Below are 115,343 nucleotides of genomic sequence, written 5' to 3'. Positions count from 1 at the left end.
TGCCGCGGCCGTCGGGAGCGTCCTCCCAGAACACCGACACCTGGCCCTCGAACCGGTAGATCGAGCCCCACACGTAGGGCTTGCCCGCGAGGACGGCGGCGTCGTTGACCAGGTAGCGGGTGGCGAAGTTGTCGGTGCCGTCGACGATCAGGTCGTAGTCGGCGAACAGCTCGACGGCATTGTCGGGTTCGAGCCGGATCTTGTGCAGGTTGACGGTGATCCCGGAGTTGATCTCCAGGATGGAATCGCGGGCGCTGTCGGCCTTGGGGCGGCCGATGTCGGATTCGCCGTGGATGATCTGGCGCTGCAGGTTCGAGGCGTCGACCTCGTCGAACTCGACGATGCCGAGGGTGCCCACACCGGCGGCGGCCAGATACAGCAGCGCGGGTGAGCCGAGGCCGCCCGCGCCGATCACGAGCACCTTGGCGTTCTTCAACCGTTTCTGACCGTCGACGCCCAGATCGGGGATGATCAGGTGCCTGCTGTAGCGGGCGACCTCGTCCTTGGTGAGTTCCGCGGCCGGTTCGACCAGCGGAGGCAGAGACCCGTTGATTGACACGTCAGAAGCTCCTGTATCCCATGTATCCGAATGGCGGCCGACCCCGGCTGTGGTTGGTCGTACTGCTGGTGCAACGTGACCCGCCGTGCTGTTCTTCCCGTCCATGGTCGCGCATGGGCGAGGCCACTATCCGCGGGGGTAGGGCCAGGGGTTGAAGCGGCAGGTCTTGCCGTCGGCGGGCACCACACCGTGCGGGTCGAGCTGGGCGATGTCGTTGTTCTTGGTACCGAAGGTCTGCTGCATCATGATCGGCGCGAGGCCGCCGTCGTTCTCACACGGCTGGTGCCCGTGGTAGCCGATGGCGTGGCCGACCTCGTGATTGATCTGGTACTGCCGGTAGGAACCGATGTCGCCGTCGAAGGCGAGCGCGCCGCGCACCCAGCGCACCTCCGAGAGCACCACCCGGCCGAGGCTGGCGTTGTAGCACGAGGAGTCGATCGGGATCTCGAACCCGCAGGAGGCGCGGGTGGTCTCGCGCGAGGTGAGCGAGAGCCGGAAATCGGGGTCGCCGGTGTCGATGCGCTGGAAACCGAACTTGGCGTCGTGGGTCCAGCTCTTCGGATTGGCCAGCGTGGTCTCCACCATCGTCGCCACCGCGGCGTCACCACCGAAGGGTGAGGTGTCGATCCCGTCCTCCACCTCGACGGTGTAGCGGAAGACCCGCTCGGTGCCCTGCCCGACCTGCGGGGTCGTGCCGGGCACGACATGCCAGGTGCCCGCCCCCCGCTCGACGTACTCGCCGCCCTCCGGCAGCGCGCCCAGCGGCAGATCCGCGGGGAACTTCCCGTCCCCGGGCGGAGCGCCGATGATGCCGGACCTGGCCACCTCGGGGCTGTGCGCGCCGAAGGTGGGCTCGGTCTGCGGCGTGACCGGACCGGTCCGCACCGCGTCGACGATCACCAGCACGGTGACCGCGAGCAGCACCGGCAAGGCGTAGGCCCGCCAGCCATAGGTGGAGACGAATCGGCCGACCGCGCTCTGCTTCTTGGCGTCACGCTGCGGACTACGCGGCCTCCCGTTGTCGGCGTCGGTGGGGTTCCAGCGGGCTCGCAACGGCTGACGGGATCGATCGGCGGGCTGATACAGCCCCAGCGGGTCATAGACCTGCAGTTCCGACCCCTCTGGCGCCGACGTCACTGAACCGGACTCGGTGGGTTTCGTGGGGCGAGCGACATCGCGCCCGCCGCCGGATGGTCGTTCCGGGCGGTCGGTCACCACACCAGATTCTCACAGTGCGCAATTCGGCCGGTCGGGCGGCCGGACCAGATCGCGCGGTTACGGCCCGGCGAACTCTGGGGACTGGTACTACATTTCCAGGGGGAAACTCCCGCGGAACACCGTGCGAGTATCGTTCGTGTGATACCCGGCCGCACACCCACGGACCGGGAAACGACAAAGAGAGCAGAGATGACTGACCTCGTGGACCGCATGACCTCGCGCCGATCGGTGCCGGAGACGGTCCCGGCCAAGCGCGGCACCCGGCTGCCCCGTGACGAGCGCCGTCAGCAGTTGCTGCTCGCCGCCAGCGAGGTCTTCGTGCAGCGCGGATACCATGCCGCCGGGATGGACGAGATCTCGCAGGTCGCCGGGGTCAGCAAGCCGGTGCTCTACCAGCACTTCGCGAGCAAGCTGGAACTGTATCTGGCGGTGCTGCAGAACTACGTCGACATCCTGGTGTCGAGCGTGCGCCAGGCGCTGCGCTCCACCACCGACAACAAGCAGCGCGTGCGCGCCGCCGTCGCCGCCTACTTCGATTTCGTCGACAACGAGATGCAGGGCTTCCGCCTGGTCTTCGAATCCGACCTCACCAGCGAACCGCAGGTGCAGCGCCGGGTCGAGCAGGCCACCGAGGCGTGCGTCGACGCGGTCTTCGATCTGGTCGCCCACGACTCCGGCCTGGACCCGTACCGGGCCCGCATCCTGGCCGTGGGCCTGGTGGGCGCGAGCCAGTTCACCGCCCGCTACTGGCTCGAGGCCGACCGCCCGATCCCGAAGGACGAGGCCGTCGACACCACCGTGGCGCTGGCGTGGGGCGGCCTCAAGCACGTGCCGCTGTCCGCCGCTCCCGGCAACTTCGGCCGGCAGGATCGCTGACCGACCCCGTCAAACGACAACGACCCGTCATCGACTGCGATGACGGGTCGTTGCTTTGTGGATCTACACCGTGGCGAAGCCGACGCGGCCGGTGGCCGGGGAGCCGATCTCCACGTAGGCGACCTTGGCGGCCTGGATCAGGAACTTGCGGCCCTTCTCGTCGGTGAGCGAGACGACACCGCTCTGGCCGCTCAGCGCATCGGACACCAGCGCCTCGATCTCGTCAGGGCTCTGCGCGCTGTTGATGACGAGCTCGCGCGGGCTATCCGAAATACCGATCTTGACCTCCACGGCCAACCTCCGAACGTAAGAGTCCTGTGTTGTCGCCTTCCAGGCTAATGCAGGGGCAACGCCACCGTTGCCGCGCCCAGCTGCGCTGTGAGCGAACGTCAGGCCGGCTCGATCAGCTGGATCTCCAGTTCGATCTTCACCGCGTCGGAAAGGAAGCCGGGAGCCGGGGCACCGACGCCGAAATCACTGCGCTTGATCGTGCCGGTGGCGGAGAAGCCGAGGTGGCGGGTGCCGTCGGGGAAATCGGCGAGGCCGCCCAGTTCGACCTCGAGGGTGACCGGGTGGGTGACGGTGCCGAGGGTGGCCTCCCCGGCGACGGTGAAGGTCTCGTCGACCCGAACCGGGTCGGTGGCCCGGAAACTCAGGGTCGGACGGTTGGTGACGTCGAGGAAGTCGGCATTGCGGACGTGGGCGTCGCGGTCGGGGTTGCCGGTGTCGAAGGAGTCGAGCTCGATGGTGGCGCCGATGACGGCCGAGCCGGATTCGTCGACGACGAACTCGGTCTCGAAGCGGTTGAAGCGACCGCGAACCTTCGCGATCCCGAGGTGGCGGACGCTGAAGGCGACCGAGGAGTGGGCGGCGTCGAGTGCCCACGAACCGGCCTTCAGCTGCTGGGTCTGTGTCGAGGAAGTCATGCCTAGACTCTGACCGGACCACGGTCCGGTAGCCAGACCGCCGCTATCCTGGACCCGACAGGGCGTGGCTGCGGGTCCCCGGACCCGGCACCATCGAGACATGGCAGGTGCGGACATGACAGAACAGGCGAGCCGTTCCAGCTTCGCGGCACTGCTGATCGCACGCCGCGCCGAGTTGCGGCCCGAGGACGTCGGCCTGCCCGGTGGCGGCAGGCGCCGTACGCCCGGGCTGCGCCGCGAGGAGGTCGCGGTGCTCGCGGGGGTCAGCGCCGACTATCTGGCCCGGCTCGAGCAGGGCCGCGACACCAATCCGTCGGTCGCGGTCATCGACGCGCTCGCCGACGCGCTGCGCTTCAACGAGACCGAGCGCGCCCATTTCGGCTGGCTCGCCCTGACCAACGGCAACGAATCCCGGTGCCCGAACACCGCTTTCGATCCCCACATCGACCAGGTGCCCGCCGCGTTGCGCGGCGTGCTCGACGCCATGAACCCCACCCCCGCCTTCGCCCTCGGCCCGCGCACCACCGTGCTCGCCTGGAACTCCGCCTGGGCCGACCTCGCCGCCCCCCTCGGCCTGTTCGACGACGCCGACCAGGTCAACCTGGCCTGGTGGACCTTCCGCCACCCCCAGGCCCGCACCGTCCTCACCGACTGGGCCCGCTTCGCCGACCACCTCGCCGACCGGCTCACCAGGGCCCGCATCCGCCGCCCCGACGACACCCAGGTAGCCGACCTGATCACCGCCCTGCTCACCTTCCCCGATTTCGCCCACCGCTGGCACCCCCACCGCCTCTCCGAGGACTCCCCCACCACCCTCGCCTTCGACCACCCCACCCGAGGCCAGATCACCTACACCGTCCAAACCCTCACCGCCGAACGCGACCAGGAAGTAGTCATCTGGCTCCCCGACCAAACCGCCGCCCGCACCCCCGAACTCCGCCTCCTCCCCGGCCGCGCAGTCGGCGAGTAGTTCCGAACGTGGCGAGACGTCACCCATCTCGAGCACGGTCGCCGGCGTAGCGCACCGACCGAATCCTCACAGGGTGCGGGGTCGGAGGCGGGTGGCAGTGAACAGTGGGGTGTAGGGGCGGATGGGTAGGGGTGGGGTGCCTGCGTAGAGGTTCACGCGGTGTAGGCGGGCGTCGAGGACGTGGCCGATGCCCATCTGGTCGAGGGGGTCTCGTTCCGACCCGGCGAGGTCGAGGTGGAAATCCTCGATTCGGCGGACTTCGATCACCTCTTCACGCGGGGTGAAGGCGAGTAGGAAGGCGGGGAAGATGCCGGTCAGGCCGGCGACGTTGCGGTGTGGGCGGGCCAGGATCGGTGGGGGGTTCGTGATGATTTCGCCGAGGCGTCCGCGCATCTCGATCAGCTTGGTGCCGCGGCGTTCGGCGGTGGCGTGGATCTCGGAATCGTCGAGCTGCCAGTCGATCTCGCCGAGCTTCTTCGGATAGCCGAGCAGTTCGCGGCCCATGATGAGGGCCACGTCGTCGTCGAGAATCATCCAGGGGCAATGGATTCCGGTGCCCTGGATGGTGTCGATGTGCACGAACAGGCCGGCCTCGTGATACACCGAGCCATAGTTGCAGTCGGGGAAGAACGCGGTGAACAGTTCCGCGCGTGGCTCTTTGGTGAGGCGTACTCCGGCGGGCAGCCACTGTTTCATCGCGTCGGGGTCGAGTTCGACGGTGGCGGTGAAGTAGTAGGCGTCGCGGTAGAGACTCTTGCGTGGATCGCCGAGGGCGCGCAGGCGGCTCAGGTCACCGCCGAGTGATCGGCCCGCGGTGCGGACAGCGGATTCCCACTTCATCAGCGCAGCCGTCCGTAGACCATGCGCATGATCGGGCCGACCAGCCCACGCGGGGTGTACTGGCCGCCGACGGTCTGCACCTTGGCGAACGCCCCGGGCACCACGCGTCGGCGCCCGGCTGCCAGGCCGTTGAGTGCCGCCTCGGCGGCGTCCTCGGCGCTGACCCACAGCGGAGCAGGCACCAGCTCGTCCAGGTTGGACACCCCGGCGGCCTCGCCGTATTCGGTGCGGACGGGGCCGGGGGCGAGCAGGGTGCACACCACGCCGGTGCCGGTCAGCTCCCCGTGCAGGGACTCGGCGAGGGTGTTGGCGAAGGCCTTGGTGGCGGCGTAGGTGGTGTTGCGTGGGCCGGGCTGGTTGCCCGCGGTGGAGCCGGTGATCAGGATCGCGCCGCTGGCGCGTGACAGCATGCCGGGGAGGACGGCCAGCGTGAGGTCGTGCACGGCAACACAATTCAGTTCGACCTGGCGTCGTTCCCGCTCGGCGTCGGCGTCGGCCAGGTCGCCGTAGGTGGCGTATCCGGCGTTGTTGCACAGCACGGTGAGGGTGCGGGTGGACAGTTCCTCGCACAGTGTCGCCCGAGCCTCGCGATCGGCCAGGTCGACGGCACGCACCTCGACCTCGATGCCGTGCGCACGACGCAACCGCTCGGCGAGTGCGTCCAAGCGGTCCTTGCGCCGCGCCACCAGGATCAGCGAATGTCCGCGCCGGGCAAGACCTTCGGCGAGGGCGGCGCCGATCCCCGAGGACGCGCCGGTGACCACGGCACGGCTGCCGGTGACGGGAGTGGGTAGGGACATGGGTCTGTTCTCCTTCGACGTCACGGTTGAGTGAGCGCGTGCGCGCTCACGCTGAGGCCCGCGGCGAGCAGGGTGCGGGCGGCGCCGGGTCCGGTCACCGATTCAGCTCCCGCGGCGATGGCGCGGAAGTTCTGTGCGTGCCAAGCCAATTCGAGATAGGAGTTGACCGGTGCCATACCGCGCCAGGCGGGCAGGCGCGGCGCGCTGGGCAACGTCGCCGGTTCGTCCACTCCACTGAGCAGGCGGTGGCCGATGTCGGGGCGCACGGCGAACGGGCGGGCCAGGCCGACGATGTCGATCGAGCCCGCGCCCAGTGTCTCGGCCATGAAGTCGGCGGTGCGGATGCCGCCGGTGAGCATGATCGGCACGGTCGCGCGCTCGCGCAGCCGCAGGGCGTAGTCGAGGAAGTAGGCCTCGCGGACGCGGGTCTCGTCGGACACCACGCCGGTCATCGCCGGTGCCTCGTAGTTGCCGCCGGACACCTCGAGCAGGTCGATCCCGGCACGCTCCAGCTCGACCGCGACCTCGAGCGACTCCTCGACGTCGAGCCCGCCCCGCTGGAAATCGGCCGAGTTCAGCTTGACCGCGACGACCGCCTTCGGGCCGATCGCGGCGCGCACGTCGGCGACGATCTCGAGCAACAGTCGTCGACGGTTCCGCGCGTTGCCGCCGTAGGTGTCGGTGCGTTGGTTGGCGACCGGAGACAGGAACTGCGACAGCAGGTATCCGTGCGCCGCGTGGATCTGCACGCCCGCGAATCCCGCCGCCACGGCGAGTTCGGCGGTTCGGGCGTAGCGCGCCCGCAGGTCGGCGATGTCGTCGGCGCTCAGCGCGCGGGGTTTGCGCAGGTTGTAGCCGGGGACCGAGGGCCGCAGCGCCGACGGGCCGACCGGGCGCCGATACAGCGGACCCACCGGGACGCGACCGGGATGGTTGATCTGCATGACCATCACCGAGCCGTCACGCGCACCCGCGCGGGCCCAGTTGCCGAACTCTTCGAGATGGCGGTCATCTTCGAGGGTGACATTGCGCGGCTCCACATAGGCGCGGCGGTCGACCATCACGTTTCCGGTGATCAGGATACCCGCGCCGCCGCGCCCCCAGGCGCTGTAGAGGCGGATCAGGATGGGCGAGGGCGCGCCCGCGATGGTGCCGAGCTGCTCGCTCATCGCGGCCTTGGCGATGCGGTTGGGCACGGTGACGCCGCACGGCAGCGTCAGCGGGGTGCCCAGGGTCACGGTGGTGGATGGCATGCGGTTCTCCCGTATTCGGTGCGGTGGTCGAGATCTCACGGTCAGGCGACGGCGCGGCGGATGGCGGACAGGATCGGGCGCAGGGCGGCCGGTGGCCGCAGCGGTGGGGTGGGCCGGTCGGTGAACAGTTCGGTCACGGTGGTGGCCTTGGCCAGCGCGTCGACGAGGAATCGGCCGCGCAGGATCTCCCAGCGCAGCTCGGGGCCACCGGCGAGGATCTGGGCCGAGGGTTCGGTCACCAACGCCGACAACTCGCTGACGGGTCGGTTGATCCGCTGCTGGACCAGCGCCGCCTCGGCCAGCAGTCGCGAGGCGTTGGTGAGCAGCGCCCCCGCGCCCGAGCGCGGGGCGACCAGACCGGCGAAGTACAGATTCGCCAGGCCCGGCGCGAAGGTGTGCGCGATCAGGCGGGGCTGGCCGTGCTTGAGGAAGTACGGCAGCTGCTGGTTGACGACCAGGTCCTGATCGAAGATGCGGTGGCGCGGCTTGTCCAGCCCGAAGCTGCCCATGCCGAGTGCCACGATCGACCGGAACGCCGTCTCCTGCAGGACTTTCGGAATCGGCACCGAGCCGACGTCGAAGCGCGAGGACGGAATGCCGAACACGTACTTCGGGATGAACCAGTACGCCCGGCGCAGCGACAGCTCGGCGGTACCGAAGGTGAGCGCCGCCTCGACGGCCAGATCGCAGCCGGAGTTGCCCGCTCCGACGACCAGGACTCGCTCACCGGCGAGGTCGGCGGGGCGTCGGTAGTCCTTGGAATGAATCTGCTTGCCGGTGTACTCGCCCGGATAGGTCGGGATGTGGGTGTCCCAGCAGTGGCCGTTGGCTACCACGACACCGGTGTAGTCGCGCATCTGCGCGGCGCTGGGGAAGTCGGGGTAGTCGGCGGGCATCGGGTGGTCGGCGTATTCGGTGACGTCCTTCGAGCTGATCAGGTGCGTCGAGTCGTAGACGCCGTGCGACCAGTTACCGCCGATCGCGTCGGTGGCCTCGAGCTGGTCGTAGTCCAGGCCGAGATCGGTGTATGCCTTCGCCACGGCGAGGCCGGTGTATCCGGCCCCGATGATGCAGTACCGATGCGTCATCGCATCCTCCTTCAAAGCTACACATACTGTAGCTACAGTGAGTGTAGTATTTTCCGGACCGAGAGTGTTGTCAAGGTCGGGCGGAGGAGCGGTATGGGTGTGACACGGCGGGCGAGAACGGCCTACGCCCCGCGGATGGCGCCGGAACAGCGCCGCGAGCAGCTGCTGGACGCGGTGCTGCGGGTGATCGTCGAGCAGGGGGCGCACAAGGTGTCCATCGACACCGTCGCGCGGACGGCCGGCGTCAGCAGACCCGTCGTCTACGGCCTGTTCGACGATTCCGAACAGCTGCTGCGCGCCTCACTCGACCGCGAGGAAGCCGCCGCACTACAACAGGTGTCCGACGCCATCCCACGCCTCGACACCGAGGACCCCGTCGACGCCGTCCTCACCGCACTGGGCAACTTCCTCGACGCCGTACAGTCCGCACCGGAGCGCTGGCGCGCGGTGTTCACCCTGGTCGACAGCAGCACGCCGGCGTTCCGCCGCCGAGTCGACCGCGGGCGTCAGGCACTGATCCTGACCTTCGAGGAGTTCGTCGCCGCCTCGCTCACCGCGGAGCGCCGCACCGAGGTAGACGTCGAACTCTGCGCGCGGGCCCTGCACTCCCTGTTCTGGGACAACGGCCGCCTCGTCCTCGCCGAACCCGAAACCTTCCCGCCCCAACGAGTACTGACCTTCGCCCGCACCGTCGTGGCAGCCCTCCCCGCCTTCACACGATGACCGCACAGCATCCCGTCGCACAGGCGCGAGCTGAATCCTCACTCGGGCACGGTGAAAGGCTCGGTATTCCTGACGACGAGAGCACGGCTGCGGGCCACTTCTGGGACGGTCGAGCTGGTTGCGAACGTCTCGACAGCTTCCCGCAGGGAATGGGCCAGCGTTGTCACCATCTCGTCGACTCGAGCCTCCGACAGACCAGAGGTCCGGGCCAGTTTGCGCCAGTGCGCTGGAGTCACTTCCGCTGCTCGACGGGCACCACCGACGCGCATGGCCAGCTTCTGGTCGAACTCCGGGTACAGGCCGACGGGCACGACGTCGTATATGGGCGAGAGAGCGATGTCGTCGGGGCGCAACAGCAGTGAGTAGTTCTTCGCGTGTGCGTCGGCATTGCCCAGGAACACATTGATCGCGAGTTGTCGCACAAAGGCGTACGTGATCTCGTCGGAGATCTGCTCGCGAAGAAGTCGGATCACCTGTTGTGCCGAAACATCATATTTCTCGTCCGGCCTTTTGCCGATTGCCTGAGCGATGTCCTCAGCGTGCAGGCGCACCGCGACCTGCCCAGTCCGCACACGATCGAATCGCTCGACCAGGTAGGCGGTCTGATCCTGTACCCGGAGCACCCGTGCGCTCGGCGCCGCGACGCCGACCATGGACGCCAGCGTCATCGCCATCGCTTCCACGTCTTCCAGGCCCGGCACATCCTGCCTCGCCGGTTTGACGATATGTGTCGACGGGACTGTGGCATTCGACCAATACCATTCACCGCCGATCTCAGCGATGGCGAACTTTCCCTGGGTGCCCGCCAACGAGAATCTCGCCGGGGTCGCCGCGTCCACCCACTGGTCCGGCATCCGCTTCACCGCCGCGATGCGGGCAGCGATGTCCTCGTCGCCGGCCGGATCGAGCAGCAACGGGCCGGCGGTGGGAGGTTCTTCCCGCGCGGTGAGAACCAATCCGCCTGCGACATCGCCACCTGCTCGGGCCAGCAGGTCGAAGGTATCGGTGGACTCGGCCCCGTACACCGACGCCATCTGATCTCGTGCGGCGGCGTTGTCCGGCAACAGGTTGTCCAGAAAGTTCGCGGCGGCTCGGCGGGACGCGCCACCATCTCGCGGCAACGACAGCGAGATGGGTGTGGCCGGGGCGTGCTCGCTGTAGTCGAATCTGATCAGCGCGGAGGTACCCCGGGTGAACACGCCGGCGTGTCGGCCCTCCAACCACGCGTAGAGGACCTTGATCATCGAAGGTCCATCGCAGGGAGGGCAGTGGGTTCGACGCTCAAGACCCGCAGGATCTTTCGTATACCGCCGATATCGTTCGTAGCGGCCTCGCGCTCGATCATGGCGACGAGTTCGCGGTCCACACCGGCGTGTTCGGCCAAGTCGTCACGCGTCAGCCCCTGCACCGCTCGTTCGTCCCGGACCACCCGCGCCAGTGACGACCGATAGCGCAGGTACGCCCGCCTCGGGCGGTGCAGCACCTCCCGGACGCGCGCGGAGTTTCCCGCGATCGCGTGCACGACCAGGTTGGATCCACCGTCCAGGTGGGTCGGCGCCTGCCCGGCCCACCAATCGACCAGCAGTTCGGCCGGATCCTCCGCCGTGCGCAGCAGCCTCAGTCGCTCGGCGGTACGCGCGCGCAATTGACCGCTCAGTCCGTCCAAAGACTTGGAGTGCAATGCGCCGACGAGCGCGCGGCGCGAGGTCTCCGACAGTGGACGCCGCGCCGCTCGCCGAAGTGGTCGAGGTGCGTCGACCACCCATCGGCCGTCGACTTTGCGAGCCGGTATCGCGCCCGCGCGCACCAGGGCTCGCACTCGCCGAGGCGACAGCCCCGCGAGGTCCGCATAGTCGGCGACATTCATGACACAACTATACCGATTCAGCGTGCGAGGATCTTCCGCAAGCTCGGCTCGGCCTTGCGGCGCTCAGGCCGACCCGCCGGATACAAAACAACGCTGAACGTGCACTTTCGCCGGAAACGGTCGTGGATCAAGACCGTTCGGAGCGATGGTGCACGTTCAGCGTTGGAGTTTCGGGGCGGGCCTATGCGTCTACGGTGACCGCCGCGTCGTTCGCCGTGGCTTCGGCGGGCTTGCGGCGGCGCCTGCGACGGGCGGGCTTGGCTTCGGCGGACGTGTCATCGGCGTTCACGGTGTCGGCCGGGGCCTCGTCGGACGACGTGCCGGAGTCGGTGGCGTTCGACTCGGTGCTCGCCTCGCCCGCCTCACCCGAACGGCGACGACGGCGCCTGCGGCGGGCGGGCTTGTCACCCTCGGCGCCCTCGGCCTGGTCGGAGTCGCCGCTCGCCTCGGTGGCCGCACTGCCGTTCTCGGCGGACGTGCCGCCGTTCTCGGCGGGCTGGTCGGCCTTCCCACCGCGGGTGCGGCGACGGCTGCGGGTCGACTTGGGGCGCTCGGCGCGCTCCTCGACCACGTCGCCCTCTTCGCGGGCGGGCTTGGGCTTGCGGATCACGCCGGTGACGCCCTCGGGGATGCCGAGGTCGGCGTAGAGGTGCGGGGAGCGCGAGTAGGTCTCGGCGGGGTCGGACATGTTCAGGCCGAGCGCCTTGTTGATCGACTCCCAGCGGTGCAGCTCGTCCCAATCGATGAGGGTGATCGCGACACCGGTGCGGCCCGCGCGGCCGGTACGGCCGATCCGGTGCACGTAGGTCTTCTCGTCCTCGGGGCACTGGTAGTTGATGACGTGGGTGACGTCGTCGATGTCGATACCGCGCGCGGCGACATCGGTGGCCACGAGCACGTCGATCGCGCCCTTGCGGAACTTGGTCAGCGCCTTCTCACGGGCGATCTGGCCGAGGTCACCGTGCACGGCGCCGACATTGAAGCCACGCTCGGCGAGATCGTCGGCCACCTTCTGCGCGGTGCGCTTGGTGCGGGTGAAGATCATCGTCGCGCCGCGGGACTCGGCCTGCAGCACGCGCGCGACCAGTTCGGCCTTGTCCATCGCGTGCGCGCGGTAGACGAACTGCTCGGTGCGGTCGTGCACCGCGGAATCGTTGGCCAGCTCGGCGCGGATGTGCGTCGGCTTGGTCAGGAAGGTGCGGGCCAGGGTGATGATCGGGCCGGGCATGGTCGCCGAGAACAGCATGGTCTGGCGGGCGTCGGGGACCATCGACAGGATGCGCTCGATATCGGGCAGGAAGCCCAGGTCGAGCATCTCGTCGGCCTCGTCGAGGACCAGCACGCCGATCTTGCCGAGGATGAGGTGGTTCTGGTTGGCCAGATCCAGCAGCCGGCCCGGGGTGCCGACGACCACGTCGACGCCGTCGCGCAGGGCGGCGATCTGGGTGTCGTAGGGGCGGCCGCCGTAGATGGCGGTGACCTTCAGCGAACCCTGGTGGTTGGTCAGGTACTTGCTCGCGTTCTCCAGGTCCTTGGTGACCTGGATGCACAGCTCGCGCGTCGGCACGATGACCAGGGCGCGCGGGGTGCCGTCGAGCGGGGTGGTTCCGGTGTCGGCGGTGGCGATGCGGTGCAGCAGCGGCACGCCGAAACCGAAGGTCTTGCCCATGCCGGTGCGGGCCTGGCCGATGAGATCGTCGCCGGCCAGTGCCAGCGGCAGGGTCAGTTCCTGAATCGCGAAGGTGCGTTCGATCCCGATCTCGCCGAGCGCGCGCACGATTTCTTCGCGCACGCCCAATTCGGCGAAACTCGGCGGGATGTGGGTGTTGTCCAGTTCGGCCGTCAGGAGGGTGTCGGTCAAGCCGGGTTCCTGTTCGACAGTGATCTTGCTCAGGGTTCGTGCCTTCCTCGTCATTGCATCTCGCACGCACGAGGTGGGGCGGGCCGGTCGGCCCGCGACGACCACATATCCGCCTGTGATACCCACCGGGCCCTCGCCGATCGCGGACTGCGTCATCGGCGCGGCACATCGGTGATGCGGATTCGGTGCGCGCACATTTTCCTGGTCAACGCCGCCGTCCGCCCGCGCTGTGCACCCGGTGGAGTGTCGCGTCCACCGGGGTACCGGGGCGACGAAACTAGCGTTGTCCACGGTGATTGTAGCGTGATAATGTGCGCAATCCGAATTTCCGCGCGGCGTGACGCTGCCCGAAATCGGGTCCGACCAGCGCCGTCACCCGCACCGATGGTGTGTCGCAGTGCAATTCGGCGATACCGAATTCCGCGCGTGTCCGGCGGTGTAATCGAGCTCACTTGGAACCGGCGGTACCGGGTGTGAGACATTCATGACGTGAGCATTACCGAGACCGTCACCACTGCCGCGCGCAACGCGTGGGCGCTGAGCTTCGGCGACGGCATCGAGCCCGTCGACCCGACGCCCTCGACCGTGCTGTGGGACGAGCCGCACCGACTGCTGCGTCGCTACCACACCGAAACATCCGCTGCCACAACGGATTCCGCGGTCCTGCTGGTGCCGCCGCTGGCCGCGCCCGCCACCTGTTTCGATCTGCGTCCCGACCAGAGCCTGGCCCGGCACCTGGTGCGGTCGGGTCGGGCGCCGTACCTGGTCGACTACGGCGACATCTCGTTCGCGGACCGCCGGATGGGTTTCGAGGACTGGGTCACCGACATCCTGCCCGAGGCGGTCCTGCGGGCCAGCGCCGATCGCGGCGGCGCGCCCGTCGACCTGGTCGGCTGGTCGATCGGCGGCGTGTTCGCCCTGCTCACCGCCGCCGCGAATCCCGAACTGCCGATCCGCTCGGTGACCGGCGTCGGCGCCCCGCTCGACTACGACAAGATGCTCGGCGTCCCGCAGCTGCGCGCGGTCGCGAGCCTGACCGGCGGCCTGGCGACCACGATGGCCGTGCGGGCCGCGGGCGGCATCCCCGCCTCGCTGACCCGGATCGGCTACCGCCTCGCCGCGATCGACCGCGAACTGGCGCGCCCGCTGTTCGTGGCGACCAATCTCGCCAAGACCGACACGCTGGCCAAGATGGAGGCGATCGACCGCTTCCAGGCCGCCATGCCCGGCTACCCCGGCCGTTTCTACGGCCAGCTCTGGGGCCGGTTCATGCTCGCCAACGACATCGGCAAGGGCAGGATCGAGCTGCGCGACCGCACGATCGAACTCGCCGACGTGCGCGTGCCGGTCCTGCTGGTCGGCGGCACCGTCGACGTGATCACCCCCAAGTCCGCCGTCGAGGCGGGCCTGCGCACCCTCACCGGCTCCCCCTCGGTCACCTACGAGATCGCCCCCGGCAGCCACCTCGGCATTCTCGCCGGCCCCGACGCCCGCGACACCACCTGGACCTACCTCGACAAGTTCCTGGCCGAACGCGATTGATCGGCGCACGGGACTAAGGTTGGTAGCCATGGGAGCACAGACCTCTGCCGGGCCGGATCTTGTCTCGAGTGAACAGCTTGCCGCCGATCACCCGGGGGTGACCGAACTGTTCGCGGTCATCGCCTACGGCGAGGTGTCGGCGTTCTATCGGCTCGCCGAGGAGGCCAAGCTGGCGCCCTCGCTGCGCGGGCGGGTGGCGGTGGCCAAGATGGCCGCGGCGGAGCTGGCGCACTTCGAGACGCTGGAGGCGGCGCTGACCGCGCGCGGTGCCGATGCCGAGGCGTCGATGGCGCAGTATCAGGGCGCGCTGGACTCCTATCACGCCTCCACCGACCCCTCGACCTGGCTCGAGTCGATGGTGAAGTTCTACGTCGGTGACGGCCTGGCCGCCGACTTCTACTCCGAGATCGTCGGGGTGCTGCCCGCCGAGGTCGCCGAGGTCGTGCGCGAGGTTCTCGCCGAGACCGGGCACTCGCAGTTCGTGGTCGACGAGGTGCGCAGCGCGGTGGCGGCCAGTCGCGCCGAGCGCGACCGCCTCACCCTGTGGGGACGCAGGCTGCTCGGCGAGGCGATCACCCAGGCGCAGTACGTGATGGCCCAGCGCGACGAACTGGCCGAACTGGTGCTGGCCGCGACCGGCGATCTCAACGGCATCGCGACCCTGTTCGACCGGATGCAGGAGCGCCACGCCGCCCGCATGGCCGAACTCGGACTCTAGATTTCCCGAGCGGGCGCGACCGCGCACGCGGCACGGTCGCACCCGGATTCTCAGTTGCCGTCGGCGCTGCCCGAGGCGGCCTCACCGGCGGCGTCGGCGGCCGAGCCCGCCGCGCTCCCGGAGTACTTGGCCGTCGAGCCCGCGATGCTGCTGCCGGTGCCGAGCACGCTCAACAAGCTCCCGACGCCGGGGAAGACCAGGCCCGCGAAGTAGCTCGCGGCCGAGCTGCCGGAACCGAGTGCGCCGAGCAGGGCGCCCGTCGAAGCGCTGCCCGCGCCCAGTTCCGCGCTGCCCGCGGCGGCGGAGGCGCTGCCCGCGGCCAGTCCCGGAGCGGCGGAGGCCGGTGCTCCGACTACCAGCGTCATGGCGATTCCCGCGGTGAGCGCGGCGGCATATCCGAACCTACGTGTGGTCATGTGATCAACCCCTTGATCGGCCCGTCACCCTGCGGCACGGACCAGCTGTGCAGAAACAGCCGGACGAACATAATGGTCATCCGACCTGTACGGATTACAGCATGAAAGACTTTGTAACGCGGGACAATCGAGCAATTCGTGAACGTTCGATGAAGCGCCGGAGCGCGGCGCCTCGGATCCCCCGTTCGGCGCTCCGATTACACTGCCAATCGTGCTTGCACCGGAGCGGCGAACGCGCGCCGACATCTTGGCCGCTGTAGCGATCGCCGTCGCCCTCGTGGTGGCGGCGATCGTGGTGTGGGCGCGCGCCGATGCCACCGGGACCGAGTCGGTCACCGCGGACTCCCCCGCCCCGACCGTCACCGCGGCCACCCAGCTGCCCGCCGAACTGCGGGAACTGTGGCACGCGCCCGACGCGTCGAGCGGGCGGGCGCTCACCGCGGGCAATGTGGTGGTCACCGGTGACGCGGGCACCGTGAGCGGGCGGGATCCGCGCACCGGCGAGCAGCGGTGGTGGTATCACCGTGACATGCCGCTGTGCGGGGTGGAGTCGCAGTTCGGCACCGTCATCGCCACCTACCGTGATCAGCGCGGATGCAGTCAGACCACCATGCTCGAAGGCGATACCGGCGAGCGCCGCGTCGCGCGCAGCAGCTACATGGACGACGCCATCCGCCTCACCGGCGACGGCACCTACCTGCTCGCCCTCGGCCCCGACCGGCTGGAGATGTGGCGCTCGGACCTGGTGCGCACCCTGGAGTACGGCTATGTCGACGCCCCGGTGAACCCGAACACCCAGCCGCGCGCGGACTGCGCGCTGCGCTCGGCCGCGTCCAGTTCCACCCGCCTGTCCGTGCTCGAACGCTGCCCCGGCGACACCACCGACCGCCTCACCGTGCTGAATCCGGCGCCGAAGGAAGCGACCCACCCCGAGGAACACGGCTCCCGCGTGCTCACCGCGCCCGGCGCCGATTCCCCCGAGCTGCGCGTGGTCGCGGTGTCGGAGAACAAGACCGCCGTCTACTACCCGCCCACCGAACCGACCGCGACGGGCCTCGGGCTGCCCGCCCGGCTGGCCGTGCACGACGGCACCGGCAACGAGATCGCGACGCACCCGCTGGACGCGCCGTGGAGCGAGCGCGCCACCGTCGCCCGGCTCGGCACGGCGATCTACATCTTCACCGGCGACAGCCTGATCGCCTTGAGCCCGAACACCTTGCAACCGGCGTGGACCGTGCCCGATGTCCTCGGTACGCCGGCGCTGATGGCGGGCAGGCTGCTCGTCCCGGTCGCCGACGGACAGCTCGCACTCGACACCACCGACGGCAGCACCGTCGCCCGGATCCCGGTCCAGCGCAGTGACTATCAGGGCGACGTCATCGGCACCGCCGTGCTCGGCGACACGGTGTTCGAACGGCGCGGTGGACAGCTGTACGCGCTCGGCTGAGCGCGCGGCGCCTGCCATGATGGAGCCATGTCCACACCCGACGCCCGACTGGTCCTGCTGCGCCACGGGGAAACCACCTGGTCCAGTCAGCGACGGCACACCAGCCACACCGATCTGCCACTGACCGAGCTCGGCGAGGCCCAGGCGCGTTCGGCCGGGCTGGTCCTGAAATCGCTCGAGCTGCGCGATCCGCTGGTGTTCACCAGCCCGCGGCTGCGGGCGCGCACGACCGCGGACCTGGCCGGGCTGCCGCACGCCGAGGTCGATGCGGACCTGATCGAGTGGGACTACGGCGACTACGAGGGCATCACCACCGCGCAGATCCGCGAGACCGTCCCCGGCTGGACCGTGTGGACCGCACCGGTGCCCGGCGGCGAGACGGCCGAGCAGGTGGGCGCGCGGGCCGATCGGGTGCTGGCCCGGGCCGAACCGGTGCTGCCCGAGCGTGATGTGGTGCTCGTCGGCCACGGGCACTTCTCCCGGGTGCTGATCGCGCGCTGGGCCGAGTTCGGGGTGCGCGAGGGCCGCCGGTTCGCGATGTCGACCGGCGCGGTCAGCGTGCTCGGCTTCGACCACGACGCGCGCACCATCTGGGCCCACAATCTGACCGTCCGCACCGAACCGACCGAAGGAGCCACCCGATGAGCGCGTTCGTGCGCCGTGCCGTACCCGCCGACGTCCCCGCGATGGTCGGGCTCGTACACGACCTGGCCGAGTACGAGAAGGCACCCGACGAGTGCACCCTCACCGACGCGCAGCTGCGCGCGGCGCTGTTCGGTCCGGCGCCCGCGCTGTTCGCCCATGTCGCCGAGCGCGACGGGGTCGTGGTCGGCTGCGCGATCTGGTTCCTGAACTACTCCACCTGGGACGGCGTGCACGGGATCTACCTGGAGGACCTGTATGTGCGGCCGGAGACCCGCGGCAGCGGCCTCGGGCGGGCCCTGATCGCGGCGCTGGCCGCCGAGGCGGTGGAGCACGGCTACAGCAGGGTGTCGTGGTCGGTGCTCACCTGGAACACCCCGTCCATCGCGTTCTACGAATCCCTCGGCGCCGCACCGCAGGACGAGTGGATCGGCTATCGGCTCGCCGGTGCCGAACTGGCCGCGCTCGCCGCGGCCGCGAACTGAGTCATATGCATATCGCATTACCGCGCGAGTGGCCGAGTACACCCGCCGAAGCCACCGCGTTGCAGGACGAACTGCGGCCGCTGGTGCGCGCGGAAAACCCGGCGCCGCCGCAATTCCACACCGCCGCCGGAATTGATTCGGCCTATGCCGAGGACGGCACCGTCGCGACCGCCGCGGTAATTGTCGATATGGCCACCATGGAAACCGTCGAATCGGCGGTCGCACACGGGATTTCGACATTTCCCTATGTGCCGGGACTGCTCGCTTTCCGGGAACTGCCCGCGACGGTAGCCGCATTGGAAAAGCTCACTCGCACACCGGATCTGCTCGTGTGCGACGCACAGGGCCGCGCGCACCCGCGCCGATTCGGGCTGGCCTGCCATATCGGGGTGCTCACCGCGATTCCCACCATCGGTGTCGCCAAATCGGTCTGGGGCGAATACCCCGAGCCGGGGCCACGCCGCGGTGACGCCACCGACGTCACCATCGACGGTGAGGTGGTCGGTCGCGCGCTACGCACCCGTGACGAAGTGAAGCCGCTGTTCGTCTCGGTCGGCCACCTCATCGACCTCGACACCGCCTGCGCGCAGGTCCTCGCGCTCACCGAGGGATTCCGGCAGCCCGAGACCACCCGCAGGGCCGATCAGCTGTGCCGCGCGGCACTGCGCGCGGCGACGGCCTGACTACCGGGGTTCCTCGGGCAGCTCGCCGTAGTCCTGGGCCATCCACCGGCTCGACGCGGGCGCGAACAGCGTCACGATCGCCCCGACCACCACGATGCCGAGCAGGGTGCCCAGCAGTGGCTGATGGGAGTCGGTGAGCAGCGACCACACCACCGGCAGCAGCAGCACCTGGGCGATGACCGCGATGGCCCGCCCCCACCGTCGGCCGGTGAACAGGGCGATCCCGGCCGCGAGCACACCGCCGAAGAGCACCGCGAACCAGATCGCCGTGCCGACCCCGCTGGCCACCGACTGGTCGTGACCGTTCATCGCCCGCACGATCAGCACGATCGCGGTGACCACCCCGGCCAGCCCCTCCAGCGCGACCAGCCCACCGGCCACCCGCACCATCGTCGGAATGCCGGTCGACCCCTGGTCGCCACTGCCCTGCTGGTCACCATCGGTCACGTCGTGCTCAGTCACGCGCCCAGCCTACGATGCGGCGCGCGCCACCCGGCGCGCACCGGTTGTTCGTCCGCGCCGATTAGGCTCGCTCGTGTGCGGACCCTGCTCATCGTCAATCCCAATGCCACTTCGACCACCCCGGCGACCCGGGATCTGCTCGCGCACGCGCTGGAGAGCCGAACGCAGCTGACCGTTGCGCACACCCAGCATCGCGGGCATGCGGCCGAACTGGCCCAGTGGGCGTCCACGCAGGAAATGGACCTGATCGTGGTGCACGGCGGCGACGGGACGGTCAACGAGACCATCAACGGTTTCCTGCCGCTGCCGCAGGTGGACGACGGCCAGGTGTGGCGGCCCCGGCTCGGCATCATCCCCGGCGGCTCGGCCAATGTGTTCGCCCGCGCGCTCGGCATCTCCCCCGATCCGGTGACCGCGACCAATCAGCTCATCGATCTGCTGGGCCGCGACGCCGATCGCCGGATCGGGCTCGGCCTGGCCGATGATCGGTGGTTCACTTTCTCGGCGGGCGTCGGCCTCGACGCCGATGTCTGCGAGGCGATCGACACCGCCCGGGCAAAGGGCCGCAAAGCCACGCCCGCGCGTTATCTGCGGACCACGGTGCGCCAGTTCTTCCGCGCCAAACGGCGTGAACCGAGCGCCACGGTCGAGGTTGCCGGACACGATCCGGTCGAGCAGGTGTATTACGCCTTCGTCACGAATTCGAGTCCGTGGACCTATCTGGAGGACCGCCCGATTCGTACCAATCCCACGACAACGTTCGAAACCGGGCTCGGGGTGTTCGCGGTGCGGTCGATGAGTGTCACGCGCACCCTGCTGCTTGCCCGCCAGTTGCTGGCCGAGAATGGAAACCCCAAGTCAGGCGCACTCTTTCGCGCCGACGACGTTCCCTCGGTGCGGATCGAGACCGACTCCGAGATCGGCCTGCAAATCGATGGCGACTTCATCGGGAAACGCAAGATGGTGCATTTCACATCGGTACCCCGGGTCCTCGATGTGGTGGCTCCCAAGCCTTCTTGACTCCCGGACACGGAGAAAAATCTCCCGGTTGCGCTGCGAAAACCAGGAGACGCGAGTACAAAGGACCGGGCAGGTCCCCCCTGTGGGGCCCTCTAGAGCGTGAGCTTCCCCACGGTGCGCCGGACACCTATTGACATCTACGGTGTTCGTGAAAGCATTCACAAGCAACCGTGCGGAAACATTCGAGTCGCACAAGTGAACGATCCACAAACCATAGGCGCCCTTTGGGGTGCCCGCGCAAAGGAGCAGAGGAATGGACTGGCGCCACAAGGCCATCTGTCGCGATGAGGACCCCGAACTGTTCTTCCCGGTGGGTAACAGTGGTCCTGCGCTCGCGCAGATTGCCGATGCCAAGCTGGTCTGCGCCCGCTGCCCCGTCACCGCCGATTGCCTGTCGTGGGCCCTGAAGTCCGGACAGGATGCCGGTGTGTGGGGTGGAATGAGCGAAGACGAGCGTCGCGCGCTCAAGCGGCGTAACGCGCGCACCCGCACGCGTACCTCCGTCTAGTTCGACGGAGTGGCGTTGCCGGGCCACCAGCCCCCGGCCCGGTAACGCATGAAGTAAAAACCCGGCACCTCACGGTGCCGGGTTTGTTGTTTTCCGGGGGTGACTCAGCGCCCCGCGCGCCGCCCGAGCGGAACGCGCAGCACCGCGTCGGTGCCGACGTCGGCGCCGGGATGCAGGCCGATCGAACCGCCGAGTTCGGAGGTCACCAGGGTCCGCACGATCTGCAGGCCGAGCCGGTCGGAGCCCTCCAGACTGAAGCCGGCGGGCAGCCCGCGGCCGTCGTCGCTGATGATCACGTCCAGCCAGCGCGCCGATCGTTCCGAGCGAATCGTCACGGTACCGTTCTGGCCCGCGTCGAAGGCGTGCTCGATCGCGTTCTGCACCAGTTCGGTCAGCACCATCACCAGCGGTGTCGCCCGTTCGGCGGAGAACACCCCGAGCGAGCCGGCCCGGCGGACCTTGATCCGCGCGGTGTGCACCGTCGCCACATCGGCCATGATCGGCAGCAGCCGGTCGACGACCTCGTCGAGGTCGACCTCTTCGTCCACCGACATCGACAGCATCTCGTGCACCGAGGCGATCGAGGTGACCCGGCGCACCGATTCGGTCAGCGCCACTTGGGCTTCCGGGTTCTCGGTGCGCCGCGCCTGCAGGCGCAGCAGCGCCGCGACGGTCTGCAGATTGTTCTTCACCCGGTGGTGGATCTCGCGAATCGTCGCGTCCTTGCTCAGCAGCGCGCGGTCGCGCCGCTTCACCTCGGTGACATCACGCACCAGCACGGCGGGTCCGGCCAGTTCGCCGCCCGGTCGCATCACCAGGGTGCGCAGCAGCACGGTCGCCCCGCGCGCCTCGACCTCCATCCGACGGCCGGTACGCCCGGCGAGCGCGGCCTGGATGTCGGCCACCACCTCCTGGGCGTCGAACGGATCGGTGATCAGCGAGCGGGTGGTCACCGCGAGATCCTGGCCGACCAGATCGGCCTGCATGCCCATCCGGTGATAGGCCGACAGGGCGTTCGGGCTCGCGTAGACGACCAGGCCCGCAGTGTCGAGCCGGATGAAACCGTCGCCCGCGCGCGGGCTGGAATGAGTCGCCGCCCGGTCCTCCGGGGTGGGGAAACTGCCGTCGGCGATCATCTGGCACAGGTCGTCGGCGCAGGAGACATAGGCCGTCTCCAGTGTGCTGCGCACCCGCGAGCGGGCCAGATCGGAATCGCGGCTGAGCACGGCGATCACATCGTCCCCGCAGCGCACCGGGATCGCCTCGCGCACCGCGTGCACCGGACTCGGGTGGTAGACCGCGCTCACCTCGACCTCGGTGTCGGTGCGCACGGTGTTTCCGGTGAGCAGGGCGTCGAAGACCTGCGGGAAGTCCGTGCGCGACGCGGTGGAGCCCACCTTGTCGTCGAGGTGCACGGTGGGCGCGGTCGTCGGGCGGATCTGGGCGACGCAGACCACGTCGGCGCCGTCGGCGACCGGGCCCGCGCCCACCCACAGCAGCAGATCGGAGAAGGAGAGATCGGCGAGCAACTGCCAATCGCCCACCACCCGTTGCAGGTGGTCCACGGCGGTGCCGGGAAGGTCGGTGTGTTCGGCGAGTAGCTCGCTCAGTGTCGCCACGAGCGTCTTACGCGATGGTGGCGATCAGGTCGCCCGCCTGGAGAACCTGACCCGGGGTGACATCGATCGAGGTGACGTCGCCTTCGATCTCGGTGAGCACCGGGATCTCCATCTTCATCGACTCGAGCAGCACCAGGGTCTGGTCGATCCGCACGTGCTGACCCACCGCGACCTCGACAGCGAGCACGGTAGAGACCATCTCCGCGCGCACTTCTTCAGGCATGACACCCCGTTCGTTAGTCGTTGGGCCACGCGCGCGGGCGCGGTGGCCGTATCCGCCGAAGCTACAGCCAACCACACGTGAAACAATGACCGTCGATCAGATTGTGCTCCGCGCTCCGGCGGGGAGGACCCAGAGAAGGGAGCTACCGAATGGGTAAGCGTGGACGTAAGAAGCGCAGCCGCAAGGGCAACGCCGCCAACCATGGCAAGCGGCCCAACGCCTGAGCCAGGCTCGGAACGTGAAAAGGGGCACCCGGTTCGGGTGCCCCTTTTCTGCTGTCCGGCGGACTTCAGCCCTCGGTGGTCTCGATCCTGGTGACCGTGATGGTCCGGTGGATCTCGAGCTTGAGCCGCTCGCGCAGCCCCTCGGGCGCGTGCTCACCACCGCATTTGCGGCTGAGCAGGCCCTTGAGCTTCTCCTCGATCCCGTAGGCCTCGATGCAGGGACTGCAGTGGTCCATGTGTTCCTGCAGCCGCTCGCGCGTGGCCTGATCGCATTCGCCGTCGAGCATGAGCCACACGTCAGCCAGTACCGCCGTGCAATCCATCTCCAGATCGGGGTCGCTCACTTCGTAACCTCCTGGCGTTCCCCACGGTCGAATCCACGTTCGCGCGCCACGTCGGCGAGCAAACCCTTGAGTTGCTTGCGGCCGCGGTGCAGCCGGGACATCACGGTACCGATCGGGGTACCCATGATGTCGGCGATCTCCTTGTACGGGAACCCTTCGACGTCGGCGTAGTACACCGCCATCCGGAATTCCTCCGGCAGCTGCTGCAGCGCGGCCTTGATCTCGTCGTCGGGCAGGGCGTCGAGCGCCTCGACCTCGGCCGAGCGCAGACCGGTCGAGGTGTGCTCGGCGGTGGCGGCCAGCTGCCAGTCGCTGATCTCCTCGGTCGGATACTGCGCGGGCTGGCGCTGCTTCTTGCGGTAGGAGTTGATGTAGGTGTTGGTGAGGATCCGGTAGAGCCAGGCGCGCAGGTTGGTGCCCTCCTTGAAGGACTTGAACCCCTGGAACGCCTTCACATACGTCTCCTGCACCAGGTCCTCGGCATCGGCCGGGTTCCTGGTCATCCGCAGGGCGGCGCCATAGAGCTGGTCGAGCATCGGGAGCGCGTCGCGCTCGAACCGTGCCGCCAGCTCGACTTCGTCGTCGCTCGTCACACCAATCCCTTCGATCGCCGTACTTGCCGAATCTACCGGCACGACGGAATCGATCGGCAATCGCGCACCCTGAGCCGCGACGGGACGCTCATCGAGCAGCAGTGTCACTCTCTCTCCTGACGTTGTTCGGCGGGGCGCCGGGGGCGGGACTTGTCATTCGTGTGCAACAGAGACTCCCGCACTGATGTTCCCGGCCGATATCGTGGCGCCATGGCTGCCGCGTCGACTCCCGCGATCAAGGTCCTCACCGGTGCGGGGATCGCGCACCGGGTGCACGCCTACGCCCACGATCCGCGCGAGCGGTCCTTCGGCGAGGAGGCCGTCGACGCGCTCGGCGCCGAGCTCGGCGTGTCGGCCGCGCAGATCTTCAAGACGCTGGTGATCGAACTGTCCACGGGGACACTGGCGGTCGCGGTGCTGCCCGTCCCGGCGAAGCTCTCGCTCAAGGCCGCGGCGGCCGCGCTCGGTGCGCCGAAGGCGAGCATGGCCGACAAGGCCAAGGCCGAACGCACGACCGGTTACGTGCTCGGCGGGGTCTCACCGCTCGGGCAGCGCAAGACCCTGCCGACCGTCATCGACGCCTCGGCGCTGGAGTGGGACCGGGTGCTGTGCAGCGCGGGCAAGCGCGGCCTCGAGATCGAGCTGGCCCCGGCCGAGCTGGTCCGGGCGACGGGCGCGGTGACGGCGCCGATCACCAGCTGAGCACCACCCGCCCCATCCGTCACTCGCCTCGCTCCGAATGCCGTTGGACGCATTCCGCGCCCGGAACGACCCCCATTCGACCCGAGGATGTGATGCGAGATGTCCACACGCCCCCGTCTGCGTACCGTTGTCGCCGCCGTGGCCGCGGTGCTCGCCGTGACCGCAGGTCCGGCCGTACTCACCACCGCCGTCGCGACCGCCGCGCCGGGCGGATCGGAATTCCCGTTCGACGAGAACGCCCCCGGCCGTGGCACCGAGCCCAAGACCGACGAGCGGGCCGAGCGCGCCGAGAAGTTCGGTGGCGGACTGGCCACCGAGCTCGTCGATCTGGGCGGCAATGTCCTCAAGTGCGGCCTGAGCATCGCGACCAAGACGGTCACCTGCCCGCTGTGAACTGACGCCGCCGATTCGGGTGGAGCGACCGACGCCGCGCGGGTACCCTCGGGTTTCGCGCCAGCAACCGTGGGTCGCCGGTCCTGCTGTGAGCGCAGTCAAGCCTATACTTTGTGAACGTCAACACAGTACTGGCAGCAGGAGAGGTTGGTGAGTGGGCTGTCCCGCTATTCCATCGGCGGTTCGACACGGCTGTCCTGGCTCGATGCCCTGCCCTGGCTCGGCGAACATCGGCCCGGCCCACCACTGCTCGACGAGGGTGACCTGCTCGCCAACGCGTGGATGACGACACCCGCGGGCGAGTCGGTCCCCGCCGAGCACCTCGACGAGGTGTACCGCAGGCTGGCCGTGGTGTTCGTCCGCGATCATCGCGAGCTCGCGCTGGCCACGGCCTTCCCGCACGTCCCCGAGCACAGCACCACCGCGCTCGGCCTCGGCGAGCGGACCGAGGCCGCCCTGCGCGCCGCGGGCGCCACCGAGCTGGCCGACTTCACCGTGGCCCGGCTGGCCGCCCTGCGCGGCGTCGGGCCCGCCTCGATCACCGAGATCGTCACGGCACTGATCCAGCGCAGCGTCGAGACCGAGCCGGCGAACGCCCCCGCCCTGGCCGAGTTCGACCGGCTCTACGGCGAACTGGGCGAGCGCGACCGCTTCCTGCTCACCGCGCGCATTCTCACCGACCGCCGCACCACGCTGGCCGAATGCGGTACGGCACTGGGTATCTCGCGCGAGCGGGTGAACCAGCTCGACAACCGGCTGCGCGATCGTGTGCACGCGGCCTTCCATTCCTCGCGGCACCTCTACGCCGCCGCCGATCGGCTGGCCGCCGCCGCGCGACCGGTCGCGGGACTCGACCGGCTGATCGCCGCCGTTCCCGAACTCGGTGCGCCACTGGGCGATACGGGCATCGCGCTGTGGTTCGCGCTCGCGCACCTGGACAGCCGCTTCGACGTGGTCGACGGCTGGGTGGTCGCCGAGACGATGGACTCGGCCCGCGGCCGGGTACGCGCCGTGCTGACCGAGCTGGCCAGCGACGAGGGCCTGGTCGCCATCCCGGCGATCGCCGCCGAACTCGACATCTCCGAGGCCGAGGCCGCGACCTGGCTGCACTACGCGGGCTACCGGGTGCTCGACGGGCACGTGCTGGTCCGCTCGGCCTCGGTGCACGACAACATCGCCGCCGTGCTCGCGCTCTCCGGTTCGCCGATGACGATCGACGACATCCACGCCGCGGTGGTTCCGGCACGCTCGCTGTCGAGCGTGCGCAACGCGATGGTCTCCGACGACCGGTTCGTCAAGACCGATCGCGCGCACTGGGCGCTGGCCCGCTGGGGCGCCTCGCGCTATGTGCCGATCCACCGGCAGATCGGCGAGGTGCTCGACGCCAACGGCGGTCGCATCCCGGTCGAGGAATTGGTCGAACGGCTAACCGGCGCGTTCGACGTCAAGGAGTTCAGCGTCCGCACCTACGCGGCCTCGGGTGAGTACATGACGATCGACGGGATCGTGACCCGGCGCAAGCAGACCCAGCGCGCCCGCAAGTCGCCCGCCAAGACCCGCAATCTCTATCGCGAGGGCGCGGTGCTGCGGTTGCGCACCACGATCGTGGCCCCGCACGTGAAGGGTTCGGCCTTCAATCTGCCCGCGGCGCTGGCCGGGCTGGTCGGGGCGGGCCCGAATCGGTCGGTCGAGTTGAGCAGCAGGCTGGGTCCGCAGTCGATCCTGTGGGTGGCGGTGCAGGCGCGATCGGGCACCATCAAGCGGTTCATCGACCACCTCGGGCTCACCCCGGGTGACGAGGTCTTCCTCGAGTTCGCGCCGGAGGCGACCGATCGGCCGCAGTTCGACGTGGTTCCCGTCGCCCCGGCCGCACCGGGCAGTGCCCTGCGCCGGGTGCTCGCCGCGACCGGCCACAGCCGCGCGGCCGAACTCGCCGAGGCCGAGCTGGCACCGGCGCTGGCCGAGTCGCTGTGGCTACCGGCCGAGGCCGGGCTCGCCACGATCGGCACGACCCTGCGCGCCCGCAAGGAGGACGCGCTCGCCGAGCTGCTCACCGCCGAGCGCTAGCGCGATCAGTCCTCGCGCACGCAGGAGCACACCTGCGAGCGGCGTGCCGAGCGCGCGGGTCGGCTGCCACGGAACGCGGGGGCGCCGAGCCGGGTGTGGCGGCGGGCGGGTTCGAGGGTGACGACGGTGGGCACCGCCGCGGTGGCCGCCTCGCCCGCCGAGGGCAGCACCAGAACTCGCACGGTGTGGAGCGCGTGCGAACCGACCGCGCGCAGCTCGGCGAGGCCGGGTGCCGTGCACACCAGCACCGAGGCCTCGTCGTCGCCGAGCTGTCCGGCGACCAGGGCCGGATCACTGCCCGCGTAGCGGCGCAGCGACAGGCAGGCGCCCGCCTGGACGGCCGCGAGCACGGCCACGACGGCGGCCCGGCTGGTGAGCGGCGCGCTCACCGCGACGACGTCCTCGGCGGTCATCGCCAGATCGGCGCGCAGTTCCCCGGCGGCGGCGGCCAGTCCCGCACTGCCGACGGTGAGCGCGGCGGTGCCGCCGGACAGGCAGAAGGCGAATCCGCCGGACCCGCTCGATGCCGGCTCGGGGCGGGGACGCCACAGGCGGATCAGGGTGTAGTCGTCGGCCACCGTCACCGCGGTGGCACCGGAGGCGGCGGGATCATCGGCGAGTTCGTCGACGAGGTGACCGTCGCCGATGTGGCCGATCAGATGATCGACTCGGGTCGCCAGCACGGTCCGCACGGTCTGTTCGACCGGTTCGAAGATGTCCAGCGGCACCGCGACGGCGCCGAGGTGTTCGACCGCGAGCATCGCCAGCAGCGACTCGTACCCGGACCCGATGTAGATCGCCGCGCGCTGTCCCGGCTCGATCCCGGCGGCGCCGAGCTCGGCCGCGAAGAGACCGACGGCTTCCCACAGCGTCGCGTAATCGTGCAGGCAATCGCCATCGAGCACGGCGGCCCGATCGGCGTATGCCACCGCGGTCGACTCCACACACAGAGCTACACCTGACATATGCACCCGCACACCCTTCCGACTACCTGTTTAGCCCACGGAACGAATTCCGTCTTCGGCCATACTGTCACAAAGGAAAGGCAAACCTAACTTTTAAATCAGGCCGTGCGGTAAGTCACACCCATCTGTTACCCCGTCGGCTACGGGGGGAAACACGCGGATGCATGGTCTCAGGCGACGCGGACCTCGCGCAATTCCAGCTCGAGCGCGTCGGTGGTGGTCACCACGCCACAGCGGCGGGCCGCGTAGTCCATCGCCATCAGGTGTTCCTCGCGGCTGAAGTCGGCGGTGGCGTCGAGCACGACGAACGGGCGCACGTCGTTCATGAACGCCTCGGCGGCGCTGAGCAGCACACCCATGTGCGCGTACACGCCGGTGACGATGAGCTGGTCACGGTTGTAGTGGCTGAGCAGTTCGCGCAGGTCGGTGCGCTGGAAGGCGGAGTAGCGCCACTTGGTCACCTGGATGTCGGAGCGCTGCGGCGCCAGCTCGGGCACCACCTCGGTGTCGATGCCGGTGGTCAGGCCGGTGCCCCAGAAGTCGGTGAGCAGGCCGCGCCGGGACGGGTGCTGATCGCCGGGCTGCATCGTGTAGACGACCGGGATGCCCGCCTCGGTGCACATCCGGCGGATGCGCGCCATGTTGGCCAGCGCCGAGGAGATCGGCTCCTGGTCGCGCTCGTAGGCGTTGATGAAGTAGCGCTGCATGTCGTGGATCAGCAGCACGGCACGACCCGGATCGATCGACCACGACACCCGGTTCTCGGCGACCTCCTCGGGCGCGGGAATCGAATACGGTGCGATCGGCGGAATGGCCACGATGTCTCCAAGTCGAGTTCGGCAGAGCGGGATGTCGGGAAGCGGGCGCGGGTGCGCCTCAGATGTCGAGCGTCGCGCCGCCGTCGACGCGCAGATCGTGCAGCGTGATGTGCCGCGCGGCGTCGGAGGCGAGAAAGACGACCGCCGCGGCGACGTCGTCGGCGTCGGCCACCCGCCGCAGCGGGATGCCGAGTTTGTAGGCGTCGGGGTCACCGGCGACGATCTTTGCCCGCGCGGCGGCGGCGAGTTCGTCGGGCGCGCCGTCGGCGGACCACATCTCGCGCAGCATCGGGGTGTCGGTGGAACCGGGCGAGACCAGGTTCACCCGCACGCCGCTGCCCGCCACCTCGAGGCCGAGCGAGCGGGCGAACGAGGCGGCCGCCGCCTTGGACGCGCCGTAGGCGGCCATCCCAGCGCGCGGGGTGGCGCCCGCGTTCGAGGTGACCACGATGATCGAGCCACCGCCGTCGGCCACCAGTTCGGCCGCGGCGCGGCGGGTGACGTTGACGGTGCCCGTCGCGTTCACCGAGATACACCGATCCCATTGCGCCTCGGTGAGTTCGGCGACCGGACCGGTCGCCAGCACGCCGGCCGCGTGCACGACGACGGTGGGCCTGCCGACGGCGGCGATCGCCGCGTCGAAGGCGCGATCGACGGCGCCGCGGTCGGTGACGTCGACCACCCCGGCGTATCCGTCGACGCCGAGTTCGGCGAGCACCTTGTGCACCGCGGGATCGTGATCGAGCAGCGCGATCGGTGCGCCGAGACGGGCGAACGCCGCGGCGACCGCGGCCCCGATTCCGCCCGCGGCACCGGTGATCACGACCGGCCCGTGCGCTTCCGCGACAACTGACATGTTGTTTAGCCTAAACTAACCTAACTGCCGAATACAACGTCCCTTGGAAGGTTCGATGTTGGACACCCACCTGCCCGGCTTCACTCCGTGGCCCGCCGACGAGGCGCGACAGTACCGCGAGCTCGGACTGTGGACCGGCGAGACTTTCGACGATGTCCTGCGCGCCCGCACCGCCGCGAACCCGACCGCGATCGCCGTGGTCGACCAGGCGCATCGCTGGACCTACGCCGATCTCGACACCCGCGTCGCGAGCCTGGCCGCCGGACTCGCCGAGCAGGGTGTCGCCGCGCGCGACCGGGTGCTGGTGCAGCTGCCCAATGTCGCCGAGTTCGTCGAGGTGATCTTCGCACTGTTCCGGCTCGGGGCGCTGCCGGTGTTCTGCCTGCCCGCCCACCGCAGGGCCGAGCTGATTCCGATCGGCACGGCCAGTGGCGCGGTCGCGATCATCACCTGCCATCACCATCAGCTCTTCGACCACGCCGCGCTGGCCGCCGAGGTCGCGGCCGAGGTCCCCGCGCTCACCCGGGTGATCGTGCTGCCCGATCGCGACGGGACCGCGGTCCCCGCGGGCACGGTGAGCCTCGACGAGCTGCGCTCGGCGCCACGGGAATTCCCGCGCGCCGACCCCTCGGATGTGGCGTTCCTGCAGTTGTCGGGTGGCTCCACCGGTATCCCGAAGCTGATCCCGCGCACCCACGACGACTATCTGTTCAGCGTGCGGCGCAGCGCCGAGATCTGCGCACTCGACACCGACACCGTCTATCTGGCGGCACTGCCGGTCGCGCACAACTTCCCGATGAGTTCGCCCGGCATCCTCGGCGCGCTGTGGGCGGGCGGCACCGTGGCGATGGCGGCCGATCCGACCCCGGCGACGGCCTTCGCGGCCATCGAGGCGTTCGGCGTGACGATCACCGGACTGGTGCCGCCGCTGGCGCGGCTGTGGGCCGAGCGCGCCGAGGCCGGTGGCACTCCCGATCTGTCGACGCTGCGCGTGCTGCTGGTCGGCGGCGCGCGCTGCCCCGACGAACTGGCCGCCCGGATCGGTCCGGCGCTGGGGGTGACCCTGCAGCAGGTGTTCGGCATGGCCGAGGGGCTGGTCTGCTACACCCGGCTCGACGATCCGGCCGAGGTGATCGTGTCCACCCAGGGTCGCCCGATGTCGGAGTACGACCAGGTCGCGGTGGTGGACGAGGAGGGTGAGCCGGTGCCGCCGGGCACCGACGGGCTGCTGCAGACCAAGGGGCCGTACACGATCCGCGGCTACTACGACAATGCCGCGGCCAACGAGCGCTCGTTCACCGCCGACGGCTGGTACCGGACCGGCGATGTGGTGTGCCTGCGCCCGGACGGCAATCTGGTGGTCAAGGGCCGCCAGGACGACCGGGTCAATCGCGGCGGCGAGAAGGTCTCGGCCGAAGAGCTCGAGGAGCACCTGCTGGCCCATCCCGCGGTGCGCGACGCGATCATCGTCTCGGTGCCCGACACCCATCTGGGCGAGCGGACCTGCGCGTTCGTGCTGGCCGCCGACCCGGCGACACCGCCGACCCTGGCGACGGTCCGCAAGTTCGTGCGCGAGCGCGGGGTCGCGGCGTGGAAGCTGCCGGATCTGGTCGAGGTGGTCGACAGCTTCCCCGAGACCGGAGTGGGCAAGACCAGCAGGCGGGCGCTGCGCGCCGCCCTGCTGGCCGCCTCCAGCCACGCGGACAGCAGCTCGTGAGCACCCCGGAGCGCAGCCGGATCAGCGACATCATGCCGCTGACTCCGCTGCAGCAGGGTCTGCTGTTCGTCTCCGGCCTCGGCACCGAGGTCGATGTCTACACCGTGCAGGCGACGATCGAGATCACCGGACCGCTCGACGGCGAGCGGCTGCGCGCGGCCGCGCACGCGGTGCTCGAACGGCACCCGAACCTGCGGGCCTGCTTCCGCACCCGCAAGACCGGTGAACCGGTCGCGATCGTTCCGTCGCGGGTCGAGATCCCTTGGCGCACCGTCGATCTCACCGGGATAGAGGAGTCGGCGCTGGAGCCGCGCTGGTCGGCGATCCTCGATGCCGACCGCGCCGAACGGTTCGATCCGGCCAAGCCGCCGCTGCTGCGGTTCACCCTGGCCACGCTGGGTCCCGACCGGTTCCGGCTGCTGCTGACCAATCACCACCTGCTGCTCGACGGCTGGTCCTCGCCGCTGTTCGTGCGTGAACTGTTCGCGCTGTATCCCGATCCGGACCCGGGCGCGCTGCCCGCCGTGCGGCCGTTCCGCGACTTCCTGCGCTGGCTCGACGAGCGCGACCACGACGCCGCCGTCACGGCGTGGCGCACGGCCCTGGCCGATGTACCCGGCCCGACGCTGCTCGCCCCGACCGGTGCCACGCGCAATGCCGTTCGCCCGCAACGGCATACGTTGCCGCTCAGTGCCGAGACCGGCGTCCGGCTCGGTGAGCGGGCCAGGGAACTCGGGGTCACGGTGAACTCCATCGTGTCCGCGGTGTGGGGGTTGACGCTCGGTCAGGCGGTCGACTCCGCCGATGTGCTGTTCGGTTCCACGGTGTCGGGGCGCAGTCCCGAGATCGAGGGCGTCGAATCGATGATCGGCATGTTCCTCGGCACCTCGGTGGTGCGCATCCGTCAGGAGGCGAGTGACGATCTCGCCGAGGTGATCCGGCGCGCGCACCAGGCGCAGACCGCGACCATGGACCACCAGCACCTCGGCCTGCCCGCGATCCAGCAGGCGAGTGGGCACGGCGAGCTGTTCGACACGCTGCTGGTGTTCGAGTCCTATCCGGACGCGCGCGAGGCGATGGCGGCGGTCACCCGGGCGGCGGGTCTGTCCATCGAATCGGTCCAGCCGCGCGATTCCACGCACTACCCGCTGACCGTCACGGTGATCCTGGAACCCACCCTCACCGTGCACCTGTTCTTCCACGACACCGTCTTCACCGATGCCGAGATCGCCACGCTCTCCCGGCATTTCACCACCCTGCTCACCTTGGTCGCCGAGCAGCCGAAGACCCCGCTCGCCGAGCTGGCACTGTGCACCGAGGACGAGCTCGCCGAGCTGACCCGCTGGGGCACCGGCCCCGCGCGCACCACCCGCCCCGCCGATATCGAGGCGGTGATCACGGCCCGCACCGATGACGCGGTCGCGATCCGCTGCGACGGAATCGACTGGACCTACGCACAATTGGCCGAGTCCACCGCCGGTCTCGCCGCCGAATTACGCCGCCGCGGCATCGGCCCCGAGGACCGCGTCGTCGCGGCACTCCCCCGCGGCTTCGCCTTCGCCACCGCCCTCCTCGCGATCCTGCGCACCGGCGCCACCTACGTCCCGGTCGACCTGGGTTACCCCCGCGAACGCATCGACTACATCCTCGCCGACGCCACCCCGACCTTGGTCATCGGCGATATGGACACCACCGTGGCGCGCCTGGGCAGCACCGAGCTGTCCGCGCTCGGCGCACCGCTGCCGAGTAGTGCCGAGCCTGCCGCACTGGGTGCGCCAGCTGAACCAGCGGCACGCAGCGGCGAGACGGTTGCGCAGCCGCAGGCTGTCGATCCGAATCACCCGGCCTACCTCGTTTACACCTCCGGTTCTACCGGCCGGCCGAAAGGTGTGCTCGGGACCAGGGCTGCGCTCAATGGGCGGATCGACTGGGCTGTGCACAGCTGGGGCGCAGGCGAACCCGATATCCGGCTGTCGAAGAGTTCGTTCGCCTTCATCGATGGCACCACCGAGCTGCTGGCCGGCCTCGCGGCGGGGGCGCTCGTGGTGATCGCCACCGATACCCAGCTGCGTGATGTGCCCGCGCTGGCCGCATTGATCGAGGCCGAGCGGATCACTCAGCTGACCGCGGTGCCGACCCTGGCCGCCGAGCTGATCGCGCACGCGCCCGCGCTGCGTGAGCGGGTCGGCACGTGGATCCTCAGTGGTGAGCGCACGAATCCGGCACTGCTGGAACAGCTTCACACTGCCGACAACCGGATCATCAACTCCTACGGCTCCTCCGAGATCGCCGGTGATGTGACCTGGCAGGAGATGGCCGGCGCGGACGTCGCGATCGGCCGACCGGTGCCCGAGGTCGAGCTCGAGGTGCTCGACCGGTTCCTGCGTCCGGTCGCGCCCGGTGCGGTGGGTGAGCTGTATGTGCGTGGTGAGCAGGTGGCGCGCGGGTATCACGGCAATCCGGCCGCGACCGCTGCCCGTTTCGTCGCCGCGCCGAGCGGTCAACGGCGTTATGCCACCGGCGATCTCGTGCGATGGCGACGCGACGGTGTACTCGACTATCTGGGTCGCGCCGATCAGCAGGTGAAGATTCGCGGCAACCGGGTCGAGCCCGGTGAGGTCGATGCGGCGCTGGCCGCACTGCCCGGTGTCGAGGGTTCGGCGACGGTCGCCGTGGCCGATGGCACGGGCGCGATGATGTTGCGCTCCTTCGTGGTCGGCGCCGAGCTGGACGCCGGTGCCCTGCGGCGCGCGCTGGCGCAGCGGCTGCCGTCGTATCTGGTTCCGGCCGTCGAGATCATCGCGGAGATCCCCCGCCTGCCCGGCGGCAAGGTCGACAAGCGCGCGCTGTCCGCCCGGTCCGGTTCCGCCCACGCATCGCGGGCGGCGAACACCGAGCTGGAGACCCGGCTCACCGCGATCATCGGCGAGGTCCTCGGCCTGGACGACTACGGCGTCGAGGACGACTTCTTCGCCCGCGGCGGCCACTCGCTGCTCGCGGCCCGTGTCGCCATCCGGGTACAGACCGAACTGGGCCAGACCGTCTCGGTACGCGACCTGTTCGAGCACCCGACGGTCGCCGAGCTGGCGGCGGGGCTCGCCTCGGAAACCCTGACGACAGTGACCCTTCCGCCGATCGTCCCGGTCGAGCACGGTCCCACCGTCGCACTCTCGCACGCCCAGCACCGTCTGTGGGCCGTCGAGCAGATCGCCGGTGCGGCGGGCGCCTACAACCTGCCGTTCGTGCTGGAACTGCACGGCCGCGTAGAGGTGAACAGCCTCACCGCCGCCCTGTCCGACCTCGTCGACCGCCACGCCGCCCTGCGCACCCTGCTCGTCGACATCGACGGCGAACCCGCCCAGCGTGTCCTCCCCCGTGGCCAACGGGTCCCGTTCACCGAACTCACGGTGCCCGACGCGACTCCCGCCGATGCCCAGCACCCCGGCACACACCGGGACCTGGCCACCGAACACACGGATCGGCCTGAGCCCGAACACGCATCGCACGGCGGGCTCGACACCGCGGCCGAGCAACCAGGCGCACAAAAGGATCAACGCGGATACCGAAGCTCGCTCGGCGCCGCGACCGAACACCGCGACGCACCAGCGGCCCAGTCGCCGGCCGCAACGGCATCGCGCGGTGGTGTCGACGCCGCGATGGCAGAGGTCGAACGCCTTGGCGCGCAACCGTTCCGGCTCGACACCGAATTGCCGATTCGCGCCGCGCTCGTGCACACCGGGTCCGGCACCGCGCTGCTGCTGGTGTGCCTGCACCATGTCGCGGGCGACGAGTGGTCGACCCCGATCCTGTTCCGCGACTTGGCGATCGCCTATCGCAGCCGGGTCCTCGGGTTCGTGCCCGCCTGGTCCGCGCTGCCGCTGAGCTACGCCGATTACGCCACCTGTCAGCGGTCGACGGGTGAGGCGCTGGCGCCGCACCGGGAGTTCTGGTCGAACGCCCTGGCCGGCGCGCCGGAGGAACTGGCACTCCCCTATGACCGGCCGCGGCCCGAACAGCCCGACTTCGCCGGTGCCGTCGTCGATTTCACCATCGACACCGTGCGCGCGCAGGCCCTGGCCGAGCTGGGTCGTTCGGTCGGCGCGACCGGGTTCATGGTGGTGCACGCCCTGGTGGCGACCCTGCTGGCCAAGCTCTCCGGTGGTCGCGACATCGTCGTGGGCACCCCGGTCTCCGGACGCACCGGCGCGGGGGTCGAGGAGATCGTCGGCCTGTTCACCAATACCGTCGCGCTGCGCACCGACCTGTCCGGCGACCTGGACTTCACCGAGCTGCTGCGGCGGATCCGCGCGCAGGACCTGGCCGCCTTCGAGCACCAGGACCTGCCCTTCGACGTCATGGTCGAGCTGGCCGGCCAGGATCGGGTGACCGGCCGGACCCCGCTGTTCCAGACGATGGTGCAGTACCGCAAGCCGATCACCGCCCCCGACTTCGCGGGCCTGCGCGCCGAGATCCGGCATCCGGAGATCCGCTCGGCCAAGTTCGACCTGACCTTCGACTTCCTGGAACAGGCGGCCGGACAGGGCATCTCGGCCCGCATCGAGTACGCCACCGCGCTGTTCGACCGCGCCACCGTCGCCACCGTCGCCGAGCGCCTGCTCCAGCTCGTGGACGCGGTGACCACCGATCCGGGGATCGGTCTGCGCGCGCTGTCGGTGCTCGAACCGGCCGAGCGCGAGCAGCTGCGTCGCTGGAACGACACCACCGCACCCTTCGACGCCGCACTGGACCTGCCGGCGCTGATCGCGGACAGCTTCCGCGATCATCCCGAGCAGACCGCGCTGGTCTTCGGCGACCGGGAACTGAGCTACCGCGAGCTCGATCGCGCCGTGGCGGTACTGGCCGCCGAACTCGACGCCCGCGGCGTCGGGGTCGACGACATCGTCGCCGTGGCACTGGACCGCTCGTTCGCCCTGCTGGTCGCGGTGCTGGCGGTACACCGGGTCGGCGCCGCCTACCTGCCGGTGGACCGCGGCTACCCGGCCGACCGGATCGAGTACATGCTCACCGACGCCCGCCCGTCGGTCCTGATCGACGACCGCCCGCAGGCGGCGCCCGAGGGCATCACGGGGCTGCTCGTCGACGAGAACGGCGCACCGGCGGTGCCCGTGGCGGCGGGTCGCGAATTCGCGCCGTGCGTGCTCCCGGCCACCAGGGCTGCCTATGTCATCTACACCTCCGGCTCCACCGGCAAGCCCAAGGGCGTGGTCGTCGCGCACGACGCCATCGTCAACCGGCTGCGCTGGATGCAGCGGGAATACGGGCTGGTCCCGGGCGAGCGGGTGCTGCACAAGACGCCGATCAGCTTCGACGTCTCGGTGTGGGAGTTGTTCTGGCCGTTGACCGTCGGCGCGACCATCGTGCTCGCCGCGCCCGACGGCCACCGCGATCCGGCCTACCTGGCCGATCTGATCCGCCGCACCGGCATCACCACCGTGCACTTCGTGCCGTCGATGCTCGGCGCGTTCCTGGCCGAGCCGACGCTGGGCGAGCTGCCCCGGCTGCGGCGCGTGCTGTGCAGTGGCGAGGCGCTCACCCCCGCGCTGCGCGATCGCTGCCACGAGCTGCTCACGGTCGAGCTGCACAACCTCTACGGCCCCACCGAGGCCGCCGTCGACGTCACCGCCACCGAGGTGCCCGCGGGCGACAGCCCGATCGTCGCGATCGGCGCACCGGTCTGGAACACCCGGATCCATGTCCTGGACCGGGATCTGGCGCCGGTGCCGGTGGGCGGATACGGCGACATCTATCTCGCCGGTGTCCAGCTCGCCCGCGGCTACCTGCACCGCCCGGCACTGACCGCGGACCGGTTCGTCGCGAATCCGTTCGCGGCCGACGGTTCCCGGCTCTACCGCACCGGCGACATCGGCCGCTGGAACACCGCCGGGCAGGTCGAGTACGCGGGCCGGTCCGACTTCCAGGTGAAGATCCGCGGGCAGCGCATCGAACTCGGCGAGATCGATGCCGCGCTGCACGCCGTGGACGGCGTCGACCGCGCGGCCACCCTGGTGCACACCTACGACGACGGCAGGCACAATCTCGTCGGCTACGCGGTCACGGAGCTGACGCCGCGCGCGGTCATCGACGCGCTGGCGCGGACGCTGCCCGCGCACATGCTGCCCGCCGCGGTGATCGTCGTCGAGGATTTGCCGGTCACCGCCAACGGCAAGCTCGATCGCACGGCACTGGCGAAACTCGTTCCCGCCCAGGAGGAGTCGGCCGGTGAACCGCTGACCGAGCGCGAAACCCTGGTGGCACAGGCCATCGCGGAGGTCGTGCGCACCGCCGATGTCGAAACACTGGGCCCCGACAGCGATTTCTTCGCCCTCGGCGGCGACAGCATCGTTGCCCTGAGCCTGGTCGGCAAACTGCGCAAGCGGGGCCTCGAACTGTCGGCCCGTGCGGTGTTCGAACACCGCACGGTCCGCGCGCTGGCCGCTGCGGCGACGGAGGCGGGCACTCTCGCCGACGACGACAGCGTCGGCCCGGTGCCGCTCACCCCGATCGTGAGCAAGCTCGTCCAGCGCACCGGACCCAGCACCCGACTCAACCAGACCGTGGTCGTGCGGCTGCCCGCGGGCACCGAGACCGCGCGGGTCGAGCGGGTGATCGCCGCGCTGGTCGCCCGGCACGACGCGCTGCGCCTGCAGTCGACCAGGGTCGGCGGGCAGGTCTGGACCCTGCACACCCGGTCGGCGGCCACCGTCGACGCCACGGCTCTGCTCGACACGGTGACACTGCCCCCGGACGCGCCGATTCCGGCCGCGCTCGACGAACTCGCCGACACCGCGGCCAGTCGACTCGATCCCGAGGCGGGCGTGCTCGTCCGGTTCACCCACGTCGATCGCGGCGCGGGCGAACCCGGCTACCTCGTCATCGTCGCCCACCACCTGGTGGTCGACGGCGCGTCTTGGCGCATCCTGCTCGACGATCTCGACCAGGCCGCCCACGACCGCGAGCTCGACCCGGTGCCGGTCTCCCTGCGCAGCTACGCCGACGCGGTGACCGCCCAGGCCGCACAGCGCCTCGCGGAACTCACGCACTGGCGGACGGTCCTCGCACCGGGCGCGAATCTCGTTGCCACGGGCGATCATCCGGGCACGGTCGCGGAACTGGCCCATCTCGACATCGAGGTCGGCGACGAGATCGCGACCGCGATCACCGCACCCGCCCGGCCGATCCCGACCACCGATCTGCTGGTGGCGGCACTGCGGCTGGCGGTCAGCCGCTGGCGGGCGGGCGCCGGGGTGCCCGACGGCGATCTGACCGTGGATGTGGAGCGGCACGGCCGCGACGGCTTCGGCGATCTCGATCTCACCCGCACCGTCGGCTGGCTCACCAATGTCACGCCGGTCCGGCTGCCCGCGAGCGACGATCCGGACTCGGTGGTCCTCACCACCGCGGCCGCGATGGCCGCCGCGCCGGACGGCGGGATCGGTTTCGGCATGCTGCGCTATGCCAACCCGCGCACCGCCCGCGTGCTGGCCGCCCTGCCGCGGCCCCAGGTGCTGTTCAACTACCTGGGCCGGGTCGAGTTCGGCGCGGCCGCGGACTGGCGACCGGCGCCGGAGGCGCGCACGGTGTCGGCGGCGGCCGATGCGGAGCTGTCGGTGGAATACCCGCTGGAGATCAATGTGCGCGCCGAGGCATCCGGTGACCAGGTGCTGCTGCGCGCCCGGTTCACGTATCTGCCCGGTGCGATCCGGCACAACGATGTCGCGCTGCTCGCCGAACTGTGGGCGCAGGCACTGCCGGACGCGACGGACCTGACAAAGACGGATCGGTCAGGTTAGATAAGCCTATCCCAAGTAGGTGCTATGAATGGAACACGAATGAGTAGGCTTTCCCTCGCGCGTATCCGACCGGGCGTTCGCACGGTCATCGCCGCGCTGGCCGTCGCCGGCCTTGTCGCCGGCTGCGGATCCGATTCCGGCGACACGGATTCGTCCGAAGCCGCTTCGGGCACCCGTGTGGTGACCGGGACGGCGCTCGGCGACGTCGAGGTCCCCGCCGAGCCCAAGCGCGTCGTCGCGGGCTGGCTGGTCGGCACGCTGCTGGTCGATCTCGATGTCACCCCCGTCGGCATGTTCGACGACCTGAAGACCAACGCGAGCCCGGCCGCGCTGGACAAGGTCAAGGACGTGCCCTCGGTCGGCGGTGTCGAGACCTCGGTCAACCTGGAGAAGATCGTCGAGCTGAAGCCCGACCTGATCGTCACCATGGTCCGCCCCGGCATGAAGGGCATCGACCTCACCGCGCTGTCGGACATCGCGCCGACCGTCGCGCTCGAGATCAACGAGCCCACCGGTGTGTGGCTGAACTACCCGAAGGTCGCCGAGGTCGTCGGCAAGCAGGCCGACACCGCCCTGAAGCTGTCGGACCTGGACAAGACCTGGGCCGAGATCTCGATCGCCGAGAAGGACAAGATCGGCGCGCTCGGTGAGGTCGTCTACGCCGAGGGGTCCGCGCAGGCGGGCAACTTCCAGATCGCGACCAGCAAGGCGCTGGTCTACGAGCGGCTGACCAAGTCGGGTCTGACCTACTTCTCCGGCGCCGAGCCGAACCCGGAGCGCTACAACCAGCAGATCTCGCTCGAGGACCTGCCGCGCCTCGCCTCGGCGAAGGCCATCTTCTTCGAAGCCGACATCAACGGCAAGCCCACCGCCCGCACCCAGGCGCTGCTGGACTCGCCGGTGTTCAAGTCGCTGCCCGCCGTCGCGGCAGGCAACGTCTTCCCGCTGCGCACGCCCTACACCTACACGTTCGAAGCCGCTGGTCTGCAGGCCGAGGACATCAAGGGCGCGATCGAGAAGTTCAAGCCCGCGGCCTGACGCCGCTCCAAGACGACACCGGCGTTGCCTTCTGCGCGCCGGTGTCGTCGATTTACGGCGCGGTATCCGCGCCACAGCTCCAATTTTCGACCGATGGGAAGTGACGAAAGTGACCGACAACGCGACGACGACCGGAAACGGTGGCGCCGGAGGACCTTTCGCACTCACCGCGGCACAGCAGGAGATCTGGATCGGTTCGGCGATCATCGCCGACGCCAGCGGCTTCACCGCGGGCGCGATGCTCTCGATCACCGGTCCGGTCGATCTGGACCGGCTGCGCGCGGCGCTGACCTCGGTCATGGCGGCCGCCGAGCCGGTGCACATCCGCATCCGTGACGACGCCGACGGCTTCGCCCAGGAACACAGCAGCACGCCGGTGCCGCTGATCACCGTCGACCTGTCCGGCGAACCCGATCCCGATGCCGCCGCGCGCGCCTGGGTCGACACCGACATGGCCGTCCCCTACGACCTCGGAAACGGCCCCTTGGCGCGCACCGCCGTCGTGGTGCTCGCCCCCGACCGGGTGCTGGCCTATCTGTCGGTGCACCACATCGTCGCCGACGGCATCTCCATCGCCACCATGCTCTCGGCCGCCATCGACGCCTACTACCGCGGCGGCGTCGCCCAGCCGCAGCCGAGCTGGAATGCCGAGGCGCTGAGCGAGGCCGACCGGGCCTACCGCGCCTCGCCCCAGTACGCCGAGGACAACCGCTACTGGCAGGACTTCGTCGCCGACGCGCCCCCGGCGGGTGCGCTGTGCGGTTCGTCGATCATCCCGATCGGGCGGCCGAGCGACGTGGAAGTCGTGGTGGCCGACGGTGTCTCCGAGCGCCTCTTCGGCCTGGCCGAGCAGTGCGGTGTCGGCACCTCGCGGGTGGTCTTCGCCGCGGCCATCGGCTATCTGTACTCGGCGACCGGGCTGGCCGACATGACCGTGGCGGTGCCGATGTCGGGCCGCACCACCGCGCAGGCCCGCGCCAACCTCGGCTCCACCTCCAATGTGCTCCCGTTCCGCGCCCGGCTGCTGCCCGGCGACACCATGCGCACGCTCACCGCGCGCCTCGACGCCGAACTCGGGGAGATGAAGCGGCACAGCCTGTTCCGTGGCGAGGCCGTCAGCAGGCTCGGCCGCACCGGTGGCCGCACCGAACGGCTGATGGGCGCCGGTATCAACATCCTGCCCGCGATTCCGGTGCTGGCCGCGGGTGAGGACCTGCAGTGGACCTTCGAACTCGGTTCGGCGGGCCCGGTCGGCGACATCGAGATCCTCATCTACGTCGACCGCCCGGCCAGGACGATCCGCAGCAATCTGCGCGGTCCCCGCAACGCGGCCGCCGAGCTGGAACAGCACCGGCACGGCTTCGCCGCCTACCTGGCCACCATCGACGCCGATGCCGACACCGAGATCGGTCCCGGCTTCGCCGCGCCGGTGACCCGGCCCGCGGAGTCGGCCGGTCCGCTGGCACCGCTGCCCGGCGTCGAGGACCTGTTGCGCGCGCGCGACGATGCCGCGCCGACCGCGACCGACAACACCCTCGCGCGGCTGGCGGTTCCCGCCGGGCTGAGCGAGCAGGCCGTCCGCGCCGCTGTCCAGGCCCTGGTCGACCGGCACGACAGCCTGCGGCTGCGCGCCACCGAACTCGCACCGGGACTGTGGGATCTCGAGGTCCGGCCCGTCGGCGAGGTCGTGGCCGAGCTGACCACCGACGCCGACCCGCGCACCCTGATCCGTCCCGAGGACGGTGCGCTGCTCGCGGCCGCGTTCACCCCCGGAAACACCGACAGCGCAGGCGAACTCGCGCTCGCGGTACACCCCTTCGCCGCCGACGCGTACTCCTGGCCGACCCTGATCGCCGAGCTGACGGCCTCGTTCGAGCAGCTGCTGCGCGGTGAACCCGTCGACCTGGCCGCGCCGTCGAGCACTCTGCGCGCGTTCGCCGAGGCCGCCGGTACTGCGGCGGCCGAGCCGGACGTCGTCGCCGAACTACCGATCTGGCAGCGCGTGCGCACCGCCTCGACCCGCCCGTTCGCGGCCCGCGCCGCCGCCCTCGGCGCACCCGGTGCGACCGAGCCGGTGCACCTGGTGATCCCGATCGACAACTTCGTCCGCGATCTGGCCGGGCTCGCGGTCTGGCTCGAATCGGCGATGCTCACCTCGATCGCGATGACCACCGAGCGGATGTGCGGTATCGACCGCCCCGACGCCGCCATCGTCGTCGATCTCACCCGCGACGGCAGGGAGGTGCCCGGCGCCGTGGCCACCGGCCAGGTCGGCCGTTTCGGTATCTCCGTGCCGGTCGCGCTCGGCCTGCGCGCCGATGCCGCCGCCGCGCTCGCCGAATCCCGGCAGCGACTGCGCGAACAGCGCGACAACGGCACCGGCTACGCCCTGCTGCGCCACCTGAACCCGCAGGCGCAACTCGCGCTCGACACCGCGCTCGCCCCGGATTTCGCGGTGTCGGTGACCGATTTCGGTGCCCTGGGCGCGGTCGTGGTCGACCTGCCCGGCCTGGCCCGCACGGCGGCCCCGTTGACCCTCGACATCGTGGTCCGCGAGGTCGACGGCAGGCGCTCGCTCGAGGCGACCATCACGGCCGACGACACCGTGCATGCCGACCTGCTCGACGAGTTCGCGCGGGTGTGGACCGAGATCATCTACGAACTGGCCGAATTGGCCGCCGATCCGGCCAACCGGGTGAACCTGGTGCCCGCCGACCTGACCAGGATCGAGCTGACCGTCAGCGAGTTGACCGCCGTCGAGTCGTCGACCCCGGCGCTGCTCGACGACGTCTGGCCGCTCTCGCCGCTGCAGCAGGGCCTGTTCTTCCAATCCGCCTACGCCACCGATGATTCGGCCGGTTCCGGCGATGTCTACACCGCCCAGTTCACCCTCGAGTTCGATCGCTACCTCGAGCCGGAACCGCTGCGGCTGGCGCTGGCCGATCTGCTGCACGGCCATCCCGCGCTGCGGGCCGGGTTCGTCGACGCCGGACTCCCCGAGCCGGTGCAGATCATCGCGCGCGACGCCGAGGTCCGCTTGCGGGTGGTCGATCTGACCGCGCTCGACGCCGCCGAATCCGCGCAGCGGGTCGACGCCGCGCTGGCCGAGGACCGGGCCACCGGTTTCGATCTCGCCGCGCCGCCGGTGTGGCGGGCGACGCTGTTCCAGCGCGCGGAGACCGGCTCGCTGCTCGCGGTGAACCGGCAGTTCCTGCTGTGGGACGGCTGGTCCAACGGCCCGTTCATCGGGCAGCTGCTCGCGGGCTATGCCGCGCACGCCTCGGGCACCGCTCCCGTCGTCGAGCCGCACACCGCCTTCGCCGAGTATCTGAGCTGGACGCGAGGCCAGGACATCGAGGCGGCGCGACGGTACTGGCGCGGTGCGCTCGCCGAGCTGACCGAACCGTGCCTGGTGCGCCCCGATGCCTCGCTCGACGTGGCGGTCAGCCCGCAGGTGCGCACGGTCTCGCTGTCGACCGAGAGCTCGTCGGCCCTGGATCTGCTCGCCAAGCGGCATTCGGTGACGGTGAACACCGTGCTCAATGCCGCACTGGCGGCGACCATCTCGCGCCTGCTCGGCCGCGCCGACATCGTCTTCGGCAACACCGTGGCCGGGCGCCCGCCGGAGATCCCCGGCATCGACAGCGCCATCGGCATGTTCCTCAACACCGTGCCGGTGCGGGTGGGTCTTCGCCCCGATCTCACCCCGGCCGACCTGTTCGCCCAGGTGCACACCGACCGGCTCGACCGGATGGAGTACGAGCACCTGCCGCTGTCGCGGATCATCGAGTCCACCGGGCACCGCCAGCTCTTCGACGTGCTGTTCGTGCTGCAGAACTTCATCGACGACGCGCGCCTGGGCGCCGAGCACGGCATCGTCGGCGGCAGCAGCCTCGACCACACCCACTATCCGCTGACCGTGGTGGTGACGCCGGGACCGCAGCTCACCGTGAAGCTGGAATCGCGGCCCGATCTCGTCGACGACGCGCAGGCACAGCACTTCCTCGACGAATTCACCGGCCTGCTCGACCGTTTCGCCACCGAGCCCGGCTCGCTCACCGCACCGCTGGCGACCGTGGACACCGGTGCGCTGGCCGGTGCCACCATCAAGGGCCACCCCTGCGAGGTGGGCACCGAGAGCATCGCCGACCTGCTGGCTGACCAGTCGCTGCGCACCCCCGAGGCCGAGGCGCTGGTGCTCGGCGAGCGCACGCTGACCTTCGGTGAACTCGATGCCGAGATCAACCGGCTGGCCCGGCTGCTCAACCGCGCGGGTGCCCGCCCGGAAACCTATGTGGCACTGGCGATTCCGCGCACAATCGAGATGGTCGTCGCACTGTTCGCGGTGCTGCGCACCGGGGCGGGCTACGTTCCGCTCGAACTCGAGCATCCCGACGACCGGCTGCACGCGATCCTGGACAAGGCCGCGCCCGGCGTGCTCCTGACCACCGAATCCGCCGCCGCCCGTTTCACGGCCGGCGCGACGACCCTGGTCCTCGACAGCGAGCAGGTGCGCGCCGACCTGGCCGCCACCGATCCCGCGCCGCTGACCGACGACGAACTCGGCACCTTCGCCCGCACCAACCCCGACCGCCTCACCCACCCCGCCTACGTCATCTTCACCTCCGGCTCGACCGGCGAGCCCAAGGGCGTGGTGACCCCCTACGCCGGGCTCACCAACATGCAGCTCAACCACGAGCGCGAGATCTTCGCTCCCGCCATCGAACTCGCGGGCGGCGGACAGTTGCGGATCGCGCACACCGTGTCGTTCGCGTTCGACATGTCCTGGGAAGAGCTGCTGTGGCTGGCCTTCGGCCACACCGTGCACGTGTGCGACGAGGACCTGCGCCGCGATCCGACCGCGCTGGTGAACTACTGCGACACCCACCGCATCGACGTCCTCAACGTCACCCCCACCTATGCCGAGCACCTCATCGCCGAGGGCCTGCTCGACCACGACCCGGCTACCGGGGCGCACCGGCCCGCGCTGGTGCTGCTCGGCGGCGAGGCCGTCGGCGTCGGGGTGTGGGACAACCTGCGCGACACCGAGTCGACCTACGGCTACAACCTGTACGGGCCCACCGAATACACCATCAACACCCTCGGCGGCGGCACCACCGACAGCCCGACGCCCACGGTGGGCAGGCCGATCTTCAACACCGACGCCTACCTGCTCGACCCGTGGCTGCGGCCGGTGCCCGAGGGCATGATCGGCGAGCTGTACGTCAGCGGAATCGGTTTGGCGCGTGGCTATCTGGACCAGCCCGCGCTCACCGCCGAACGGTTCGTCGCCGATCCGGCCGCGCCGGGGCAGCGGATGTACCGCACCGGTGACCTGGTCCGCCTCGACGCGGCGGGCAATCTGGAATTCCACGGCCGCAGCGACGACCAGGTGAAGATCCGCGGCTACCGGGTCGAGCCCAGCGAGATCGCCGCCGTGCTCAGCGGCCTGACCGATATCGAGCGCGCGGTTGTCGTCGCCGACAAGTCCGGCGACACCGCCCGCCTGCTCGCCTTCGTCGTGCTGCCGCCGGGCACCCCGCCGCAGCGCACCGACGCGATCCGCGGTGAACTCGCCGACCTGCTGCCCGCCTACATGGTGCCCGCCGCGGTGACCGCCATCGCGACCATCCCGATGACCGTCAACGGCAAGCTCGATGTCTCGGCCCTGCCGATCAGCCGGGCCGACGGCGCGCAGTCGCGGCCGCCGCGCACCATCCTGGAGCGGGTGCTGTGCGAGACCTTCAGCGAGGTGCTCGGCCGGGTCGCCGGGGTCGAGGACAGCTTCTTCGACCTGGGCGGGCACTCGCTGCTCATCATGACGCTGCGGCGCGCCCTGCGTGATCGCCTCGACCTCGACATCCCGATGGCCGATCTGTTCGGCTACGCGACCCCCGAGGCACTGGCCGCCAAGATCGAGGGCCGCGACGGTGGTGGCTTCGCCCGGATGACCGCGCCCGTGCTCACCCTGCGCCGCGGCGAGGGCGATCCGGTGTTCTGCCTGCCGCCCGGTACCGGATTGGGTTGGCAGTACACCCAATTGACGCGCTACATCCCCGGTGACGCGCCGGTGCACGCCATCCAGTCGCCCTACATCACCGGCGAACGCGAGGTCAGCACCGATCTCGGTGAGCTGGTTCGCCGCTACGCCGATCTCATCGAGGCGACCGCCCCCGAGGGCAACTATCGCCTGATCGGCTGGTCGTTCGGCGGCAATGTGGCGCTCGCGGTCGCGGCCGAGCTGCGCGCGCGGGGCCATCGGGTGCCCGCGCTGGTCATGCTCGACTCCGCGGCCGAGGTGCCGCGCGAGTACCTCGAACGCGCCGCGCTGATCACCCCGGCCGCCGCCGCGCTGCTCTCGCTCGGTATCGCGGTGCCGCCCGCCGAGTTCGACTCGCTGACCATCACCGACGCGACGGCGCGGGTCCGCGCGACCGAGACGTTCATGTCCACGTTCGACGTCGACACCATCGAAGCCGTGATCTACGGCAGCGCGTGGAGTCTCGAGGTGATGACGCACGCCAAGTACCCCGTGTTCGACGGTGACGTGCTGTTCGTCCACGCCGCGGGCGCCGAGGTGGGTTCGCGGGCGCTCTCGGACGATGCGGTCCGCCAGTGGGAACCGTCCATCGGCGGCGAACTGCGCGTGATCGATGTCGAGGCCGTGCACGTGCAGATGCTCGACCGCACCGTCGTCGACGCCTACGGCCCGGAACTGGAACGGGAGCTGACCCGATGACGCGCACCGTGGCCGCGCCGCCGAGCACCGCCGAGACCACCGCGCTGCCGCTCTCGGCGGCGCAGAGCTCGATCTGGTTCGCCCAGCAGCTGCAACCGCAGAACCCGATCTTCAACATCGCCACCGCGTGCGAGATCCGCGGCGAACTCGACCGGGACGTGTTCGACCGGGCGGTCGCCCACACCATGGGCGAGGCGAGCTGCCTGGCGATGAACATCGACGCGGGCGGATTCACCCAGCGGCCGGGTCCGCCGATCGCGCCGCTGGGCGAGGTGATCGATCTGTCCGGCGCGGCCGACCCGTGGGCCGCGTTCCACGAGTTCATGCACGCCGACGTGACCGCCGTGCACGAGCTGTCGTCCGGGCCCACGCTGCGCCACGAACTGATCCGCCTCGCCCCCGACCGGCACCTGTGGTTCCTGCGTTCCCATCACGCGCTGATCGACGGTTACGCGGTGAACCTGGTGTTCCGCCGGGCCGCCCTGGTGTACACGGCGCTGGCGGCGGGTCGGGAACCGCGCGGTGGTTTCGGGGAGCTGCCGGAACTGCTCGACGAGGAACAGCGCTATCTCGAGTCCGCCGAGCATCGGGCCGACGCCGAATTCTGGGCGTCTGAGCTGCGTGACATCGGGCCCGGTGTGGTGCTGGTGCCCGGTGCCGAACGGCTGGCGCGGCGCGTGCGCTTCGGTGAGATCACCGTGGGCAGTGCGACTTTCGCCGATGTCAATCGGCTGGCCGAGGAAACCGGTTCCAGCTGGGGCACCGTGGTCACCGCGGCCTTCGCCGCCTATCTCGCCCGCCGCACCGCCCGTCGCGACATCACCCTCGGCTATCCGGTGATGAACCGGCTCGGGTCGGCGGCGGCGCGCATTCCGACGATGAACGTGAACCTGCTGCCGCTGGCGATCGACGTGGCGCCTTCGGACACCCCGCGCGAGCTGGTCGAGCGCGCGCACGCCGCGATCACCAGAATCCAGCCGCACCAACGTTTCCGGGGCGAGCCGGTCGGCGACGGCACGCGTCTGGCCAGTGGATTCAGCGACCGCATCGGGCCGGTCGTCAACGTCAAGCCCTTCGGCGACGAGGTGCGCTTCGGCGCCCTGCACGGCACCATCCACTCGCTGTACCGCGGTCCCGTCCAAGATCTTTCGGCCACCATCTCGGCCACCACCAGCGGCGATCTCAAGATCCAGTGCGATGCCGACGCCGACCTCTACACCGCCGAGGATCTGGACCGGCACCTGCGCGAGCTGCGCCGCTTCGTCCGCGCCTTCGCGGCGCCGGAGGACGAAACCGGCTCGGACCCGGTGCGGGCTGCTGGCGCGCGGGTGACTGTTCGCACGCTGCCCCTGGACGATCCCGACGAGATCGCCCGCATCCGGGACGAGTGGAGCGGGGCGGGGGTAGCCACCCCGACGACTGATCCCGACTCGTCCGCCGCGCCTGCCCACCTCGATGCCGATGCGACCCTGATCGAGGTGTTCGCGGCCGCGGCGCTGGCGGACCCCGAGGCCACCGCCATCGTCGTCGACGGGCGGGCACTGTCCTTCGCCGAGCTCGATGCACACTCGAATCGGCTGGCGCGGAACCTGATTCATCGCGGTGTCGCGGTCGAGGATCGGGTCGCTCTGCACCTGGCATCCAGCGTGGAGATGGTGGTCGCCATTCTCGCCACCTGGAAGGCCGGGGCGGCGTATGTGCCCGTCGATCCGACCTACCCCGAGGATCGAGTTCGCTATATCCTCGACGACTCGGCCGCCGCCGCCGTCCTCACCGCCGCCGATATCAGCGGCGCGCTCGGTGGGCAGTTTCCAGCGTCGACCGACACCGAGCTCAGCGCGACCGGTGCACTGGCCGCCACATCGAGCCGGGACGCCCTCGGCGCAACCGGTGCGCAAGCAGCGGGCGGCCGGCAGGAGTGCGGGGGTCCGAACACGGTGTCTCCCGACGACCGCGGTGGGGACCGCGCCGAGGGCCGCTCGGCTTCCGAGCACGCGGCGGTGACAGCTGCCGAGCGCAGGGGCGTGCTCACCGCGAACAGCGCCGCCTATGTCATCTACACGTCTGGGTCGACCGGTAAGCCCAAGGGTGTCGTGGTCCCGCATCGTGGGCCGTTGAATCTTCTTCGCTCGCACCGGCATTACACGATGGACCGGGCGGCGGGGCGGCAGCTGCGGGTGCTCAACACCTACAGCTTCTCCTTCGACTCCTCCATCGGGCCGCTCATGTGGATGCTCGACGGGAACGAACTGCACGCGCTGGGGCGCGATGCCGCGCTCGATGCGAGCGGGGTGGTCGAGTACGTGCGCGCGCAGCGGATCGACTACATCGATGCGGTGCCGGTGCTGATGGAGCAGTACGTCGAACTCGGGCTCCTCGATGGTGCCGCGCATCGGCCCGGGCGGCTGGCCGTCGGTGGTGAGGCGGTGCCGAACCGCTTCTGGAGCCGCCTGCACGAGCAGCGAGACCTGCTGGCGTTCAACCTCTATGGTCCCACCGAGGCCAGCGTCGACTCCGGTTTCGCCGTGGTCGCGGACGCCCCGGAGCCGACGATCGGCCGTCCCACCCACGGCGGCCGCCTCTATGTGCTCGATCCCCTGCTGCTGCCGTGCGGCCTCGGCCGCGCCGGTGAGCTCTACATCGGCGGGCCCCAGCTGGCGCGCGGCTATCACGACCGATTCGGTTTGACCGCACAGCGTTTCGTCGCCGACCCGTTCGCCCCAGGCCAACGGCTCTATCGCACCGGCGATCTGGTGCGCTGGCGTACCGACGGCCAGCTCGAGTTCATCGGCCGTGCCGACGACCAGGTGAAGATCCGCGGCTACCGCGTCGAACTCGGCGAGGTGGAGACCGCGCTGGCCCGCCATGTCGACGCCGAACGCGTCGTGGCCGAGGTGCGCAGCGGCTCCAACGGTTCCACCCGGCTCATCGCCTACCTCGTGCGCCGCGACACCGACTGGCCCGACGCCGAACTGGACGCGCTGCGCCGCCGCCTCGGTGACGAACTGCCGGACTACATGATCCCGTCCGCGTTCGTCGGCATCGCCGAACTCCCGCTGGGCCCCAACGGCAAGGTCGACCGGGCGGCGCTCCCCGACCCGCAGCGCGCGAGCACCGGCGAGCACCCCGTGAGCGACGACCGGATCGGCGCGATCCGCACCGCCTTCGCCGAAATCCTCGACCTGCCCGGCGTGGGCCCCGACGACGACTTCTTCGCCCTCGGCGGCGACAGCATCGTCTCCATCCGCCTCACCACCCACCTCAAGCGCCTCGGCGTCGTCACCACACCCCGCGACGTCTTCGAATGCCGCACCCCCGCAGCCCTTTCCGTGCGCGCGGAGGCCACCTCGACACCGCGCGAGCGCGAACCCGAGGGCTACGGCATCGGCGAGATCCCCCTCACCCCGATCATCGCCCGAGTCCTCGCCAACGGCGGCCGCATCAACCGCTTCTCCCACGCCATGGTCCTGCACGCCCCCACCGACATCTCCCTCAGCGCACTCACCGAAGCCGTTGCCGCCCTGCGCAGTACACACGACATGCTGCGCGCACGACTCGTCACACACCCCGTCGGCCACGCGCACACGTCCGCCGGCTTGATCCCACCTACCAGCGCCAACCCGCCTGTCGGCGCCCACCCGGAGCCCGTCGCACAACCAGCCGCCGGCGAAAACCCTTCGGCCATCACAGGTTCAGTTGAAGGCGCGGGTCAACCCACCGGCATGGGTCCGGGGGGCTCGGCAGACGCTGCACGCAGCGGTTCGGCGGCCGAAAGTCCCGCCGAAGAGGAGCGCATCGAGTCGAGTTTCGGGCATTCGTTCGATATCCATGCCCGGCTCGTGGTCGATCCACCCGGCACGGACGGCGAGATCGTGTCCGAGCATCTGCTCGACCGCGCCGGTGACGAGCACCCCGTCCTCGACCGGCTGGCCGACACGCTCGATCCCGCCACCGGGGCCCTGCTGCGCGTGGCACTGCTGCGGTACCGCGACGGCACCGCGCCCCGGATCGGCGTGCTGGTGCACCATCTCACGATCGACGGCGTCTCCTGGCGGATTCTGCTCGACGATCTCGCCGCCGCCTACTCGCTCGCCGCGACGGGCACACCGATCGAGCTCGACCGCGTTCCCACCTCGTTCCGTCGGTGGGCCGAATCGCTACAGGACCTGGGCCGCACCGGCGCACTCGCCGCGCAGTTGCCGTACTGGACGGCGATCGCGACCGACCGCGGCACGAGTTCCTTTGCCCGCGAACTCGATCCGGACCGTGACACCGCGGCGACGACCCGCACGCACACCGTCGAGGTGCCCGCCGCCGTCACCGAACTCCTGCTGACCGAACTACCGGCGCGCTTCAATGCCGGTGTCCAGGACGCGCTACTTGCCGCGCTGGCAGTGGCGACGGCCAGCGTGCTCGGTGAGACGAGTTTCGTCGCCGACGTCGAGGGCCACGGCCGCGAGGAGACCATCGTCGAGGCGGCCGATCTCTCGCGCACCCTCGGCTGGTTCACCAGCTTCTACCCGGTCCGCATCGACCTCAACGGCATCGACCCGGCCGAGGTCCGCGCCGGTGCGGCCGCGGCGGGCGCGGTGCTGAAACTGGCCAAGGAGGGTCTGCGCGCCGCTCCCGACAACGGCATCGGCTACGCGATCCTCGCCGAACTCGACCCCACCGCAACAGAATTGGCCCAGCGCCCCCGGCCCGAGATCCTGTTCAACTACCTGGGCCGCATGGGTACCGCCGCCACCCCCCAACCCTGGACCCCCGCCGACCCGGACAACCCCCTCCAGGTCCGCCACGACCCCACCATGCCCGCCAGCCACCCCCTGGTCGTCAACGCCATGGCCGTCCCCCACCCCACCGGCACCATCCTCCGCGCCGACTGGACCTGGCCAACCACCCTCGTCCCCGACGAAACGATCACCACCCTCCACCACACCTGGCTCGAAACCCTCACCGCCCTCTCCACCTACCTCGCCACCACCGACACCACCGGCCTCACCCCCTCCGACACCGCCGTCCCCACCCTCACCCAGGCCGAAATCGACGAATTCGAAGCCGACTGGGACCTGTGAGTTCTCCACTACGTCATTGGGGCAGGTGACCGAGCAAGGCTGCGCATTCCGCACACTCCTCTAAGCCCGCATGGTCCTGCATCGGCACGAAGAACACACCGCAGAGCGCACGCGAAGCCTCTCCACTGATTGTCGATGCCGCGAGATGCTCCTTGTGCACTCGATGGCTGACGGTGCCGAGCTCTTGTGGCAGAAGTTCATCGCGTGCCGACACAACCCGCAGCCGTTCCGCTTGTGCTCTGCTGTGACCTGGCTCGGACAACGTCGAATACGACGTACCGTAGCGATCCCAGCCTTGCACCGGAGGTGAGAGCGAAACAAGGACACGCACCGTCAGAAGCCATCCGAGGTTGCTGGCCGCGAATTCGTTGTCGAGGTCGAGCTCGATCACCAGTTCCTCATACTCGTCGACCACCGCGATCGTGAGTTCAGCAGTCCCCATGGATCCGCTGCGCACTGGATGTGGAAAGCAAACCGACAGCTTCCCTCGCGGTCGGCTTTGCCGAGTGCCTCGGCGATGTCCCGCTGAACCTGCAGTTCCCACTGAGTGATCAACCAAGCCGACTTCTCGGCCTTGAACAGCTTGCGATCGAGGTCAGTCGGCAGGAGTTCCAGGCCCCCGGTGCGCTCGACAATTTCGCCGAGCCATTGATAGAAGTCCGCACCGTCCTTGTGCCCTCCCTTCGCGAGACCGGCCGCACAGATCCACCGCACTCCAGAATCAGGATCAATCCACAGCCCCGCGCGCCATTGAGAGTTCCGCAGCTCCTGCAACCTCAGATCACCCGAGCAGGCAATCAGGCGGGGTGGCGGGTCATTCGACGGATCGGACCCGTAAAGCGTAGAAGCCTTGCGCAGCACGGGATGTGGGAGCTCACTGAACGGATGCAGGTCCGTCCACCGACTGTCCGCCACAGCCCGCATCACGTACGGCTCTACCCAATCCGTGAAGAGGTCCTCGGTGAGCACGCGAACAGTGGGGCGAGCACGGCGATATGGGGACACCCGGCGATGGTTCCAGGCAGAGCCGCACGCCTTCCACTCATCGAGGACCTACTCGCAGGTTCTGATGAGCTCAGATCTCGTCCATCAGCTCGTCGACGGCCCCGGCACGCGCACGATCGACGTGCGCGAAACGCTCGGCAAGCTCTCGACGGTCACGCTGACGGTTGCGTTCGAACTCGATGACATCCGCCAGGTTGATCCGACGGTCGCGCCCCACACGAAACGACGGCAGTTCTCCGGAATCGAGCAGCTTGTACAAGTGTGTACGACTCATCCCGAGACGCTGCGCGACTTGCGCGGGAGTCCACACCGCATCGATCCCCGACATTGCTACATCCGAACCAGCGAGGACGCTTCTGACAAGTGCTTGCAACAGCTCGCGAAGTTCCGAGGGCGCAAGCTCGCCCACCAACCCTTCGACCTTCGCCAGCTCCGCGGGCGACACCTGGGCAGCATCGACACGATGAATCGAAGTAGCCATCGGACGCCTCCTGAGTCTGCATCCATCAAACCTGCAGATGTCATACATGGAAATAATGTCACAGATGACACTACGAGGTTCGACTGGTCCGGTCAATACTCACCAGGTCACAATCGGCCTTCGCCCAACTCCGGCAGGAAACGCGCGTCGCCCCGGCCTCCGGCCGATTTCTCGGGCGGGTGCCGGGGCGGCGGTGCGTGGCGGCCCGATGAGGGTGGGGCCGTCACGGTTTGTGTGGCGGGACCGGCGGGGGCCGGTGGCCGTCACAAGCTCGGGTCAGCCTTCCTCGGAGACTTTGTGGCTGTCCAGGTTGCGCAGGGTCTTGAGCACGCACCACAGTGCGATGGTCAGGACGCAGCCCGCGGCGCCGTAGACCAGGAAGACGTCGCGGGTCGGGACCACGCTCGAGACCAGGCCGGCGACGACCGCGCCGACCGAGACGGCGACGGTGATCTGGGCGGTCCACACACCGGAGACCCGGCCGCGGAACTCGTCGGGAGTGTGGGCCTGGACCACCGCGAAGCGCGCGATGTCGCTGACCACGCGGCCCGCGCCGTGCGCGACCAGACCGAAGAACACCGCGATGGTGGCGCCGACCAGACCGGCACCGATGAAACCGGCCGCCGAGATCAGGGTGGCGGCGAAGATCACCTGGCCGCCGCGCCGGATCGAGCCGGTCCAGCCGGAGGTGAGCGAACCGAGCACCGCGCCCACCGCGGGGGCGGCGAACAGCAGGCCGACGGTGGCCTCGCCGCCGTGCAGGACTTCGGCCACGTACTCGGGGACGAGCACGTTCCAGCCCGACAGCAGCATCGTCACGAAGCCGGCCAGCAGCGTCGCGCCGACCACCTTGTGACTGAAGGCGAACCGGAAGCCGGAGATGATCGCCTGCACGGGCGACTCGCCGTGGGTGCGCTCGGGGATCATCCGGCCGAGCCGGGCGATGAGGATCGTCGTGATCAGGCTCGCGCCTGCGGCCAGCCAGTAGTTGGCGGTGACGCCGGCCCAGGCGATGAGCACACCGCCGAGCGCGGGCGCGGCCATCGAACCGAGGTCGACGGTCAGCGCCATCAGCGCGCCCGCCGCGGCGAGTTTGTCGCGCGGGATCAGGCCAGGTGTCGCCGCGACCAGCGCGGTCGCGGAGATGCCACCGGCCAGACCGTCGACGACGGCGCAGACGAAGATCGCCCAGATCTGCGGATCGGGCAGCATGGCGTTGAGCGCGAGCAGGGCGAACCCGATGGTCGCCGCGCCGCGTGCGCCCGCGATCACGGTGCGCCGGTCGTAGCGGTCGGCCGCGATGCCACCGAGCAGCGTGCCGCCGAAGGCGGAGATGCCGATGACGGCCGAGACCATCGCGACCTGGGCCGTGGAGCCGGTCAGCTGATAGACCTGGATCGGCAGTGCCACCACCAGGAAGCCGATGCCGAACACCGAGATGGTGCGGGCGATGAACAGGGTGCGGAACTCGGGACTGGTCCGCAGTGGGTCCAGGTCGATCGCGATCTTGCGCGGCGGGGCCGCGGTCACGGCGCGACGACGTCGAGCCAGAGCCCGAGGACCGGGTCGGCGGCGAGGGTGACGAAGTCCGCCTGCGGCGCGCCCGCGGAGCGCCACTTCTCGACCAGCTGCATCAGCCGGACCGAGTCCAGGCCCGCGTCGAACAGATTGGTGTCCTCGGTGAGCTCACCGGGTTCGACGCCGAGCGCGGCGGCGATGTCGGCGATCACGGTCTCCCGGTCGACGGTGGTTGTGGTTTCCTCGGACATCGACGTCCCTCTCGATCTAGGCGTGGTCAGGTCAGCGCGACGACAGCTGGTCGACGGCGCCCGGCACCGGCTCTGCCGCATCATTACCGAGCGCAACGATCTTATTCTGGGCGTCCACGTGGACGACCTTGGGCTCGTGCACCAGCACCTCGGCGGGCTCGAGCTGGGTGTAGGACATGATGATCACCAGGTCGCCCGGGTTCACCAGGTGCGCGGCGGCGCCGTTGATGCAGATCTGCCCCGAGCCCGCCTCGCCGGTGATCACGTAGGTCTCCAGCCGGGCACCGTTGGTGATGTCGACGACCGCCACCTGCTCGCCCTCGACCAGATCGGCCGCCCGCAGCAGATCCTCGTCGATCGTGATCGACCCGACGTAGTGCAGATCGGCCTGCGTGACCGTGGCACGGTGGATCTTGCCGTTGACGAGCGTACGAAGCATTCGCTTTCTCCCACTGCATAGTTCGATGGACCGCCGGTGCCGGCGCAGAACACGCCACGGCCGACCGAAAGGTTAGGCTACACTAATCCACCCACTCAGTGGCAACCTTCGATACGCATCACACGTATAGGCTATTTTAAATCACTCGTCGTCTTCGGCGTGATGGTCCAGGTTGACCGTGCCGACGCGCCAGTAGCCGTCGACCTTCATCTGCTCCTTGGACAGGCCGAGCTCGTCGACGAAGAAGCGCCGGATCGGCCGCAGCGAGGTCGATTCCCCGGCCGCCCAGGCGAAGACCCGCCCCTCGGGCCGCTCCAGCGCACGGATCGCCTCCACCAGCAGCGTGGTGGTGCCGGGCGCGGCCGCACCACGGCGCAGATACGTCACGTGGATGCGGTCGGAGACGGGCAGGGCGATCTCGTCGGCGGCGTCGGTGACCTCGACGAAGGCGCGCACCTGCTTGTCGGCGGGCAGTTCCTCGAGCCAGCGGTGCAGCGCGGGCAGCGCGGTCTCGTCGGCGGCCAGCAGGTACCAGTCGTAGCCGACGGGGTAGATGTGGGAGCCGCGCGGGCCGATCACGCCGATCCGGTCGCCGGGCTGCGCGGACGCGGCCCAGCTGCCGCCGATGCCGTGCGTGTGCAGCACGAAATCGATGGTGACCGCACGCTTGTCGGCATCGTAGGCGCGAATGGTGTAGTCGCGGAACTGCGGACGCCGCCCGTCGGCGCGCGGGACGATCCCGAACGGCCCGATCTCGGGCAGCACCAGCTCACCGGTCTCCGCCTCCGGGAAGAACAGCTTGAAGTGACTGTCCGCGGCCATCGGCACGAACGGGAAGTCGTCCTCGATGTCCGTGCCGCCGAGCACGATCCGCTGCATGCGCGGGGTGAGCGCGATGGTCTCGAGCACCTCCAGCACGCGGGGCGCGATCGGATGCATGACCAGGTTGATCGTGTCCTGGCCGGGGGTCGCCACGTTGTTCACAGCAGTTCCTTTCGTTCGGATGCGCGCACGCGCGGAATCACCAGGGGGGTACCCGATTCCGGGTCGTCGATGATGCGGCAGGCCAGCCCGAAGACGTGCTCGACCAGCTCGGCGGTGATCACTTCCTCCGGGCGGCCCTCGGCCACGATGACGCCGTCCTTCATCGCGATCAGGTGATCGCCGTAGCGGCAGGCGTGGTTGAGATCGTGCAGCACCGCGACCATGGTGTGCGCGCGGTCGCGGTTGAGATCGCGGAACAGTTCGAGCAGTTCGATCTGATGGGCGATGTCGAGGAAGGTCGTCGGTTCGTCGAGCAGCATCAGCGGCGTCTCCTGGGCCAGCACCATGGCCACCCACACGCGCTGGCGCTGACCGCCCGACAGCTCGTCGACCAGGCGCGGGGACAGCTCGGTGACACCGGTCGCGGCCATCGCCGCGATCACCGCGTCCTCGTCGGCGCGCGACCACTGCCGGATCAGCTTCTGGTGCGGATACCGGCCGCGCGCGACCAGATCGGCCACCGAGATGCCGTCCGGCGCGGTCGAGGTCTGCGGCAGCAGGCCGAGCTTGCGGGCGACCTCCTTGGCCGGATACGACGAGATCGCCTTGCCGTCGAGCAGCACGGTGCCCGCCGACGGTTTGAGCAACCGCGACAGCGCGCGCAACAGCGTGGACTTGCCACAGGCGTTGGGCCCGACGATCACGGTGAACGCGTTGTCGGGGATCTGCACCGTCAGCTCGGAGCTGATCACCCGTTTGTCGTAGCCGATGGTGATCTCGTGCGCGGCCAGCCGCGAAATATCGGTGCTCAACGTCGTACCTCCCGTGCCAGCAGCCAAACGAAATACAGACCGCCGATCGAAACCGTGACCACCCCGACCGGCAACTGGTTCGGGGCGAAAGCGCGCTGGGCGATCCAGTCCGCGGTGACCAGCAGCAGCGCGCCCATCGCCGCGGCGGGCAGCACCGCCACCGACGCGGTCCTGGTGAGCCTGCGGGCCAGCTGCGGCGCGGCCAGCGAGACGAACACGATCGGCCCGGCCGCCGCGGTGGCCAGCGCGGTGAGGGCGACACCGACCAGCACCAGCGCGAGCCGGGTCGGTTCCACCCGGATGCCGAGCGCGCGGGCGGCGTCGTCACCGAGGTCGAGGACCGGGATCCGGTAGGCGAGCAGCACCGCGCAGGGCAGCAGCACGGCGAGCACGATCGTCACCGGCAGCACCTGATCCCAGCCCAGCCCGGCCAGCGAGCCCTGCCCCCACACCGCGGCGGCCATGGCCGCGGTCAGATCGGCCTTGATGATCAGCCAGACGTTCATCGACTGCAGCATCGCGCTGATCGCGATGCCGACGATGATCAGCCGGAATCCCTGCACGCCGTTCTTGAACGCGAGCACGTAGACCACCGCCGCGGTGGCCAAGCCGCCGAGCAGCGCGCCCGCCGCGGTCTGGTAGTAGCCGCCGCCGACGATCAGCATGACGAACAGCGCGCCGGTGTAGGCGCCGAAGTTGAAGCCGATGATGTCGGGGCTGCCCAGCGGATTGCGGGTCAGCGACTGGAAGATCGCGCCGCTGGCGCCCAGCGCCGCACCGAACATCAGGGCCAGCAGCACGCGCGGCATCCGCCACTTGCCGACCACGAGTTCGTCGGTGCGCGAGCCCTCGCCGAAGATGGCGCGCAGCACGTCGGGCGGGGAGATCGTGTAGTCGCCGGTGCCCAGCGCGATGACCGCGACGACGCCGGTCAGTCCGAGCAGCACGGCCACGACCGCGACGACCCGCAGGCCGATCCGTGCCGAGAGCCGATCGGTGACCCGGACGGTGCTGACGGCCCGGCCGAAGTCGACGCGTGATCTGTCCCTGATGATCCTCACAGACCACTCGCCTTCTTGCGGCGGACCAGCAGGATCAGCACCGGCGCGCCGACGAAAGCGGTGACGATGCCGACCTGCAGTTCCGCGGGACGCAGGACAATCCGGCCGAGCACATCCGAGAGCAGCACCAGGGTGGCGGCGCCGAACACGGTGTAGGGCAGGATCCACCGCTGATCGGGGCCGACCAGCCAGCGGGCGACGTGCGGCACCATCAGGCCGACGAAGCCGATCGGACCGGCCGCCGCCGTCGCGGCACCGCACAGCAGCGTCACCGCGATGATGCCGAGCGCGCGGGTGTTCTTGATGTCGACGCCGAGCGAGCGGGCCAGGTCGTCACCGAGGGCGATCGAGTTGAGCGGACGCGCCACCGACAGGCCGAGCACCAGGCCGAGCGCGACGAATCCGCTGACCGCCCAGAGCACATCGGCGTTGGCGCCCGCGATCGAACCCGCGAACCAGTACCGCATGTGATCGAAGGTCTTGGGGTTCATCAGCATCAACCCGTTGGTGATACCGACGAGCACCGCGCCGATCGCGACACCGGACAGTGTGATCCGGATGGGTGTGGTGCCGCCGCGGCCCATCGAGCCGAGCAGGTAGACCGCCACCGTCACCACCACCGCGCCGAGGAAGGCGAACCACACATACGACCAGATGCTGGTGAAGCCGAAGATCGCCACGGCCAGCGCGACGAAGAACGCGGCGCCCGCGTTCACGCCGAGGATGCCGGGATCGGCGAGGGGGTTGCGCGTCATCGCCTGGATCAGCGCGCCCGCCACGCCGAGCGCCATGCCGATCAGCAGGCCGAGCAGGGTGCGCGGCACCCGCAGCGACCGCACGACCAGCTGATCGGGCGAACCGTCGTAGTGCCACAGCGCGTTCCAGACCGTGCCGAGGGGTATGTCGCGAGTGCCGATGGTCATGCTCAGGACCAGCGCGACGAGCAGGATCAGCGCCGCGACCAGCAGGCCGAGCGCGCGGCCGCGGTTCGAGGTGACCGTGGCCTTGGTGAGGACCGGCTTCTCGGTGGTTCCGACGACCTCGGTGGTCGCGCTCATGCCCGCGCGCCGATCTTCCAGCGCTGCGCGCGTTCCTGTTCGGTCCAGAAGTCGGCGTAGCGGCCGCCCGCGGCGAGCAGTTCGTCGTGGGTGCCGGTCTCGGCGACGCGACCGTGTTCGAGGAAGACGATGCGGTCGGCGGCCCGCACGGTGTCGAGCCGGTGCGCGATGACCAGGACGGTGCGGCCCGCGGTGAGCGCCGTGGTGGCGGCGCGGATCGCGGCCTCGTTCTCCGCGTCCAGCGCCGAGGTGGCCTCGTCGAGCAGCACCACCGGCGCGTCCTTGAGCAGGGCGCGCGCCAGCGAGATCCGTTGCCGCTCACCGCCCGACAGCGCCGCGCCGCCCTCGCCGACGGTGGTGTCCCAGCCCTCGGGCAGCCGGTCGACGATCTCGTCGACCCTGGCGCGGGCGGCCGCGGCGGCCAGCTGCGCCTCGGTGGCGTCCGGGCGGGCGATGAGCACGTTCTCGCGGATGGTGCCGTCGAACAGGTACACATCCTGGAAGACCATCGAGACCGCGGCCATCAGCTCGGCCGAGCCGATCGCGCGGATGTCCTTGCCGCCCAGGGTGATCGACCCGGAGTCGAGGTCCCAGAACCGGGCGACGAGCCGGGCCAGGGTGGTCTTGCCGGACCCGGAGGGACCGACGATGGCGCACACCGTGCCCTGCGGGACGGCGAAACCGACACCGTCGATGATGGTGCGCTCGGCGTCGTAGCCGAAGGTGACGTCGTCGAGCACGATCGAGGAGTCGGCGGGCGCCGAGGTGTCGGAACCGGCTTCGGGTTCGGGCAGCACCGGGGTGGCCACGATGTCACCGATCTCGGCGAGGGTGCGTTCGGCGGCCCAGATGACGCTGCCGGTGCGCCCGAGCGCGGCCATCGAGTCGACCAGCAGCGCGGCCAGCACGATGGCGATCGTCGCGACCACCGCGCTCACCGCGCCGGATTCGGCCCGGTACAGCGCGGTCAGCAGCACCGAGGACAGGAACAGCGCGGTGCCGGTCTGGAAGACGACCGACCCGGTCACCGCGCCGCGGAAGTAGGCGGCGGAGGCGGCGCGCACCCGCTCGAGCGCGCCGGTCATCTCCGAATCGGCCTGCGCGGTCTGCCCGTAGGCCCGCAGTACCGACTGCAACTGGGCGAACTCGACGAGTTCGGCGTTGATCTGTTCGGTGGTGGTGTTGCCCGTCGAGGTGGCACCGCGCAGCAGCCGCGCGGCGGCGAAGTACAGCACCACCAGGATCGCCAGGCCGACCGCGGCGACCGCGCCGGTCACCGGGTCGACCACCAGCAGCACCACCCACACCGCGGCCGCCAGCGCCGCGGCCCTGATGTTCACCGCGACAACGCCGTTCAGCGTCGCGGCCAGCATCCGGGTCGCCTCGTTGGCCAGCCGGGTCAGCGCGGCGGCGCGGGCCGGGGAGAACCAGCCCAGCGGCAGCGCGACCACGTGCTCGGCCAGCCGATGCTGCAGCGAGGCCACGATCTCGCTGGTCACCGCGCGCTGACGCGCCGTGGCGGCGCGATGGGAACCGACGGCGAGCACGAGCAGCACGGCCAGCACCGCGGCCCACCACCAGGCCTGCGGGAACCGGTCACCGATCAGGGCGTCGAGCAGCGGCACCAGGACGGCGAAACAGGCGCCCTCGACCAGGGCCGAGGCCGCGACCAGCCAGTAGCACCGGCGCATCCGCTGCCGGACCGGTTCGGTGACGACACCTCCTGCCAACGCGATCATCGCGCCGTCACCTCCGTCTGCCGGGTGGAGCCCTGCGCCGAGGCCGCCCACATCCGGGCGTAGCGCCCGTCGGCGGCGAGTAGTTCGGCGTGCGTGCCGGATTCGGCGATCCGGCCCTCGTCGAGCACGACGATGGTGTCGGCGTCGACCACGGTGTTGAGCTGATGGGCGATCACCAGGGTGGTCTTGTCGGCCATGAGATTCGACAGCGCGTCCTGGATGCGGGCGGCCGATTCGGGATCGGCCGAGGCGGTCGGCTCGTCGAGGACCAGGATCGGGGCGTCGGCCAGGATCGCGCGGGCGATCGCGACGCGCTGGGACTCACCGCCGGACAGGCGCGCGTCGTCGCCGATCACCGAGTCGTAGCCGCGCGGCAGTTCGGCGACGCGGTCGTCGATGCCGGCCAGGCGGGCCGCTGCGGCCACGGCAGCGTCGTCGGCATCGGGTCTGGCCAGGCGAATGTTGTCGGCGATCGAGCGGCGCAGCAGCTGCGGATCCTGGAAGACGAAGGCCAGATCGCGGTAGAGCTCCTCGGGTTCGACCTCGCGAATATCGCGGCCGCACACCCGGATCACGCCCGAGTCGACATCCCAGAATCGCGGAATCAACCGGGCGAGAGTGGATTTGCCCGAGCCGGACGCGCCGACCACGGCGGTCACGGTGCCCGGCGCGAGCCGCAGATCGATCTCGCGCAGCACCGGTGTGTCGGCGCGGTAGCCGAAGCTCACCCCGGCGAATTCGACGGCGGCTTCCCCGCGCGGCGTCTCGCCGGGGCGGACCTCGAGCGGGGTCTCGCCGAAGATCTGGGCCAGTGACATCCCGACCATCCGGGCCCGGCGACCGGCCATCAGCACCATCGGCAGCGACCACACCCCGCGCGAGATGACCCACGACAGCAGCAGGAACGGTACGACGACGATGCCGTCGATCCAGCCCGCGGCGGTGAACACGGTCCCGGCGAGCGCGGTGACCACGATGGTGACGATCCACGAGGACAGGATCGAGGTGAGCCGGGTGCGGCGGGCCTCGACGGCCTCGGCGCGCAGGTAGGTCTCGGCGAACCGGTCAGCGGCGGCACCGAAGCGCCGGGTGCCGCGCTGGGCCTGGCCGAAGACCTTGAAGACCGAGATGCCCTGGGCGAGTTCGGTGGTGCGGGCGCCGAGCAGGCGCGCGGCGTCCTCGTGCTCGGCTTCCTCGGGGCTGGGATTGCGGCCCTGGCGGGTGAGGATCACGGTGGCGGCCACGGTCGGCGCCATCACCACGAGCGCGAGGCGCCAGTCGACCCACAGCAGATAGCCGGTGGACAGCACCGTCGTGGCGACGAAGCGCGGCAGCATCGGAATGCCCTCGCCGACCAGCACACTCAGCGAACCGATGTCGGCGCCGACGGTCTTGCGGACCTGGGCCGAACCGTTGCGGGTGAACCAGCCCAGCGGCAGGCGTTCGAGGTGGGCGACCACCGCGCGGCGCGCGGCGTACTCCACCTGGCGGCTCGCGCCGAAGCTCAGCGCGAACGAGATCCCGTGCGCGGCGGGCGCGGCGAAGAGACTGATCACCGCGACCAGGGCCCAGCCGCGTACCGAGTCGGTGACGCCGTCGCCGATCAGCGCGGTCAGCAACTGGCCGAGGGCGATGAAGGTGAGCACCGTCGCGACGGCGACGAACAGTTGCAGCAGGGCCGCGGCGATCAGTCGCGTCCGCACCGGGCGCAGCAGCAGCGCCAGCTGCGATGGGTCGGCCGGACGACCGGACCCACCATCCCCGGCAGTCCGCGACATGGACGTCCTCCTGAACTCATCGCCTGACCAGCGACAACTACTTACAAATACGCATATGGACAGTACAGGCTAAAAGTCCTGCACACGCCAATCGGCGGGCCCGAGGACCGGACCCGCCGATGGCTGTACCGCAACCTGTTCGAGAAGAATCAGGAAGCGGAAACGGTGAGGAAGTACTCGATCGCGGCGGCGATGGCCACCGGGACGCCGACGAGCAGCGCGCCGGCCATGGTGCCGAGCGGCGCCAGCATGACCGCACCCGCGAGGCAACCCGCGATCGGGCCGCCACCGAGCAGCAGAGCCAGCGGAGCGGTCACCGCGCCACCGAGGACGCCACCGGCGACACAACCGACAGCGGCAGCGCCGACGGCACCGACCAGGGCGCCGATCGCGGCACCGACCGACAGGCGGCTACCGAACTTCTGCCAGGCCGAGGCCTCGCGCTGCTGAGGGGAGACCTCGGCGATTTCCTTGGGCGCGTTGGCCGAAGGCTTGTAGTACGCACCATCGGTGGTCGGGGTCAGCCGGGCGGTGTTGCCGTTGATCTCGGCCTTCACCGGGTACGCGATGTCGTCGATGCTGACCTCGAGCGGCACGCCGCCCACGATCACGCCGTCGGCGTTCTTGATCTGGAACTGGCCGTTGGCGACGGTCAGGGTGCCCGCATCGGTGGTGATGACAGCGGCGGTGTCGTCACGGTCGGCGGTGTAGTTCACCACGCCGGGGATGATCTGGGTGGCGATGCCGCCGGGGGGCGCCACCGGAGCGGGAACCGCGCCGGCGTTGCCTGCGGTGCCGGCGATCCCGACCGCGGCGATAGCCACCATCGAGGCGATCGCCATCTTCCTCATCTTCATGCTTTTCCTTCTGCTCGTCGACCGAGTGCCAGGGAACGGCCCGCTCGATCCGTCGGGAGTTGTTCGGCCGGTCGATACCGCGGACCGGCGACAACCGCGTTGCGCTGGCGTCTGGCCACGTCACAGAATCGTTCAGCCGAACGACGGCTAAGTTAGCCTATCCTGACCTAACGCACAAGCGGTTGGTAACCGTCAAGCAAATGTCAACTGACCGGCGCGTGGACGCGAACGATGATCGAATCGAGGATCTCGGCCGCCCGCACGGCAACTACCGAGAGCAGCGAGGAACTCAATCCGTGCGTCTGCTCGACACCACCGTTGAGATACACCCCACACGTCTGCCCCTCCGGGAGCCGGAGCCGATAGTCGCGGTCCACGGGCGGTGCGCCCACCGCACCACCGAGATCGACGAGCTGGGTGACATCGAAGGACCGGAAACCGGTCGCGTAGACCACCGCGTCGACCGTCAGCGCGCTGCGCTGCTCGTCCATCGTGTCGAACAGCTCCAGCCGCACGCCGTCGGCCTGCTCGGTCACCGAGTCGATCCGGGTGGCGTTGTGCACGAACTGCCTGCGCTGCCCGGCGACCTTCTCCTCGTACTCGCGCCGGAACATCTCGGCGATGAGCTCGCCGTCGACCGCGCTGTAGTTGGTGCCGCGGTGATAGGACATCATCCGCTCGCGCACCGGCTCGGCCGCGCCGTACCAGCGGTCGACGGTGTCGGGGTCGAAAACCCGGTTGGCATAGGGACTATCGTCGGAGGGACTGAACCCGAACCGGGAGATGATCGAGTGCACCTCGGCCTCGGGATACTGCGCGTGCAGGTACCGGATCACCTCGCCCGCGCTCTGCCCGGCGCCGACCACGGCGAAGCGCCCGTGCGGCCGGCTCGGCACCTGGCCGAGGTGATCGAGCAGTTGATGGTTGTGGAACACCCGCTCGCTCGCCGTCACGCCCTCGGGCAGCCTGGGCACCAGGCCCGGCGCCACCACGACGTTCTTGCCGTACACGGTCGTCACGCCGTCGGGGCCGTGGCAGGTCACCGCGACCAGCTCGCCCTGGCAATCGACCTGGACGACCCTGGTGCCGTAACGCACCTCGGCCTCGACCCGGTCGGCGGCCCACCGCAGATAGTCGGCGAACTCCTGCCTGCTGGGGAAGAAGGTCTGCAGATTGATGAAATCGACGATCCGCCCGCGCTCGTGCAGATAGTTGAGGAAGGTGAATTCACTGCGCGGATTCCGCAGTGTCGCAAGATCTTTGGCGAACGAGATCTGCATCGACGACCCCGGCAGCAACATGCCGGGATGCCAGCCGAACTGCGCCTTCGACTCCAGGAACACCGCGTCGATCCGGGTACCCGCGATCTGATTGTGCTCGTGCACGACGGTCGCCAGCGCCAGATTCGATGGCCCGAATCCAACCCCGATCAGGTCGTAGACGTGCGCTGCGGCATCCGCTCCATTCGTTGTGTGACGCAAGGAATATCCCATCGATTCGACCCCGGAGCCCCCATTAGCAACTCGCGGCGCGACATTAGCACATAGCCTATCACTTTTGGGTGCCTCAATGTAGGCCGCGCGGGTACTCCGGGCGGGGTCGAACCGCTGCCGCGCGGCGGGTCAGAACAGGCCGGGTTGCCCGCCGCGCGCCTCGGTGTCCAGCAGCTCGGGACCGTTGTTGCGGACATTGTTGACCAGCGTCGACACCGGCCGCGCCGTGATCCCGGCGACCAGCTCCGCCGAGGGCGGCGCCAGCAGGTCCGCGGGCGCGGGATGATCGGGGTCGAGCCAGGCGGCCCAGTGCTCGCGCGGCATCGGCAGCGGCATCCGGTCGTGGATGTCGGTCAGCGCGCCCACCGCGTCGGTGGTGAGGATGGTGCACGACAGCAGCGGCGCCGACTCGGGCTGCGACCGGTCACGCCACACCGACCACAGCCCGGCCATGTACAGCCGCGAACCGTCGGCGTTGGCCATATAGAAGGGCTGCTTCACCGCCTTGCCCTGTTCGGTCGGCGACGGTTCGACCAGCCACTCGTACCAGCCGTCCATCGGTACCAGGCACCGCTTGCGCTTGGCCGCGTCCCGGAAGGACGGCGCGGTGACCGCCCGGTCGGCGCGGGCGTTGAACAGGGGTTTGCCCTTGGCCGGGACGCCCGGTTCGGCGGCCTTGGTCCAGGCCGGGATCAGCCCCCAGCGCATCGTGCGCACCCGCAGGCGGGGATCGTCGTCGGGCGCACCGTGCGCGTGCCGTTCCACCACGGTGAGCACCTGGGTGGTCGGTGCCACGTTGTAGCTCACCGCCGTGTCGGCACCGGAGTCGCCGGTTTCGTCGACCGCGTCCAGATCGGCCGCGAGCCGCGCCGGATTCGTCGTCGTCGCGTAGCGTCCACACATGCCTCCATGGTGGCACCGACCACCGACACCGGCGACGCGACAGGACGCGGCCGGCGAAACCAAAGCGAACTAACCAGCCCCAACCCGCGTGTCCGTCCCGCACATGGGCGAAGATGGTCGGGTGAGTTTCTGGCCAGCGCCCCATATCGAGGTCCCCGTCCACGCGACCGTGACCCTGCCCGGTTCGAAATCCATCACCAACCGCGCCCTGATCCTGGCCGCACTGGCCGACGGGCCCGCGACCATCACCGGTGCGCTGCGCAGCCGCGACACCGACCTGATGATCGCCGCCCTGCGCGCCCTCGGCACCGAGATCACCGGCGACGCCGAAACGCTCGAGATCACCCCTGCCCCGCTGCGCAGCGCCGCCGTCGACTGCGGCCTCGCGGGCACCATCATGCGGTTCCTGCCGCCCGCCGCGGCCCTGGCCACCGGCGATGTCGCCTTCTTCGGCGACGAGCAGGCGAGCCACCGCCCGCTGACCACCATCCTCGACGCCCTGCGCAAGCTCGGGCTCGACGTCGACGGCGACGCGCTGCCGTTCGTCGTGCACGGCACCGGCAGCCTGCGCGGCGGCGGCGTCACCATCGATGCCTCCGGCTCCTCGCAGTTCATCTCGGGGCTGCTGCTCTCGGCCGCCCGCTTCGACGAGGGCATCACCGTGCACCACGACGGCAAGCAGCTGCCCTCTATGCCGCACATCGAGATGACGGTGGAGATGCTGCGCCGCGCCGATGTGGACGTGCAGACCCCCGCCGACTCGCGCAGCGCGCAGACCTGGTCGGTCGCGCCGGGCCCGATCCGCGCCGTCGACTGGGAGATCGAGCCCGACCTGTCCAATGCCACCCCGTTCCTGGCGGCCGCGGCGGTCACCGGCGGCGAGGTGAGCGTCCCGGCGTGGCCGCGCGGCACCACCCAGCCCGGTGACGTGATCCGCGAGATCCTGGTGCGGATGGGCGCCGAAGCGCGCATCTTCGACGGCGTGCTCACCGTGCGCGGCCCCGAGCGCCTGGCCGGCATCGATATCGATCTGCACGATGTCGGCGAGCTCACCCCCACCGTCGCCGCCCTCGCCGCGCTCGCCGATTCGCCGTCCCACCTGCGTGGCATCGCGCATCTGCGCGGCCACGAGACCGACCGGCTGGCGGCGCTGACCACCGAGATCAACCGGCTCGGCGGCAATGTCACCGAGACCGAGGACGGGCTCGAGATCGTGCCCGCTCCCCTGCACGGCGGGCAGTGGCACTCCTACGCCGACCACCGGATGGCCACCGCGGGCGCGATTCTCGGCCTGCGGGTGCCCGGGATCGAGATCGAGGACATCGGCACCACGGCCAAGACCCTGCCGACCTTCGTCGCGCTGTGGGAGCAGATGCTGGCACCGGCGTCATCCGGCGGGGAGGCGGCGCACTGAGCCGCGGCGGCCGGTCCACGGCCAGCTACGACGAGTCCGATGTCCGGGTCCGCCCGGGCAAGGCGTCATCACGCCCGCGCACCAAGACCCGGCCCCAGCACAACGACGCCGAGGCCGCCATGGTGGTCGCCGTGGATCGCGGACGCTGGGGCTGTGTGCTCGACGGTGACGCCGAGCGGCGGATCGTGGCCATGCGCGCCCGCGAACTCGGCCGCACCCCGATCGTGGTCGGCGATCAGGTCGACGTGGTCGGTGACCTGACCGGCAAGCCCGACACCCTGGCCCGGATCGTGCGGGTCGCCGAGCGCAGCACCGTCCTGCGCCGCACCGCCGACGACACCGACCCGTTCGAACGGATCGTCGTCGCCAACGCCCAACAGCTGTTCATCGTGGTGGCACTGGCCGATCCGCCGCCACGCACCGGATTCGTCGAGCGGGCCATGGTGGCCGCGTATGCCGGTGGGCTGGAACCGATCCTGGTGCTCACCAAACGCGATCTGGTCGCGGAATCCGAATTCGCCGCCGCCTTCGAGGGTTTGGCGCTGAAGATCCTCTACGCGGGGATCGACGATCCGGTCGAGCCGGTGCTCGAACTGCTCGACGACCGGCTCACCGCGCTGATCGGGCACTCCGGTGTCGGCAAGTCGACTCTGGTGAATCGTCTTGTGCCCGATGCCTATCGGGCGGTCGGGGTGGTCTCCGGCGTCGGCAAGGGCAAGCACACCTCCACCCAGTCGGTGGCGCTGGCGCTGCCCGAGGGCGGCTGGGTGATCGACACCCCCGGCGTGCGCTCCTTCGGCCTGGCCCACATCACCCCCGACGATGTGATCGCCTCGTTCACCGATCTGGCCGACGCCATCGAGGACTGCCCGCGCGGCTGCACCCATCTCGGCCCGCCCGCCGATCCGGAATGCGCGCTCGACCAGCTCCCCGGCACGGAACGTCGCGTCGCCGCGATTCGCCAGTTGCTGACCGCCCTGATCTCCAACGAGAGCTGGTAGCAACCGGTTCCGTGCCGGGGCCGGTGGGTCAGAACCCGAACGAACCGGTGCCCGTACCGCCGTCGCCCGGGTCGGGATCGGTCGGCAGTTCGGCCACGGTGACGACCTTGGTGGTCGAGGAGCTGGCCACGCCACTGCGGCCGGAGAAGGTCGCGCCGATCGTGTAGGCGCCGGGCGCGCCCGGGGTCCAGACGATGCTCGCCTTGCCGTTGGCGGCCACCGGGATGTCGCCGAGGACGTTGTCGCCCGCCTTGAACTGGACGGTGCCACCGGCCGCGGCCGGGCTCACGCTCGCCTCCAGCGTCACGGCCTTGCCGACCTGCGCGCCGGAGACATCGGCGAGCACCGTGTTCGACACCGCGTCGCTCGACACCGTGATGTTCGGGCCCTTGCCCTGGTAGATGCCGTCACCGAGCGAGCCGCCGTAGTGCATCGAGGTGGGCAGCGGGGTGTCGCGGGCGCAGTTCACGCCCACCTTGTACTGCACCTCGAAGGTCTGCGATTTCGGCGAGATGTTCGGGTACACCGGATATTTGGTGATGCCGAACTCCGCGCGCACCCAGTCCGAGGAGGAGGTGTCGAGCTGGACCGCGTCGCCCGACATCTTCGCCGAGCCCGGTACCGGGGTCAGGCACGCCGGCTTCAGATCCTTGATCGAGTAGATGTACTCCACCGGGATGCCGGTGCGTTCCCACTTGGTCGTCACGGTCACCGTGTCGCCGACGACCGGGTTGGTGTTCGACACCGTCCTGGTGAATCGGCTGTTGCCGTCGTTCCAGGTGATGGTGCCCGGCGCGGCCGAGGCCGTCCCCGGCACCGCCGCCACCGCGAAACCCGCTGCCACCGCGAAGGCCGCCATCGAACCGGCCACTCGCTGCACTCTTCTGTTCACCATCGTTGTCTCCAGGTACCACGGACGCCCTCGACCCCATCGTCGAGGCGCTGATTCGCCCGGGCAGGCGAGCAGTAGATCACGGCTGTGCGTCCCCGCGGAGAAGAATCAGAAATAGGTATCAGTCAGATTGCGAATTCGACTCGTGTCCGCTCGCGTTCACGATGTCGACACCGCGCGCCGGTAGCGTCATCCCCATGAAGCCACCGGCGATCGGTTATCTGCGCCGCGACATCTCGGGTGTCGCCCAGTCCTGGGACGAAACGCAGATCCGTTCCCTAGCCGAGCGCCTCGGCTACCGGTTCACCAAGACCGTCGTCTTCAGCGACCGCACCGCCGATCCGCTGCGCCGACTCCTCGACGTGGTCACCACCACCGAGGCCGCGGCCGTCGTCACGCCCAGCCTGAACCATCTCGGCGATCTCCCCGATCCCCTGCTCGCGGCGTGCGATGTCATCACGGTCACCCCCGAGATCACCCACACCAGAACGCTGCCCGCGTTACCCGCCTGATTCCTGATCGGTGATCTTCCACGCGCCACTGAGTTCCATCAGCTCGCGGTAGGCCGCGCGGTCGGCCGCGAGCCGTTCGGCGGCCGCGGCCAGCGTGGCCGGGGTGTAGTCACCGGCGCTGATGGCGGCCTGGTGTTCGACGGCTTCGTCGGCGAGCGCGACCAAAAGGTCTGCGAGCCGGTTGATCTGCTTCTCCACCGCGCCGGACTGCCTGCCGCCGAGGTGGTCGGTCATCCCGTCGGCGACGGCCAGTTGATGCAGGTGCGCCATGGATCGCGGCAGGCCGCTGGTGCTGTCCGGGTCGACCCAGCCCCGGCGCTGGAGTTCGGAGATCACGTCCCACGCCTGGGCGAGCCGGTTCCACGGCAGCTGCAACCGCGCGGGCAACGGTGGCGGCGGTGGCGGCAGCAGCGGTGGCGGATACATCGGTGGCGCGATCGGCCGCGCGGCAACCGCGTCGTACACCGCCGTGCGCTTCCCGCGCGCCACCGCCCGCTCGTGCACCAGCACGTATCCCGCTGGCGCCAGACCGAGAACCCCCAGGCCGAGAACGAGTTTGAGGGCGCCGACGATGACGCCGGAGTCGTGGAACGACGGATCGGAGACGGCAGCCACGCAGATGATCAGCATCACCACGAACCAGCCACCCGCCAGAACCCGGAGAAAGTGCACGGGTTCGGTGCCCCGAGGCCTCATCGCGACCCGCCGGCGCCAGATTTCCACACAGCGACCATTATGCAGCCGAACCACCGGCCGGACTCCGACGGTCTCGGCTCGTGCGGGAAAATGACCTGGTGACCACCGAACCGACGCGACCGGGACCGCCCGCGATGAGCCCGACCATTCTGGTGATCACCCTGTCGCGACGGGTGGAGGCGGCGCTGGCGGCGGCGCTGGCGCCCTTGGATCTGACCGTGGCGCGACTCGGGTTGCTCGGTCACATCAACGGCGTACCCGGGGCCTCGTTCAGCGAGTTGGCGCGCATGTCGGGGACGAGCGTGCAGAGCGTGCACACCGCCGTGAAGGCGCTGGCCGGGGCGGGGCTGGTCGAGGATCGGACGGCACGGGCCGGGTCGGCCTCGGCCATCGAGCTGACCGAGGCGGGCACGCGGCTGCTCGCCGAGGCGCGAAAAGCGGTGACGCGCACCGACACCGAACTCTTCGGGCCGGACGCCGACCCGATCCAGCGACGGGTCGGCCAGGCCATCGTGGCCGCGTTCACCGGCGCTTCCTGACCACCGGAATCCACTCCCACCTTCAATATGATTGAAGCTTGCGCTAGGCTTCAACCACATTGAAGCTTGGAGGGAGTCGGTAGGTGGAACACCTTTTGCTGTCGGTGCACGTGGTCGCGGGCATCGTCTTCGTCGGCGGCTCGGCGGTCGCCACGAGCCTCTTCCCCCGGTACGCGCCGGTCACGGCGGGCGGCCCGGATCCCGAATCGGTGCGCAGCCGGTCGGTGGCGGTGGCGCTGCACCGAATCACCGGGAACTACGCCAAACTCGCGATCATCGTCCCGGTGATCGGCATCGTCCTGGCCACCGTGCAGGGCCGGATGAACGAAATCTGGATCACCACCGCCATGGTGACCACCGCGATCGCGGGCGGCCTGCTCGCCATCCAGATCCATCCCCTGCAGCGCGCGGCACTCGACGAGCCCGACGACGGCAAACGCCTGCGCGTGCTCTCGATGCTCGCCGGGATCTACAACCTGCTCTGGACGGCCGTCGTCGTCCTCATGATCGTGCGACCGGGTTCGGCCACCTGAGCCGAGCGCCTCACAGAGCCGCGAGTACCGCGGCGGCGAGCGGGCCCGCCGAGGCGGGGTTCTGGCCGGTGTGCAGATTGCGGTCGGCTTGCAGGAAGGGTTTACCCGAATCCAGCGTCTCGACGAGCAGGGTCGCCGAATCGGGGTCAACGGCAAGGTCTTCCATCGGGCCGTGGCCGCCGGGGTAGAACACCGCGGCGTAATCGGCCGGGCGCGCGTCGGCGAGCGCGATCGGTTGTTCGAGAGGCGTTGCCCCCGCGATGATCTCGGCGACCTTGGCCGCCTGCTCGTCGCCGCCATTGGTGTTGGGCGCCAGGCTCCCCCGGTCGACCGGTGGCACCACCCCGCCCGGCGTGGCCACGACGATCTCGTGCCCGGCCTCGGTGAAGGCCTGATAGGGGGCGCTGAACTCGTGGGCCCAGTAGCCGGTGTGGTGTTTGGCGCCGCGGATCAGCGACCACTGATCGGCGCCGGTCATCACGAACAGAATCCTCGCCATCGCATCGCCTCCGAGAGCTCGGTCGCCGGATCGGACTGATTCGTGACGTCAAGCCTAATCGTCGGGTGGACAGCCCCGCTATCATCTTTTCATCTGTTCAGATAAACATGAGTAGGGACGATAGATGAGGCTCCGAACCCGGCCGCTGTTCGCTCTCGGGGCCGCGATCGCGCTGGCCGCCGGGCTGGCCTCGTGCGCCGCGCCCGCGAGCGGTCCCACCGATTCCCTCGTCCTCGCCGACGCGTTCGAGCTGGGCGGCTACAACCCGATCGCCGGCTACGGCGCGGCCGGTGAGGCCAAGGTCTACGACGGCCTGCTGCGGCTCACCGGCGGCACCGGCCTACCGGATTTCGCACCCGCCCTGGCAACCGAACTGCCGACCGCCAATGCCGATGCCACCGTGTGGACCGCGCCGCTGCGGGCCGGTGTGCGGTTCAGCGACGGCTCCGGCTTCGACGCCGAGGACGTGGTCGCCACCTACCGGGCCATCCTCGATCCCGCGTCGGCCTCGGAGGTGCGCTCCTCGTTCTCGATGATCGAGCGGGTGGACGCGATCGACCCCACCTCGGTCCGGTTCACCCTGCGCCACCCCTATGCCGCGTTCCCGACGAAGCTGCTCATCGGCATCGTGCCGTCGGAAGCGGTCGCCACCCCTGGCCCCGCGACCGAATCACCGCTCAACACCGCGCCGATCGGCACCGGGCCCTACCGGCTCACCACGCTGGAACCGACCCGGGCGATCTTCGAGGCCAACGAGACCTACTGGGACGGCGCACCCGAGGTCGAACGCCTCACCCTGCTCCACGTCCCCGACGACAACACCCGCGCGCAGCGCCTGGCCAGTGGCGAGCTCGACGGCACGACGCTGCCGCCCCTGCTGGCCGCCACCTTCGCCGATCGCGCGCCGATGTCGGTGCGCGCCAACACCTCCGCGGACTGGCGCGGCGTGTCGATGCCCGCGGGCGACCCGGTGGCCGGTGACCCGGCGATCCGGCTGGCCATGAACCACGCGGTGGATCGGCAGGCGATGATCGACAACATCCTGGGCGGCTACGGTCGCCCCGCCTACACACCCTTCGCCGCGGTCTACGGCGAATCCCACGATCCGGCAATCACTTTCGCCTTCGACCGGGCCCGCGCCGAGCAGATCCTCGACGCTGCGGGCTGGCGGGCCGGCACCGACGGCATCCGCGCGAAAGACGGTGTGCGAGCGCGCTTCACCGTCATGTACAACTCCGCCGACACCCTACGTCGCGATCTCGCCCTCGCCTTCGCCTCCGATGCCCGCCGAGTGGGCGTCGAGGTCGACCTGGAAGCGCTGTCGTGGGACCGGATCGAACCGCGGATCGACCGCGCGGGCATCCTGCTCGGTGGCGGCAGCGAGCCCTACGATCCCGACACCCAGGCGTACAACACCCTGCACTCCCCACCGGCGGACCCGAGCGCAGGCAGCCCCTACGACAACGCGAGCCGCCACAGCGACCCGGCGATCGACGCCCAGCTCGAACTGGCAAGGCGCAGTATCGATCCCGCGGTGCGGGCGCGCGCCTACCGGGAGGTGCAGAGCCGCTACGCGACCGCGCCGAGCCATGTGTTCCTGGTGCACCTCGATCACACCTACGTGGTGAAGGAGACGGGCTGGACCATGTCGGGGCCGATTCTCGAGCCGCACACCCACGGCGTCACCTGGGGGCCGTGGTGGTCACTGCAGACCTGGACGAGGTAGTGCCGCGCAGTCGGCTGCGCGGCCGCGGCATCGGGTCGATGGCCGGTTGGCGGCTGGTGACGCTGGTTCCGGTGCTCGGCCTGGTCTCGGCGGGCCTGTTCGCCGCCGCGGCGGTCTCACCGTTCGACCCGCTGGTCGGCTATCTCGGCGCGCGCTACGAGACGACGAGCGCCGCCGATCGCACGCTGCTCACCCAGCAGCTCGGTCTCGACGCCGCCTGGTATCAGCTCTACGGCCGGTGGCTCGCCGACGTGTGCACCGGTGATCTCGGTGTCTCGCGCAGCTTCGCGCAACCGGTGGGTGAGCTACTCGCCCAGCGTATTCCGTGGACGATGCTGCTGGTGCTGGTCGGCATGACGATCGCCATCGTCCTCGCGTTGAGCGTCGGCGTGTGGGCCGGGATGCATCGCGGTGGACTCGTCGACCGCGCGGTCGCCGCCACCTGTGTGGCACTGCAGGGCCTGCCGCCGTTCGTGGTGTCGCTGGCGGCGATCGGACTGTTCGCCGTCGGGCTCGGCTGGTTGCCGCCCGCCGGACTCACCGATGCCGGGGCCGACGCGAGCTTCGGGCAGGTGGTACGGCATCTCGTACTGCCCGCGGGCGCGCTGGCGATCTCGCAGGTGCCGTGGTTGCTGCTGGCGGTGCGGGAATCGGTGTCGGCCAACCGCGGGGAGGATTTCGTGGTCGGCGCCGCCACGCGCGGCATCGACACCGCCACGATCACCCGCAGGCACATCCTGCCGTCCTCGCTGGCGCCGTTCGTGACGATCCTCGGCGCCCGGTTGCCGGAGGTCGTGGTCGGGGCGGTGCTGGTGGAGGAGATCTTCTCCTGGCCGGGCATCGCCGGGGCGTTCGTGCAGTCGGCCAAGGATCTCGACATGGCACTGCTGGCCGTGCTCACCGTCGGCACGACGTGCGCGGTGATGCTCGGTTCGCTGCTCGCCGATGTCGCGGTGGCACTGCTGGATCCACGGGTGCGGGCCGATGGCTGAGCGGCGGTTGTCCATCGCGCTGTCGGTGCTGGTGGCGGTGATCGCGTACGCGGTGCTCGTGCCGTGGCTCGGCGGTGTCGACGATCGGCTGACCGATTTCGCCAGTGCCCGGCAGGCGCCGTCGGGGCAGTGGTGGTTCGGCACCGATTCGGCGGGGCGCTCGCTGTTCGTGCGGATCGCGGCGGCGCTGCGGACCTCGCTGGTGGTGGCCGCCTGCGCGGCGGCGCTGTCGACGGTGCTCGGTGTGCTGGTCGGCGCGGTGTCGGCGCTGGCGGGCGGCTGGGTCGACCGGGTGGTGATGCGGATCGCCGACACGGCGAACGCGCTGCCGCATCTGCTGCTCGGCATCGTCATCGTGGCGCTGTTCCGGGGGAACGTGCTGGCGGTGGTGTTGTCGATCGGGCTCACGCACTGGGTGCAGGTCGCCCGGATCGTGCGCGCGGAGAGTCTGAGTCTGCGTGAGCGCGACTATGTTTCGGCCGCCGTGCTGGCCGGGGCGAGCCGCGCGCACCTGTTCACCCGGCATCTGCTGCCCGCGGTCGCCCCGCAGGCGTTGATCGCCGTGGTGCTGTTGCTGCCGCACGCGATCTGGCACGAGTCGACACTGTCGTTCCTCGGCTTCGGGCTGCCGCCGCACGAGCCCAGCCTCGGCACCCTGCTGGAGGAGGCACGCACCTCGCTGCTGCTCGGCGGCTGGTGGACGCTGGTCTTCCCCGCCGGGTTCCTGGTGCTGACCACCGTGGCGGTGGCCGTCGCGGGATCGTCGCTGCGGCGGCTGCTGCTGCCGCCGAAACCCTCGAGGATGCCGCGATGACAGGTCTGACCATCGATTCGCTGACCGTCCGGATCCCGCTGCGCGGCGGTGCCGTGGTGCACGCGGCGACCGAGGTCTCCCTCGATCTCGCGGCGGGGACGGTGACCGCGCTCGTCGGCGAATCCGGGTGCGGCAAGTCGATCGTCGCGAGCACGGTGCTCGGCGTGCTGCCGCGCGAGGCCGTGACCACCGGGTCGGTGCGCTTGACTCTCGGCGACCGGATGATTGACGTGCTGGCAGGCACCGAGCCCTACCGTGGCCGCCACATCGCGCTCGTACCGCAGTCGCCGAGTACGCATTTCACGCCGGTGCGCACGATCGGTTCCCAATTGGCCGAGACGATCGCCGCGCTCGGCACCGAGTACACCCCCGGCGATCTCCTCGCGCGCGCCGGGCTGCCGGCGTCCGCGCTCGAGCTCTATCCGCACGAGCTCTCCGGCGGGATGGCCCAGCGGGCGGCGGTGGCGGCGGCGCTGGCCGGTGACCCCGAGGTGATCATCGCCGACGAGCCCACCGCCGGACTCGACCGCGACCGCACCGACCAGATCGGAAAGCTGCTGCGCGCGTGCGCCGACGCCGGGGCGGCGGTCCTGCTGATCACCCACGACCTGGGTCACCTGCTGCGCGCCGACCTCGCCGACACCGTCGCGATCATGTACGCCTCGAGGCTGATGGAGGTGGGTCCTGGGGCCGAGGTGCTGGCCGAACCGTGGCACGACTACACCGGCGACCTGCTCTCGGCACTGCCCGAACGCGGTCTGCGCCCGCTCCCCCACCCGCCGCGCGCCCTGACCGACCTGTCCGAGATCTGCCCCTACGCGGGCGGGCCGACGACGCTGATCCGCAAGGAACAGCGCATGATTCGAGTGAGGTCCTGATGCTCGTCGCCGAGGCACTCACCGTCGGGCACCGACCCGATCGCCCCGTTGTGCGCGGGGTCGACCTGCGGGTCGCGCCCGGCGAGATCGTCGGCATCACCGGCGAATCCGGTTCGGGGAAGACAACTCTCGCCCGCACCATGGCCGGGCTGCTCGCCCCCGCCGCGGGCCGCGTCACCGTGGACGGGAAATCACCGCGTCAGGCACGCGGCGCCATCGCCATGGTCTTCCAATCCCCGCGCACCGCAACCAATCCCCACTTCACCCTGGCCCAGATCATCGCCGAACCCGCCCACATCCGCCGCATGCCCATCCCCGACCTCACCGCACTGGCCGCCACCGTCGGCCTCACCCCCGACCTCCTCGACCGCCGCCCGCACGCCCTCAGCGACGGCCAGCTCCAACGCGCCTGCCTGGCCCGCGCCCTGGCCCAGAACCCCCGCTACCTCATCCTCGACGAACCCACCGCCATGCTCGACGCCGCCACCACGGCCACCATCATCCACCTGGTCAGAACCCGCGCCACCGACAACACCGGCATCCTCCTGATCAGCCACGACACCCCGCTGCTCGACGTGGCCTGCACCCGGATCGCCACCGTCGACGAGCACACCCTGACCGTGCGCGAGGTATCTCCCCAATAAGCACACACACCGCTCAGCCTCAGCTCAGAAACGGGTTTTAGCGTGTGCCCCTGTGACATTCACCCACGGGAATTCAGGGAGTACGCGGCGCAGTCTCAGCGGCTGGGGGCGCACGGCGCCGACGGTCGCCGAAGTGCTGCGGACACCAGATGTGGAGGTGATCGCCGAGCGGGTGCGGACCGCGGGGCCGCGCGGGGTGATCGCGCGGGGACTTGGCCGCAGCTATGGGGATCCGGCGCAGAACGGCGGCGGGCTGGTGGTCGACATGACCGCGCTCGACCGGATCCACCGGATCGATCCGGGCAGCGGGATCGTCGAGGTGGACGCAGGCGTCAGCCTGGACACGCTCATGCGGCGCGCGCTGCCGTTCGGGCTGTGGATTCCGGTACTGCCGGGGACGCGGCAGGTGACGGTCGGCGGGGCGATCGCCTCGGACATCCACGGCAAGAACCACCATTCGCAGGGCAGTTTCGGCAATCACGTGGTCTCGATGGACCTGCTCACCGCGGACGGAACGGTGCGGACGCTGACGCCGGAAGGCGAAGGGGCCGAGCTGTTCTGGGCGACGGTCGGCGGGATGGGGTTGACCGGGATCATCATCGGCGCGCGAGTCCGGTTGAAGCACACCGAGACCGCGTACTTCCTCGTCGACAACGATCGCACCCGCGATCTCGACGGGACGATGGAACTGCTGACCGGCGGCACCGACGACGGCTACGACTACTCGATGTCGGTGCCCGACACCATCTCCACGGGTGCGAGGCTGGGCCGGGCCGGATTCAGCCGCGGATCGCTGGCCACGGTCGATCAACTCCCGGCGAGACTGCGCGACCGCCCTTTGCATTTCGACGCGCCGCAACTGTTCACGGTGCCCGACATCTTCCCGAACGGGATGGTCAACAGCGTGACGACCAGAATCGCGGCCGAGGCGGCGCATCGGCTGTTTCCGCGACGCGCGCGCGGACGGATCCAGAACTTGACGCAGTTCTATCACCCGCTGGATCTGCTCGGGGAATGGAACCGCGCCTATGGGCGGCGCGGGTTCCTGCAGTACCAGTTCTCGATGCCGTTCGGCGCCGAGCGACAGCTCGCCGACGCGGTGCGCGCGATCGCCGAATCCGGGCACCACTCGTTCCTCAACGTGTTCAAGCGCATGGGCGCGAGCAATCCGGCACCGCTGTCGTGGACGCACCCCGGGTACATGCTGAGCCTGGACTTCCCGATAATCGACGGCCTCGACCGCTTCTGTGTGGCACTCGACGAACGGGTGCTCGCGGCGGGTGGGCGGCTGTATTTCGCGAAGGATTCCCGGACCACGCCCGCGATGATCACGGCGATGTACCCGCGCCTGGACGAGTGGCGTCGGGTGCGCGACGAGGTCGATCCGGAGCGGGTGTTCGCCTCGGATCTGTCGCGGCGGCTGCGCCTGATCGCCGGATAGTCAGCCCGCGAGGCGAATGCGCAGGGTTTCGTAGGTGGGGATGAAGACCTTGCGGCGGTAGCGGCGTTCGACGATCTGCCAGGGGCGGCCGTCGGCGGTGAGGGCGGCCAGCAGGGCGGTGAGTTCGGAGTGCACGAGCTGGGCGCCCAGGCACAGGTGGCGGCCGCCGCCGAACCAGAGTTGGCGGGTCTCCGGGACGTAGTCGCGCGAGATGGCGAAGTCGCCGACCGCGTTGTTGATGGTCCAGGTGAGGATCTTGACGTGTTCGCCCGCGCGCAGATCACGATCGGCGACGCGCACATCGGCGGTGACCGAGCGGCCGACCAGATAGGCGGGGCTGGTGACCCGCAGGGTCTCGCGTACCGCGTCGGGCAGCCGGTCCGGCGCGGCGAGCAGGGCGCGATGTTCGCCGGTGTCGTGCATGATCGCGACCATCCTGGTCATCGCGCTGGCGAGGGTGTCGGTGCCCGCCACCGCCATCAGGATCGCCAGCCCGGCCGCGTGCTCGACCGCGAGACCGAGTTCCCGGCAGCGCCCCAGCGTGGTGTCGGGATCGGCGCGCGCGTAGGCCGCGGGGACATTGACGGCGAGCCGGGTGGCCAGTTCGCGGGCGCGCGCCACCGCGACGGGGTCGAGGGTGGTTGACGCCATGGTGCCGAAACCGAGGTTGACGAGTTCCTCGACGTGGTGGAACAGCCGCAGGAACAGCGCGTCCTGATCGTCGGTGTGATCGCCGCCGATGGCCGCGGCGATGTCGGCGGGACGCATGCCGACCAGGTCCGACACGCTGCGCCCGACCAGGATCTGGGCCCGGGCGGCGATGTCGACGGTCTCGCCCGCCGCGAGCCGTTCGCGCAGGTCACGCAGGTCGGGGCCGATCACACGCTCGACCAGGGCATCGGTGTGAGTGAGGGTGAACAGGTCACGCACCTTGGCGCGCAATTCGGTGTGGCCGGGCCCCTCGAACAGGTCTTCGACCCAGTCGCCGATGACCTGCGCCCACCAGTGCCCCGCCGCGCCCTCGGAGACGATGCTGAAGTGCGTGCTGTCGTTGTAGATCTGGCGCGCGACCAGCGGATCTGCCACGAACCAGCCCAGTTTGGGGACCTTGCGGATCGGCCGCGCGACCCGCCCGAGCAGCAGAAGTCCCGGCAACCACGGTTGACCTGCGGCGAGTAGGGTGAGTTCATGACGTCGGGCAGCACTCCACACCCCGGCACAATCTAGTTGACCTGGCCCGATTAGTGAAGGTCTGTGACTAGGATCGGCGGGATGCGCGGATGGCGGACTGAGCATCCCGCGATATCCGGAAGTGACTGAGTATGAGATCGACTATCGAAGCCGTCGGGGCGTACCTGCCCAGCCGCGAGGTGACCACGGCCGAACTGATGGGTCAGCTGGCCGTGGACGCGCCGCTGGATCTGGAGAAGGTCAGCGGGGTGCGGGCGCGGCGGGTGCGCGGCGTCGACGAGGACTCGTTCACCATCGCGCTGGCCGCCGCCAGGAGCGCGCTGGCCAACTCCCGCTACGAGCCCGCCGACCTGGATGTGATCATCTCCTGCTCGATCACCCGCACCCGCGGCGCGGATTTCTGCCTCGAGCCCTCGTTCGCGCTGATGCTGCGCACCACGCTCGGCGCCACCCGCGCCATCCACTTCGACGTCTCCAACGCCTGCGCGGGGATGATGACCGGCGTCCTGCTGCTCGACCGGATGATCCGTTCCGGCGCGGTGCGGCGCGGTCTCGTGGTCTCGGGCGAGTGCATCACGCCGATCTCCGACACCGCGGTGCGCGAGATCTCGCAGAAGTACGACCCGCAGTTCGCCTCGCTCACCGTCGGTGACGCGGGCGCCGCGGTGGTACTCGACGGCACCGACGGACCCGGCCTCGACTATGTGGAACTCAACACCAGCGCGGCCTTCGCGAAACTGTGCCTCGGCATGCCGAGCGACCAGGGCCCGGGCGTCGCGCTCTACACCGACAACCGCGCGATGCACAACGAGTCGCGCTATCTGCTGTGGACCTCGCGGCAGCAGGAATTCCTCGCCGCTCGCGGTTCCCGCTTCTCCGACGAGGGCTACGACTACCTCATCCACCACCAGTTCAGCGGTCCCGCGGTGGAATTGATCGACAAGATCGCCGAGCGCGAGTTCGACTCGGCGATGCCGCCCAAGCTGGCGGTTCTGGACAGATACGGCAACACCGCCTCCACCTCACACTTCGTGGTGCTGCACGACGCATTGGCGCGCGGCGTGCTCGCGCCGGGCTCGCGCGTACTGCTGGTTCCGGCGGCCTCCGGGGTGGTCGCCGGGTTCTTGTCGGTGACAATCGGCGATCTTCGGGTATAGGACAGTATGGGAATCATCATTTCTTCGGCCGTCACGCACACCGGCGGAGTCAGCTCGGTGGGACAGGCGGCCGGTGCCGCGCGTGACGCGTTGACCGGTGCGGGCTGTCCGCCCGAGCAGGTCGACGCCCTGATCAATGTCGGTGTGTACCGCGACGCGAACCTCGTCGAACCGGCCGTGGCCGCGCTCATCCAGCAGGCCGCCGGGATCGGCCTCGACTATCGGCCCGGCGATGTGCCGTGCCTGTCGTTCGACCTGATGAACGGGGCGTGCGGGCTGGTGAACGCCGTCGGCGTCGCCGCCTCGCTACTGGCCGATCTCCCCGCCGGACACGTCGTCGTGGTCTCCGGTGACGCGCATCCGTCGAACCGGGACGACGCGGAGTTCGCGTTCGAGCCCGTCGGCGCGGCGCTGGTCCTGGAGAACTCGGCGGACGCGGTTGGGTTCGGTGGCGTGCACGTGAGCGCCGGTGACACGCTGCCCGATCCGCAGGGGTACGTCACCCTGTCGGACATGGGTGCCGAGGGCCGATCCGCGCTGACGGTCGAACTCGCCACCAGCACCGCCGAACTGGTCGAGCACGCCGCCACCGCGGGCCGCGAAGCCCTCGCGGCCGACGACCTCGACCCCACGCGCGCGGTGCTGGTGTGCGGCAAGCCGACCGAGGACTTCGCCACGGAACTGGCCGCCGAACTCGGCATCGCCGTCTTCGTCACCGACGAATTCACCGGCGACGCACACACTTCCGCGCTCACCGCCGCCTATGTCGCGGCACGCGATACCGGCCTGGCCGATCGCCCACTGCTGTTCGTCGCCGCCGACGGTGGACCCACCGCCGCCGCCGTGACCTACCGCGGGCCGGGTGTGGCATGACGGGGGCGCATCGACCGCCGCACGCCACACCGGCGCGCGAGGGCAGCGCGCGGGAGGCGTGGGCGGCCAGGATTCAACAGGGCGGGCAGCCCCGGCACAGCGTGTCCCCCGCACCGAGCCGATCGACTGTCCTTGCCCTGCGGTCGATTCCGATACTCGGCTGGGCCTTCCTGCTGCTCGGTGTCGTCCGCCCGTTCCGGTCGAAGCCGCTGCGTGCGATCTTCTGGATCGACGCGTTCCTGAGCATCGTGGTGCACGCGGCACAGATCCCGGTCGCCCGCCGCGAGGCCGCCAAGCGTGGGATCGGACCCGGCCGGACCGCCGTGATGACGATGGTGTTCGGCGCGACCTGGTGGAAGACGCTGGGCGAGGACGAGCGGTGAATTCGGGTCGGCTCGGTGCAGGATCGTGGGTGCCACGCACCGCGCGGTCGGCCGGGTGCTCTCGCGGGTCGTGGTGACGCGATGACGGTTCTGGTGACCGGGGCGAGCGGGTTCGTCGGCGGCGCGGTGGTGCGGGCGCTGGCGGACCAGGGTGTGCCTGTGCGAGCGATGGTGCGTGATCCCGCCTCGGCACCACAGGGCGTCGAGGTGGCGGTGGCCGACCTCGGCGATGCGGCCGCGCTGGCCCGGGCGGTGTCCGGGGTGCGCGCGGTCGTGCACTCGGCGGCTCTGCTCGGTGAATTCGGTAGGCCCGCGGAGTTTTTCGCGGTCAATGTGGCCGGTACCGATCGGCTGATGCAGGAGGCCGCGGCGGCCGGGGTCGAGCGGTTCGTGTTCCTCGGGAGTCCGAGCGCGCTGATGGCGCCCGATGGTGGCGATCAGATCGGGATCGACGAGACGGTGCCCTATCCCTCGCGCTTCCTCAACAGCTATTGCGAAACCAAAGCCGTCGCCGAGCAATTGGTGCTCGCGGCCGACGCGCCGGGATTCACGACGTGTTCGTTGCGGCCCCGAGCCGTGTGGGGGCCGGGTGATCGGCGGGGACCGATCGTGCAGATCCTGGCGAAGTTGCGGGCGGGGCGCTTGCCCGACCTGTCCGGCGGGCGGGATGTGCGGGCCTCGCTGTGTTACATCGACCATCTGGTCCAGGCGGTCGGGCTCGCGTTGACCGCCGAGAATGTCGGCGGGCGAGCATATTTCGTCGCCGACGCGGACCCGATCCCGGTGTGGCCGACCTTGAACGCGGTGGCGCGACGGTTCGGGTTGGCCGAACCCAGCCTCACGGTGCCCGCACCGGTGCTCGGTGGCGCGCTGGCGACGATCGAGACACTGTGGCGGATACCGGCGGTCGCGCAGCGGTGGACGCCGCCGCTGTCGCGGTACGCGGTCGCACTGGTCACCCGGTCGGCGACCTACGACATCACCCGTGCCGAACGCGAACTCGGCTATCGGCCCGAGGTCCTGTTCGAGACCGGGCTCGAGGCCTTCCACAGCTGGGTCGACGAGGCCGGTGGGCTGGACCGACTGCTGGAGGATCTGTGAACAGCGGCCACTCCGTCACCGAGGGCAGCGTGCCCGCCGCACACCACGGGCCAGCGATCGCCTCGCACCGTCGGTCTCCGACATCGGCGGCGGCGCCTGCGTCGGCGTCGGGCCGGCCCGTCATCGACGTGGAGGCGCGATGACCGGCGCACTGTGGGTCGTGATTCCGGCCTTCGACGAAGCGCGTGGCATCGGTGCGACGCTGGCTGCCCTTGCCACACAACGCGATACCGACTTCACCATCGTGGTGGTCGACAACAACTCGTCGGACGACACCGTCGACGTCGTGCGCGCTTTCGCCGCGGCGCATCCGGTGCCGCCGATCGAGGTGATCACCGAAAAGCAGAAGGGCACCGGGGCCGCCGCCGACACCGGGATGCGGCACGCCATCGCGCAGGGCGCGACCTGGGTGGCGCGCACCGACGCGGACTGTCTGCCCACGCCGGATTGGACCCAGCGGATCAAGGCGGGCTTCGATTCGGGTCTGCGCCTGGTGAGCGGGCAGTTGATTCCGCGGACCGACGAAGGGGTTTCGTGGCTCGATCGCACCATCATCCGGGTCGCGCTGGAGGTGGCGTCGACCTTCGGGAAGGTGCGCTCGGGCAATCGGGATCCGAAGTATCTCGGGCCCTATGTGATGACGCCGGGTTGCAACATGGCGATCACCGCCGAACTGTATCTCGCCGCAGGGGGTTTCCCGCGGACCGCGATCGAGGACCTGCACGAGGACCGTGCGCTGGTCAACGCGGTACGCACGATCACCACCGACTACGGGTTGCGCCGCGATGTGCGGGTGTACGGGTCGAATCGCCGGGTCCGCGCCTGGGGCATCCGCAAGACACTGGCCTGGTACGCCGATCACCGGTACCGGCCCGAGGTGGTCGATATCCGGTGAGTTCGCCACTACCGTTGCCACTGGCGCCAACCGCCTTGCCCAGGTCGGTACCGAGGGTGACCGCCGAGCCACCCGGATGATCGCGGCCACCATCACCACCATCCCGCCGATGGCGATTCGCGACTGTCGTGGCGGTGACCACACAGCCGGCCGGATCGCCGACTTCCGAGGAGTCAGCCGATGAGCCCCGATTTCCTGGATCGCCTCGCCGCACAGGCCGACCGCATTCCGGACGCCTCGGCTCTCGGGACGGTCGGCAAGCGCGCGCTCACCTATCGCGAACTGGTCGACACGATCGGGCGGGTCGCGCACAACCTCGGCCAGGCGGGATTCCGGCCGGGCGATCGAATGCTGTTCTCGATCCGGCCCAGCGTGTCGTCGGTGACCTTGATCTTCGGGGTGATCGCGGTGGGCGGGACGATCGTCTTCGTCGATCCCGGAGTCGGTCCCGAGTTGTTCGCGAAGCGGATCGGCTTGGTCGAACCCGCCTGGGCGGCAACAGAATCGCTGCTCTACACCGTGAGCGGTCCCCTGGCGGCCTTCGGTCGCAGGCGCGGGCTGGCGCTGCCCCGTTTCGGCGCGCTCGACGTGCGCCACATCCACAGCGGAGTGTGGCTGCCGGGCACACCGTTCGGTTCGACTCCGCTGCGCCGGATCACCGGCGACGCCCCCCAGACCACTCCGCCACCCGCCGATCCCGACGCCGCGGCACTGATCGTGTTCACCTCCGGCACCACCGACGAGCCGAAAGCCGTTGTGCACACCCGTGCTTCGCTCAGCGCCGGCCTCACCGCGATGGGCGGCCGGACCAGCCTCGTCCCCGGCGCCTTCCTGCACACCGAGCAGCTCATGATGGGGCTGCCCGCGCTCATGGCGGGCGCGCGCTGGGCGATGCCACGGTATCCACGCTTCGGCACCCACATCGACCCCGTCCGGTTCACCCGCAACCTGCGCAGCGCAACCCACGCCTTCTACACCCCCGCCGATCTCGCCGTCGCCCTCGACGCACTCGAGTCCGGCGCGATCCCCCCGCCCCCACATCTGCGCCAGGTCGCACTCGGCGGCGCACCGGTCACCACCGCACTCCTGCGCCGAGCCCGGAAATCATTGCCCGACACCGAGTTCCTCGCCATCTACGGAATGACCGAGATCCTGCCGGTGGCCGTCGCCACCGACGCCGCGAAACTAGCCCACGACGGCGACCTGCTCGGCACCCCCGTGCGCGGAGTCGTGGCCCGCATCGCCGACGACGGCGAACTCGTCCTCGCCGGCCCGAACCTCTGCCGCGGCTACCTCGGCGCCGACCCGCTCACCGAGATCGCCACCGGCGACCTGGCCCGCTGGGACGACAGCCAGTTGGTCCTCACCGGCCGCAAAAAAGACATGATGATCCGCGGCAAGACCAACATCTACCCCGGCCTCTACGAACCGGTGATCACCGCCATCGACGGCGTCCGCGAAGCGATCATGGTCGGCATCCCCGACGAGATCGGCGACGAACGCATCATCCTCGCCGTAGTCGCCGACCCCGACGCGGGCGATGTCGCCGCCCGGTTGCGCACCCGCCTCCCCCAGCTCATCGACACCACCGCCCTCCCCGACGAAATAGTCGTCCTCGACCACATCCCGGTCACCGGCCGCACCAACAAACCCGACCGCACCGCCCTCCGCGAACTCCTCGCCCGGCGCGGATAGGCACGGCACGGTACTGGACACGCGATCACCAGGCTCTCAGGTAAGTGTCGGCCGAGAGGCGAACGCCACCAGAGCCTGGTGATCGACCGTCCAGGCCGACTGATGCCGAGGTGAACGCTCAGCGGGGCGCGCCCGTGTTCAACGGAAGGCTGCGCGTCAGGGGAACGATGGTGTGGTCGGCCAGGGCTTCGATGGTGGAGTGGTCGAGCATGGTGTCGACGTAGCAGAAGGTGATCGACAGGGTTTTGTCGAGAGTGGCTACGGCGACGGTGAGGGCGCTGGCGCAAGAGTTGGTTCCGGCGACGGTGACGGCTGAGATGTGGAGGGGCTCTGGGGTTTCGGGTGGGGTCAGGCGGCCGAGGTTGCTCAGGGTGACGTTCCAAGGGGCGCGGCGGTCGATGAGTTCGATGGTGCGCCTGCCGGATTCGAGGGTGCGGGGGCAGCCGTAGCGGATCGCGGCCAGGGAGGCGAGATCGGCGTTGCGGTTCAGGCGTTGGGAGAGTCGGTCTTTCGCTGTTCGGGCAGCGTCCCAAAGTGACTTTTCGGGTCCGTAGGGGACGAAGGTGGGAACGACGGCGGTGAACATGCCGGGTTCGTCATCGTCGGGCGCGGGGTGTAGTCGCGAGCGCACGTCCACGGGGATGCCGATACCGGCGACACCGGAGCGGTGCGGGCGGGCGAGGTCGCCGAGGGCACCCGCCAGTGCAGCGGCGAGGGCGGCATTGACGGTGACCTTTTCGCGTTGGCATCGTTCCCGCAAGGCAGCGAGCCGATCGCCGTCGATGGTGCGAATCACCGTGCGGGTACGGCGAATCGGGAGCGGCGGCGGTGTGCCGGGAAGACTGGTGGCGCGCCGGGCGACGGCGGTGAGCTGCCCCGCGAAATTCGCGCGCAGACAGCGAAGCATGCCGGTGTGCGCGGGCGGGATCAGATCGTCGGGAGCGGGAATCGGCGGGCGCGACATCGCCGGCGGTTCGGCACCGAAAGCGTAGGCGAGGATTCGCCATCCGAGGGACGCCATCGAGCGACCATCAAGCAGGACGTGGGACAGCACCAGGATCAGGTCGTGGTATTCCTCGGAAGTGCCTGGGCGCCAAGCGAGATCGATGAGACGCCCCGATGCCGTCGACAGGTCGATCGGAGTGGCGAGCTGGTCGTCGAGAACGGTGCGCCACTCATCGGGATCGGTGACGATGCGGTGCAGAACCGGAAGGTGCGGATCAGCCGACGTCACGAAGCTCGGTCCCTCGGCCACCGTCGCGCGCAGCAGCGGAAACTCCGCGACCACCGCCGCCGCGGCCGCCTCCAACCGATACGCCCCGATCGCCCCACGCACCCGCAACCGCACCACACAGTTGGCGGGCGAGAGCTGATCGATGAGCCAGAACCACCGCTCCGCCGCCGACAACGGTCGCACGACCTCTTCACCCATGGCCCGAGCGTAGGCCCGACGGCCGCGAGGCTCCTGTCATCCGCATCTTTCCTGCCGCTTACTACGTGCGTATTATGGACCTCATGGGTTTCGAGTGGCCTGATTGGGCGATCGCTCACCTGATCGGCATCGAACCCAGCGAGGTTCGGCAGGTCCTCGCAGCGTCACGACGGTGGCCACGCCCGGCCTTCGACGGCCAGGTGTCCGTCCTGACGGTGTGGGGGCGCACCACGGCGGGCCGCCCGCTGATCGTGGTCACACGACAGCGCGAGGACTGGACGTGGGTGATCATCGGCGCACGCACGATGCGCGCCGAGGAACTGGCGCGATTCGAGCAGTGGGAAAGTGAGACCCGATCATGAGCGATCTTCCGTCCAGCAAAGAAGAACTCGCCGACTTCATGGATCGACTGAGCTTCTCCGACACCCCCACCGACCCCCCACCACGCCTGCCCGCCAACGAAGACATCATGGTGACCACGTCGATCCGCCTCCCCTTGGGCCTGCACTCCCGCCTCAAGGAACTGGCCGACGAACGCCGCATCGGCGTCTCCACCCTGCTGCGCGAATGGGCCGAAGCGGCCGTCGCCGAGATCGACGACGAGGATCAGATGATCTCGCTGGCCGAGGCCAAGCGCGCCCTATCTCGAGTCCACCCGATCCATCGGGCGAGCTGAACGGCTGCTCATCCCGCAAGGGTCCCGACCGCCCACAGCGAACCGACCGGGCAGCCTGAGTGACGATCTGCCGATGAGGTCAGTGTCGATCTGCCGCACGCCTGTCTCCCGCCTCGCCCGGTGAAGACCTTGGTGGTCAGGTTACCTGTGCGATGACTGCCAAGATGGCGAAAGCCCAGCTCAGTACCCGGCAGATTTCGAATGAAGTCCCGGCAGATTTCGATTAGCCTGGTCGAAAGCGTGGAGTCCTGCGGGCCGTGCGGCGTTCGTCGACCTCTGGCCCTTGTCGATGACCGAGCGAACACGCAGTGGCGAGGACTTTCTGCACACCCGACTCGGAAAGCCACAGGAACTTCTCGGCGTCACCTCCTCCTGGACCAGGGATCAGTACCTGGAACTGGTCGTCACCGGCAGTTTCCCGGAAGTCGTCGGTATGGCGAACCAGAATTCGCGGCGGCGGTGGTTCGCCGGCTATCTGCGGACCATCATCGAACGAGATATCCGGGAGTTCGCCGATATCCGGCATGCACAGGCGCTCCCTCGACTTACGTCGATGATCGCCGCACGGGCAGGCAGTTCGTTCATCGCGTCCGATGTCGGGAACGGCCTCTCGCTGAGCGGCGAGACCGTCAGCAATTACCTGCGGTACCTGGAAACCGTCTTCCTCGTGGCGAGCGCTCCGGCATGGTCGACCAATCTTGTGTCCCGGCTCACCAAAGCCCCCAAAGTATTTCTCACCGACTCAGGCCTGGCCGCCAACCTCGGCAATACCGATGCGGATTCACTTCGTCGCCCGGGCCAGCGCGCCCTGGGCTCGCTCGTCGAGACCTTCGTCTTCGCCGAGTTGCTGAAGTTGAAGAGCCTGACCTGCGACGCCTTCGAGATCATGCATTACCGCGATCGCGACGGCCGGGAAGTCGATTTCATCCTGGAAACCCCCGACGGCCGCATCTACGCCATCGAAGTCAAAGCCTCCGCCTCGCCGCATTCCGACGACGCCCGCCATCTCACCTGGCTGCGCGACAAGCTCGGCTCCCGCTTCACCGCCGGAATCGTCCTCCACCTCGGCGCCAAGGGACTCTCCTACGGCGACCGCATCTTGTCGCTGCCGCTCTCGGCGCTGTGGGGTCATGCGACGGTGCCCAACGAGGAGGGGTGAAGACTCACATCTCCGTGAGTGCGGCGGCGATCACCTTGCCTGTGTGTTCCTTGGTCAGGTAGTTGAGAGCGCTGTGCGGCTCAGCGCCGTTGTCGACGACGGTGCGGGTCGGCAGGACTCCGGTGCTGGAGGGCAGGAACAGAGGTGCCAAGTCGAGGGTGGTGGCGATGATGTCGTCGCGGTCGGCGAGGTTGTCCCAGGTGATGAGGGTGGGTGGGACCGTGGGTGGGGCTGGCTCGAGGCGGGGGTAGATGATCGATTGGAGCCCGAGTGGGGAACCGGCGGTGAGCAGGGCTACAGGGTGGTCGACGCGGTGCAGGGCTTCGTAGGCGACGACGGAGCCGAGCGAGTGGGCGATGACCAGACGGGTTTCGGGACCGATGCGGTCGAGAACTTGCTGCTGGGCGAACTCTCGGACGGCGGGATCGGTGAAGTACTTGGTGACCTGGCCGAGGGCTCGGACGACGAACCGGGCGGCGAGGTTGAATCCGGTGGGGGCGAACCAGCTCAGGCGGGTCAGGGCGTTGACCGCGGGGCGCAGTGCGGTGCCGATGCCCTGCGCCTGGGCGGAGTGGTCGGTGAGGATGTCGAGTTGGCGGCGGGCTTCGATGCGGTCGTCGTGGTCGGGAGCGCGGTCGGCGGCGGCTCGCAGCCAGATCTCGGCGAGCTCTTCGGCGAAATCGAGCTCGGACGAGTCCAGCGATGCCGACTCACCACCACCCTGGGCGCCTTCGGCGAGAAAGGCATTGCCGTAGAAGGCCATCCGCGAATCGACCGATCCGGGCTGCTTGTCGCGCCACAACTTGTCGGCAAGGTCGGGGTGCCCGGCCAGCCGAACGGCACCGGCCATCGCGGGTAGCCAACGACTCTCCAGCAGGTCGGCGGAATACTGCTCCTGCGCGATGCCGTGGACGAGAACGATGTCGGACAAGTCGACCCCCTGAGTGTGTGGGTGGTGCGCGTCGATTGTGCCCGCGCGGACGGCCTTGCGCCATGTGGTTGCTGTGTGAAAACCAGACTGGCAGCAATGTTTTCGGGTGAGCTGCGGCGGCAAAGCGAGGTGCGCGCTAAGTTCGGGGAATGGGCGGACGGTTGGCGCTGGTGGTGGCGTCGCAATGCGATGAACTACCAGGTATCCGAGACATCGACACGCTCGCACGGGACCTGCTCGACGAGCTCAGTACCCGAGGCGGCTGGGCATCGGTGACCGCCGACGGCGCACCACTGATCAACCCCGACCACACCGACCTTCGCACCGCGATCTCCGATGCCTTCACCACCGCTAAACAGCAACAGGCCACGCTGCTGCTCAGCTTCCTCGGCCACGGCCATCACGATGCTGCCGTACACCGGTTCTATCTGCTGGCCAAGGACTCCCCGGAAATCGCCGACGGGGATCGCGCCATCGACCTCGGCTACCGCATCCAGACCGAGCTCAACCGCAAGGACAAGGGCAAGCTGGACGGGCTCGTCGTGATCGTGGATGCGTGCGCTTCGGGCCGGGCCGTCGACGTCGCCGCGAACGAGTGGTTCGGCGTGATCCCCCGCAATGCCGCGCGGCTCGAGTTGCTCACGGCCTCCGCCGACGAAAGCCCCGCCTACGATGCCTGTTTCACCCGGACGATCATCAAGACACTGCGGACCGGCGACCCGGCCGGTGCCAGCCAGATCTCCGTCGATTCACTGCGCGCGCCGATCGCGAAGGGGTGCGCGAAGCAGGACCCCGGGCACCTGAGTCTCACCAGGTCAGGCGCCGCGCGGGCCCTGCGCGGCGGTGACCCGAGCCTGTGGTTGGTGCCGAATCGAGCCCTCGCGGATTGCCTGACCGGGCGACCCTCGGCCGAACTCGTCGACCAGCTGACCAGAGACCTGCGCTCGACACCCGACATCTCGCGCTGCCTCGCCGAACTCGTCACACACTTTCCGCCACGATTGCGGTTGGCGGTCGGTCCCTCGGGATCGGGGAAGTCCGCGATCATGGGAATGCTGGTGCGCGCATGCGAGCCGGAAATCATCCCGCGCAAATACATTCGCGCTGCGGTATTCCTCGATGCCGCGAGCAGCCCGCTGTCGGTCGCCGAGGAGTTGGCCGCCCAGCTCACCAATACCCTGCCCGGTTTCGCCGAGGCTGCCGAGCACACCGCGGCCACACTCACCGAGGAGCAGTTGCGCACGCTCGGCGCACTCGACCGCCTCGTGCTCGTGCCATTCGCCCTGGTGGAGACCACGCGCCCGGTCCACATCATCATTGATGGGCTCGACCAACCGGACCGAGGTAACCGGGACGCGCTTGTTGCCGCACTCGGCGCGATGACCAGCGACGACACGGTGGGCGATCTGTGCGTGATCGCCGGTGTTCGCCGCGGCACCGGCGTCGAGGACGATCCGCATCTGACACATGGCGTGCAGATCGCCGTCGAATTGCCCTCAGCCAGAGCGATTGTCGATGCCACAGTCTCCTTTCGAGATGGATTATCGGAGGCCGATGTCGACACCACCACTATCCCGGATACCACGATTTCCGGAGGATGGTTGATCTCGCGACTACTCACCGAGGTTTCCCAGCTCCCGGACAACTGGTCGAGTGCCACCGAGTCGACGCTTTCCGACGCGGTCGGACAACGCATCGCCGACGCGTCGTCTCCTGCCACAGGCGAGCAGCACACGAGTACGTCCGCCACCCAGGTCGACCAACTGCTGGCAATCCTGACCGCCGTCGGCGTAGGCCCCGCCCTGCCCTTCGAGCTGTGCCGCCGCGCCCTCACCAAACTCGGCACCACATTGTCGGAAGCCGAACTACGCGACCTCATCGCATCACTGGGCGTCCTCATCACCCGATCTGCCGCAAGCACCCCCAACGAACGAATCGGCCTCGCCCACTTGGCTTTCACCGACCCGATCCAGCACCACCTGGAAACCGACATTCGCGCAGCCCACCTCGCCATCGCCGAAAACCTCGATCCTGACGACCCCCAACAGTTCCTGGACTACCGGGCCAAGTCCGGTGCCCGCCACCTCGCCCTCGGCGGCCGATCCAGCGAAGCGTTGAAGTTGGTCGACTCGCTCGACAGTGATCGGCCCGCCGACAACCTCGCACGCTGGACGGCCCTCCTGCCGGAAATCGCACCGACTGCCCACTCAGAAGTACTAACCACCCGCAACAACATCGCCTCCTGGCTCGGCGAAACCGGGGAACCCACCGCAGCACTCGCCGCCTTCCGCCAACTCCTGCCCGACTACGAACGCATCCTCGGACCCGACCACCCCGCTACCCTGGCCACCCGCCACAACATCGCTGGCTGGCTCGGCGAAACTGGGGAACCCACCGCAGCACTCGCCGCCTTCCGCCAACTCCTGACCGACTACGAACGCATCCTCGGACCCGACCACCCCAACACCCTGACCACCCGCCAGTGGATCGCGCACCTCGAAGAGGACCTCGGGTAGTTGGGTGTCGATCGCGGACGTTGTACGGCTGTCGGGCGGCGCGTTGTCGGCTGCGGCACCATTCAGAGAAGTCGGCTGTGCGCGACCGCTGGATCGTTGCTGTCACGGCAAGCGGTACGGTCGGGCTCGTCTGTGACGACTAGGAGGTGACCCTGATCGCAGTGCCTCCGGACGAACCGCAGCGCATCACCGACGAGGAGTTTCTCGCTGCTGAGCCCGACGTGCTCGGCAGCACCTTGGGTCGCTTCGAGATCATCGGCGGGCTCGTGGTGGGTGCGGTGGGCCAGAGAGAGGCGCACAGCCGGGTGGTGCGTCGCCTGGCAGCCGTACTCGAAGACGCACGTGATCCCACCGGGCCCTGCCTGCGGATCGGCTCCGACGTGGCGGTGCGATTCGCCGATGCAGAGGACAGAGCTGCCGACCGCAGACTCAATGTCCGGTACCCGGACGTCTTCGTGCGCGACTGCGAACCCTACGACGTCAATACCGTTCGTGACCACATCACGCTGGTCGCCGAAGTCGCCTCGCGTGAGACCGTCGACAGTGACACCGGTGTGAAATACCAGCTCTACGCCCGCGCTGGCATCCCGGTCTATCTGATCGTGCACTTCGACAAGAGTTGGGAGCTCATCGACCGGATCGAGGAGTATCGGCTCGACTGGTCCGGGATGCGGTACATGCCGCACCGAGTTCACCGTACGGCGTTGGTTCTGGATACTCCGGTCACGTTGGCGATCACCCTCGACGCGTTGCATCGTCCCTAGCTGCCGACACGTTCCTGACTGTCGGCGGCACCATCGGCATAGCGCGAGTCCACCACGCGCAGAACGCACACGGTGCAGGTGATTCCCGGTGCGTTCGCCAGTCGCGAGTCCGTGGTGAGCAACCCGCAGCCATATGGCTCCGCTGCTGCGACGTACGCCGCGTCGTAGGCGGTCAGGTTGTCGCGGAGGTCCCAGATTCCGGGAACGCGAGTGACAGGGACTTCTGGATCGAGCTTTCCGGGGCGGTGACGGCTCGGGCGGCTTGCTCGAGTGTGATGGTTCCTGCTCAGGTGAAGCGGCAGATCACCGAGAGGACTTCGATGGTCCAGTGCTGGGGTATGCAAAATCCGCACTGGTGGAGATGTTTTGGTGCTGAACACTCGTCTGCGGACTCGGCCCGCGCTAGGTTCTGGGGATGGGTGGGAGGCTGGCGCTGGTGGTCGCGTCGCAGTGTGACGAACTTCCGGAGATCAGGAACATCGCGGGGTTGGCTCGTCAGCTGCTGGGTGAGCTGTGCGAGAACGGCGGGTGGGCGTCGGTGAGCGATGGGGGCGGGCCACTGGTGAATCCGGGGCACGCACAATTACGGTCAGCGGTCGCGGAGGCGTTCGCGACCGCTGCCGCACGGCAGGCCACGCTGCTCATCGGATTCATCGGGCACGGTGTCCATGACGACGCGGCCGGTGCCTACTATCTGCTGGCGCGTGATTCACCCGAATTGCCCATGGCTGGAACGGCACTCGATCTCGGACACGAGATCAAAGAGGGACTCAACCTGCGGGGGCGCGGGAAGCTCGACGGGCTCATCGTGATGGTGGACGCCTGCGCCTCGGGACGGGCGATCACCCGGGCCGGCCAGCAGTGGCTGAGCGTGATCCCCCGCAACGCCGCGCGAATGGAGTTGCTGACGGCCTCCGCCGACGAGAGCACCGCCTTCGACGCCTGCTTCACCCGCACGGTCGTCAAGACACTGCGCACCGGCGACCCGGCCGGGAAGAGCCACATCTTTGTCGACACATTGAAGACGCCGATCGCGGCGGGCTGCCGGAAACAGGAGCCCGGCCACATGAGCCTGACGATGTCGGGCGCGGCGCTGGCCACCCGGGGCGGCGATCCAGGCCTGTGGCTGGTACCGAACTGGGCCAGGGCCGATGCGGTGACTGGGCGGCCCTCCGCGGCGCTGATCGATCAACTGACCCGAGATCTGTTCCTCACCAGCGAGATCCGCCGCTGTATCCAGCAGCTCGTCGCCGGCCCGCACCGCTTGCGGATGGCGATCGGACCAGCAGGGTCCGGCAAGTCGGCGATCATGGGAATGCTGGTGCGCGCGACCGTCCGTCGAACAATTCCGGCGGAATTCATCTGCGCCGCAGTGTTTCTCGATGCGGCGAGCAGTCCGGAATCAGTGGCCGAGGAGCTCACCACCCAGCTCTCCCGGACCCTGCCCGGATTCGCCGAAGCCGCGGCGGCCACAGCGCGCTCGCTGACTCCTGATCAGCAACGCTCGCTGGGCGCACTCGACCGCCTGGTCACGCTCCCTCTGACGACGATGTCGACCGACGAGCCCTTCCACCTCATCGTCGACGGTCTCGACCAGCCCGACATCGGCAATCGGGAGGCACTGATCACCGCCATCTCGGCGATGACCCGCAACGACGCACTACCCGACCTGTGCGTCATCGCCGGAGTACGCCGAGGCACCGGCGTCGAGGACGATCCACGACTGGCGCACGGTAGGGCCGTGATGGTGGAGCTGCCATCGGTGCGGACGGTGATCGACGCCGTCGTCGAACTGCGAGCAGACCTGCCGGCGAACACCTTCGGAGAATCGATCCGGTCGGACGCGCCGATGGTGAGCGGGTGGCTGATCGCCCGGCTGCTCACCGAGGTCTCCCAGCCGCCCGCCGACTGGTCGACCAGCGGCGATTCCATCCTGGCGCAGGCCGTCCGGCAACGGATCGACGACGCGGCCGCGCGATCCGAGCACAGCACGGGCTCGCAGAGCGAACACCTCGATCAACTCCTCGCACTGCTCGCTGCCGCGGGTGTCGGACCGGTACTACCCGTCGAGATCGCCCGCAATGCCCTCGCGGCACTCGGGACGGACCTGTCGACACCGGGTCTGCGCGACCTCGTCACCTCGCTGGGGGCACTCGTCGCCCGTGCGGCGCCGAGCACCGACTACGAGCGAATCGGGTTGGCGCACTGGGCATTCGCCGCGCCGATCATCGAACACATCGATACCGGCATCGAGACGGCGCACCTGGCCGTCGCCGACAGCTTGTCCGCGACGGAAACCGCGCGAATGCCGGCGTATCGGGCGAAAGCGGGCGCCCGCCATCTGGCACTCGGTGGCCGCACAACCGAGGCCGTGTCCTTGCTCGACTCGCTGGAGAGCAGCCGCCCGGCCGACAACGTCGCACGATGGCGCGCCCTGTTGCCGGAACTGCTGGCCGTGATCGGCGCGCACCACCCCGACACTCTCCTGGCGCGCCACCGGATCTCCTACTGGCGGGGCGAGTCGGGCGAAGTGTCCGGCGCGCTGACCGGTTTCCGGCAGCTGGTGGCCGACCAGACCCGTGTGCTGGGCAAACACCATCGCGACACCCTGCGCACCCGCCACGACATCGCCACCTGCCGGAGCAGAACCGGCGACGTCATCGGCGCACTGGCCTCCTTCGAACGACTCCTGGCCGATCAATCCCGTGAACTGGGCGAACACGATCGCGACACCCTGCGGACCCGGCACAGCGTCTCCTACTACCGCGGTGAATGCGGTGACATCACCGGCGCGTACACCGCGGCCGAACAGCTCCTCGCCGATCTGCGCCACCTGGTGGGTCCCGACCACCCCGACACCCTCGCGGTGCGCCATCACCTCGCGACCCGCCTCGGCCAATCCGGGGACGTCACGGGCGCCTGCGCCGCCCTCGAGAGCCTGCGCGCCGACCAGACCCGCGTCCTCGGCGCCGAACACCCCAACGTGCTACGCACCCGGAACAACATCGCGAGCTGGCGCGGCGGATCAGGTGACCTCGACAGCGCGATCGCCGACTCCGAGAGCCTGCTCGTCGATCAGATCCGAGTCCTCGGAACCGACCACCCGGACGTCCTGCGCACCCGCTACAACATCGCGACCTGGCGAGCCCGATCCGGCGAAACCGCCGCAGCACTCGATGCCTTCGAACAGCTACTCCCCGAACAGGTCCGAGCCCTCGGCCCCGACCACCCGGCCACTCTCGCCACCCGCACCAGCATCGCCCGCAGTCGCGGTGAAACCAGCGACCCAGCGGACACGCCAATCACCTACGACCAGCTACTCCCCGACCCCGAACGCTTTCTCCGCCCCAGCCATTCCACCGCCGACCACCGCTCGATCGGCGACCCGAAGGCCGTCATCGATCCGCAGTGAACGAGCGAGAACACAGGGCATTGTCACGGGTGCCGGGTTCCCCGATGCCTATCGCGACGATGGCAGATACCCGGGGCGCAGTTCGGGTCAGCGGCCTGGGGGGAGGTGGGGAGCCAACGATTCCGCGATTTCCGTCAGGGTGGCGCAGGTCTGTGTCATGGGCGGTGGAACGAACCCGCGCATTCTGATCTGGATCTCGGTGCTGCCGACCCGGCGGCCGTGTTGCACACCGAACGGGGTGTCGAAGGCCAGCAGGCAGGAGTACCAACTGCCGGATCCCAGCGGACGGACCGCGTGCGACCGCGGAGAACCGAACGGACTGATCCACGTTCTGAGAGCGCCCCGGATTCCTGGGATGGCCCCGGCCGATTACGAATCCGCCGTTCGCAGAACGCGCACGGTGCAAACGATTCCCGGTGCGTTCGCCAGTCGTGAGTCCGTGGTGAGCAACTCGCAGTCATACGCCTCCGCGGCAGCGACGTAGGCCGCGTCGTAGGCGGTCAGATTGTCGCGGAGATCCCATATTCTGGGTACGAGGACGCGGGTGATGGGGACCTCCGGATCGAGCTTTTCCAGGGCCGTGACGGCCTGGGCGGCTTGGGCGGCGGTGATGGTTCCCGCTCGGGAGAAACGGCGGATCACCGACAGGACCTCGATGGTCCAGTGCTGGGGGGCGATCCAGCGGTTGTCGGCCTCCAGGTTGGTGCGGCACAGGTCGCCGAGCGGGTCCGGGTTCAGGAGAGCGTGAGCGAAGACTGACGCGTCCACCACGATCACTCGCAGGCCTCCCGGTCGGTCAGGGCCGAATCCCGTTCGGCACGTTCCTCATCCAGCGCGACCTGGACGTCCACCGCGGTGAAAGCGACGTCCCAGGCGACGGGGCTGAACTGCTTGAGGACCGCGATGTTGTCCTGGCGACGGGCCTCGTCGCGAATCAGGTCGAACAGGAACGCTTGCAGGGACTGGCCGCGTCGCTGCGCCAGCGCGACCAGCTGATCACGCAGCGGCTCGGGAACGTCGCGAATCTGCAGGGCAACCATGCATGCAATTGTACATGCACGTTCGAGGGCGCCTGGTGCCGAACGACGAAGGCCCCCGTGTTGTGGCGGGGGCCTTCGGTGGAGCGGCGTTTACCTCAGCGGCGGCGCTTGCCGCCCTTGCCCTTGGCGTCGGAGCGGGCCGCTTCGCGGCGGGAGCGGCGGGTGCCGTTCTGCTGCTGGCCGCCGTATTCCTGGGCGTCGGAGCGGGATTCGGCGCGGCCGTCCTCGGCGGGGCCGGAGTAGTTCAGGCCCTTGGGGGTGGACTCGTCGATGCCCTTGGCGCGCAGGGCCGGTGGGGCCTGGGGGGCGGGCGGGGGCGCGTCCTGGGGGCGGGCGCCGACGGGGGAACGGAGGTTCTTGTCGACGGAGACGCCCTCGGGCTGGGGAGCCTGGGGCTGCTGGACCTCGACCTGGAGGTTGAACAGGAAGCCGACGGACTCTTCCTTGAGGCCTTCCAGCATGGCGGCGAACATGTCGAAGCCCTCGCGCTGGTACTCGACCAGGGGGTCGCGCTGGGCCATCGCGCGCAGGCCGATGCCCTCCTTGAGGTAGTCCATCTCGTAGAGGTGCTCGCGCCACTTGCGGTCGAGGACCGAGAGCAGGACCTGGCGTTCCAGGTTGCGCATGGCGCCCTCGCCGGCCAGGCCGTCGATCTCCTGCTCGCGCTTCTCGTAGGCGGTGTGCGCGTCGTCGAGCAGGGCCTGGCGCAGTTCGTCGCGGGTGAGTTCGCCCGCGTCACCGGTGGCGGTCTCGCCGGCGAGCTCCTTGTGGTCCAGGCTCACCGGGTACAGCGTCTTGAGCGCGGTCCACAGCTTGTCCAGATCCCAGTCCTCGACGTAGCCCTCGGCGGTGGCACCGTCGACATAGGCGGTGGTCACGTCGGTGATCATGTTCTGGACCTGACCCTCCATGTCCTCACCACGCAGGATCTGGTTGCGCTCGCCGTAGATGACGGTGCGCTGCTGGTTCATCACCTCGTCGTACTTCAAGACGTTCTTGCGGATCTCGAAGTTCTGCTGCTCGACCTGGGTCTGGGCGCTCTTGATGGCCTTGGAGACCATCTTCGCCTCGATCGGCACATCGTCGGGCAGGTTCAGCCTGGTCATGATCGACTCGAGCGCGGCACCGTTGAAGCGGCGCATCAGCTCGTCACCGAGGGACAGGTAGAAACGGGACTCGCCCGGATCGCCCTGACGGCCGGAGCGGCCACGCAGCTGGTTGTCGATACGCCGCGATTCGTGGCGCTCGGTGCCGAGCACGTACAGGCCACCGGCCTCACGCACCTTCTCGGCGTCGTCCTCGGTCTGCTTCTTGACCTGCTCGAGCGCGGAATGCCAGGCGGCCTCGTACTCGTCGGGGGTGTTCACCGGGTCCAGGCCCTGCTTGCGCAGCAGGATGTCGGCGATGATGTCGGCGTTGCCGCCGAGCACGATGTCGGTACCACGACCGGCCATGTTGGTGGCGACGGTGACCGCGCCGGGCCGACCGGCCTCGGCGATGATCTGGGCTTCCTGCTCGTGGAACTTCGCGTTCAGCACCGAATGCGCGACACCGCGCTTGGTGAACTGCTTGGACAGGTACTCCGAGCGCTCGACGCTGGTGGTACCGATCAGGACCGGCTGGCCCTTCTCGTGCCGCTCCACCACATCGTCGACGACCGCGTTGAACTTGGCCTCTTCCGACTTGTAGATCAGGTCGGCCTGGTCCTTGCGGACCATCGGCTTGTTCGTCGGGATCGGGACCACGCCGAGGTTGTAGATCGAGTGCAGCTCGGCGGCCTCGGTCTCGGCGGTACCGGTCATGCCCGAGAGCTTGTCGTAGAGGCGGAAGTAGTTCTGCAGGGTGATCGTGGCCAGGGTCTGGTTCTCCGGCTGGATCTCGACCTTCTCCTTGGCCTCGATCGCCTGGTGCATGCCCTCGTTGTAGCGGCGCCCCACCAGGATGCGGCCGGTGAACTCGTCGACGATGATCACATCGCCGTCGCGCACGATGTAGTCCTTGTCGCGCTGGTAGAGCTCCTTGGCCTTGATCGCGTTGTTCAGGTAGCTGACCAGCGGCGAGTTCGCGGCCTCGTACAGGTTGTCGATGCCGAGCTGGTCCTCGACGAACTCCACGCCCGCCTCGTGCACACCGATGGTGCGCTTCTTGATGTCGACCTCGTAGTGCAGGTCTTTCTTCAGCAGCGGCGCGATGCGCGCGAACTCGGCGTACCACTTCGAGGAGGCGTCGGCCGGGCCCGAGATGATCAGCGGGGTGCGGGCCTCGTCGATGAGGATGGAGTCGACCTCGTCGACCACGGCGAAGTTGTGCCCGCGCTGGACGAGATCGTCCAGCGAGTGGGTCATGTTGTCGCGCAGGTAGTCGAAGCCGAACTCGTTGTTCGTGCCGTAGGTGATGTCGGCGGCGTAGGCCACCCGGCGCTCGGCCGGGGTCATGCCGCCGAGGATCACGCCGACCTCGAAACCGAGGAAGCGGTGCACGCGGCCCATCCACTCGGAGTCGCGCTTGGCGAGGTAGTCGTTGACGGTGACCACGTGCACGCCGTCGCCGGAGATCGCGTTGAGGTAGGCGGGCAGCACACAGGTCAGGGTCTTGCCCTCACCGGTCTTCATCTCCGAGATGTTGCCCAGGTGCAGCGACGCGCCACCCATGATCTGCACCTTGTAGTGCTTCTGGTTCAGCACGCGCCAGGACGCCTCGCGGGCCACCGCGAACGCCTCGAGCAGCAGGTCGTCGAGGGTTTCACCGTCGGCGTAGCGCTGCTTGAACTCGTCGGTCTTGGCGCGCAGCTGCTCGTCGGTGAGCCCCTCGATCTCGTCACCGACCGCGATGACCTCGTCGGCGAGGTTCGAGAGCCGCTTGACCATGCGGCCTTCACCAATCCGTAGCAACCTCGTCAGTGTCAGCGCAGGCACGGGTCTCGTCAGTCCTCTGGTCGGAGTGTTTTCTGCTGGTCGGCCACGGTGAAGTGGGCGTTGTGGGCCATCGTAGTCCGCAGACCACCGTACCCGGCGGCGTGTACCCGTGCCCGATGTACCGGGGGCCCGTATCCGCCCAGGTCACGGCATCCGGTGAGCACCGTTGCCCGGCACCGCGGTTCACCTACGGTGACGTAGGATGTCGGACGTGCCCGGTCTGCGCCACACGGCACCGGAAGGAGCATCGGAGCGCGTGATCACGAGACTGACGCCGCAGGACGCGTCGTTCTATCGGCTCGAGTCGAGCAGCAACCCGATCCACATCGGCTCTCTCGCGATCCTCCAGAACACCGCCCCCGACGCGACGGGGCAGGTCCTGGACTACGAACGCCTCATCGACCTGGTCGAATCCCGGCTGCCGCTGGTTCCGCGCTACCGCCGCAAGGTGCGCGAGATCCCGCTGGCGCTGGGCCGCCCGGTCTGGGTCGAGGACAGCCGCTTCGACATCAGCTATCACATCCGCCGCTCCGCGCTGCCCGGTCCCGGCAGTGACGAACAGCTCTACGACCTGGTCGCCCGGCTCGCCTCACGGCCGCTGGATCAGGGGCGGCCGCTGTGGGAGATGTATCTGATCGAGGGGCTCGCCGACGGCCGCAGCGCGGTGTTCACCAAGTCGCACTCGGCGCTCGTCGACGGCGACACCGCGCTCGAGATCGGGCACGTGATCCTCGACAACAGCCCGCTGCCACGGGAACTGGCCGACGACGCGTGGCACGCACCGCGCGAACCCTCCGATGTGGAGTTGCTCGCCGGGGCGCTCTCGCAGCTGGCCGCCCAGCCCAGCGAGGCCTACGAGGTCGTGCGCGACGCGGGATCGAACGCGTTCGGGGTGGTGCGCGGAACCAGGATGGCGGTCAGGGCCGCGGCCAACGCGGTGCGCGCGGCGACCTCGGGCGCCCCCGACAGCCCGCTCAACGCCCGCACCTCGCGCAGCCGCCGCTTCGACGTGGTCCGCACCGACCTCGAGGACTACCGCACGATCCGGCGCCACTTCGACTGCTCCATCAACGACACCGTCCTCGCCGTGGTCACCGGCGCGCTGCGCAACTGGCTGCTCTCGCGCAACGAGGCGCTGGTCGAATCGACCAATCTGCGCGCGGTGGTACCGATGTCGGTCTACGTCGACGGCGACAACCAGCTGACCCCGGCCAGCGAGGTGTCCTCGTTCCTGATCGACCTGCCGGTGGGCGAACCGAACCCGACGATGCGCCTGTCGCACATCTCCCACGCCACCGAGGCCACCGCCCGGCAGCGGCGCGGGGTGCGGGCGCGCACGCTGGTCCATCTGGCCGGATTCGCCCCGGCCAGCCTGCACGCGATGAGTGTGCGGGCGGCGAGTACCTTCGCCGACAACACGTTCAACCTGGTGATCACCAACGCGCCGGGACCACAGACGGCGATGTACATCGGCGGGGCGCGGATGCTGGAGATGTATCCGGTCTCGCCGCTGCTGCGCAATCAGACCTTGAGTTTCGGGCTCACCTCGTACGACGGTCAGGTCTTCTACGGACTCAACGCCGACCGAGACGCCATGGCCGATATCGACGTCCTCGCGGCGTCGGTGCACGAATCGATGGAGGAGTTGCTCGGTGCCTGTCTCTGAGAACGGCAAGTTGCGGGTCTACATCCCGGCGACGATCCCGATCCTGCGCCAGTTGGTCGAGGACCGGGAGTTCTTCCCGCTCGGCGCGACCGCCTTCGCCGTGACCCCCGCCCTGCGCGAGGCCTACGCCGCCGGCGACGACGACGAGCTCGCCGAGGTGGCGATGCAGGAGGCGGCCAGGGCCTCGATGCGCCTGATCGCCGCCGAGCGCGACGGCCTCGACGACGACGCGGCCGCCGAGGGCGAGGCGAACCCCGGCAGCCCGGTGTACCGGCGCGCGGTCGTCGCCGCCGACGTCACCGGCGCGAAACTGCGGCCCGACCTCGACGACGCCGTGGTGAAGCTGGCCGGGCCGATCGGCTACGACCAGGTGGCGTCGGTGCACGTCGACCTGGCCGAGGCCGAACCGCAGGTCGCCAAGGCGGTCGATGTCATCGACGCGGCCGACCTGGGCGACCCCGATGCCGAGTTCGTGCTCGGTGACGCCGAAGACCACCAGCTGGCCTGGTACGCCACCCAGGAACTGCCGTTCCTGCTCGATCTGCTGTGACATCCCACTGACCGCCGCGTAGGCCGCCGCTGCCACTGCCACCCAACCTACGATGCCGTAACCTGAGGGCGAGCGAGCCACCCCACGGTGGCCCACATGCACAACAGGGAGTAACGGCACAGATGGTCCTGAACAAGTTCCGGGAATGGCTCGAAGCACCGGCCGCCGAGGTCGGCGACCGCGGCGGCAAGCTCAACGTGCTGCGTGGCGCGGTGGCCCGGGTGACCACCCCCCTGCTCCCGGACGACTACCTGCACCTGGCCAACCCGCTGTGGTCGGCACGCGAGCTGCGCGGGCGCATCGTCGAGGTGCAGAAGGAGACCGCCGACTCGGCCACCCTGGTGATCAAGCCGGGCTGGGGCTTCGACTTCAAGTACCAGCCGGGCCAATACATCGGCATCGGCATCCTGATCGACGGCCGCTGGAACTGGCGCTCCTACTCGCTGACCTGCCCGCCGGACTGGACCGGCGAGGGCGGCAAGCGGCTGATCTCGATCGCGGTGAAGGCGATGCCGGAGGGCAAGCTCTCCAGCCACCTCGTCAACGGGGTCGCCGCCGGCACCATCGTGCGCCTGGCCGCGCCGCAGGGCGGGTTCGTGCTCCCCGAGCCGCCCCCGGCGAAGGTGCTGTTCCTCACGGCGGGCAGCGGGATCACCCCGGTGATGTCGATGCTGCGCACCATGGATCGGCGCGACGGTGTCACCGATGTGGTGCACGTGCACTCCGCGCCCACCGACGCCGATGTCATGTTCGGCGCGGAACTGCGCGACCTGCACGACCGGCACCCGAGCTTCCTCTCGCACCTGCAACTCACCGACTCCCACGGCCTGTTCTCCCTCGACAGCCTCGACGAGCTCTACCCGGACTGGCGCGAGCGTGAGACCTGGGCGTGTGGCCCCGCGGGCATGCTCGACGCGATCGAACAGCATTGGAAGAGTGCGGGAGTCGCCGACAAGCTGCACATCGAACGCTTCGAGGTGGAGCGTTCGGCGATCGGCGAGGGCGGCACCGTCACCTTCGGCACCACCGGCCGTACCCTCACCGTCGACGGCGCGACCAGCCTGCTCGAGGCAGGCGAGTCGGTCGGCGTGCAACTGCCCTTCGGCTGCCGGATGGGCATCTGCCAGACCTGCGTGGTGACGCTGTCCGCGGGACACGCCCGCGACCTGCGCAACGGTGACGAACGCCAACCGGGCGACAAGGTGCAGACCTGTATCTCCGCGGCGGCGGGTGACTGCACTCTCGACATCTGAGCATCCCACCCGGGTCCGCCAGCAGGTACCCTCGGAGTAATGCATCGGTCGGATAACGACTGACAAGTGGCTGGTCCAGGTCTCCGTAACCGCGCCGCCAACAAACAGAGAGGACCCCGGTGGCGATCACCGATATCCAGGGCTTCGCCCATCTGACCGCGGCCGACATCGAAACACTGGGGAAAGAACTCGATTCGATCCGCCGTTCGGTCGAGACCTCGCGCGGGGAACGTGACGCGCGCTACATCCGGCGCACCATCGCCGCCCAGCGCGGCCTCGAGGTCGCCGGCCGGGCGGTGCTGTTCGGCAGCCGCAACCGCTGGGCCTGGCTCACCGGCACCGCGCTGCTCTCGGTGGCCAAGATCATCGAGAACATGGAGCTCGGGCACAACGTGAGCCACGGGCAGTGGGATTGGATGAACGATCCCGAGATCCACTCCACCAGCTGGGAGTGGGACATGACCGGGCCGTCGGCACAGTGGCGGCGCGCGCACAACTACTCGCACCACACCTACACCAACGTGCTCGGCAAGGACGAGGACCTCGGGTTCGGCATCCTGCGGATGACGCGCGACGAGGCATGGCGCCCCGTGCATCTCGCGCAGCCCGCGGCGAATCTGCTGTTGGCGGCCACCTTCGAGTGGGGTATCGCGCTGCACGATCTCGGCATCGAGAAGGAGCTCGCCGGAATCCCCGGCAAGACGCTCACCTCGCCGCCGGACCTGGAATTCGCGCGCAAGGTCAGCCGTCAGGTGGCCAAGGACTTCGTGCTCTACCCGGCGCTGACCGGACCGGCGTGGAAGTCGACGCTCAAGGCCAACGCGACCGCCAACCTGGTGCGCAACCTGTGGGCGTACGCGGTGATCTTCTGCGGGCACTTCCCCGACGGCGCGGAGAAGTTCACCATCGAGCAGCTCGACGGGGAGACCCAGGGCGAGTGGTATCTGCGCCAGATGCTCGGCAGCGCCAACTTCAAGGCCGGTCCGGTCATGGCGTTCATGAGCGGCAACCTCTGCTACCAGATCGAGCACCACCTGTTCCCCGACCTGCCGAGCAACCGGTACTCCGAGGTCGCGGTGCGCGTGCGCGAGCTGTGCGACAAGTACGACCTGCCCTACACCACCGGTTCACTGGGCAAGCAGTACCTGCTCGCCTTCCGGACCATCCACAAGCTGGCCCTGCCGGACCGCTTCCTCAAGCGGACCTCCGACGATGCGCCCGAGACCTCCTCGGAGCGCAAGTTCAGCGACATCTCGCTGCCCGACCGTCTCCGGGTCGACCCGGAGACGGGTAAGCGATTCGGGCTGCGCTCGGCGCTGCACGACGCGAAGGCGTCGCTGAAGGAGAAGGCACGGCACGAGAAGGAAGTGCTGCGTGAGGCCAAGGTGGCGCTGAAGGCGCGCGCCCGGCAGGAGAAGGCGGCACTGCGCGAGGCCAAGCGGGCACTGGGTGAGCGCGCGACCCATGAGCGCGAGGTCCTGCAGGACAAAGCCGCCCGCCGCTGGGGCCGACGCGCCGCCAGATAACATCTCCATCTCGATTTCGCAATAGGACCTATCACACAATCCGGGCTCGAATTCGCCAACCTACGCTCTCGTAACTTACGGTACTGTAACCGCCATGGCGATCTCGGATGTCAAGGAATACGCGCACCTCACCGCCGCGGATGTCGAAGCTCTCGGTGCGGAGTTCGACGCGATCCGCCGGGAAATCGAATCCGCACGGGGCGAGTCGGATGCCCGCTACATCCGCAATGTCATCCGCTTACAGCGGGCGCTGGAGATCAGCGGCCGCACCGTGCTGTTCGCCAGCTTCCTGCCCCCGGCCTGGCTGGCCGGCGTCGCCCTGCTCGGCTCCGCCAAGATCATCGAGAACATGGAGATCGGGCACAACGTCATGCACGGGCAGTGGGACTGGATGAACGATCCGGAGATCCACTCCACCTCGTGGGAATGGGACAACGCGGGCCCCTCGGCGCACTGGAAGATCACCCACAACTTCCTGCACCACAAGTACACCAACGTGCTCGGCATGGACGACGACATCGGCTACGGCCTGCTGCGCGTCACCCGTGACCAGCGCTGGATGCCGTTCTACCTGGGCAACCCGATCTACAACTTCCTGCTGCAGGCGCTGTTCGAGTACGGCGTCGCGATCCAGCACCTCGAGCTGGGCAAGGTCGCGAAGAAGAAGTGGGACAAGGACTCTCCCGAGTGGAAGCAGTTCGACGCCGACCGCAAGCTGGTGCTGAAGAAGATCGGCAAGCAGGCCGCCAAGGACTACGTGGTCTTCCCGCTGCTCACCGGTCCGTCGTTCTTCACCACCCTGACGGCGAACTTCGCTGCCAATGTGGTGCGCAATGTGTGGACCAACGCGGTGATCTTCTGCGGCCACTTCCCCGACGGCGCCGAGAAGTTCACCAAGGCCGACATCGAGAACGAGACGCAGGGTGAGTGGTACCTGCGCCAGATGCTCGGCAGCGCCAACATCTCCGGCGGACCCATCCTGCACTTCATGACCGGCAACCTCAGCCACCAGATCGAGCACCACCTGTTCCCCGACCTGCCGAGCAACCACTACGCCGACATCGCCGTGCGGGTGCGCGAGCTGGCCGACAAGTACGACCTGCCCTACACCACCGGCTCGCTGCCGGTGCAGTACTTCAAGTCCTGGCGCACGATCCTGAAGCTGTCGCTGCCCAACAAGTACCTGCGCCACACCAGCGACGACGCCCCCGAGACCAAGTCGGAGCGGCTGTTCGGCGGCAATGCCGTGGCCACCATCGACCCGGACACCGGACGTCGTCAGGGCCTGCGGACCGCGCTGGCCGCGGGTCGTCGCCGTGGTGTGCGCACCGCCTTGGCCGCCGGACGGACGCTGGTCCGCCGCTGAGCAAACCCGCGGGTCTGGTTCACTGGTCGGCGTGAGTGCCGACCAGTTGAGCGTCTACGACGCGATCCGCCTGCGTCGCGATGTCCGCGCCGAGTTCACCGGCGAGCTCGTCGACGACGAGACCCTGTGGCGAATCCTGGCGGCGGCCCATCGCGCGCCCAGCGTCGGCAATTCGCAGCCGTGGGATTTCGTGGTGATCCGGTCCGCGGATACCCTGCGCCGGTTCGCCGCGCATGTCGCGGACAAGCGCGACGAGTTCGCCGCCGCGCTGCCCGCCGACCGGGCCGCGACCTTCGCCCCGATCAAGATCGAGGGCATCGTGGAGAGCGGCACCGGCGTGGTGGTCACCCATGACAATCGCCGCGGTGGTCCGCAGGTGCTCGGGCGGGCGAGCGTGCCGGAGACCGGGGTGTACTCGACGGTGCTGGCGATCCAGAACCTGTGGCTCGCCGCGACCGCGGAGGGCATCGGCGTGGGGTGGGTGTCGTTCTACGAGCCCGAGGTGCTGCGCGAGCTGGTCGCGTTGCCCGCCGGAATCGAGCCGGTGGCCTGGCTGTGCGTGGGGCCGGTGCGCGAATTCCAGCAGGTGCCGGATCTGGAACGGTTCGGCTGGCGGGCCGGGCGCGCACTGGACGAGGCCGTGCACCGCGAGACCTTCGGCGGCTGAAACGAGAGCCGGGCACCCGCTGGTGGCGGATGCCCGGACGTTTTCGACGATGTCAGGCCAGTCGGATGAGGCCGTAGTCGAAGGCGTGTCTGCGGTAGACCACCGAGGGACGGTCGGTCTCGCGATCGTGGAACAGGAAGAAATCGTGGCCGACGAGTTCCATCTGGTAGAGGGCGTCGTCGACCGACATCGGAGTCGCGGTGTGCACCTTGGTGCGCACGATGTGGCCGGGACCGCTCTCGTCGGGTTCCTCGGCATGCTGATGCGCCGCACCGTTGGGCGGGGCGAACAGCGAATCGTCCACCAGGGTGGCGGTCGCCTGGGCTACGGAGACGGGAGTCTTGTCCCCGTAGTGCACGACGCGCCGCTTGTCCTTGGCGCGGCGCAGCCTGCTCTCGATCTTCTGGGTGGCCGACTCGAACGCGGCGTAGAAACTGTCGGCGCACGCCTCGGCGCGCACGATGGGTCCCCGGCCGCGCGCGGTGATCTCCACACGCTGACAGGCCTTGCGTTGACGACGGTTGCGTTCGTGGAAGAGCTCCACATCGAAGAGGAAGATCGACGGATCGAAGCGCTCGAGACGAGCGAGCTTCTCCGAAACGTAGATTCGATAGTGGTCGGGAATTTCGACATTGCGACCGGACACCACCACTTCGGCGTGCATGTCCTCGGTCGAGTCGTCGGCACTGTCCACCAGGGCCGAAGGGTCAGCATCTCGCACTGATGCCCGTGAAGAAGTCGTCACGCGTACCTCCCGGATATGGCCGCACGCTGCGAAGCGAGTGCGGCGGGATTGAGCTGTGCCGATCGGGAATCGCTCGGCACCAGATGTCCGCGGCGCCACCTCCCAAACTCGTGTTCGGTGTGTGATCGCGACGCTAGTCCGCCACGGGCAAGTCCGCCACTGTTCACGCAAATTTCGCGCCGTCAAGCCGCACAGGTCACCAAAACGGCTCGCGGCGGTACACCGATCCGGCCAAGGACGCGCACCGACTCGCGCGCGGTGGCCCCGGTCGTGAGCACATCGTCGACCAGGATCACCTCGGCTTTCGTGCCGATTCCGGCCCGCTCCAGCGCGGCTTCGTCGGCCATGATCTTGTCGCGGAGATTGTGTGCGCGCTGCCTCGTCGTCAAACCCACCGAATCGCGCACGCCACGCTTCATCCGCAACAGCGGGACGGTCCGGCAATCGATCAGCCACCCCGCGGCGCACCGGGCGGCGCGGGTCACCGGATCACCGCCGCGGCGCCGCGCGGCCGCCCCTCTGGTCGGGGCGGGCACGAGCACCAGCGGGCGATCCGGGGCCCGTAGCCGGGCCAGTGCGCGCGCCGACGCCAGTCCGAGTGGTTCGGCCAGGTCGCGCCTGCCGTGTTCCTTGGCGGCCAGTACCGCGCGCCTGCCGGGTCCGGTGTAGGGACCGAGCGCCCAGCACGGCACGCCGGGATCGCTGCGTGGACGGATTCGCACCGGCCCCCGCGCGAGCGCGGCCGCGCACTCGGCGCACCACAACTGCCCGGCCAGTCCGCAGCCGCCGCACCGCTCGGGCAACATCAGATCGAGCAGTGTCGTCATAGCGAAGGAGTATGGCAGCGGGTACCGACAGACTCAGCTCGGCAGAACCGGGACCACCTGTTCACCGGTCAAGCCGGGCACCTCGCGCCAGAAGCGGTCGTTGCGCGACGGGTCGGCGGTCTGCAGTTGCAGCACCGCGCGCGAGTCGGCGACGTACTGGGTGGCCGGGGCCGCGGTGACCACCCGGACCGGCGGGGTGAGGTTCTGCGGGGTGACCGGGGTGAACTGGGAGCCGTCGATCGACACGGTGAAGACCGGGTCGACGTTGCCCTCCCGCGCCACCATGAGGGTGTCGCCGGTGACCCAGCTCAGCGATACCGCCCTGGTACTCAGGCCGAGCGCGACCGGCAGCGGCGAGGTCAGCGCGTAGCGGCCGTCGGGACGGCGCTCGATCACCGCGACGTAGACCTTGCCGTCGGCGATCAGGGCCGCGCGGACGCCGGTGCGCGAGACCGCCAGCTCGCTGATCTCGGGCCGGGTGGAGCCGAAGGCCTCGAACAGCGCGGTGGTGTCGACGTCCTGCACCGAGACATTGCCGGTGGCGCGATCGGTGACCGCCCGGATCACGTGGTCACCGTTGAGCACGGTCCAGGCCGCGCCCCCGTCGGGTGTCCACGACGGCCGGGCGATGGTGGCGCCCTCCGCGACCGGGAACGCCCTGGCGCCGTAGTTGCCGATCAGCAGCGAGCGCGCCGGTTCCGGATCGGCCCGGCCGGTGTCGGCGACCGCGGCGACGAACTGGCCGTCGGCGGAGATGCCGACCGACTGCAGATTGGTGGCCTCACCGAAGGACCCGCTCGGGGTGACGATCCCGTCCGGGGTGACCTGGACCAGCGTGCCGTTGCGCAGTGCGTGCAGCCCGATCCGGTTCTGCCCCGGCGCCGAGGCGCTGTACTGGTCCAGATCGGCGACCGACCAGCCGTTGGCCGCGTACCGCTCGTCGAGCGGTTTGCCGTCGGCGAGCAGCACGTACGGGCCGAGGATGTCGGCGCCGGACAGCGTCATCACCACCTGCGCGGCGAACAGTTCGCGCTCGCGCTGGCCGAGCCCGCCGAGCCCGGCGAAGTCGATGCGCACCCCGCCGATGCCGATGCCGACCTCGCCCGGTTCGTTGTTGGCCTTGGTGATCGGCTCGCGCACCGCGACCGGCGGGGCCAGCTGATTGCGGACCACCGGGGCGATCGCCGACTGCGGGCCCTCGCCCAGCATGGCGATCAGCCGTTCGGTGAGCTGGGCGCGCGGCACCGAGACCCAGCGTGGATCCGGCACCAGCACGGAGCTGTCCGGGTCGACGTAGTACAGGACGTGGCGATGGTAGGACTTGTCGAAGGCGCTGGAATCCATGACGACGCCCGACGGCAGCTGGGTGATCCGCCATTCGCCGTCGATCTTGCTCATCTCGATCTTGTTCTCCAGCATGCCCTCGGTGGCGCGGTAGCCGCCGTCGCCGGCGAGTTCACCGACCTTGCGGGCGCGGATCACATAGCTGGCCTTGTCCGCCGATCGCGACTCGCGCAGGGTGTCGGGCCGGTCGACGATGGTGGTGCTCGCCTCGTCGTTCCAGCTGCCCGCGGTCTCGGCCGCCATGTACTGGCGGGCGGCGGCGTGCTTGTCGGTCGGGTCGGCGCTGGCGGTGAGGAAATCGCTGACCAGCAGGTCGGGATCGCGGCCCGACAGCGGCGGTGGCGGGCCCGCCGAGGTCGGCGCCCGGTTGATCGTGCCCAGCGCCTGGGGAGCCGAGGACTCCGGCAGACTGGCACACCCGGTGAGGACGAGCAGACCGGCCAGGACGGCCGCGAGCAGTGCCGCGCCGTGCCTTCCCGAGCGATCACCACGCGCCATCGTCATGTCTGTCGGTCTCCGGTCTCGGTGGACATCGGCTGGTCGTCGTCCGCGTCGCCGGCGGTGTCACCGCGGCCGTTGGTCGCGGCCAGGTCGCCGGTGTGCTCGGCCGGTGCGCTGTCGGCCGGCGTGTGCTCCGGCGCCGCTGTCTCCGTGGCGCCGGAGCCGTCCGCCGGTGCGGCGGGCAGCTCGACGACGGTCGGCTCGACCGATTCGGATTCCGGCAGCGCGGGCACCTTGCGCAGCATCGGTTCCAGCGCGAGCGGGCTCTGTCCGAGCTTACGGCCACGCACCATCGGCAGCAGCAACCGGAAGCTGGCACCGACGCCGGGATCGCCCCAGGCCTCCAGCCTGCCCTCGTGCAGGTTCGCGTCCTCGACACTGATCGACAGGCCGAGCCCGGTGCCGCCGGAGCGGCGCACCCGCGAGGGATCCGAGCGCCAGAACCGGTTGAACACCAGCTTCTCCTCGCCCGGCCGCAGGCCGACGCCCTGATCGCGCACCACGGTCGCGACCGCGTTGGCCTCGCCGTCGCCGCGCATCCGGATCAGCACCGGCTTGCCCTCGCTGTGGTCGATGGCGTTGGCGAGCAGATTGCGCAGCACCCGTTCGACGCGACGCGGGTCGACCTCGGCGACCACCGGGTCCTCGGGCAGGTCGATGACCAGCTCGACCCCGGCGTCCTTGGCCAGGTGGCGCACGGTGGTGATCGCGGCCCGCGCGCACATCCGCACGTCCAGCGATTCCACCTGCAGCTCGGCCACACCGGCGTCGTGCCGGGAGATCTCGAGCAGGTCGTTGAGCAGGCCCTCGAACCGGTCCAGCTCGTTGACCAACAGCTCGGAACTGCGGGCCAGTGCCGGGTCGAGATCGTCGCTGGAGCCGTGGATGAGATCGGCGGCCATGCGCACGGTCGTCAGCGGGGTGCGCAGCTCGTGGCTGACATCGGAGGTGAAGCGGCGCTGCAGATTGCCGAATTCCTCGAGCTGGGTGATCTGGTTCGACAGGCTCTCGGCCATCTCGTTGAACGCCTGTGCCAGCCGCGCCATGTCGTCCTCGCCGCGCACCAGCATGCGTTCCTTGAGCCGGCCGTCGGCGAATCGGCCCGCGATCCGCGCGGCCGACCGAATCGGCAGCACCACCTGCCTGGTGACCAGTGCGGTGATCGCGGCGAGCAGCACCAGCAGCACCACGCCGCCGATGAGCATCGTGCCGCGCATCAGCGACAGGCTCGACTCCTCGCTGGCCAGCGGGAAGATCAGGTAGATCTCCAGGGTCGCGACCTCGGCGCTGGGGCTGCCGATGATCAGCGCGCGGCCGCGGTAGCCGTCCGGGTCGGCGACGGTGGTGAACTGGTAGGAGACCTGGTTGCGCTGGACGAAGCGGCGCAGTTCCTGGGGCACCTGCGAGATCGGGCCGGTGGTGATCTCCTGCGGCGGGGTGCCGCCGACCATCGCCAGCGCCGAATCGAAGCTGCCCGCGGCGCCACTGGATTGGCCGGTGCCGCCGCGGCTGGACAGCGCGCTGCGCGCGTCGGCGAGCCGTTGCTGCTGACTGTTCGCGTCGTGCACACCGGAGAGCCGGTTCTCGATCGTGCTGCGGGCACGATCCATCTCCTCGACCGCCGCGTTGATCTTGGCTTCGAGGAGTCGGTCGGTGATCTGACCGGTCAGCACGACCCCGAGGATCGTGATCACGATGAGCGAGAGGGTCAGCGTGGACACGATGACCCGCAGCTGCAGCGACCGGCGCCACAAATGGCCCAGTGCGGTCCCCACGGCCTGGAACCAGGCCAGTACGGGGGCCACCCATCGCCGCAGCTGCGCGATGAACCTGTCGGTCACCGCGGCGCCTCGCAGCGACCGATCACGGCGGTCCGGCCTTGTAGCCGACACCGCGGACGGTCAGCACGATCTCCGGGTTCTCCGGGTCCTTCTCGACCTTGGCGCGTAGTCGCTGCACGTGCACGTTCACCAGGCGGGTGTCGGCGGCGTGCCGGTAACCCCAGACCTGTTCGAGCAGCACCTCGCGGGTGAACACCTGGCGCGGCTTGCGCGCGAGCGCGACCAGCAGGTCGAACTCCAGCGGGGTCAGCGAGATCTGCGCACCGCCGCGGGTCACCTTGTGCGCGGGCACGTCGATGACGATGTCGGCGATGGAGAGCAGCTCGGCGGGCTCGTCCTCGGTGCGGCGCAGGCGCGCGCGCACGCGGGCGACGAGTTCCTTCGGCTTGAACGGTTTGACGATGTAATCGTCGGCGCCGGACTCCAGACCGAGCACCACGTCGACCGTGTCGGTCTTGGCGGTGAGCATCACGATCGGGACGCCGGAATCGGCCCGTAGCACGCGGCACACGTCGATGCCGTTCATGCCGGGCAGCATCAGGTCCAGCAATACCAGGTCGGGGCGGATCTCCCGCACCGCCGACAGGGCCTGCGTGCCGTCGCCGACCACGTGCGGGTCGAACCCTTCCCCGCGCAAGACGATGGTCAGCATCTCAGCGAGCGCCATATCGTCGTCGACGACCAGAATCTTGGGCTTCATAGTCCTATGTTGTCATCTCCCAGGCCAGGATCGGGCCGCCACGCCATTAATGGTGTGAACCCGTCGCGTATCCAACCTCATCCGGCGAAGATTTCCGTACAGAGGGTGAGTAGCGCTGGTCTATCGTCATCGGATCGGTATGTCCACCACCGGCCGAACCAATCGCGGTCGGCCAGCTCACGATAGACCTCCCCCGTACGCCGCTGCAGACCGCCGTCCCGTTCGTAGGCGTCGAGCGCCCTGGTGCCGTCGAGTTCGCCACGGCGACGGGCACGTTCGGCGGCGACCTCGGTGGGCACATCCAGCAGTACGGTGAGCTCGGGCACGGGCAGGGCGAGCCTGCCGAATTCCAGATCGCCCACCCAGGAGACGATTTCGCCGTCGGCGTCCTGTTCGGCCCGCGCGGCCGAGTAGGCGGCGTTGGAGGCGACCCAGCGATCGAGGATCACGATGTCGTTGGCATCCAACAGGTTCGACAGTTCGGCCGCGGCGTCGGCGCGGTCGAGGGCGAACATGATCGCCATGGCGTTGATCGAGCCGGCCAGGTCGCCGTTGGCGCCGCGCAGCGCCTCGGCGGCCAGATCGGCGTGAATGGAACGGTGATAGCGCGGAAAGGCGAGGCTGCCCGCGCGCAGCCCCTTTCCGGACAATTCATCGATCAGGCCGTCGATCAGCGTCCGTTTACCGGCGCCGTCGAGGCCCTCGACCGCAATCAGTACGCCCATGCGCGCGACATTACCCGACCGATTCCCTGCCCCGATATTTCCGGTCTGGCGAGGATCTGGGCCCGGCGACAGGGTGAGCACACCCCATTTCCAGACCAGGAGTCACCATGATCGCCCGCAGACTGACCACCGCCACCCTCGCCATCGCCGCCGCGGCGGTACTGACCGGAATCTCCGCACCGGCCGCGTCGGCGGGCTCGGCCGTCATCGACATCTTGAACCCGCTGGTCAACGCGGGTGCGGCGACCGGTTCCGGGCAGCTGATCATCTCCGGGAGCAACGAAGCCGCGACCAGCACCGGTTCCTCGCAGGCCGCGGGCCTGCTGTTCTGCGGTCTGCTGTCGTTGAGCAACGGGAACCATCCCACGATCTGCGACACCGGCATCGTCGGCTGATCACCCACGGCGGACAAGCGGCGGCCCCGCCGACCTCGAAGGTCCTGTC

The 115,343-nt window shown here is 69.3% G+C and carries 100 protein-coding genes (1 of these 100 running past the window's edge); 50 read left to right on the top strand and 50 right to left on the bottom strand.

Translation table 11 applies throughout. The features are described from left to right. Both moeZ and ACFVVM_RS18670 read right to left on the bottom strand, forming a co-directional pair. Positions 1-559 carry the 5' end (the start) of an adenylyltransferase/sulfurtransferase MoeZ gene (moeZ, locus tag ACFVVM_RS18675; protein WP_387619546.1) on the bottom strand. It extends 623 nt beyond the left edge of the window, so 559 of the gene's 1,182 nt are visible here — the first part of the coding sequence; its start codon is at positions 557-559; the stop codon falls past the left edge of the window. A gap of 126 nt (positions 560-685) precedes the next feature. Further along, positions 686-1,696, bottom strand: coding sequence for a DUF3152 domain-containing protein (locus ACFVVM_RS18670; protein ID WP_387619544.1), 1,011 nt, complete (start codon positions 1,694-1,696; stop codon positions 686-688). 270 nt (positions 1,697-1,966) lie between these two features. On the opposite strand from ACFVVM_RS18670, the gene ACFVVM_RS18665 reads away from it, so the two are divergent. Beyond that, complete coding sequence (locus tag ACFVVM_RS18665; protein WP_387619541.1) at positions 1,967-2,653, top strand: TetR/AcrR family transcriptional regulator; 687 nt, start codon at positions 1,967-1,969, stop codon at positions 2,651-2,653. 63 nt (positions 2,654-2,716) lie between these two features. On the opposite strand, the gene ACFVVM_RS18660 is transcribed toward ACFVVM_RS18665, so the two are convergent. Beyond that, positions 2,717-2,944 (bottom strand): DUF3107 domain-containing protein, encoded by a 228-nt coding sequence (locus tag ACFVVM_RS18660; protein ID WP_071929701.1) that lies wholly within the window; start codon positions 2,942-2,944, stop codon positions 2,717-2,719. 98 nt (positions 2,945-3,042) lie between these two features. Continuing rightward, complete coding sequence (locus ACFVVM_RS18655; protein WP_387619538.1) at positions 3,043-3,579, bottom strand: YceI family protein; 537 nt, start codon at positions 3,577-3,579, stop codon at positions 3,043-3,045. A 115-nt stretch (positions 3,580-3,694) separates the two neighbouring features. On the opposite strand from ACFVVM_RS18655, the gene ACFVVM_RS18650 reads away from it, so the two are divergent. Then, entirely contained in the window at positions 3,695-4,549 is an 855-nt protein-coding gene (locus ACFVVM_RS18650; RefSeq protein WP_387619535.1) for a helix-turn-helix transcriptional regulator, read from the top strand. Between the two features lie 66 nt (positions 4,550-4,615). On the opposite strand, the gene ACFVVM_RS18645 is transcribed toward ACFVVM_RS18650, so the two are convergent. The 4 genes from ACFVVM_RS18645 to ACFVVM_RS18630 are packed head-to-tail and all read right to left on the bottom strand — an operon-like array spanning position 4,616 to position 8,530. Beyond that, the gene (locus ACFVVM_RS18645; RefSeq protein WP_387619532.1) at positions 4,616-5,389 is read right to left on the bottom strand and encodes an acetoacetate decarboxylase family protein; all 774 of its coding nucleotides are present in this window, start codon (positions 5,387-5,389) and stop codon (positions 4,616-4,618) included. Next, the gene (locus ACFVVM_RS18640) at positions 5,389-6,189 is read right to left on the bottom strand and encodes an SDR family NAD(P)-dependent oxidoreductase (RefSeq protein WP_387619530.1); all 801 of its coding nucleotides are present in this window, start codon (positions 6,187-6,189) and stop codon (positions 5,389-5,391) included. The genes ACFVVM_RS18645 and ACFVVM_RS18640 overlap by 1 nt, the downstream gene beginning before the upstream one ends. Before the next feature lie 20 nt (positions 6,190-6,209). Next, positions 6,210-7,442 (bottom strand): NADH:flavin oxidoreductase/NADH oxidase family protein, encoded by a 1,233-nt coding sequence (locus tag ACFVVM_RS18635; protein WP_387619527.1) that lies wholly within the window; start codon positions 7,440-7,442, stop codon positions 6,210-6,212. A gap of 41 nt (positions 7,443-7,483) precedes the next feature. Further along, a complete protein-coding gene (locus ACFVVM_RS18630) occupies positions 7,484-8,530 on the bottom strand; it encodes a flavin-containing monooxygenase (protein WP_387619524.1) in 1,047 nt (348 codons plus the stop codon). Positions 8,531-8,623: 93 nt separating this feature from the next. On the opposite strand from ACFVVM_RS18630, the gene ACFVVM_RS18625 reads away from it, so the two are divergent. Next, complete coding sequence (locus tag ACFVVM_RS18625) at positions 8,624-9,253, top strand: TetR/AcrR family transcriptional regulator (RefSeq protein WP_387619521.1); 630 nt, start codon at positions 8,624-8,626, stop codon at positions 9,251-9,253. A gap of 38 nt (positions 9,254-9,291) precedes the next feature. Here ACFVVM_RS18625 and ACFVVM_RS18620 read toward each other — a convergent pair whose 3' ends face one another. The 3 genes from ACFVVM_RS18620 to ACFVVM_RS18610 all read right to left on the bottom strand — a co-directional run bounded on the left by ACFVVM_RS18620 (position 9,292) and on the right by ACFVVM_RS18610 (position 13,035). Then, the gene (locus tag ACFVVM_RS18620) at positions 9,292-10,497 is read right to left on the bottom strand and encodes a HipA domain-containing protein (RefSeq protein WP_387619519.1); all 1,206 of its coding nucleotides are present in this window, start codon (positions 10,495-10,497) and stop codon (positions 9,292-9,294) included. Continuing rightward, positions 10,494-11,120, bottom strand: a complete 627-nt coding sequence (locus tag ACFVVM_RS18615) for a hypothetical protein (RefSeq protein WP_387619516.1) — start codon at positions 11,118-11,120, stop codon at positions 10,494-10,496. Before ACFVVM_RS18615 ends, ACFVVM_RS18620 begins: the two co-directional genes overlap by 4 nt. Positions 11,121-11,301: 181 nt before the next feature. Beyond that, complete coding sequence (locus ACFVVM_RS18610) at positions 11,302-13,035, bottom strand: DEAD/DEAH box helicase (protein ID WP_387619513.1); 1,734 nt, start codon at positions 13,033-13,035, stop codon at positions 11,302-11,304. A gap of 435 nt (positions 13,036-13,470) precedes the next feature. Between ACFVVM_RS18610 and ACFVVM_RS18605 the strand changes: the two genes are divergently transcribed. Then, entirely contained in the window at positions 13,471-14,523 is a 1,053-nt protein-coding gene (locus ACFVVM_RS18605) for an alpha/beta fold hydrolase (protein WP_387619510.1), read from the top strand. Positions 14,524-14,551: 28 nt separating this feature from the next. Next, the gene (locus tag ACFVVM_RS18600) at positions 14,552-15,241 is read left to right on the top strand and encodes a ferritin-like fold-containing protein (protein ID WP_387619508.1); all 690 of its coding nucleotides are present in this window, start codon (positions 14,552-14,554) and stop codon (positions 15,239-15,241) included. A 50-nt stretch (positions 15,242-15,291) separates the two neighbouring features. Here ACFVVM_RS18600 and ACFVVM_RS18595 read toward each other — a convergent pair whose 3' ends face one another. Then, positions 15,292-15,657, bottom strand: coding sequence for a hypothetical protein (locus tag ACFVVM_RS18595; RefSeq protein WP_387619505.1), 366 nt, complete (start codon positions 15,655-15,657; stop codon positions 15,292-15,294). A gap of 211 nt (positions 15,658-15,868) precedes the next feature. Between ACFVVM_RS18595 and ACFVVM_RS18590 the strand changes: the two genes are divergently transcribed. The 4 genes from ACFVVM_RS18590 to ACFVVM_RS18575 are packed head-to-tail and all read left to right on the top strand — an operon-like array spanning position 15,869 to position 18,914. Next, complete coding sequence (locus ACFVVM_RS18590) at positions 15,869-17,104, top strand: PQQ-binding-like beta-propeller repeat protein (RefSeq protein WP_387619502.1); 1,236 nt, start codon at positions 15,869-15,871, stop codon at positions 17,102-17,104. Positions 17,105-17,131: 27 nt separating this feature from the next. Further along, on the top strand, positions 17,132-17,749 hold the full coding sequence (locus ACFVVM_RS18585; protein WP_387619500.1) for an acid phosphatase: 618 nt from the start codon (positions 17,132-17,134) through the stop codon (positions 17,747-17,749). Beyond that, positions 17,746-18,231, top strand: coding sequence for a GNAT family N-acetyltransferase (locus tag ACFVVM_RS18580; RefSeq protein ID WP_387619497.1), 486 nt, complete (start codon positions 17,746-17,748; stop codon positions 18,229-18,231). The genes ACFVVM_RS18585 and ACFVVM_RS18580 overlap by 4 nt, the downstream gene beginning before the upstream one ends. Positions 18,232-18,236: 5 nt before the next feature. Next, a complete protein-coding gene (locus ACFVVM_RS18575; RefSeq protein ID WP_387619495.1) occupies positions 18,237-18,914 on the top strand; it encodes an endonuclease V in 678 nt (225 codons plus the stop codon). Here the strand turns inward: ACFVVM_RS18575 and ACFVVM_RS18570 are convergent, their stop codons facing one another. Beyond that, positions 18,915-19,304 carry a hypothetical protein gene (locus tag ACFVVM_RS18570; RefSeq protein ID WP_387620864.1) on the bottom strand — a complete coding sequence of 130 codons (390 nt, stop codon included), beginning with the start codon at positions 19,302-19,304 and terminating at the stop codon, positions 18,915-18,917. 147 nt (positions 19,305-19,451) lie between these two features. Here ACFVVM_RS18570 and ACFVVM_RS18565 point away from each other — a divergent pair, with 147 nt between their 5' ends. Both ACFVVM_RS18565 and ACFVVM_RS18560 read left to right on the top strand, forming a co-directional pair. After that, on the top strand, positions 19,452-20,396 hold the full coding sequence (locus ACFVVM_RS18565) for a diacylglycerol/lipid kinase family protein (protein WP_387620861.1): 945 nt from the start codon (positions 19,452-19,454) through the stop codon (positions 20,394-20,396). Between the two features lie 253 nt (positions 20,397-20,649). After that, complete coding sequence (locus ACFVVM_RS18560; protein ID WP_022567051.1) at positions 20,650-20,904, top strand: WhiB family transcriptional regulator; 255 nt, start codon at positions 20,650-20,652, stop codon at positions 20,902-20,904. A gap of 104 nt (positions 20,905-21,008) precedes the next feature. Here the strand turns inward: ACFVVM_RS18560 and ACFVVM_RS18555 are convergent, their stop codons facing one another. Both ACFVVM_RS18555 and ACFVVM_RS18550 read right to left on the bottom strand, forming a co-directional pair. After that, the gene (locus ACFVVM_RS18555) at positions 21,009-22,523 is read right to left on the bottom strand and encodes a sensor histidine kinase (RefSeq protein WP_387619492.1); all 1,515 of its coding nucleotides are present in this window, start codon (positions 22,521-22,523) and stop codon (positions 21,009-21,011) included. Between the two features lie 7 nt (positions 22,524-22,530). Next, positions 22,531-22,746 (bottom strand): biotin/lipoyl-binding carrier protein, encoded by a 216-nt coding sequence (locus ACFVVM_RS18550; protein WP_387619489.1) that lies wholly within the window; start codon positions 22,744-22,746, stop codon positions 22,531-22,533. Positions 22,747-22,895: 149 nt separating this feature from the next. Here ACFVVM_RS18550 and ACFVVM_RS18545 point away from each other — a divergent pair, with 149 nt between their 5' ends. Beyond that, positions 22,896-22,970, top strand: coding sequence for a 50S ribosomal protein bL37 (locus tag ACFVVM_RS18545; RefSeq protein ID WP_022597109.1), 75 nt, complete (start codon positions 22,896-22,898; stop codon positions 22,968-22,970). A gap of 65 nt (positions 22,971-23,035) precedes the next feature. On the opposite strand, the gene rsrA is transcribed toward ACFVVM_RS18545, so the two are convergent. Both rsrA and ACFVVM_RS18535 read right to left on the bottom strand, forming a co-directional pair. Beyond that, positions 23,036-23,314, bottom strand: a complete 279-nt coding sequence (rsrA, locus tag ACFVVM_RS18540; RefSeq protein ID WP_387619487.1) for a mycothiol system anti-sigma-R factor — start codon at positions 23,312-23,314, stop codon at positions 23,036-23,038. Continuing rightward, positions 23,311-23,922: a sigma-70 family RNA polymerase sigma factor gene (locus ACFVVM_RS18535; protein ID WP_387620859.1), complete on the bottom strand. Its 612-nt coding sequence runs from the start codon at positions 23,920-23,922 to the stop codon at positions 23,311-23,313. The genes rsrA and ACFVVM_RS18535 overlap by 4 nt, the downstream gene beginning before the upstream one ends. A 195-nt stretch (positions 23,923-24,117) precedes the next feature. Between ACFVVM_RS18535 and ybaK the strand changes: the two genes are divergently transcribed. The 3 genes from ybaK to ACFVVM_RS18520 all read left to right on the top strand — a co-directional run bounded on the left by ybaK (position 24,118) and on the right by ACFVVM_RS18520 (position 27,069). Then, a complete protein-coding gene (gene ybaK / locus ACFVVM_RS18530; RefSeq protein WP_387619485.1) occupies positions 24,118-24,609 on the top strand; it encodes a Cys-tRNA(Pro) deacylase in 492 nt (163 codons plus the stop codon). 99 nt (positions 24,610-24,708) lie between these two features. After that, positions 24,709-25,002: a hypothetical protein gene (locus ACFVVM_RS18525; protein WP_387619482.1), complete on the top strand. Its 294-nt coding sequence runs from the start codon at positions 24,709-24,711 to the stop codon at positions 25,000-25,002. 150 nt (positions 25,003-25,152) lie between these two features. After that, positions 25,153-27,069 (top strand): hypothetical protein, encoded by a 1,917-nt coding sequence (locus ACFVVM_RS18520; protein WP_387619480.1) that lies wholly within the window; start codon positions 25,153-25,155, stop codon positions 27,067-27,069. A 5-nt stretch (positions 27,070-27,074) separates the two neighbouring features. Here ACFVVM_RS18520 and ACFVVM_RS18515 read toward each other — a convergent pair whose 3' ends face one another. The 3 genes from ACFVVM_RS18515 to ACFVVM_RS18505 all read right to left on the bottom strand — a co-directional run bounded on the left by ACFVVM_RS18515 (position 27,075) and on the right by ACFVVM_RS18505 (position 29,708). Then, positions 27,075-28,034 (bottom strand): AMP-binding protein, encoded by a 960-nt coding sequence (locus ACFVVM_RS18515; RefSeq protein ID WP_387619477.1) that lies wholly within the window; start codon positions 28,032-28,034, stop codon positions 27,075-27,077. A gap of 170 nt (positions 28,035-28,204) precedes the next feature. Further along, a complete protein-coding gene (locus tag ACFVVM_RS18510) occupies positions 28,205-28,852 on the bottom strand; it encodes an isochorismatase family protein (protein ID WP_387619474.1) in 648 nt (215 codons plus the stop codon). A gap of 58 nt (positions 28,853-28,910) precedes the next feature. Next, positions 28,911-29,708 (bottom strand): SDR family oxidoreductase, encoded by a 798-nt coding sequence (locus ACFVVM_RS18505; protein WP_387619471.1) that lies wholly within the window; start codon positions 29,706-29,708, stop codon positions 28,911-28,913. 55 nt (positions 29,709-29,763) lie between these two features. Between ACFVVM_RS18505 and ACFVVM_RS18500 the strand changes: the two genes are divergently transcribed. The 5 genes from ACFVVM_RS18500 to ACFVVM_RS18480 all read left to right on the top strand — a co-directional run bounded on the left by ACFVVM_RS18500 (position 29,764) and on the right by ACFVVM_RS18480 (position 52,088). Beyond that, positions 29,764-31,425 (top strand): (2,3-dihydroxybenzoyl)adenylate synthase, encoded by a 1,662-nt coding sequence (locus ACFVVM_RS18500; protein ID WP_387619469.1) that lies wholly within the window; start codon positions 29,764-29,766, stop codon positions 31,423-31,425. Further along, on the top strand, positions 31,422-39,236 hold the full coding sequence (locus tag ACFVVM_RS18495) for an amino acid adenylation domain-containing protein (protein ID WP_387619467.1): 7,815 nt from the start codon (positions 31,422-31,424) through the stop codon (positions 39,234-39,236). Before ACFVVM_RS18500 ends, ACFVVM_RS18495 begins: the two co-directional genes overlap by 4 nt. A gap of 39 nt (positions 39,237-39,275) precedes the next feature. Further along, positions 39,276-40,274: an ABC transporter substrate-binding protein gene (locus tag ACFVVM_RS18490; RefSeq protein WP_387619464.1), complete on the top strand. Its 999-nt coding sequence runs from the start codon at positions 39,276-39,278 to the stop codon at positions 40,272-40,274. A gap of 100 nt (positions 40,275-40,374) precedes the next feature. Beyond that, positions 40,375-47,013: an amino acid adenylation domain-containing protein gene (locus ACFVVM_RS18485; protein WP_387619461.1), complete on the top strand. Its 6,639-nt coding sequence runs from the start codon at positions 40,375-40,377 to the stop codon at positions 47,011-47,013. Next, the gene (locus ACFVVM_RS18480) at positions 47,010-52,088 is read left to right on the top strand and encodes an amino acid adenylation domain-containing protein (protein ID WP_387619458.1); all 5,079 of its coding nucleotides are present in this window, start codon (positions 47,010-47,012) and stop codon (positions 52,086-52,088) included. The genes ACFVVM_RS18485 and ACFVVM_RS18480 overlap by 4 nt, the downstream gene beginning before the upstream one ends. Before the next feature lie 13 nt (positions 52,089-52,101). Here ACFVVM_RS18480 and ACFVVM_RS18475 read toward each other — a convergent pair whose 3' ends face one another. The 15 genes from ACFVVM_RS18475 to ACFVVM_RS18405 form a co-directional block, all read right to left on the bottom strand. Then, complete coding sequence (locus ACFVVM_RS18475; RefSeq protein WP_387619455.1) at positions 52,102-52,503, bottom strand: DUF3039 domain-containing protein; 402 nt, start codon at positions 52,501-52,503, stop codon at positions 52,102-52,104. Further along, a complete protein-coding gene (locus ACFVVM_RS18470; protein WP_387619453.1) occupies positions 52,476-53,057 on the bottom strand; it encodes a hypothetical protein in 582 nt (193 codons plus the stop codon). The genes ACFVVM_RS18475 and ACFVVM_RS18470 overlap by 28 nt, the downstream gene beginning before the upstream one ends. 106 nt (positions 53,058-53,163) lie before the next feature. Further along, positions 53,164-53,574, bottom strand: coding sequence for a helix-turn-helix domain-containing protein (locus ACFVVM_RS18465; RefSeq protein ID WP_387619450.1), 411 nt, complete (start codon positions 53,572-53,574; stop codon positions 53,164-53,166). A gap of 276 nt (positions 53,575-53,850) precedes the next feature. Continuing rightward, positions 53,851-55,104: an enterobactin transporter EntS gene (entS, locus tag ACFVVM_RS18460; RefSeq protein ID WP_387619447.1), complete on the bottom strand. Its 1,254-nt coding sequence runs from the start codon at positions 55,102-55,104 to the stop codon at positions 53,851-53,853. Next, positions 55,101-55,343, bottom strand: coding sequence for a phosphopantetheine-binding protein (locus ACFVVM_RS18455; protein WP_387619444.1), 243 nt, complete (start codon positions 55,341-55,343; stop codon positions 55,101-55,103). Before ACFVVM_RS18455 ends, entS begins: the two co-directional genes overlap by 4 nt. A gap of 31 nt (positions 55,344-55,374) precedes the next feature. Then, a complete protein-coding gene (gene panD / locus ACFVVM_RS18450) occupies positions 55,375-55,782 on the bottom strand; it encodes an aspartate 1-decarboxylase (protein ID WP_387619441.1) in 408 nt (135 codons plus the stop codon). 141 nt (positions 55,783-55,923) lie between these two features. Continuing rightward, entirely contained in the window at positions 55,924-56,766 is an 843-nt protein-coding gene (locus ACFVVM_RS18445) for a siderophore-interacting protein (protein ID WP_387619438.1), read from the bottom strand. After that, entirely contained in the window at positions 56,763-57,578 is an 816-nt protein-coding gene (locus ACFVVM_RS18440) for an ABC transporter ATP-binding protein (RefSeq protein ID WP_387619435.1), read from the bottom strand. Before ACFVVM_RS18440 ends, ACFVVM_RS18445 begins: the two co-directional genes overlap by 4 nt. Beyond that, positions 57,575-58,630 carry a FecCD family ABC transporter permease gene (locus ACFVVM_RS18435; protein ID WP_387620856.1) on the bottom strand — a complete coding sequence of 352 codons (1,056 nt, stop codon included), beginning with the start codon at positions 58,628-58,630 and terminating at the stop codon, positions 57,575-57,577. The genes ACFVVM_RS18440 and ACFVVM_RS18435 overlap by 4 nt, the downstream gene beginning before the upstream one ends. 5 nt (positions 58,631-58,635) lie before the next feature. After that, a complete protein-coding gene (locus tag ACFVVM_RS18430) occupies positions 58,636-59,697 on the bottom strand; it encodes a FecCD family ABC transporter permease (protein ID WP_387619432.1) in 1,062 nt (353 codons plus the stop codon). Then, positions 59,694-61,436 (bottom strand): ABC transporter ATP-binding protein, encoded by a 1,743-nt coding sequence (locus tag ACFVVM_RS18425; RefSeq protein ID WP_387619430.1) that lies wholly within the window; start codon positions 61,434-61,436, stop codon positions 59,694-59,696. The genes ACFVVM_RS18430 and ACFVVM_RS18425 overlap by 4 nt, the downstream gene beginning before the upstream one ends. After that, complete coding sequence (locus ACFVVM_RS18420; RefSeq protein WP_387619427.1) at positions 61,433-63,214, bottom strand: ABC transporter ATP-binding protein; 1,782 nt, start codon at positions 63,212-63,214, stop codon at positions 61,433-61,435. Before ACFVVM_RS18420 ends, ACFVVM_RS18425 begins: the two co-directional genes overlap by 4 nt. 149 nt (positions 63,215-63,363) lie before the next feature. Next, a complete protein-coding gene (locus ACFVVM_RS18415; RefSeq protein ID WP_387619424.1) occupies positions 63,364-64,071 on the bottom strand; it encodes a hypothetical protein in 708 nt (235 codons plus the stop codon). 203 nt (positions 64,072-64,274) lie between these two features. Next, positions 64,275-65,552: a lysine N(6)-hydroxylase/L-ornithine N(5)-oxygenase family protein gene (locus tag ACFVVM_RS18410; protein ID WP_387619421.1), complete on the bottom strand. Its 1,278-nt coding sequence runs from the start codon at positions 65,550-65,552 to the stop codon at positions 64,275-64,277. 141 nt (positions 65,553-65,693) lie between these two features. Next, positions 65,694-66,467, bottom strand: coding sequence for an SOS response-associated peptidase (locus ACFVVM_RS18405; protein ID WP_387619418.1), 774 nt, complete (start codon positions 66,465-66,467; stop codon positions 65,694-65,696). 103 nt (positions 66,468-66,570) lie between these two features. Between ACFVVM_RS18405 and aroA the strand changes: the two genes are divergently transcribed. Beyond that, on the top strand, positions 66,571-67,881 hold the full coding sequence (gene aroA / locus ACFVVM_RS18400) for a 3-phosphoshikimate 1-carboxyvinyltransferase (RefSeq protein ID WP_387619415.1): 1,311 nt from the start codon (positions 66,571-66,573) through the stop codon (positions 67,879-67,881). Further along, positions 67,878-68,882, top strand: coding sequence for a ribosome small subunit-dependent GTPase A (rsgA, locus tag ACFVVM_RS18395; RefSeq protein WP_387620853.1), 1,005 nt, complete (start codon positions 67,878-67,880; stop codon positions 68,880-68,882). Before aroA ends, rsgA begins: the two co-directional genes overlap by 4 nt. A 28-nt stretch (positions 68,883-68,910) precedes the next feature. Here rsgA and ACFVVM_RS18390 read toward each other — a convergent pair whose 3' ends face one another. Beyond that, positions 68,911-69,777 (bottom strand): Ig-like domain-containing protein, encoded by an 867-nt coding sequence (locus ACFVVM_RS18390; RefSeq protein ID WP_387619412.1) that lies wholly within the window; start codon positions 69,775-69,777, stop codon positions 68,911-68,913. Positions 69,778-69,971: 194 nt separating this feature from the next. Between ACFVVM_RS18390 and ACFVVM_RS18385 the strand changes: the two genes are divergently transcribed. Further along, positions 69,972-70,286, top strand: coding sequence for a hypothetical protein (locus ACFVVM_RS18385; RefSeq protein WP_387619410.1), 315 nt, complete (start codon positions 69,972-69,974; stop codon positions 70,284-70,286). Here ACFVVM_RS18385 and ACFVVM_RS18380 read toward each other — a convergent pair. Then, entirely contained in the window at positions 70,275-70,922 is a 648-nt protein-coding gene (locus ACFVVM_RS18380; protein ID WP_387619407.1) for a hypothetical protein, read from the bottom strand. The two genes, ACFVVM_RS18385 and ACFVVM_RS18380, sit on opposite strands and share 12 nt — an antisense overlap. Positions 70,923-71,080: 158 nt before the next feature. Here ACFVVM_RS18380 and ACFVVM_RS18375 point away from each other — a divergent pair, with 158 nt between their 5' ends. Together ACFVVM_RS18375 and ACFVVM_RS18370 are read left to right on the top strand one after the other, a co-directional pair. Then, complete coding sequence (locus ACFVVM_RS18375; RefSeq protein ID WP_387619405.1) at positions 71,081-71,521, top strand: MarR family winged helix-turn-helix transcriptional regulator; 441 nt, start codon at positions 71,081-71,083, stop codon at positions 71,519-71,521. 83 nt (positions 71,522-71,604) lie between these two features. Beyond that, a complete protein-coding gene (locus ACFVVM_RS18370; RefSeq protein WP_387619402.1) occupies positions 71,605-72,054 on the top strand; it encodes a hypothetical protein in 450 nt (149 codons plus the stop codon). Between the two features lie 10 nt (positions 72,055-72,064). Here ACFVVM_RS18370 and ACFVVM_RS18365 read toward each other — a convergent pair whose 3' ends face one another. Continuing rightward, entirely contained in the window at positions 72,065-72,553 is a 489-nt protein-coding gene (locus ACFVVM_RS18365) for a type 1 glutamine amidotransferase domain-containing protein (protein WP_387619399.1), read from the bottom strand. Between the two features lie 124 nt (positions 72,554-72,677). Between ACFVVM_RS18365 and ACFVVM_RS18360 the strand changes: the two genes are divergently transcribed. Genes ACFVVM_RS18360 through ACFVVM_RS18335 form a run of 6 tightly spaced genes read left to right on the top strand, consistent with a single transcriptional unit; the run spans position 72,678 to position 79,048 of the window. Next, the gene (locus ACFVVM_RS18360) at positions 72,678-74,279 is read left to right on the top strand and encodes an ABC transporter substrate-binding protein (RefSeq protein ID WP_387619396.1); all 1,602 of its coding nucleotides are present in this window, start codon (positions 72,678-72,680) and stop codon (positions 74,277-74,279) included. Next, positions 74,240-75,271 (top strand): ABC transporter permease, encoded by a 1,032-nt coding sequence (locus ACFVVM_RS18355; protein ID WP_387620850.1) that lies wholly within the window; start codon positions 74,240-74,242, stop codon positions 75,269-75,271. Before ACFVVM_RS18360 ends, ACFVVM_RS18355 begins: the two co-directional genes overlap by 40 nt. Further along, complete coding sequence (locus ACFVVM_RS18350) at positions 75,264-76,085, top strand: ABC transporter permease (protein ID WP_387619394.1); 822 nt, start codon at positions 75,264-75,266, stop codon at positions 76,083-76,085. The genes ACFVVM_RS18355 and ACFVVM_RS18350 overlap by 8 nt, the downstream gene beginning before the upstream one ends. Further along, entirely contained in the window at positions 76,082-76,963 is an 882-nt protein-coding gene (locus ACFVVM_RS18345) for an ATP-binding cassette domain-containing protein (protein WP_387619392.1), read from the top strand. Before ACFVVM_RS18350 ends, ACFVVM_RS18345 begins: the two co-directional genes overlap by 4 nt. Beyond that, positions 76,963-77,607 (top strand): ABC transporter ATP-binding protein, encoded by a 645-nt coding sequence (locus ACFVVM_RS18340; protein WP_387619389.1) that lies wholly within the window; start codon positions 76,963-76,965, stop codon positions 77,605-77,607. Before ACFVVM_RS18345 ends, ACFVVM_RS18340 begins: the two co-directional genes overlap by 1 nt. A 52-nt stretch (positions 77,608-77,659) precedes the next feature. Then, positions 77,660-79,048 (top strand): FAD-binding protein, encoded by a 1,389-nt coding sequence (locus ACFVVM_RS18335; RefSeq protein WP_387619386.1) that lies wholly within the window; start codon positions 77,660-77,662, stop codon positions 79,046-79,048. On the opposite strand, the gene ACFVVM_RS18330 is transcribed toward ACFVVM_RS18335, so the two are convergent. Further along, on the bottom strand, positions 79,049-80,203 hold the full coding sequence (locus ACFVVM_RS18330; protein ID WP_387619384.1) for a cytochrome P450: 1,155 nt from the start codon (positions 80,201-80,203) through the stop codon (positions 79,049-79,051). A 167-nt stretch (positions 80,204-80,370) separates the two neighbouring features. Between ACFVVM_RS18330 and ACFVVM_RS18325 the strand changes: the two genes are divergently transcribed. The 6 genes from ACFVVM_RS18325 (at position 80,371) to ACFVVM_RS18300 (ending at position 86,343) form a co-directional block, all read left to right on the top strand. Next, positions 80,371-81,396 (top strand): 3-oxoacyl-ACP synthase III family protein, encoded by a 1,026-nt coding sequence (locus ACFVVM_RS18325; protein ID WP_387619381.1) that lies wholly within the window; start codon positions 80,371-80,373, stop codon positions 81,394-81,396. Between the two features lie 6 nt (positions 81,397-81,402). Further along, positions 81,403-82,269, top strand: coding sequence for a hypothetical protein (locus ACFVVM_RS18320; RefSeq protein WP_387619379.1), 867 nt, complete (start codon positions 81,403-81,405; stop codon positions 82,267-82,269). Next, the gene (locus ACFVVM_RS18315; protein WP_387619376.1) at positions 82,266-82,652 is read left to right on the top strand and encodes a hypothetical protein; all 387 of its coding nucleotides are present in this window, start codon (positions 82,266-82,268) and stop codon (positions 82,650-82,652) included. Before ACFVVM_RS18320 ends, ACFVVM_RS18315 begins: the two co-directional genes overlap by 4 nt. Before the next feature lie 81 nt (positions 82,653-82,733). Further along, positions 82,734-83,753 carry an NAD-dependent epimerase/dehydratase family protein gene (locus ACFVVM_RS18310; RefSeq protein WP_387619374.1) on the top strand — a complete coding sequence of 340 codons (1,020 nt, stop codon included), beginning with the start codon at positions 82,734-82,736 and terminating at the stop codon, positions 83,751-83,753. Positions 83,754-83,892: 139 nt separating this feature from the next. Continuing rightward, positions 83,893-84,648: a glycosyltransferase gene (locus ACFVVM_RS18305; protein ID WP_387619371.1), complete on the top strand. Its 756-nt coding sequence runs from the start codon at positions 83,893-83,895 to the stop codon at positions 84,646-84,648. Between the two features lie 180 nt (positions 84,649-84,828). Then, complete coding sequence (locus ACFVVM_RS18300; protein ID WP_387619368.1) at positions 84,829-86,343, top strand: class I adenylate-forming enzyme family protein; 1,515 nt, start codon at positions 84,829-84,831, stop codon at positions 86,341-86,343. Between the two features lie 118 nt (positions 86,344-86,461). Here ACFVVM_RS18300 and ACFVVM_RS18295 read toward each other — a convergent pair whose 3' ends face one another. Continuing rightward, positions 86,462-87,775: a hypothetical protein gene (locus ACFVVM_RS18295; protein WP_387619366.1), complete on the bottom strand. Its 1,314-nt coding sequence runs from the start codon at positions 87,773-87,775 to the stop codon at positions 86,462-86,464. An 83-nt stretch (positions 87,776-87,858) separates the two neighbouring features. Between ACFVVM_RS18295 and ACFVVM_RS18290 the strand changes: the two genes are divergently transcribed. The 3 genes from ACFVVM_RS18290 (at position 87,859) to ACFVVM_RS18280 (ending at position 89,610) form a co-directional block, all read left to right on the top strand. After that, positions 87,859-88,137, top strand: coding sequence for a hypothetical protein (locus tag ACFVVM_RS18290; protein ID WP_387619363.1), 279 nt, complete (start codon positions 87,859-87,861; stop codon positions 88,135-88,137). Continuing rightward, positions 88,134-88,451, top strand: coding sequence for a hypothetical protein (locus ACFVVM_RS18285; protein WP_387619360.1), 318 nt, complete (start codon positions 88,134-88,136; stop codon positions 88,449-88,451). Before ACFVVM_RS18290 ends, ACFVVM_RS18285 begins: the two co-directional genes overlap by 4 nt. Before the next feature lie 289 nt (positions 88,452-88,740). Then, positions 88,741-89,610, top strand: a complete 870-nt coding sequence (locus ACFVVM_RS18280) for an ATP-binding protein (RefSeq protein ID WP_387620848.1) — start codon at positions 88,741-88,743, stop codon at positions 89,608-89,610. Between the two features lie 4 nt (positions 89,611-89,614). Here the strand turns inward: ACFVVM_RS18280 and ACFVVM_RS18275 are convergent, their stop codons facing one another. Next, positions 89,615-90,541 carry a hypothetical protein gene (locus tag ACFVVM_RS18275; protein WP_387619357.1) on the bottom strand — a complete coding sequence of 309 codons (927 nt, stop codon included), beginning with the start codon at positions 90,539-90,541 and terminating at the stop codon, positions 89,615-89,617. A 149-nt stretch (positions 90,542-90,690) separates the two neighbouring features. On the opposite strand from ACFVVM_RS18275, the gene ACFVVM_RS18270 reads away from it, so the two are divergent. From ACFVVM_RS18270 to ACFVVM_RS18260, 3 genes are all read left to right on the top strand, one after another. After that, the gene (locus ACFVVM_RS18270; RefSeq protein WP_387619354.1) at positions 90,691-93,057 is read left to right on the top strand and encodes a tetratricopeptide repeat protein; all 2,367 of its coding nucleotides are present in this window, start codon (positions 90,691-90,693) and stop codon (positions 93,055-93,057) included. Positions 93,058-93,218: 161 nt separating this feature from the next. Then, the gene (locus ACFVVM_RS18265; protein WP_387619352.1) at positions 93,219-93,821 is read left to right on the top strand and encodes a Uma2 family endonuclease; all 603 of its coding nucleotides are present in this window, start codon (positions 93,219-93,221) and stop codon (positions 93,819-93,821) included. A gap of 415 nt (positions 93,822-94,236) precedes the next feature. Continuing rightward, positions 94,237-97,233, top strand: a complete 2,997-nt coding sequence (locus ACFVVM_RS18260; RefSeq protein ID WP_387619349.1) for a tetratricopeptide repeat protein — start codon at positions 94,237-94,239, stop codon at positions 97,231-97,233. A gap of 369 nt (positions 97,234-97,602) precedes the next feature. Here ACFVVM_RS18260 and ACFVVM_RS18255 read toward each other — a convergent pair whose 3' ends face one another. From ACFVVM_RS18255 to secA, 3 genes are all read right to left on the bottom strand, one after another. Further along, a complete protein-coding gene (locus ACFVVM_RS18255; RefSeq protein WP_387619347.1) occupies positions 97,603-98,010 on the bottom strand; it encodes a type II toxin-antitoxin system VapC family toxin in 408 nt (135 codons plus the stop codon). After that, positions 98,007-98,273 carry a hypothetical protein gene (locus ACFVVM_RS18250; RefSeq protein WP_387619344.1) on the bottom strand — a complete coding sequence of 89 codons (267 nt, stop codon included), beginning with the start codon at positions 98,271-98,273 and terminating at the stop codon, positions 98,007-98,009. The genes ACFVVM_RS18255 and ACFVVM_RS18250 overlap by 4 nt, the downstream gene beginning before the upstream one ends. A gap of 95 nt (positions 98,274-98,368) precedes the next feature. Beyond that, on the bottom strand, positions 98,369-101,188 hold the full coding sequence (gene secA, locus ACFVVM_RS18245) for a preprotein translocase subunit SecA (protein WP_387619342.1): 2,820 nt from the start codon (positions 101,186-101,188) through the stop codon (positions 98,369-98,371). 256 nt (positions 101,189-101,444) lie between these two features. On the opposite strand from secA, the gene ACFVVM_RS18240 reads away from it, so the two are divergent. The 6 genes from ACFVVM_RS18240 to bluB all read left to right on the top strand — a co-directional run bounded on the left by ACFVVM_RS18240 (position 101,445) and on the right by bluB (position 108,216). After that, positions 101,445-102,854 (top strand): wax ester/triacylglycerol synthase family O-acyltransferase, encoded by a 1,410-nt coding sequence (locus ACFVVM_RS18240; protein WP_387619340.1) that lies wholly within the window; start codon positions 101,445-101,447, stop codon positions 102,852-102,854. Between the two features lie 10 nt (positions 102,855-102,864). Then, complete coding sequence (locus tag ACFVVM_RS18235) at positions 102,865-103,404, top strand: DUF6912 family protein (RefSeq protein ID WP_387620845.1); 540 nt, start codon at positions 102,865-102,867, stop codon at positions 103,402-103,404. 122 nt (positions 103,405-103,526) lie between these two features. After that, positions 103,527-104,657 (top strand): ferredoxin reductase, encoded by a 1,131-nt coding sequence (locus ACFVVM_RS18230; protein WP_387619338.1) that lies wholly within the window; start codon positions 103,527-103,529, stop codon positions 104,655-104,657. A 119-nt stretch (positions 104,658-104,776) separates the two neighbouring features. After that, complete coding sequence (locus ACFVVM_RS18225; protein ID WP_387619336.1) at positions 104,777-106,183, top strand: fatty acid desaturase; 1,407 nt, start codon at positions 104,777-104,779, stop codon at positions 106,181-106,183. Between the two features lie 94 nt (positions 106,184-106,277). Beyond that, a complete protein-coding gene (locus ACFVVM_RS18220) occupies positions 106,278-107,549 on the top strand; it encodes a fatty acid desaturase family protein (protein ID WP_387619334.1) in 1,272 nt (423 codons plus the stop codon). A gap of 31 nt (positions 107,550-107,580) precedes the next feature. Next, positions 107,581-108,216, top strand: coding sequence for a 5,6-dimethylbenzimidazole synthase (bluB, locus tag ACFVVM_RS18215; RefSeq protein WP_387619332.1), 636 nt, complete (start codon positions 107,581-107,583; stop codon positions 108,214-108,216). 52 nt (positions 108,217-108,268) lie between these two features. Here the strand turns inward: bluB and hpf are convergent, their stop codons facing one another. The 6 genes from hpf to ACFVVM_RS18185 all read right to left on the bottom strand — a co-directional run bounded on the left by hpf (position 108,269) and on the right by ACFVVM_RS18185 (position 114,899). Continuing rightward, positions 108,269-108,961, bottom strand: a complete 693-nt coding sequence (hpf, locus tag ACFVVM_RS18210) for a ribosome hibernation-promoting factor, HPF/YfiA family (RefSeq protein ID WP_387619330.1) — start codon at positions 108,959-108,961, stop codon at positions 108,269-108,271. A gap of 182 nt (positions 108,962-109,143) precedes the next feature. Next, positions 109,144-109,788, bottom strand: coding sequence for a ComF family protein (locus ACFVVM_RS18205; protein WP_387619328.1), 645 nt, complete (start codon positions 109,786-109,788; stop codon positions 109,144-109,146). Between the two features lie 33 nt (positions 109,789-109,821). Then, positions 109,822-111,636 carry an MtrAB system accessory lipoprotein LpqB gene (gene lpqB / locus ACFVVM_RS18200; RefSeq protein WP_387619326.1) on the bottom strand — a complete coding sequence of 605 codons (1,815 nt, stop codon included), beginning with the start codon at positions 111,634-111,636 and terminating at the stop codon, positions 109,822-109,824. Next, positions 111,633-113,474 carry an MtrAB system histidine kinase MtrB gene (gene mtrB / locus ACFVVM_RS18195; protein ID WP_387619324.1) on the bottom strand — a complete coding sequence of 614 codons (1,842 nt, stop codon included), beginning with the start codon at positions 113,472-113,474 and terminating at the stop codon, positions 111,633-111,635. The genes lpqB and mtrB overlap by 4 nt, the downstream gene beginning before the upstream one ends. Positions 113,475-113,496: 22 nt before the next feature. Continuing rightward, on the bottom strand, positions 113,497-114,174 hold the full coding sequence (mtrA, locus tag ACFVVM_RS18190) for an MtrAB system response regulator MtrA (protein WP_019048752.1): 678 nt from the start codon (positions 114,172-114,174) through the stop codon (positions 113,497-113,499). A gap of 77 nt (positions 114,175-114,251) precedes the next feature. Then, a complete protein-coding gene (locus tag ACFVVM_RS18185; RefSeq protein WP_387619319.1) occupies positions 114,252-114,899 on the bottom strand; it encodes a dTMP kinase in 648 nt (215 codons plus the stop codon). A 107-nt stretch (positions 114,900-115,006) separates the two neighbouring features. On the opposite strand from ACFVVM_RS18185, the gene ACFVVM_RS18180 reads away from it, so the two are divergent. After that, positions 115,007-115,294 (top strand): hypothetical protein, encoded by a 288-nt coding sequence (locus tag ACFVVM_RS18180; RefSeq protein ID WP_387619317.1) that lies wholly within the window; start codon positions 115,007-115,009, stop codon positions 115,292-115,294. Positions 115,295-115,343: the final 49 nt, after the last annotated feature.

The organism is Nocardia sp. NPDC058176 (assembly GCF_042883805.1).
Classification (GTDB): domain Bacteria; phylum Actinomycetota; class Actinomycetes; order Mycobacteriales; family Mycobacteriaceae; genus Nocardia.
This window is presented reverse-complemented; position numbering and strand designations above follow the sequence as displayed.

Coding starts and splice junctions, on each gene's coding strand:
- ACFVVM_RS18230 (WP_387619338.1), top strand. CDS start 103,527: ATGGTCCTGAACAAGTTCCGGGAATGGCTCGAAGCACCGGCCGCCGAG.
- ACFVVM_RS18310 (WP_387619374.1), top strand. CDS start 82,734: ATGACGGTTCTGGTGACCGGGGCGAGCGGGTTCGTCGGCGGCGCGGTG.
- ACFVVM_RS18610 (WP_387619513.1), bottom strand. CDS start 13,035: ATGACGAGGAAGGCACGAACCCTGAGCAAGATCACTGTCGAACAGGAA.
- lpqB (WP_387619326.1), bottom strand. CDS start 111,636: ATGACGATGGCGCGTGGTGATCGCTCGGGAAGGCACGGCGCGGCACTG.
- ACFVVM_RS18345 (WP_387619392.1), top strand. CDS start 76,082: ATGACAGGTCTGACCATCGATTCGCTGACCGTCCGGATCCCGCTGCGC.
- ACFVVM_RS18350 (WP_387619394.1), top strand. CDS start 75,264: ATGGCTGAGCGGCGGTTGTCCATCGCGCTGTCGGTGCTGGTGGCGGTG.
- ACFVVM_RS18320 (WP_387619379.1), top strand. CDS start 81,403: ATGGGAATCATCATTTCTTCGGCCGTCACGCACACCGGCGGAGTCAGC.
- ACFVVM_RS18260 (WP_387619349.1), top strand. CDS start 94,237: ATGGGTGGGAGGCTGGCGCTGGTGGTCGCGTCGCAGTGTGACGAACTT.
- ACFVVM_RS18595 (WP_387619505.1), bottom strand. CDS start 15,657: ATGACCACACGTAGGTTCGGATATGCCGCCGCGCTCACCGCGGGAATC.
- ACFVVM_RS18430 (WP_387619432.1), bottom strand. CDS start 59,697: ATGAGCGCGACCACCGAGGTCGTCGGAACCACCGAGAAGCCGGTCCTC.
- ACFVVM_RS18295 (WP_387619366.1), bottom strand. CDS start 87,775: ATGGGTGAAGAGGTCGTGCGACCGTTGTCGGCGGCGGAGCGGTGGTTC.
- ACFVVM_RS18635 (WP_387619527.1), bottom strand. CDS start 7,442: ATGCCATCCACCACCGTGACCCTGGGCACCCCGCTGACGCTGCCGTGC.
- ACFVVM_RS18305 (WP_387619371.1), top strand. CDS start 83,893: ATGACCGGCGCACTGTGGGTCGTGATTCCGGCCTTCGACGAAGCGCGT.
- ACFVVM_RS18360 (WP_387619396.1), top strand. CDS start 72,678: ATGAGGCTCCGAACCCGGCCGCTGTTCGCTCTCGGGGCCGCGATCGCG.
- mtrA (WP_019048752.1), bottom strand. CDS start 114,174: ATGAAGCCCAAGATTCTGGTCGTCGACGACGATATGGCGCTCGCTGAG.
- ACFVVM_RS18185 (WP_387619319.1), bottom strand. CDS start 114,899: ATGGGCGTACTGATTGCGGTCGAGGGCCTCGACGGCGCCGGTAAACGG.
- ACFVVM_RS18550 (WP_387619489.1), bottom strand. CDS start 22,746: ATGCCTGAAGAAGTGCGCGCGGAGATGGTCTCTACCGTGCTCGCTGTC.
- ACFVVM_RS18645 (WP_387619532.1), bottom strand. CDS start 5,389: ATGAAGTGGGAATCCGCTGTCCGCACCGCGGGCCGATCACTCGGCGGT.
- ACFVVM_RS18650 (WP_387619535.1), top strand. CDS start 3,695: ATGACAGAACAGGCGAGCCGTTCCAGCTTCGCGGCACTGCTGATCGCA.
- ACFVVM_RS18620 (WP_387619519.1), bottom strand. CDS start 10,497: ATGATCAAGGTCCTCTACGCGTGGTTGGAGGGCCGACACGCCGGCGTG.
- ACFVVM_RS18640 (WP_387619530.1), bottom strand. CDS start 6,189: ATGTCCCTACCCACTCCCGTCACCGGCAGCCGTGCCGTGGTCACCGGC.
- ACFVVM_RS18365 (WP_387619399.1), bottom strand. CDS start 72,553: ATGGCGAGGATTCTGTTCGTGATGACCGGCGCCGATCAGTGGTCGCTG.
- ACFVVM_RS18465 (WP_387619450.1), bottom strand. CDS start 53,574: ATGGCTACTTCGATTCATCGTGTCGATGCTGCCCAGGTGTCGCCCGCG.
- ACFVVM_RS18600 (WP_387619508.1), top strand. CDS start 14,552: ATGGGAGCACAGACCTCTGCCGGGCCGGATCTTGTCTCGAGTGAACAG.
- ACFVVM_RS18385 (WP_387619410.1), top strand. CDS start 69,972: ATGAAGCCACCGGCGATCGGTTATCTGCGCCGCGACATCTCGGGTGTC.
- ACFVVM_RS18220 (WP_387619334.1), top strand. CDS start 106,278: ATGGCGATCTCGGATGTCAAGGAATACGCGCACCTCACCGCCGCGGAT.
- ACFVVM_RS18525 (WP_387619482.1), top strand. CDS start 24,709: ATGTCCACACGCCCCCGTCTGCGTACCGTTGTCGCCGCCGTGGCCGCG.
- ACFVVM_RS18285 (WP_387619360.1), top strand. CDS start 88,134: ATGAGCGATCTTCCGTCCAGCAAAGAAGAACTCGCCGACTTCATGGAT.
- ACFVVM_RS18315 (WP_387619376.1), top strand. CDS start 82,266: ATGACGGGGGCGCATCGACCGCCGCACGCCACACCGGCGCGCGAGGGC.
- ACFVVM_RS18655 (WP_387619538.1), bottom strand. CDS start 3,579: ATGACTTCCTCGACACAGACCCAGCAGCTGAAGGCCGGTTCGTGGGCA.
- ACFVVM_RS18455 (WP_387619444.1), bottom strand. CDS start 55,343: ATGTCCGAGGAAACCACAACCACCGTCGACCGGGAGACCGTGATCGCC.
- ACFVVM_RS18570 (WP_387620864.1), bottom strand. CDS start 19,304: ATGGTGCGGGTGGCCGGTGGGCTGGTCGCGCTGGAGGGGCTGGCCGGG.
- ACFVVM_RS18615 (WP_387619516.1), bottom strand. CDS start 11,120: ATGAATGTCGCCGACTATGCGGACCTCGCGGGGCTGTCGCCTCGGCGA.
- ACFVVM_RS18515 (WP_387619477.1), bottom strand. CDS start 28,034: ATGTCAGGTGTAGCTCTGTGTGTGGAGTCGACCGCGGTGGCATACGCC.
- ACFVVM_RS18490 (WP_387619464.1), top strand. CDS start 39,276: ATGAGTAGGCTTTCCCTCGCGCGTATCCGACCGGGCGTTCGCACGGTC.
- ACFVVM_RS18280 (WP_387620848.1), top strand. CDS start 88,741: ATGACCGAGCGAACACGCAGTGGCGAGGACTTTCTGCACACCCGACTC.
- panD (WP_387619441.1), bottom strand. CDS start 55,782: ATGCTTCGTACGCTCGTCAACGGCAAGATCCACCGTGCCACGGTCACG.
- ACFVVM_RS18575 (WP_387619495.1), top strand. CDS start 18,237: ATGCATATCGCATTACCGCGCGAGTGGCCGAGTACACCCGCCGAAGCC.
- ACFVVM_RS18630 (WP_387619524.1), bottom strand. CDS start 8,530: ATGACGCATCGGTACTGCATCATCGGGGCCGGATACACCGGCCTCGCC.
- ACFVVM_RS18580 (WP_387619497.1), top strand. CDS start 17,746: ATGAGCGCGTTCGTGCGCCGTGCCGTACCCGCCGACGTCCCCGCGATG.
- ACFVVM_RS18415 (WP_387619424.1), bottom strand. CDS start 64,071: ATGAAGATGAGGAAGATGGCGATCGCCTCGATGGTGGCTATCGCCGCG.
- ybaK (WP_387619485.1), top strand. CDS start 24,118: ATGGCTGCCGCGTCGACTCCCGCGATCAAGGTCCTCACCGGTGCGGGG.
- ACFVVM_RS18340 (WP_387619389.1), top strand. CDS start 76,963: ATGCTCGTCGCCGAGGCACTCACCGTCGGGCACCGACCCGATCGCCCC.
- aroA (WP_387619415.1), top strand. CDS start 66,571: ATGGGCGAAGATGGTCGGGTGAGTTTCTGGCCAGCGCCCCATATCGAG.
- ACFVVM_RS18405 (WP_387619418.1), bottom strand. CDS start 66,467: ATGTGTGGACGCTACGCGACGACGACGAATCCGGCGCGGCTCGCGGCC.
- ACFVVM_RS18560 (WP_022567051.1), top strand. CDS start 20,650: ATGGACTGGCGCCACAAGGCCATCTGTCGCGATGAGGACCCCGAACTG.
- ACFVVM_RS18180 (WP_387619317.1), top strand. CDS start 115,007: ATGATCGCCCGCAGACTGACCACCGCCACCCTCGCCATCGCCGCCGCG.
- ACFVVM_RS18505 (WP_387619471.1), bottom strand. CDS start 29,708: ATGTCAGTTGTCGCGGAAGCGCACGGGCCGGTCGTGATCACCGGTGCC.
- ACFVVM_RS18390 (WP_387619412.1), bottom strand. CDS start 69,777: ATGGTGAACAGAAGAGTGCAGCGAGTGGCCGGTTCGATGGCGGCCTTC.
- ACFVVM_RS18665 (WP_387619541.1), top strand. CDS start 1,967: ATGACTGACCTCGTGGACCGCATGACCTCGCGCCGATCGGTGCCGGAG.
- ACFVVM_RS18625 (WP_387619521.1), top strand. CDS start 8,624: ATGGGTGTGACACGGCGGGCGAGAACGGCCTACGCCCCGCGGATGGCG.
- ACFVVM_RS18480 (WP_387619458.1), top strand. CDS start 47,010: ATGACGCGCACCGTGGCCGCGCCGCCGAGCACCGCCGAGACCACCGCG.
- ACFVVM_RS18420 (WP_387619427.1), bottom strand. CDS start 63,214: ATGTCGCGGACTGCCGGGGATGGTGGGTCCGGTCGTCCGGCCGACCCA.
- ACFVVM_RS18425 (WP_387619430.1), bottom strand. CDS start 61,436: ATGATCGCGTTGGCAGGAGGTGTCGTCACCGAACCGGTCCGGCAGCGG.
- ACFVVM_RS18585 (WP_387619500.1), top strand. CDS start 17,132: ATGTCCACACCCGACGCCCGACTGGTCCTGCTGCGCCACGGGGAAACC.
- ACFVVM_RS18300 (WP_387619368.1), top strand. CDS start 84,829: ATGAGCCCCGATTTCCTGGATCGCCTCGCCGCACAGGCCGACCGCATT.
- ACFVVM_RS18250 (WP_387619344.1), bottom strand. CDS start 98,273: ATGGTTGCCCTGCAGATTCGCGACGTTCCCGAGCCGCTGCGTGATCAG.
- ACFVVM_RS18270 (WP_387619354.1), top strand. CDS start 90,691: ATGGGCGGACGGTTGGCGCTGGTGGTGGCGTCGCAATGCGATGAACTA.
- ACFVVM_RS18325 (WP_387619381.1), top strand. CDS start 80,371: ATGAGATCGACTATCGAAGCCGTCGGGGCGTACCTGCCCAGCCGCGAG.
- ACFVVM_RS18500 (WP_387619469.1), top strand. CDS start 29,764: ATGTTGGACACCCACCTGCCCGGCTTCACTCCGTGGCCCGCCGACGAG.
- ACFVVM_RS18205 (WP_387619328.1), bottom strand. CDS start 109,788: ATGACGACACTGCTCGATCTGATGTTGCCCGAGCGGTGCGGCGGCTGC.
- ACFVVM_RS18290 (WP_387619363.1), top strand. CDS start 87,859: ATGGGTTTCGAGTGGCCTGATTGGGCGATCGCTCACCTGATCGGCATC.